The following is a 115,343-nucleotide window of genomic DNA, read 5'->3' as shown; positions in this document are numbered from 1 at the left end:
CTGCTGCGCTTGTCTCCTTGGTCGGATTGGCATCATGAAGGATCACTTTACTGACTGCAGGTCCCCAGTCAAAGCCTTCGATGACCAGTTTGTATTTCCCCGTTGACGGAGGGTTGTCATTTTTCGCCCAAACCAACAGGGGAAGGGTTAAAAGGAGCAGGATTATTCGTACAGTTTTTTTCATAAAGGGTAGGTTATGGGTTTGATGGATATTGAAATGAAATTTCGGAAATGTCAGGATTAGACCTAAGAAAATTACTCGAAAGGCAAGAAGTATGGAAGCTGGGATGTAGGGAAGCATGGAAGACAAGATGATTGAAAGAGTAGCTCCAGTGCACCAACACTTCCTGACTTCCCAACCTCCTTGCTTCCCACCTCCCTTACTTCATATTTCCCTTCTTCAACTCCCTCACGGCATAATCCACCGCACGGGCAGTCAGGGCCATGTAGGTAATGGATGGGTTTTGAGTGCCGGTTGAGGTCATCGCTGCCCCATCGGTCACAAAGACATTGGGAGCAAGGTGCATCTGATTGAACCCATTCAAAAGTGATGTTTTGGGATCACGTCCCATCCGCACTCCTCCCATCTCATGAATGTCCAGCCCAGGAGCTTGCTTGCTGTCATTTTTGTAAATGTTGGTCACTCCTGCTTTGGATAGCATCTCTTCACCCTGTTCGAGAAAATCTTTGACGATTTTCTCATCATTATCATCGTAGGCGATATCGATCTGAAGCTGAGGAATGCCCCATGGATCTTTCAAATCGGGACTGAGCGATACCAGATTGGTTTCCTTTGGGATCGTCTCGCCCTGCATCATCATGGAGACCCACCAAGGTCCAGGTTCGGAATTGGCCGCTTTGAATTCCGCTCCAAAAGGTACATCCCTCGATCCTCCCCAGCCTCCACGGCCAGCAGAATAAAAGGACATATAACCCCGGAGAAAGTCCATCTCCTGTTTTTTCACATTTCGAAAATTGGGCAGCATAACTGCAGTGGGGCGACGGCCATAATAGTATTTGTCTTCAAAACCTTCAAATCTGCCTCCCAAGGTGCCCCGATAATTGTGGAAAGCAATGTATTTGCCCAAAATCCCCGAATCATTTCCCAATCCATTCGGAAAGCGACTGGAAGTAGAATTGAGCAAAATCAGATTGGTATTCAGGCAAGCGGCATTGAGAAAAATCACCTTAGCGAAGTATTCGGTAGCTTCTTTGGTCACTCGGTCTATCACCCGGACACCCGTAGCTTTACCTTTTGCCTCATCCCAAATCACTGAATGAACTACCGAATCCGGGCGGATGGTCAAGTTTCCTGTTTTTGCAGCAGCAGGCAACGTAGATGAATTAGAACTGAAATATCCACCAAAAGGACAGCCCCGATAGCATTGATTTCTGGCTTGGCATTGACCTCTACCTTGAGCCAAATGAACATCCTTTGGCTGGGTCAAATGGGCACAGCGACCAATCACAAATTTGCGGTCTCCGTAGGCCTCCAGAATCCTTTTTTGAACTTCCTTTTCCACACAATTCATCTCCCAAGCAGGAAGAAATTCTCCATCCGGGAGGGTTTCCAACCCGTCATAGTTTCCGCTGATTCCCACAAACCGCTCCACATAGCTATACCAAGGAGCAATGTCTTCATATCGAATCGGCCAATCCACGGCAAAGCCATCCCGCCCGGGACCTTCAAAATCATACTTACTCCAACGTTGAGTTTGACGCGCCCAAATCAAGGATTTCCCTCCTACCTGGTAGCCTCTGATCCAGTCAAACGGCTTGTTTTGTACATAGGGATGTTCGCTGTCTTTAACGAAAAAATGCTGGGTGTCTTCCGCATAAGCATAGCATCGATTGACCACGGGATTTTCGAGTTCATCGGCTAATGGGATTCTGTTTCGGTGAGGCATATCCCAGGCATTTGCGGTCATGGTAGGATAATCTTTCAGGTGCTCGACCTGTCGACCTCGCTCCAAAACCAGCGTCTTCAAGCCTTTTTCACACAGTTCTTTGGCAGCCCAGCCTCCTGAAATGCCAGAACCAACTACTATCGCGTCGTATTGATGAGAATTCATAGGGGTAAAATAAGAGTTTCCTCGAAGATTTTTGGGGAATTTTAGACATTAGGTAGGTCTGGAAGTTGGGAAGAATGGAGGTTTGGGATTTTGGGAGTTTGGATGAGGGGAGGATTTGAAGGTTGTAAAGTGAAAAATTGGAGTGGATTGCAAGAAAAAAACCCAAGACGGAAAATGACCTCCAGCTTGGGTTTCAAATTAGGATAGGCTGATAGCTTTACTCGTATCGCAAGGATTCGATTGGATCCAGTTTACTTGCCTTGTATGCGGGTATATATCCTGCGATTAAGCCCACCACGATACAGATCGCAAAAGAGATGATCATCCATAACCAGGGAACCAGAAATCCTCCCGGACCGATAAAGTTGGCGATGATATTGCCAATTCCGATCCCCAACATCATCCCAAAAATTCCCCCAATCACACAGATGGTAATGGCTTCAATCAAAAACTGCTGACGAATTCTAAGTGGGGTAGCTCCAAGTGCTTTTCGAATTCCAATCTCACGAGTTCGTTCAGTCACAGACACAAGCATGATATTCATCAATCCGATAGATGCCCCTAAAAGGGTAATAAACCCGATTCCAAAGCCCCCAATTCGGAGATAACCTGCTACTTCCTCCAAGCTTTCTGCAACTGACTCACTTTTTGTTAATTCAAAAGAGTCTTCTTGGGCTACTCGGTCTTGACGGATTTTCCGCATCATGCCTGTCGCCTGACCCATTTCGTAGTCGATCTTGCCCGGATCTGAGGCTACTCCTGTGATTCGATAGTTGAAAGTGCCGCGGGTATCCAACCTGGCGGCATTTTCAATAGGAATCAAAATCTGACGGTCTGCACCTTGGTCTTGGCCCACTCCGCCTTGCTTGTCCAAGACACCGATGATGGTATAGGGCCTACCAAGAAAAGTGATTTTTTGGTTAAGCGGATCTTCGCCGCTTTCGAACAGGTTTTCTTCCAGCTCTTTTCCAATGATGGCCACACTGTTGCCATATCTCACTTCCATTTGGCTGAAGTTTCTTCCTTTAGCGAGTTTGATGGCTTTGATCGCGAGGTAATTTTCATCCCCACCACGAATCCTGGTATTGGGGTTAGTCTTTTTCGAACCTCTTTTGATTTCGGCTGCACCCGTTACAGATGTAAACACGGTAGAAATGCCTATGGAAGCATATTGTTCTTTGAAACTTTGTGCTTCGCGGAAAGTGATGGATGGATACACTTTCTCTGTTTTTCCTTCCTGAACCACCCTGCCACCACTTGCTCCTTTGTTTCTGATATCGAATGAATTGGCTCCAAGTCCCGCAAAACTCTCTGCAATCTGAGCCTTGATCCCATCGATAGCGGTAAGCATTCCTACGAGCGAAGAAATACCGATGGCAATAATTGCACCCGTAAGGACTGTTCGAAGCAAATGAACCTTGACAGAATTCAGAGCTTCGCGGACATTTTCGATCAAATTCATGGATTGTTCGGTTTAGAACAGGTTTTTGAAAAGTAGCAGACTAGATTCATTAAGTATAGGAAAATTGAAGCTTAATCAAGCCAAGGTAGATAGATTTTAACAGTTTACTCAATGCATTCGATCTCCCCGCAGTTCCATGCTTTTCATCACTTCTGCTTCAAAGGTCAACCATTCTTGCCAGCGCTTGTTTACTTTTTCAGGATCTTGATACATCCTAGCCATTTCTATGAAGGTCACGTAATGACCAGCTTCAGAGATCATCAATTCGTAATAAAACTTCTGCAAGTCTTCGTCCTGAATGTTTTTAGACAGCAGTTTAAAGCGCTCACAACTGCGGGCTTCGATTAAGGCATTCAGCAGCAAATGCTCGGTCAACTGATCCATTCGGCTACCGCCTTTTTTCACAAAATCAGTCAGTCGGGTGACGTATTCATCCTTTCGCTGCCTTCCAAACTTCATTCCCCGCTTTTTCAACTGCTCCATCACCCGCTCAAAGTGCCCCCACTCCTCCGCTACTATTGGAGTCAATGTATCTACCAAGTATTCCAAATCATTGAATCTGACGATCAAGCTGATACAGGACGAAGCGGCCTTCTGCTCACAATACGCATGGTCCACCAAAATATCCTCAATCTGCATTTGCGCAATATCCACCCATCTCGGGTCGGTAGGCAGCTTGAGGTGAAGCATCTTTTGACGGGTGGTTTCTTCCCAACTCATCTTTGTTTACGATTTACGATTGGTTGATTTACGACCTTTTTGAAGTATTCTACCACTTTCCTAAAACTCTAGAACAGACATTTTCTTATCTACAAATATCTAATGTCTTGCGTCTTAAGTCTAGTGTCTTGTTTTTCAATCAAACAAATACCAAGAAATTCCCAAATCCAAGAAAGAGCGATAACCGGTGTAATCCGGCGTCACGAAATATCCCTCTTTCACCATCATCCCTGCATTGAGGTGGTTGTATTTGAAGAGCACGCGCGTTCGGTTGATCCGAAAGTCCAGAAATAAATCGAAAATCGGGTACGCATATACATTGAAGGTATTTTGCAAATGGAATTGCTGAAGTGAGGGATCATACGCTTCCGCAAAATAGGATGACCTGAATCTTGCATCAATCCCCATTTGAACCACCACATTGTTGTCAAACAAAGGGCTGTCGAAATAAAACTTGGTATTGTTAAACCAAGTTGGAATTCGGAATGCATCTGCCGCTTCTCCTGTGATTTGAGTGAAAATGACTTCGGTTTCTAGTCTGAATTTTTTACCGATATTCATTTTTGCCTCAATTGCCGGCATAATCATAAAGGCCTGCCCACTCGCTTGAGCCACCTTTCGCTCCGTGTTGAAATAGACGTAGTTATTAATTCGATTGAGCGTAAGGTTTGGTCTGAGGTGAATCGATTTGATATCGGCTTTTATCGTACCCTTGATCTGATCTACCCCGATGTTGGCAAAATCATTGTCCCAGCGGTGATGATTACTCACAAATAGCTGTTGCATGGACGTGGGTTTGTAGAGCGCCTTGGTATATTCCACATCGAGCCAAGGAGAGATAAATACTCCGTGAATTCTGAAATTACCCGGAATGAGGTATTCGCCATCGGCACTGATTTCCCATTTTTCAGAAAGTTTACCAATAAGTTCTCCACCAATAAACACCTCGTTGAACGCCTGTCTTGGCTGGGTAAAATAAGGACTGATCATCCGTCCATTTCGCAGCTTGAGGTAGGAATTGTAGTAAAAGCCTTTGAAGGTTCCTTTCAAGCCAACTTCATTTCTCCACTCCGCAAAATCATTTCTATTCAGCGTGGTGTCCGGATTGATAAATCGGTTTTTGTTAAAAAACAGGGAATCAGATGTATTTAAAAAGGAGCGAAAAACCAGATTCTGATTTTTTCGATCCAAGATATGGTAGAATTGGAGACCATTTCCCAGTTTGTATTCATGGTACAGGTGATACTCCTGTCTTAGGTCTCTTGCCTGTGAATTCTGAAGCCAAATTTTAGCGTCTTCATAGGTGAAATAGAGTGAGTTGGGGTCAACTTCCGGCGGGATGATCCCTCCGATTTCATTCACGGTATGTTTCATCCTAGAGAATGCACCCAGTAACCAATATTTCCCATTTTCAGATCGGTAATTGGTATGAAATGCATAGGCATTTTGGACCGCCATATGATCGTCTCGTTGCGCAGGATTGAGTGTTTTTCTGATCCGAAGCGTATTGAAATCGATGCCTACATTCCACCGGGGATTGATATTTCTGGCAAAAGAAACGTCGAGCATGTTTCTGTTTCCCCCTCCAAAAAACGCTGCCATTTCCGTGAAAGGAGACTTGGTATCATAAAACTTCCTTTTGGAAGGATCTCTGAAGTAAATGTCGTAGGCATGAAAGCCTGAGGTGAGGCCAATTTGCTCCGGAAGAGTATAAAAAACCGGCTTGGCCGCACTGCCTATGTTTCCAAGATCCTGGTATTTCCAAATGGATTTGGCAACAGGATCGTAGTTGTGAAAATTGTTGAGCAGTGTGTCTTGCTCAATCAGCTGAAGCCGATTTCGCTTAATGTTTTTTTCATAAAAATACAGGGTGGTCTTGGGACCATACACCTGCTTGGTACTGTCATCTAGCAGCGTGCGACGGCCCTCGGTCTCCTGTTCCTCCTGTTCAACCAGCTGCCTTCCCTGCCTAGCACCTGCAGGATTGCCAGTCCCAACCTGCGGGATAGGCCGCTGGGCAAACAGGTCCTGACTTTGGATCAGAAAAAAGAGGGTACATAAAAGGAGGGCCTTTCTAATCACCTGATGTTGAATTTTTCTCGGATATGGCGGAGTAGAGATTCCTGTTCATGAGGTGCAAATACAACCTGAATAGGCAGCGCAAAAATCGGAATTTCCTTCAATAATCCCTGTTTGGCCAAAAATTTAAGTTTGTCTGCATCTTTTTCAGTGGTGAGGATCACAGGCTTTTCGGAGACAAATCTGTCTCGGGATTGCAGGATTCGTTGAGCATCCTCCCGAGTGTAGTCATGGTGATCACCAAATGAAAACTTCTCGACGACTTTAAACGATCGCTGACAGAATTTCACAAAGAGTCGATCATCCGCCAAGCCGGAAATCAGGATGACAGTTGCATTCATTTCCTGAGCCAAACCCACTATAGGGTAAGGCTCGCCATAGCCTATCGATGAAAAATATACCGGCACTTGATCAGATGAATACTTGGCAATTTGTTCTAGGTATTCCTTCTTAACCTGCGGAGGTAAGTCTTCAGGGCACTTTGTCACCACAAGGAGGTCTGCTCGTTGGGCACCTTGCCGAGATTCCCTAAGCCTACCTGCTGGTAAAATATGGTCTTGAAAGAAAGGTTTATTATATGGAGTCAGCAGAATTTTATAATCAGAAGCGAGCCTTCGATGCTGGAAGGCATCATCTAAAATCACCAAGTCAATTTCATCAGCTATTTCCCGGATTTGATTCAAGGCATTAACCCGATCTTCGCCCACAAACACGGGAATTTCAGTCTGAAATTTGTTGAAAATCTGCAGGGGTTCATCTCCAAGTTGATCCGCTGTGCTGTCTGCTGTAGCTTGAATAAACCCTTTGGTTTTTCTCCCATAACCACGACTCAGGGTAGCAAGAGAAACTTCAGATTTTAGATTTTTGATCAAAAACTCCACCATTGGCGTCTTGCCCGTACCACCCACAGAGAGGTTGCCAACTACCAGCGTGGGAATGGGGGATTTGAAACTTTTCAGAATTCCTCTTTCATACAAGAAATTTCTACACGCCGTGATGAAGCGAAAAAGCAAGGAAAAGGGTAGTAGAAAAACTGAATACCAAGCCATCAGGCAGAATTGCTATTTTTGACCAAATAAAAGAAAAATATGGGATACCGAATCCAGGATGTGATTTCCTTTCTCGAGCAATTGGCACCTCCCGCCTATCAGGAAAGCTACGATAATGCCACGCTCATCTGCGGAAACCGTGGAGATCTACTCACAGGCATCCTCTGTACGCTGGATTGTACAGAAGATGTGGTAGAGGAAGCTATCGCCTTAGGCGCAAATTTGATCGTAGCCCACCACCCCATTGTTTTCAAAGGCCTAAAAAGTCTGACAGGCAAAAATTATGTGGAGCGGACTGTGATAAAGGCGATCAAGAAGGATATCGCGATCTATGCTATCCATACCAACCTCGATCATGTGGCAACGGGAGTTAACAAAAAAATCGCCGACCGACTTGGACTGATACAAACACAAATCCTCCAACCTAAAAAGCAACTCCTTAGTAAGCTTGAGTTTTTTGTTCCGATGGATGACAAAGATCGGGTGCTCCAAGCCATTTTTGAAGCAGGTGCAGGTCACATCGGAGAATATAAAGATTGCTCATTCCAAGTAGAAGGCTTGGGAACGTACACCGCATCAGAAAAAGCCAATCCTCACCTTGGCGAGCGCGGAATTCCTCATCAGGAGCCGGAAACAAGAATTGAAGTGATTCTTCCATCACATTTAGGGGGAAAAATCATCCAAGCAATGAAAAAAAATCATCCCTACGAGGAGGTGGCTTATTTCTTGACTACTTTGGAAAATGTCCATCAGGAGGTAGGTGCGGGGATGATCGGAGAGCTACCTGTAGGGCTATCAGGAGATGATTTTTTGAGCCATTTGAAAAGCGCAATGAACCTCCAAATCATCAAGCATACGGCACCGATCAATAGGCCAATAAAAAGGGTGGCAGTATGCGGAGGAGCAGGCATATTTTTACTTGCTGATGCCAAGCGGGCAGGTGCTGATGCCTTTGTGACATCAGATATCAAATACCACGAATTCTTCGATGCAGAGGGGCAATTGGTGCTGTGTGACATCGGGCATTATGAGAGCGAAATTTTCACAAAAGATTTATTAGCCGAATTTTTGTCACAAAATTTTCCTAATATTGCACTCTATTTGACAAAAGTAGTTACTAATCCCACATCCTACCGATAGTACATGGAAAGTACAGTAGCACAGAAACTCGAAGCTATCTACAACCTTCAACTTATAGATTCAAGACTAGATGCCATCGTAAAAGTAAGAGGAGCCCTTCCTGAAGAAGTTCAAGACCTCGAAGACGAGATAGCAGGCTACGGAACTCGACTCGAAAAATTCAAAAGAGATATTGAAGCTTTTGAGGATGACATCAAGCGGTACAAGGAAAACATCAAAGAATCTGAGAAACTGATCAAAAAGTATCAGGAGCAACAGATGAATGTTCGCAATAACCGCGAATACGATGCGATCACCAAAGAACTTGAATTGCAAGATCTTGAAATTCAAGTATCCAAAAAGAAAATTTCGGAAGCCGGAGTAAAAATTGACAGCAAGAAAGCAGATCTTGAGGAGTTGTCTAATTTGATGAAAGACCGTCAAAAGGATCTTGATCTGAAAAAAGACGAGCTCTCCACTATCGTAGCTGAAAGCGAATCGGAAGAATCAAAACTCAGAGCTGAAAAAGAAAAAGCGGCTAAGAAAGTAGAAGATAGACTCATCAAATCCTACACTAAAATCCGAGCTAATGCTAAAAATGGATTGGCAGTAGTAATGGTAAAAAGAGGTGCTTGCGGAGGTTGCTTCAACACTGTACCGCCTCAAAGACAAGCAGATATCAGAGAAAAGAAAAAGCTCATTGTCTGCGAACATTGCGGAAGAATCCTGGCAGGTGTTGAAGATGAAATTGAAGACGAAACTGTAAAGACAAAGCGAAGAACCGCTAAAGCATAACTAACAAAAAGGTCTCTGAAAATTCAGAGACCTTTTTGTTTGCAAACAATTTTGCCTTTTCGGACTTTTTATACCTATATTCAAAGCGATGAAAAAGTTGGCAATATTGGTAGTTCTGACATTATGCTGCTTCACGGGATTTGCTAAAGATCCTGAGTCGAAAACTTTTTTGGCACTTTTTAAGTCTTCCGAATTAAAAGAACATAAGACCAATATCAAGTCGATTGAAAATCAGTTTTCTCCTTTCTTCTCGACCAAAACCTACGATGGTAATTCAGAATTGGCACTGATTATCGAAATTCCATCTTGTGAATTTGATGCATGCTTCTTGGGAGAGTTTTTGGTCAATCTTGGAGACGGACAAAAAGTTCAACTTCAAAATCTGGCATTCAGATTATTCGATCTTTCAGAAAACCAACTGCTACACCAAACCTACCTTGCCATGTACGAGGAAAGCCTTCTCCAAAAGAAGAAAACTTCCAAAGCTACAAAAGCTACTTCACAGCCCTGAGGTGCTCCTGATCATTGAATTTTTTGACTTCAAACACATCATCCTCAGACTCTTCCAATAAATAAAGACACAAATTATTGTGCTCGTATTGGTCCATGTCCCTCAGGTCAGTTTTCAGAATCAAACTCAGGAAAATCCTCATCGCCCGTCCATGCATGCAAACTAGGATTGTTTCTCCTGGTCCTGAAAGCACAATATCAATCCCTCTTTTCATCCGTATTGCTACAGTATTTGGACTTTCCCCTCCAGCGATGGCATAGTCCAAGTTACCTTGCTGCCACTGGTGGAGCATGTGTCGGTAATACTCCCCTTCCTCAGGAGTCATCGGCGTACCTTCATAATCTCCCCAAGAGATCTCATTGAGTTCGCTCAAAGCTCGGGTAGAAATCCCCAGATCAATAAAACCTTGGATAGATTGCTTGGTCCGAATCAAGGCAGTATGGTAAATCTGGTCAAATTCAACTTCCTTATACGCTTCAAAAAATGCCTGAGCCTGGGCTCTTCCTGTAGCATTGATCGGAGCATCTATACCACTTCCTTGAACTACTCCTTGAAGGTTGTAATCAGTTTGTCCGTGTCTGACGAGGTAAATTTTTTTTCGGTTCAAGTTTCTTTATTTTTGTCCAAAGCCCAAATAAACTTCATTTAGCCCAGATATTAATGGTTTTTGTGAGCATTCCCACCCTTGAGCAATTGAATACCACACGGAGACCTTCTATGGTGGATCATCTGGGGATTGAATTCACTGCGATCGGAGAAGATTTTTTGGAAGGCAAAATGCCCGTAGACCATCGAACCATCCAACCTTATGGCTTGTTACACGGGGGTGCTAGCGTTGCTTTGGCTGAAACTCTTGGTAGCGTGGCAGCTTCATTGACTTTAGATTTGGAGAAGCAAGTATGTGTGGGATTGGAGATCAATGCCAACCATCTCAAATCAGTAAAAGAAGGGCAAGTAAAAGGCGTAGCAAAACCTGTTCACTTGGGTAAATCCACTCAAGTTTGGGAAATTAAAATCTACAACGAAGCCGAACAATTGTGCTGTATCAGCAGGATTACGATGGCGATTTTGGATAAAAAATGAATTTGACCGAGACGATTACTTCTATAACTCAAGAAGAGACTATCAAATCCCTGGTCTTTCATGGGCTTCAATCGGGAGGTGCTTTTGCCCTTTGGAGAAAACCAAAAACCCAGACCATCGAGTTTATTCTGGATGAAAATCAAGAAACCCATCGAATCGGACTTACCTTGGAAGAATTGCCAGCAGGTTTTGTGGTGCATCCGTTTGCGGATCAGGAGGACAAAAAAGCCTTTTTCATTCAAGCCAGCCAGTATTTCAAATTCAATCTGGAAGAACCCATCTCGGCCGAGGAACTTCCGGTTTGGTTACAATCCAGTATCAGTCAACTTGATGGCAGCACAGAAAAAGTAGAAAAACTGCTGAGAGTTCGTTCGGTTGGCTCAACCAAAACACCTATTCAAGGATCTAGTAAAGAGTCATTTATCCAACTTGTTGATCAAGGTATTGAGGCTATTTCCTCGGGAATACTTGAAAAGATTGTACCTGCAAGAACCAAAGTACTTGACCTTCCCAAAGGATTTGACCTTGGGAAAACCATATTGAAACTTATCCAGTCCTACCCCAATTCCTTTGTCAATTTCTTCCACATTCCTCAGGTTGGAACTTGGATGGGAGCAAGTCCTGAAGTATTGATCGAAACCAAAGGTGACTTTTTCTACACCATGGCTTTGGCGGGAACGCAAGCTGCGCAAGGTGATAATCCGCTCAAAGCTGCTGCCTGGACGCAAAAAGAAATCGAAGAGCAAGCATTGGTCTGCCGCTATATTGTGGATTGCTTCAAAAAGATCCGACTCAGAGAATACGAAGAGCACGGTCCCAAAACCGTTTTGGCTGGAAATCTTCTTCACCTTAGAACTGACTTTAAGGTGAATATGAAAGCTACCGGTTTTCCGCAACTCGGCTCAGTGATGCTAGACTTACTTCACCCTACCTCCGCGGTATGTGGTATGCCGAGAAAAGCCGCACATGAGTTTTTACAGGAAAATGAAAGCTTTGACCGAAGCTTTTTCGCAGGATTCTTTGGACCTGTCAATATCGAATCAGAAACCTCCATTTATGTCAATCTTCGTACGGCTAATTTTCAGGAAAATCAGGTAATCCTCTTTGCCGGAGCCGGAGTGACCGAAGATTCAGATCCCGAAAAGGAATGGGAGGAGACAGAAATGAAGTGTGAAATCATCGGCAAATTCATCAAACATCCAAGCGCTTGATCATACAGCCCATTCTCGATCTGGTGGCCATCTGCGCCCAAAAAGGAATCCAAAACGCCATTCTTTCTCCGGGTTCACGTTGTGCACCTCTTACTTTGGCATTTGCCAGACATCCTGAGATCCACTCAAGGACGATCTCTGACGAGCGGTCTGCGGCATTTATTGCCCTGGGAATGGCACAACAACTGGGGCAACCTGTGGTGTTGGTGTGCACTTCAGGGTCAGCAGCTTTGAATTATTTTCCGGCGATTTCGGAAGCCTTTTTTCAGCAGATTCCATTACTCATTTTGACAGCGGATCGTCCTGCTGAGTGGATCGATCAATGGGATGGACAGACGATTTTCCAGGAAGAAGTCTATGGCAAGCATGTGAAAAAGACCTATCGATTCCCTGATTCTTTTGAGCAAAAGGATCAAGTTTGGCATGCCGGGCGAATCGTGAATGAAGCGATCAACTTAAGCAAGCAATTTCCAGCAGGACCAGTCCACATCAATATTCCACTTCGAGAGCCATTTTATCCTACTGAGGGAGAAAAGTTTGAATACCCCGAAAAACCGAGAGAATTCACTACAGTTTCCAGCCAAAGCCAACTTAGTGAAGAAAGTCTTAGGCACATTAAGAACCGACTTCAGGAAGTCAAGCGTTTGATGGTCGTTCCAGGTCAGCAAAAACCAAATCCCCAACTTCAAACCCTGCTCGATCAGCTTGCTAAAAGTAAAAATGTGGTGGTCGTAGCCGATACGATTTCCAATCTCCAAGGAGAGCAGAGCATATCCCTTCATGACCATTGGTTGGCGAATGAAAACCTTCATGGGGAATTGGCGCCGGATCTGGTGATTTCATTTGGCAAATCGGTGATTTCCAAATCGCTCAAGCAATTCCTCAGAAAGCAGGAAATATCCCATTGGCACATTCAGCCCGATGGCCAAGCTAAGGATACTTACCAGCAATTGACTCGGGTATTGGCTTGTTCGCCGATGGGCTTTTTCACTTGGCTTTCGCAAAACCTTCCGAATCAGGATAGCGACTTTGCTCAAACATGGATGAGTTTGGAGAAAAAGGTTCAGGCTGCTTTGCCCGGAGTTTTCGAATCGGTAGAATTTGGTGAATATCCGGCTTTGTATAACCTCCTGAAAAAAATCCCTCCCTTTTCGAAAATCCACCTGGCCAATTCCATGGCGGTGCGCTATTCGAATTTTCTAGGGAAACGAAATCAGGAAATCATTTGTAACCGAGGTACAAGTGGAATTGACGGAAGTAACAGTACAGCAGTAGGATGCACGTTTACGACCAAAGAACCGGTTACTTTGATCACGGGTGACATGGCGTTTTTCTACGACAGAAATGCCTTTTGGCACAACTACGCCATGCCTAACCTGCGGATCGTGATTTTGAATAACCATGCAGGTGGAATTTTTAGATTGATCGATGGTCCTGCCAAGCAGCCTGAACTGGAAGAATTTTTTGAAACACGGCAAAAGCTCAATGCCTCTCATTTGGCAGCGGAGTTTGGCTTTGAGTATCAGTTGGTAAAGAATCAGGAGGAATTGGAAAAAGCCCTGGCTAACTTCTACGAACCAAGCTTAAAACCCAAAATCTTGGAAATCGAATCCTCCAGTCCTAAGAATGCCGAGATATTGAAGAAGGTGAAGGATATAGTGAAAAGGGTAATTGAGGAGTAAAAAGACCCTAGACTAAAGACATTAGATTCAAGACTGAATCCAATCCATAGGCTAAAATACTTTTCAACATCCCTTTACATTTAAAGAAAAAATGTAGTAGACAATTTGGGAGGCTTTGGAATCAAGAAGACCTTTGGATAAACAAAATTCTTAATTTTCTAAATCCACTTAATGGTTTAAAAATCAATAACTATCGGGAGAAGTGCTTCTCCCGATTTTTTGTATGAAATAAATCATTAGTCCCAACTGGCCGATTTCAAAGAAAGTCATCGGTACGAGTCCGAATACCACTCCAAATCCTGAAAAAATCAGAATCCCTGCGATCAAACCTAGGGCACCAATGACCTGGCCTAGTCCATATTTCAGATTTTTATACCCAAAATAACTTGCTCCAAGAAAAGCATAGCCCAAGCCAAATGCTTCAAACTTAATCCAGTAATAATCCTCGATACTGAGAAGGGAGGTATGCAGCGCAATCAAATCTGCTGAATACATCAACAGATTAAAACCGATCATGACCCAAAGGGCGATTTTCAAATACTTGTTTGGATAAAATCGCTCTAATCCGAGCAATCCAAGCAAGAAGCCAACATAGCTAAAAAAGGTGATCAATTTCACTCCAGTAAAGCCTGTTTTATCGGATACAAAACCATCTTCTATCCATTCATATTCCCAACCGATTTCAAAAAAAGCAATGAAAAAATAGAGTAAGCCCGAAGCGAATGCGAAGTACAGATAGGATGGCACTTTCCTCTCCTCATCGGTAAAACTACTTTTCACTTCTTCCCATTGAAAATCCAAGGCCTCAAAAAGCGCCTTGATTGTGTAACTTCTCGGAGTCACTTCTCCTGCTTCGATCCGCTGAATGGTGCGGACGTTCAAGTTGCATTTTTCGACCAGCTCCTCTTGTGTGAGCCCTTTGGCTTTTCTCAGTTCTGAGATTTTCTTGCCAAGTTCTGGTTGCTTCATTGTAAAGTGAGTTTTTGATTTGACCATGGCAAGATCTCAGATTAGATTTTTTGTTGGACCGAAATGAGGGCGGAATTAACCCGACATTTGGACGGCATTTATTCAAAAATAGGTTTTTCGGCTTCTATCAAGTCTTTTTCTTTCAAATCATCTCCAGAACCTTACACAAAACCGGGTTCCGATTTTCGGGCTTCCAAATCACGGAAAGCTCCGTAAACTTTGAAATTCCCGGGATTTCCATAAAACGCACCTTCAAATCATACCCTTTCTGTAGGGAAGTGGGGACTATGGCGACTCCTAAACCATTTTCCACCAAGCGGAAAATCGTCAAGGCATGCACAGACTTGTGCTTGATCTTCGGCATAAATCCCGCATCCCGACAAATGCCCAAAATCTGTTCGTAATAATAATTCGAGTAATCCGAGGAGAAAAGTACAAATGAATCAGCTGCAAATTGTCCAACACTTTTAAAGGATTTAGCCTGAATGGGATGATCTGAAGGAACTACCAAAGAAAACGTATCCCGGAAAACTGACTTCATTTCCAAGTCCTCAGGCACTGAAGCTAATCGCACAAAGCCCAGGTCCAGCTTGTCTTTCTGGATCATTTCAACCTGCATCTGATTACTCAGTTCTTCCAGGCTTGTGGTGATTTTAGGTAACAGTGAGTTCAGTTTTTTCAATAAATCCGGAAGCACCTGATTGGACGCCGAACCCAAAAACCCGATTCGCAATTCTCCTTCCCTACCTGCGGCAATTTCCAACAACTGTTGCTTGGTGCTTTCCAAGTGATTCAAGACAAAATCCACTTCTCCTTTTAGGAACGCTCCGGCAGCAGTCAATTCCACATGTTTTTTATCCCGCTCAAAAAGCTGAACTCCCAACTCCTCCTCCAGCTGCTTGATCTGCCTACTGAGTCCGGGTTGAGAGATAAACAGCCGCTCGGCGGCTTTTCGATAGTTCAATTCCTCGGCCACTGCCTGGAAATAACTCAAATGTCTCAGTTCCATTGATGCCTTTCAGTTATCATTTAGTGACAATAATAGTATCAAAAAGCATCAAAAGGAAGAGGTAATTTTACTGTTCCAGACCTGTCAGGTTTTGAAAACCTGACAGGTCTTACATCAAAATACCATGAATATCTTCCGCTACGGACAAGACACACTCACCGCTTCACTTGCACTTGGATTGGCAAAAAAAGAGATCAAAGGAATACTTAGTCCTGAAACCATTCGAAAAATCCAGAATTCTGCCGCGGCGGTCGAAAAAATCGCCCTAGGCGAAGCCATCGTCTATGGGATCAACACCGGCTTTGGACCACTTTGCACCACCAAGATTTCGGCAGCAGACACCAAAACTCTGCAGGAAAATCTCCTGAAAAGCCATGCGGTCGGAGTCGGAGAACCTGTAGACCTCGAAATCTCCAAACTGATGATGGTACTGAAAATCCACGCCTTGGCACAGGGTTTTTCAGGAATCCGTTTGGAGACCGTAGTACGGATTATCTGGATGCTGGAAAATGATATCATTCCGGTGGTTCCGATTCAGGGCTCAGTAGGAGCTTCAGGTGATCTAGCACCGCTATCCCATTTGTTTTTACCCTTGATTGGGTTGGGCAAAGTTCACTTCCATGGAAAAGTAGAGCGGACCGAAACCGTTCTGGCCCAATTCGACAAAAATCCACTCCATCTTGGTCCCAAGGAAGGATTGGCCCTGATCAACGGCACCCAGTTTATGGCCGCCCATGGAGTGAAAGTGGTAGAGCGAATGCACAACCTGCTCACCCATGCCAGCATCACGGGTGCCATGATGATTGAGGGATTGATGGGTTCGGTCAAACCCTTTTCTCCCGAGCTTCATCAGCTCCGCCCTTATGCAGGAAATAAGCATGTGGCCCAAACAATCCTAAACCTGTTGAAAGACTCAGAAATCGTCGCATCACATCTTCACTGTGCGCGGGTTCAAGATCCTTATTCCCTCCGATGTATGCCGCAGGTTCATGGGGCTAGCTGGAATGCTTATCACCATCTGAAGGAAACGCTCGAAATTGAAATCAATTCGGTAACAGACAATCCGGTGGTTTTTGATGAAACGCACACCATTTCCGGAGGCCACTTTCACGGACAGCCCATTGCTTTGCCTTTGGACTATGCTTGCCTTGCTGCATCCGAAATAGGAAATATTGCAGACCGTCGAATCTACCTTTCCATCGAAGGAGATACTCCTGGGGTGCCCAAACTTTTGCTAAAAGAAACAGGCCTCAACTCAGGATTGATGATTCCTCAATATACCACAGCGGCTTTGGCTTCGGAAAATAAAGGACTTTGCTTTCCTGCTTCGGCAGATTCCATTCCTACTTCACTGGGACAGGAAGACCATGTCAGCATGGGAAGTATCAGTGCCAGAAAGGCCCTTCGTGTGATCGAAAATGTGGAAAAAATCCTTGGAATCGAGTTGTTTTATGCGGCACAGGCCATGGACTACCACGCACCATTGAAGTCCGGAAAAATCATGACCGCTATTTACGAGCGGGTAAGAAAGGCTATAGAACCGGTGGTTTCTGATAGGATTTTGTACGAAGATATGGAGACCGCCATTGAGTTGGTAAAAAGCGGAGAGTTGGTAAGTCTAGCCAAACAGGTGGCCGATCAGGAAGGATTGGCTTTCGAAACGGAATGGAGTGAGATTTTTAACTATTAAAATTTTCCACAGATTGACACAGAAAAAGCCACAGATTTTCACGGATTTTGAATCTGTGGCTATCTGTGATTTTTTCTGAGAAAATCAGTGGGAAACAATAACATGAAAAAGCTAAAACTAATCGGCCCGATCACCCAAGTCCTGACTTTGGACCACCTCCCGCTCAAAGGAGCTTTGGTAGACGATCAATTAGAAATCGTTGAACATGCAGGTATTCTGATTGAAGGTGAAAAAATTCGGCAGGTTGGAAACTGGGAAAACCTTGTCCAGCAATTTCCTGAATCTGAAATTTTTGAGCTAGAAGGTGATTTTGTAGCCATGCCAGGATTGGTCGATAGCCATACGCACATCTGTTTTGGTGGATCGAGGGCCAAGGATTTTGCCATGCGAAATGCCGGAAAAACCTACCTCGAGATCGCCCGAGCCGGAGGTGGAATCTGGGATACGGTCACCCAAACCCGAAAACTCAGCCTATCCGAATTGGCTAAAATTACTGCTAATCATGCCAATCGACACCTTTCCGAAGGAGTGACAACCATCGAAGTGAAAAGTGGGTATGGGCTTTCTGTAGAAGAGGAGCTTAAAATGCTCCGAGCTATTCAAGCGGCAAATCGATCCACTTCAGCCGATTTGATCTCTACCTGCCTAGCGGCGCACATGAAGTCTCGGGATTTTTCCGGTTCGAATTCGGAGTATTTGGAGATGATATCAGCAGCGCTTTTTCCCATCCTGAAAAAAGAAAAGCTGACTAATAGGATCGATGCTTTTGTAGAGAAAAGCGCCTTTTCACCTGAAGAAATCGCCCCCTACTTCCAACATGCGAAAGAGGAAGGCTTTGACATCACGGTTCATGCAGATCAATTTTCAACAGGTGGATCAAGAGTTGCTGTAGAATTCGGCGCCCAGTCAGCTGATCATTTGGAAGCTTCCGAAGATAGAGAAATCCAGCTTTTGGCACAATCAAACACTATCGCGGTGGCGCTTCCGGGTGCTTCCATTGGATTGGGTTGTGCCTTCACTCCCGCCCGAAAACTTCTTGACCAAGGTGCTGCATTGGCCATAGCCTCCGACTGGAATCCAGGTTCGGCCCCGATGGGAGACCTGCTCGCACAGGCTTCCATTTTGGCCACATTCGAGAAACTCAGTACCGCAGAGGTGTTGGCAGGAATTACCTTCCGTGCAGCAGCTGCCTTGGGCCTGAATGATCGGGGAAAATTGGCTAAAGGTCAATTAGCTGATTTTATCCTTTTTCCTACCTCGGATTATCGGGTGATTCTATATCAGCAAGGGAAGATGAAGCCGGTAGAAGTGTGGAAAAATGGCCAAAGATATTAGACATTAGACACAAGACTTAAGACCTGAAATCAGGCATTATCGAGTAGTTAAGTGTCGTAAATCGTAATTCAAAAATCGAAAATCCCATGTCTTTTCAAGATCAACTTATACAAGGAATCCCTGCAGTTTTACCTCCCAAGAAGGACAGGAATCCTGCCATTTCGCATGCGCCAAAGCGGAAGGACATGCTTTCTCCAGAAGAGAAAAAACTGGCTCTAATAAATGCCTTGCGCTATTTTCCAAGAGAATGGCATTCCGAATTGGCTATTGAATTCTTAGAAGAACTGAAGGAATACGGTCGCATCTACATGTATCGCTTCATGCCGGATTACCCTATGTGTGCGAGGCCGATTTCCGAGTATCCCGCCAAATCTAAACAGGCCGCAGCGATCATGCTGATGATCCAAAACAACCTTGATCCTGCGGTTGCGCAGCATCCCGAGGAACTGATCACCTACGGCGGAAATGGGGCCGTATTTCAGAATTGGGCTCAATACCTGCTTACCATGAAGTACCTCGCGGAGATGACTGATGAGCAAACGCTCCATATGTATTCAGGGCATCCCATGGGGCTTTTCCCATCATCTACAGAAGCGCCACGCGTCATCGTGACCAATGGCATGATGATCCCAAACTACTCCAAACCCGACGATTGGGAGCGATTCAATGCGCTTGGAGTCACCCAATATGGGCAGATGACGGCAGGTTCGTACATGTACATTGGCCCTCAGGGAATCGTCCACGGGACTACTATTACAGTCATGAATGCTTTTCGAAAAAAATTGGGACCCGGTCAATCTTCCAAAGGGAAGCTTTTCCTCACAGCCGGACTGGGTGGTATGAGTGGCGCCCAACCAAAGGCTGGAAATATCGCCGGTTGCGTGACTGTTTGCGCAGAGGTCAATCCGGCAGCAGCCAAAAAGCGGCATGAGCAAGGTTGGGTAGATGAGTTGGTCGAAAACTTAGATCAACTGGTTGAAAGGGTGAAACAAGCAAAAGCTCAAGAAGAGGTGGTTTCCATTGCCTTCTTGGGCAATGTGGTAGAGGTTTGGGAACGATTTGATGCCGAAAATATTTATGTTGAACTTGGTTCAGATCAAACCTCTCTACATAATCCTTGGGCGGGAGGCTACTACCCTGTCGGGCTCTCTTTCGAAGAATCCAATCAACTGATGGCAGAAAATCCGGGAGCCTTCAAAGAAAGAGTTCAAGAATCTCTCCGTAGACAAGCTGCTGCAATCAATCGTCATGGAGCTAAAGGAACTTACTTTTTTGATTATGGAAATGCCTTTTTGCTCGAAGCCTCAAGGGCCGGTGCTGAGGTTATGGCCGAAAACGGAATTGAATTCCGCTATCCTAGCTATGTGCAGGATATTTTGGGACCGATGTGCTTTGATTATGGATTCGGGCCATTCCGCTGGGTTTGTACCTCTGGAAAGACCGAAGACCTTCAAAAAACCGATCAGATTGCCGCTTTGGTTTTGAAGAAACTCATTAAAAATGCCCCGGATAGTATTTCCCAACAGATGCAGGATAACATTACTTGGATCGAGGAGGCAGAAAACAATAAGTTGGTGGTAGGTTCTCAAGCCCGAATCCTATATGCCGATGCGGAAGGTCGAGCGAAAATCGCAACCGCTTTTAACCATGCGATTGCATCCGGCGAAATCTCGGCACCGATTGTCTTGGGCAGAGATCATCATGATGTAAGCGGAACAGATTCCCCTTATCGAGAAACGAGTAACATCTACGATGGAAGTCGATTTACGGCCGATATGGCCATTCAAAACGTAATCGGAGACAGTTTCAGGGGTGCCACATGGGTCTCCATCCACAACGGTGGCGGAGTGGGTTGGGGCGAGGTGATCAACGGAGGCTTCGGATTGGTTTTGGACGGAAGTCAAGAAGCGGAAGGAAGGCTAAAATCCATGCTTTTCTATGATGTCAACAATGGAATAGCGCGAAGAGCCTGGGCGAGGAATTCAGGTTCGATGGAAGCGATTCAGCGGGAAATGGACCGGACTCCGGGATTGAAAGTGACAGTTCCGGAATTGGTAGATGAAGATGTTTTCTTAGGATTAATATAATAACCTATAAACTCTATAGGTTTATTGTATTTTAGATTGTATTCTTGTAATCAGATTTCTATTAAAAACCTATGAACCTTCACCAAAACCCATCTCCTTATCACTGGTCCGGTCGAAAATCCGATCAACTCGATTATTGGCATCAAACTATTCAAACTATTTCAAGTTTAGACCTAGCGCAAACCTCGGAAAGGAAAGTCGGAATACTAGGCTATGCCGGTGAGGAGGGTGTCATCCGTAATCAAGGACGTCTCGGAACATTAGAAGGACCTGCTGCTATCCGTAAAATGCTGGGTTCGGTGGCTTATCACCTTCCCGAAAACCTACCACTTTTGGATTACGGAGATATTTTCACCATCAATCAAGATTTGGAAGAATCTCATGAGGCAATCTCTCAAATCACTCTTGACCTGTTAAAAAGTCACCATTTCCCGGTTCTGCTGGGAGGTGGACATGATTTGGCCTATGCCCACGGTCGTGGAGTGCAAAACTATATTGCTGAAAAAGGGGAAAAACTCGGTATCATCAATCTCGATGCGCACTTTGATTTGAGACCCTTGGCCGATGGCAAAGCCCACTCCGGTTCGCCTTTCCTTCAGTTGGCCCAAGAGTTTCCGAACAACTTTCACTACCTCGCTTTGGGAATTCAGCGTGCCGCCAATCCCAAATCACTCTTCCAGACAGCTGAAAAACTCAACGCCCGATACCTAGTCATGGAAGACTTCCGACTCAACAATTGGGAGTACATCGAGGAGCAAATTATCTGGTTTTTAGACTCGGTCAACAAGGTGTATCTGAGCATTGACCTGGATGGATTTTCTTCCGCTTTTGCACCCGGAGTGTCTGCCCCATCCCCCATGGGTTTTAATCCTCAGATCGCTTTCAAGGTCTTTGAACTGATCGCCAAAAGCAAAAAATTGATCAGCTTGGATGTGGTCGAACTCAACCCTAAATACGATCAGGACAATGCCACGGCAAGGCTTGCGGCAAGGGCAATTGAGTATATTTTAAGAAAGGTTTTTGGTTGAAAAAACAAACAGACTTTTTCCATCGAAGAATGAATATTTAAAAAAAAAAGAGGCTGAATTCATAAAATTCAACCTCTTTTTTTACTTTATATCAATCAAGGTATCCACTTGATATTCTTAAAGTTGGGCTTTCTCTTTTCAAGAAATGCATTACGCCCTTCTTTGGCCTCTTCTGTCATGTAAGCCAGACGCGTTGCCTCTCCTGCGAAGACCTGCTGACCGACCATACCATCGTCGGTTAGGTTCATCGCAAACTTGAGCATTTTGATCGAAGTCGGCGACTTGGCAAGGATCTCCTGAGCCCATTCATAGGCAGTATCTTCCAGTTCGGCATGAGGGATCACGGCATTCACCATCCCCATATCGAATGCATCCTGAGCAGAATAATTTCGACCTAAAAAGAAGATTTCGCGAGCTTTTTTCTGTCCGACCATTTTGGCTAAATAAGCCGAACCATACCCTCCGTCAAAGCTCGTCACATCGGCATCAGTCTGCTTGAAAATCGCATGCTCTTTACTCGCCAAAGTCAGGTCACACACCACATGCAAACTGTGCCCTCCTCCTACGGCCCAACCCGGAACTACCGCGATCACCACCTTTGGCATAAAGCGAATCAAACGCTGCACCTCTAGGATATTCAAGCGATGGTATCCATCCTCACCCACATAGCCTTGATGACCTCTGGCACGCTGATCGCCTCCTGAGCAAAAAGCCCACCCCCCATCTTTTGGAGAAGGTCCTTCTCCGGAAAGCAAAATCACGCCGATGGAAGTATCCTCTTGTGCATCATAGAAGGCGTCATACAATTCTGCTGTGGTTTTTGGACGAAAGGCATTGCGGACTTCAGGGCGGTTGAAGGCAATTCGAGCCACGCCATTACACTTTTTGTAGGTGATATCTTCGTATTCTTTGGCAGTAATCCAGTTGATCATGATCGTTTGGTTTAAAAATCACATTTTTGTGCAAGTTAACCCTCTCCTGCGGAATTTGTTACTTGGATAAACGCTTTCTAACCGCTTCCTACCCGATGTTTCGACTCCATTTTGAGAATCAAGTCTATTCCCTAGCAGAAGATTTTGAGGTAAATCCAAAAGAATTGCCTGATTATGTAAAAGCCGCTTTTTCCTTTTGCAAAAGCTGGTTGATAGGAGAAAAAACCTTTTCCCAATCCACTTCCGGCTCCACCGGAATTCCTAAGCAAATCTCAATTTCCAGAGAACAAATGGAGGCAAGTGCAAAAGGGACAGGATCTTTTTTTAAAACTGACTCAAATTCAATACTTCTTTGTTGCCTGAATCCAGCTTACATCGCAGGAAAAATGATGCTGGTGAGGGCGATGGTTTGGAACTGCGAAATCCATCTGGTGGAGCCAAGTTCTAACCCACTAAGCAAAGTCAAGAGTGATTTTGATTTTGTCGCCATGGTTCCCTTGCAAGTGCAGGCATCCTTGGAAGATGAAAATAGCCTTCAAAAACTCAAATCCATCCAGCATCTGATCATCGGAGGAGCTCCCATTTCTGCAAAGTTGAAAGCCAACTTGGTGGAAAACGGAATCAAAGCCTGGCAGACCTTCGGAATGACCGAGACAGTATCTCACATCGCACTAGCTGAAATCGGAAATAAAGAACTGCTTTATCAAACTCTTCCCGGAGTAGAAATAGGCCAAGATTCCCGAGGTGCGCTTTGGATCAAATCGGAAATGAGTGGCCCTGATCCTATTCAAACCAACGACCTGATTGAACTTCGGTCAGAAACTTCATTTATTTGGCTGGGGAGGGTGGATTTTGTGGTTAATTCGGGCGGTATCAAGCTTTTTCCCGAACATATCGAGCAAAAAGCTGAGGAAGTAATCGAAGAGATTTTTCCTGGAATTTCTTATTTCTTCTTTGGAGAAAAATATGAACTACTTGGAGAAAAACTGGTGCTTTTTTTGGAAACAACAGCTAGCAGTAGCCGAGTAAAAATACTTAAAGACCGACTGGCCGATGTTTTGGGAAAATACGAACTCCCAAAAAAAATCTATTTCAGCCCAAAATTTGCCAGAACTGAAAGCGGTAAAATCAACAGGCTTCACACCTTCAATTCTCAATGATAAATATTCTTTTAATTCTGACTCTTTCGCTAGCTGTATTGACACCCCAGACTCTGAGCAATCCAAAGCTGGACATTCAAATCAATCACGCCAAATCTGACAAAGGAATGATTCGGGTGTTGATTTTTTCTAAAGAAACCGGTTTTCCTGACCAGCCTGCCAAAGCTTTAAAAAGCCTTTCGATCCAGCCTAAAAACAAGGCTGGACTCCTTTCGATTAGCGACCTTCCTACTGGAAAATATGCCGTTTCGGTCATTCACGACGAAGACAATGACGGCAAACTAACCACCAATGCAGTGGGATATCCTATTGAGAAATTCGGCTTTTCAAATAATCCCAAGGTATACTTCAGCCCGCCTAGTTTTGAAAAAGCATCTTTTGAACTAGGTTCAGAGCCACAGCGGATTCAGATTGAGTTGCGTTAATCGATATTTCTCAACCAACCGGTAATTGAAATTCTTTCTTTTTTGGTCGGTAAAACCTCATGAGGAATCTCTGCACTTAAGAATACCACCAATCTTCCTCCAAGAGGCAAAACATCTTCCACTTTTTCAGAGCCGTCTTCCTGAGGAAAGTACATCCGAAGCGCTCCTTCATCTTCCGCTGACCATGAGTCATTGAGGTATACGATCACGGTAACTACTCTGTGAGGCACCGCATGAAACTGATCTAAATGCTTCTTGTAAAATGACCCAATTGGATATCTGGCAAAATGTCCTTCAAATGACCGCAGTCCCAAAAAGCAGCGCTGATTGAGTACCTGCCGGATTTGATCAATTTTTTCCCAGTAAGCTCCCTGAAGAGGACTCAAGTTTTCCTGATCCATCCAAAGGACTTCATCGCTTCGGATTTCGGTTCGCACCTGCTTTTGACCTCCCTTTCCTACAGCAGCATGGCGAAACATCCCTTTATCCAAAAGCTCAGTCTGTTCTTTTAATAGGGCTATTCTAAACTCCTCATCTATAAAATCATTGATGATCACGTAGGAATTTTGGTAAATCTCAGCGCTGATGTGATCCAGTACTTCTTCCATATTGGGTGGTTTGGCTTGCAAAATAACCACTTAATTGCCCGAAAAACCATACTTTTGTCCCTGTTATGACTATGAATTCCTCCAAAACAGCTCTCACCGGAATCGTGCTTGAATACGATTCAGGCATTGTTCCACCACCTTACAGCCATGTATTCAGACTCGCCTTGGATTGGGGCAAAGGGGATTTGGATGTGAAACTGGACCTGCATTACACTGAGAGAGAGGAACTGAGTGAGCAAGAAATCCTCGATGAAGGATTCACAACCAACGACGATTATAGCTATACAGGATCGCTTAACGCCGTTTGGATCAAACCCGTCCAAGAACTTTTCAATAAAACCAAGTGGACGAACAAAGACATTGAAGAGGGTGGAATTACCATCACACCTTTAGAAAAAGGTAAAGATGAAGGATTGAAAATCCCATCCAATCAAGAGGAATGGCAACTGATGGCCCAAGATCTCATCCAGGCCATCTATGAAACCGTGAAAAAAGAACTTCCACTTCAAGTACATTACCGGAAGGTGGAACATGAGCAAGTCATTGACTGCAGCCTAACCGTTCATTTTTCAAACAGAGAAGTAATTTTTGAAATGGGTCAAGAAAAGCGGACTATTCACTGGGAATATGCCATTCAGCTCATGAAGATGGTTTTCACCCCTGATTACCATTACGAAATGGCTAAAGAAGAGGCAGGCAAAAAACGGGGCTCCTACATCGAATGTGGCGATGGCTATTGGCACGAGTTGGGCAAAGGAGTGATCAATATCGATTCCTCCTTTGATGCGGTAGGCAAGATAAAAGCAGGTTTTGAAGAATTAATGGGAGGATAAAACCATGTGGAAGGTTACCCTCGAATCTGCTTCAGATCAGCCTGAATATCCCGAATCATTTCCCCTAAGTCCTCCAGAGTTAGGGGTTTCTTTTTGTCTCCAGGATTAGGAAAATCCGTGCTGATGAATGCTTTGGCCTCCCAAATTTCCAAGACATCTTCACCCCTGACCTCGTAAGGTTTGTATTGGTCATTGTCTGAAACCAAAAACAGCTTCCCATTTTCTTCTAAATAATTGAAGACTCGTTTGTAGACCACCCCTTCTGTCTGAGTGACTAGCACATAAGTTCTTCCACTTTTAATATGGCTGAGCTGCTCAACATAGGCCCCGATGACGATGGTACCCGGTATCAGCGGCAGCATCGAATCGCCTGCCAGTTCAAATGCCCGATAGGTAGCCTGCCGGGAGAGATTGGGGAGGTGAAACTGAGGCAAAGACTCCATGTAGACAGGGTCAGCATACCCATTGAGATATCCAGCGGAGGCCTTTTGACCTACCAGCGTGATATTTTCTTTGTCGGAGTCATCTGCTGCGATGGTCAGGATATTGATTCCTCGCTTTTGTAGGGCTTTTCTTCCCAGCTTCTCAATATCATGCTCCAAAAACTCCTCTACTCCTACTTCTAAAATTTCACAAAGCTTGGCCAAGGTCCCCAATTTCGGTTCAGATCTTCCATCTTCGTAAGCTGAGATCATGGTCCGCTGCACCTCAAGCTGATCGGCAAGATCATTTTGAGTAATTCCCTTTTGCTTTCGCAAAAATCGAAGGTTAGAGGCTAAGTAACTCATGCTGAAAAGAGGTAAAATTTATGATCTTCTTCTACCGGAGGTAATGGAAAAAAGGGATTGAGATTCATCATCTCTTCTCTTCTTCGCTCCAATCGGTTCTTTATCTCATCTATGATATCACCCACTGACTTAGGTTCGTTCACCAACAAGTATCCATATTGAGGTTTTTTCTCATCCTCTATAAAAAACTTAACCTGACAATTGCCTGAAGATAGCGTCTTTGTCGTGATGCTTATTTTGTCTGTGCTTTCCATAGTCTCAATGATAACGAGAGCTAAGTTATAAATGTTATTTTTATCAACATCAAAATGATGTTAAAATCAACATTATTATCTGACAAAGATTGTCACATTAATTTATCCAATGATTTTGGTGAATTCAGGATGGTGCAGGATTATGCTTTTACACCATTTTTTTAATACCCAGAAAGAAGGCAGTTCATTTGAATTTTCTACCGCTCAGCCAATTAATCCATCAATACTGAACTTTTGGATAGTTCTTTTGTACTACCTAAAGCTCAGATCATTTATAAATGAGCTGATGCAAGCCACTATAGATTTTAACTGCTCTGATGAAGTACCTTTTATTCATTCTTCTATCTTTTGCCACTGTGTATCAAGTGAGTGCCCAAACCTACACGGTGAAGGGCAAGGTCCTTGAGTTTGGAAAAAATGATCCTATTCCCTATGCCAATATCCTTATCATGACTGTTTCGGATTCATCTCAGGTGTCCGGTACGATATCGGAATTGGATGGGGAGTTTGAGCTGACAGGAATCCGAGAAGGTCAGTATTTATTCAAAATCCAATACCTCGGCTACCAAAGCTACTTCCAGACCTTAACGATTAATTCCAATTTGGATTTGGGGAAGATCAGTATCAAGGAAGAGGCTACTGCCCTCAATGAAGTAGTCGTAGCTGCACGAAGGTCCTCCGGTGCGCAAAAAAGCGATACCACCATGTTTAATGCAGATGCATTCAAAACCATGAAGGACGCCAGTGCCCAAGTTCTGATCGAAAAGCTTCCCGGAGTAGTCTCGGAAGGAGGTATCCTTCAGGCACAAGGTGAGAACATTGCGCAGATCCTGGTGGACGGAAAACCGTTTTTTGGTACGGATGTTCAGGCTGCTTTGCAAAATTTACCCGCAGAGGTGATTCAAAGCATTGAGATTTTTGATCAAAAAAGCGAGAAAACTCAAATGAGTGGATTTGATGACGGTCAGCGTCTGAAAACGATCAACATCATCACCAAACCGAATCGAAGGAAGGGCCAATTTGGAAAAACTACAGGCGGCTTTGGCACGGATGACCGATATCTCGCAGGTGCAAGTATTAATGCTTTCAATGAGGACCGTCGGGTTACTTTTACCGGTTTGGCCAATAATGTGAACATGCTCAACTATTCGAGCGATGCCAACTCTCAGGCAGATGGCAGGCCACAGGAAGGTGTAGTCACCACCAATATCCTTGGAATGAACTATACCGATCTTTGGGGTAAAAAAATCAAAGTCACAGGCAGCTACTCCTATTCCAACCGGGAAAATGTAGGAATTGTCAACCGTGTAAGAGATTTTATCACCACGGATGAAAGCAGCCAAACCTACACCGAAACTGCCCGGGATGTAAGGATTAATCATGAGCACCAGGCAGACCTAAGGCTGGAATACAACCCCAATGAAAAAAACAGAATCCTTTACATCCCGAGATTCTCTGCAAGTTTCGAAAACGAAAACTCTTCTTTCTTCGGAAACACCAATAGTGGCATCACCCCGATCAACGAAGTAGAAAATCAACGTACCGGCGATTACCAGGACTACGATTTTTTCAATCGATTGATTTACAGCCACAAGTTTGATAAGCCAGGTAGAACTTTGACCTGGAGATCCATCTTGCACAATGGCTGGAACTTAGACGAATCCCAACGCAAGGCAAGAAATGTCTTTTTTCAGAATGGAGAAAGCAGAACCGAGCGCATCGATCAACTCACCGATCGCGAACGACAAGGATTACGATGGGAAACCGGAATTTCATTGACAGAAAAAATCGGTGAAAAAGGACAAGTTGAAGCCGAATACGAAATCGGAAATCGATCCAATGACTCCGATCAACGTGTATTCAATGTCGAAGGGGGAGATTTTGATGGTGGATCCATGGTTTTGGATACGACTTTGACCAACGTGTTTTTGAGCAATTACCTTACCCAGGAGTTTGAATTGGGCTATCAATACACAGCCGAAAAATTCAAATTCCAAACCGAAGTCCAGTACCAAGACGCCAAGTTGGACAACAGTCAGGATTTCCCTAAGCCTTTTGAGCTCAACAGGAGATTTTCAGCAATCATCCCAACCATGAGGATGGAATACAAATTTTCTCCCCAGACCAACATCCAGGTAGATTACGATACCCGCACGGCTGAGCCTCAGATCCGTCAGCTCCAGCCGGTCATTGACAATTCGAATCCGCTTCAACTGAGAACGGGAAATCCTGATTTGGACCAGTCTTACACCCATGAAATCCGAGTGAGATTCCGAAGCCAAAATCAGGACTCTGACCGCAGTTGGTTCCTTTTTACCTCCTCCTCTTTTGTCAACAACTTCATCAGCAACAGCACATTCATTGCCAATGAAGCCACTGAAATTCAGGACGGAATAATCCTGGAAAAAGGCTCTCAACTCAACCGACCCGTCAACTTGGACGGCTATTGGGACTTAAGGTCCTGGCTAAGCTACGGCATGCCGCTGGACTTTATGAAGTCCAAACTCAACCTCAACATGGGTGGTGGTGTAACCCGAAGACCAGGCCAAGTCAATGACCTGATCGGATTTAACAATTCTCAAAGGCTAAGCGGAGGATTTTCCATCAACAGTAGCATCAGCGATCAGATTGACTTTAACATCTGGTCAAGATCCTCTTTCAACAACGGGGAAAATACGCTCAATCCTAGCCTGAATAATCAGTTCTTCCAACAGCGATTCCGGGTCAATTTCAACTGGATCATTTGGGAAGGAATCGTCTATAGGCTGGATCTCAATCATCAGATCAATACAGGCCTTAACGCAGGTTTCAACAACAATTTCTCCCTGATCAACATGGGTCTTGGGAAGAAAATCTTCAAAAATCAGCGTGGCGAGATCAGTTTGATGGCCTATGATATTTTAGGACAGAATGCCAACGTAAGGAGGAATATCACCGAAACTTTTATCGAAGATATACAGACAAATGTTCTCCAACGGTATTTTATGGTTTCTTTCACTTACAACCTCCGCAGATTCAGCAAAGGAATGGATGAGGAAAAATACAATGAGCTCTACCAGCAAGAGGATAGAAACAATTAACCTCCACTTTCAATCCAAATTATTGAGCCCTTCGGGGCTTTTTTTTATTTCCACGATAAAGCTTTTTTATACTGAAATGGAAGTAATCTGTATATTTCACGAAATAAAAAGCAGCTCAACCCCACGACAGCATCTCAACTATTCGGATGAACCATCGGACACCTTCAAGTGGACAAAAGCAAACCTGTTTATCAGGGATAGGGATGTTAATTTTTCTTCATTTAGCCCTTACCTCCTACTCCCAAGACCTCAAATCCCTACTCAGAAAAGCTGCGACTACTGCCGACTCGGCTGATTATTATTTTGGAGAAAGTAAAAAACTGATCATCCAACCTGAAGATCAGGCAGAATTTGACTTTGCCAAAAACGCCTACCATGCCAACAGCGGTGAGTTGGACTCCTGCATTTATTTTGGGCAGCGGGCCTTTGAGTACTTTAAGGGAAAAAACGACCTCCTCAAGCAGGTTTACATCCTGCACTATATGGGTGTGGCCTACCGAATGGCAGGACAATATGAAGAAGCAATCAACAGTCTTTTCCAAGCCATTCCGATTTCTCAGCAACTGGGAGATTTAACTTGGCAAGGATGGATTTTGCAAGGCATCTCTCTCAATTACCATGATTTTGGAGCCTATCAAAAAGGGATTTCATTTGGACAAAGGGCCTTGGAAGTGTTGAGCAAAAACCTGGAAAAAGATCCTCGTAGTGTGGCAATCGCACTGAATACCTTAGCGATCAACTATGATGATTGGGGGAAATACGACAGTGCGATTTTTTTCCACATGCAAGTCATGGACTTAAAGGACAGGCTGGATACACTACAATTTAGCTTCACGTATAATAATATTGGCAACACTCTGATCAAATTGAATCGACTTCCTGAAGCTAAAAATTGGATTCAGCGGGCGATCGTCATCACCGAAAAGAGGCAGAGCCAAGGCAATGACGAAAGCTATGATCTAGCTACCAATTACACCAATTTGGGACAGATTCTGGGTAAGCAGGGAATTCATGCAGATGCCAAAGCTGCACTGAGAAAAGGGCTTGCTTTTGCGCAGCAAAGTCAATCCTTGGAAAAAATCAAGGATAGCTACCAAGCCCTCTACGAGTTTAACAAATCAAATGGAAAGTCTGACTCGGCACTGGTCTATCTAGAACTTTTATCAGGCATCGAAGACAGCTTCTTCAACCTTCAAAGTGCAAAGGCGATCTCTGATGCAGAGGCCAAATACGAACTTGCAGAGAAAGAGCGGAATCTGACCGAAGAGCGTCTGAGAGTACAGCAAAGTCGATTTGCTTTTATGACCCTCGCTGCGATTCTTGGATTGGTAGGCGTCTTGGGATTCCATTTCTTCAGGCAGCAAAAATTGAAATCCATTCAAAAAGACCAAGAAATCGAACTTCAAAAAGCTCTTTCGAAGGTAGAAACCCAAACCCAACTACATGAGCAGCGGCTGAAGATTTCAAGAGATCTTCACGACAATATCGGCACCCAACTCACTTTTGTGACTTTAGGAATGGATAGTTTGAAGGCTTCTTTCTCCAACCCACCCGGTCCTGTCTTGAATCAGATCGACCATCTAAAAACCTTCACCAAGACAACCATTCAAGAGCTGCGCGATACCGTGTGGGCTATGAATCAATCTCAAATGACCTTTGAAGATATTCAAGGAAGGATCTTGGGATTTACTGAAAATCTTACCTGGAAGGAGGATTTATCCTTGGAAATTGAGTTGGATCCAGAGTTGGAAAAAATCACCCTTGGCTCTTTTGAGGGCATTTCGATCTACCGAATCATCCAGGAATCACTCAATAATGCGCTCAAACATGCCCAGGCATCAGTCATTTCAGCCAGATTGAATAAAGACGCTGAAGGCCTACAAATCATCATTCAAGACAATGGGATAGGCTTTGATCCATCAAGCACTTCGGGGAATGGCCTAACTCACCTAAGGTCAAGAGTCAATGAATTGAACGGTTCCATCTCCTTCCATTCAGTATCGGGTGAAGGCACACGAATAGAAATTAGCATCCCCCTCCAATCATCATGAGCATCCGCGTAGGAATTGTAGAAGACAACCCCACTATACTCCAATCGATTGGCCAACGACTGGAGAAGATTTCTGATATTCAAATCAAAACCAAGGCTGTGCATGGCAAGGAAATCCTGAACAAACTGGCAATAGATTCGAATTTGGATCTGATCTTCATGGATATCGAAATGCCTGAAATGGACGGAATCGAAGCCACAGCACAGATCAAGATCCGCTATCCACAGATCAAAATCATCATGCTGACTGTGTTTGACACGGAGGACAAAATCTTTCAGGCGATCCGGGCAGGAGCTGACGGCTATTTACTTAAGGATGCCGAACATGGCTATTTGGAAAAATCCATCCAAGATGTGCTTTCAGGTGGTGCGGCTATGACACCATCCATTGCTTTAAAAACCATTCGGCTGTTAAGAAATCCTCAATTGCCTGTTGAGCAGGAAAAAATCGAAACTTACAGGCTTTCCAAACGAGAGATCGAGATTTTGGAACAACTCAGCAAAGGGCTCAAGTACAAAAACATTGCTGACAACTTGTTTTTGTCTGTGGGTACCGTAAAAAAGCACGTGGACAATGTCTACGAAAAACTCCAAGCTCACAACAAACTGGAAGCCATCCACAAGGCAAAAACCAGTCGACTGATAGATTAGAATACTGAAAATGGCGTATTTCTGAGGCTGAATTTCCCGCCTACTTTCGAGAAAACAATCGAAAGCAAAAATGAAATTCAAACAGATTTTTATCCTCATGGCTATTCTGATCAGCGTGGCTTCTTGCGACCTGATCAGCGGTGGTGAAGACAATTCGGGAGATACCGATGGAAGCGGTAGCACGTCAGGATCAGACCAACTAGCCAAAGAAGTAGCAGATGCAAAATCATTCTACTCCAAAGCCGGCGCCCTATTTAAATTCAGGGCATTTGCCTTCAACGGCGACCTCAACAATCGTCACGAAATGCACATCAAGAAGATTTTTGAGAAGGGAGGACAACTTTCTTACATCTCGGAGTCTTGGACGACTTTTGGAGGAACCTCCTTTGCCTATAAAATAAACCCTACCGGAGACCTCGTTTTGGAACACTCGCTCAGCGGAAATTTTCTTCATCCCAAATTTGAAAATGAAATCAACCCTGAGAATCAACTGATATCATTTAATTACGGTACAGATGCCACATCCCACGGTGGATATGGAAATGCCCGTGGAACCCTTCATAATCATAGCCTTCAGAAGTATCAGATTTTGGCCATGAACCAATCCGATCAGGGTTACATGACCCAACTCAAAGGCAAAACTTTTGTCCTGAGCATGGGATTAAACTCCAATTCGGGAAGACCCTCGCTCTACACCCACATCCCGGGACAAACACCTGCTCAAGATAAATGGGAACTTAAAGACTTGGAGTTTATCCGTAATGCCGGAATCAATTTTACCAACGATGCCTCCAAAGCTGGCAACCAAAACAAAATCTTCTGGACATGGATCAGTTACGATGCCTTGAATACTACACAAGGCAAACTTCACGTGGTCACCTTTGATGGCAGCAATTTTAGCGCGATTACCTCAAAGGCTATTGGACAGGTTGGCGAAACACTGTCAATGTCTTCGAAACACATGCCCATTCTTTATAAAAACCCAAACAACCTAGACCAGCCTTATATAGTGGTACGCCGATACAACAATCTCAATGTGTTTGACATCTACAAATACACCGGCAATGCAATAGAAACAATTATCGAGGGAGTCACACTACCTTCTACCCTGCCATCCACCAATGGTACCGTTCGGGATTTTAAGGAAATGGCCTTCACCGGAACAAATCTTTACCTGATCAATGGATTTGACAATAAACTCTATAAACTGAAAGGAAAGGACTGGGAAGAAGTGGGCTCCAAACTGATCAAAGGAGAAAATAAGTTCACCGCCATCGAAGGAGGGGCTGATGGATTATACATTGGAATTTCCTATCTGCTCCAAGTTGGCAATATCGTGCGGATTGGCGGAGACTTGGTTTTTTTGAAAAATTAAAACGAGTGGATTAGCCTGATTGAAACATGCCTCCCCGAATTTGGGGAGGCAGTTTTTTAAGAATTCACAAAATTGATTTTGAGCACAAACTCTCCCTGCTCATTGAACTGAAGGCTGAGTTTTGCATCATTTTTTTGACAATAAGAATCTACCAGAAACAGGCCAAGCCCTAACCTTTCAAATGAACCATCCCGCTCTACTCTTGAAAATGGGGTGAAGTCCACGTGATGGCCCGGAGGATGGATAGTCTGTTTGTTTTTGATCATCAGCTCACTGCCAAAATATTCAATCTCAATCTCGGACTTAGGTGTGGAAAAACTGAGTGCATTGTCCAACACTTCATTCAAGAGAAAATCAAGCATCTCCCTATCGAAGGAAATATTGGGAGCAATCCGCGTTCTAAACAAGAATTTTTCGGGGCCCAGCTCATTGATTTTATCCAAAATCAGCTCTCCCAAAGTCAAGGTAGAAGGGTTGGGAGTAGTTTGTCCGAGTTGTTTGTAAAGAAACAATTTATGGTAACTGTCCTTCATCCGCTGAGCGATAGACATGGCATGATGAAGGTGGATACTGAGCTCACTCCAATCTTGTGCCTCTACTGCTATTTTCTTCTTCTCCAAAAGATGATAAAGAGATCCTGAATTTCTTTTTGACTCTTTGGATGCCGCAAGATCAGTAGTTGAGCTCTCCGGCACCGCAGGTTGGATGGTGTTCTGTATTTTCAGCTTTTTTTCAGTCAGTGCTGCAAAAACGGAGTTCAGCAGCATCCTGGCAGAAATCGGTTTGGTCAGGTAATCATTTGCACCTTGAGCAAGTCCGTTGTCACGGTCTTGTTTGCTTGCTTTCGCGCTGAGAAAAATAAATGGGATATCCTTAAGTCTATCTTGACTTCTAACTTCTTTAATGCATTGATAGCCATCCATCACCGGCATCATGATGTCGCAGATAATCAAATCCACCGCATTGGACTCAAGCTTTTTCAGCCCTTCCAGACCATTGTCAGCTGTAAGCAATGCAAATCCGTTGTATTCGAGGATCTCCTTCAGATTCTGCTGGAGCTCTATCTCGTCCTCAATCAATAAGATAGTTTCTTTCATAAGGTAAGGTTACTGTAAATACTGACCCTTTATTTTCTTCACTGGTAAAGGTGAGTTTACCTCCAAGTTTCTTCACCAAATCATGGACAATACTCAATCCAAGCCCTGTTCCTTTGATATTTTTCACATTGGAAGCTCTGAAAAACGTGTCAAAAACAAACTTGAATTCTTCTTTCGGTATCCCAATTCCATGGTCAACCATCATAATCTGAACATAATTTTTGCTAGGCGCGATTTTCAATAGAGGCTTGGGCTTGCCTTCCGGAGTATATTTCAAAGCATTCTCAATCAGATTTCTGATTACATGAAAAAGCAAATTTGGATCTGAGTGAATCAGGATTGGATTTTCTCCCAAGTCAAGGCCGATTTTGGTTTCATTTTCGCTGAGGGCAAATTGGTTATAAACCAGCTGGATAATTATCGCTTTGAGATCTACTTCGGTCTGATTGAATTCCAGCTTTCCTTCGTTGTTGCGTTCAAACAATACAACATCTGAAATGATCTGGGTCAACCGGCTGAGCTGTACATGGATTTTCCGGATTTGCTTGACCAAGCCTTCGTGAGCTTTGGGTTCCGAAACAGCCTCGGTGATGATTTCCATCAAGTCCGCAGAACTCTGTATCGTAGCCAAAGGAGTTCTCAATTCATGAGAAGTCATGGTGATAAACTTTGATTTGAGCTGATTGAGTTCGATTTCTTTTTCGAGCGTTCGTTTCAATTCTGCCAAAACCAATTCCCGGTCGGTCACATCCCTTGAGGCAGCCAAGAAAGAAGAAAGCTCTCCATTTTCGGTGTAAATGGGTTTCCAAAGCATTTCAAGCTTGATTTCCCTTCCATTTACTCCGTGTTTGATCGGAATTACAAATCGTGGGAATTTGGTAAAATCAGATTCATCATTGGGTTCAAAATTGAAAAACTCAAAAAGGTCCTTACCTATAAATTCCTCTGCTTTAAAGCCAGTCACTTTTTCCAGTGATGGAGAAGCATAAATGGTCTTCATACCCAAGTCATGGAGTGTGACTATATCATCTATATTCTCTGAGAGCAATCGGTAAAGACTCTCCGACTCTTGTTGGAGCAATTCTGCTTTACGCTTTTCTCTGTTGACATTCAACGAAGCAATCAAGTTGGCATAGCTTGAGAGAAAGGGCTTCAAAAAATTGACATCCTCTTGGGTGTAAGGCTTTTCTTTGTTTGCCAATCCCACCATACCCACAAATCTCTCACCTTTAAAAATCGGGATACCCAAAAACCGATGCAGTGTTGGATGCCCGACCGGGGTAGCATGTGGACTTCTTCTCGGATCCTTTTCTACTTCATTGGAAATCATGGTTTCCTTATTTACCATCACCCAACCAAAGAGCGAATCGAGATTTCTAAACTCCATTCCAACTCTAAAATTCCGCTGGTAATATTCCTCCACCTCGTCATTCCAGGAGATATTACTGATGGCATTAGACTTTAGGTAAGGGTTGCCATTCTCGTCATAGAGCACTTCTCCCAAAAACCCGAAAGAACTGTCGGTAAATCCGATCAAACTTTCCAGCAACATGTAGAACGTATCTTGAATTTCGTCATCCATGGAAAAATCAACCTGAGTCTGATTGATTGCCTGGATCACGTCATTCATCCGGATAAGCTCAAGCTCGCTGAGCTTTCTCTTGTTGATGTTGTAAAACACGATCGCCCTAGCCGTACCCATTTTATAAGGAATGGATTGACTGCTGATGCTGTACCACTGGAGCCCTTCTTTGGTATGGAGGAGGATTTCATGGTTGGAAAAATTGGAATTAGATCTCAAAAACTTCTCAAATCCCTCCTGATATTCTTCCGGAACCAGCTGCTCAATCCAAGTATTTCCAAATGCTGCCCGCTCACCACTTCTGACATGGAAGTTTTCGTGGAAAGAAAAATTATAATAGATCAGCTTGAAATCCTCTTCCACACTTAGGATAAAGGGGAATGGAAGATTTTCGGTGATGATTCTGAATCGATTTTCGGTTTGCTCGAGTTGGATTTCCTTATTTTTCTGCTCCGTGATATCCGACATTCTTCCATGGATTCTCAAGGCATTTTTATTGGAATCATACTCGATTCCAGACCTGTCATAAATCCAAATGATTCTGCCTGAAGGAGTCTGTACCCGATACTCCATTTCGAAATAAGGGAGTCTTTGCGCTACAAATTCGCCATAGGCTTTTTGGACTGCAGCTCGATCCTCTTCCACAATTTGCCTGGTCCAAAATTCAGAGTCCTCCAAAAACTGTTCTTTTTTGAACCCAAAACGCTCAATCTTATCCGAAATAATCAACAGACGGCCCGTATCCGCATCTAAGGAATAAAGGACATCCTCAACAGTCTCGAAAAGAGACTTAAACTTAGATTCACTTTCTTTGAGCAAGTTGAAATTAAGCTGGCCCTGATGGATGTCATTGATGGTGCCAAAATACTCCGACCTGACATCTTTCAGAATTCGCTTTACATTGATTCTGATGTAATAAAGCGAACCGTCAGGCTTGATAAATGCTGTCCTGACGGAGCAGCTTTTTTCCCCGGTAGATTCCAGGGATTCGATTCTACTTTTTAGCTTTTGAGCACCTTCTGATTCCAGAAACTGGGCTATAGGAAGCCCAATGCACTCGTGAATGTCGCGGTCGGTCATTTTTGACCAAGCCCCATTCAGATAGGTTATTTCTAGCTTTTCATTGAGCTTGAATACGATATCCTGAATATTGGAAATGATCTGCTTATACTTTCGCTCATTTTTCAAGGCTCTTTTATAGCTCCGCTTCGCAAAAATCAAGTTGCCAAGAGTAGTAGCAAAAGCATGTAATGCGCTCACTTGCTCAGGGGCAAACAACTCTTCCCGGGTACAATTATCAAAACCCATAAAACCCCAAAACTCATTGTTTACCATGATGGGAATGAATAGGTAAGCGACTATTTCCTGTTGGGTCATGACCTCTCTGAACACCTCATTGGGAGAGTCCATCACCAATTCATTTTTCACCTTATTCGCTCTCAGGTCGACTTCAAGTTCTGGAAAAAGACTCCAAGGTGCTTCAAACAGGTTTTCATTGTCCATCTGCACGCTGACACCTTCCCTACACCATTCGTCCAGGTAGGTAAGACAAAATTCACGGTCAGCATTGTAGTAATTTCGGAATACATAGACCCTATCTACAGAAGAAGCCTCACCAAGTTTTGGTAATATTCGATTGATTGCTTTTTTGAGGTTCTTTGACCCCTCCATCAGGGCATAAGACTCACCAATTGCTGATAAAATTTTTACACTTAAATGCGTTTTATCGCTCATTTTTTATGAATTGTAAAAAATGTAAATATATATGGCTGAAAAATGGTAAAATAACAGATTGTATATATTTTTATTCAGATCATTTCATTGATTAGTGATCATACTAATAAAAAGATCCAAATTTAGCCATGAGCCTAAAAGTCTTGATAATTGAAGACGAAATTGATCTCGCAGAGAACATTTCGGAGTATCTGATACAGCATGGATATGATGTGGTTGGGATCATCCCAACGGCGGAAGATGTGCCCGATTTTATAGCCAAAAATGATATCGACCTTTTCTTGGTAGACATCATGCTCAAGGGCAATGTCAAAGGGATCGATATCGCTGCCGTGATCAGAGAAAAATTCCCTAAATGCGGTATTCTATTTACTACTGCTTTGTCAGGAAAAAGTGTCTTGGATAAAATCTCCGACACCCTGTACGATGGATATCTCCTCAAACCTTTCAGCTTAAAATCCTTGGAATCAACACTTTATTTGATCTCCAAAAAACTGGAAAAGCCGGAAGAAACTGGAAAAGCCGGACAAAAAAGGAATCTTTTACCTATCCGTGACAAAGGAAAAATCATTCTCCTTGACGAAAATGACATTCAGTATGTCAAGGCAGAAGGTTTGTATCTGAGGATCTTTACAGACAATAAAGTATTCCTGATTCGTGAGCTCCTGAAGACTTTCCTTCCAAAACTTAATCCTGAAAAATTCTTGAGAATTCACAAATCCTATGTGGTCAACCTCAGTAGGGTAAAAGATCTCAATTCCAAAGAATGCAATATCAACAACCAAATCATTCCTATCCGAAGAGGTTTTTATAAGGACTTCCTTACTATCCTACAGAATAAAAAACAGTAACCTCTTCACGTGATGTAGAATAAAAAAAGCCTGCTTTAAAAGCAGGCTTTTTTGTTACAAACAAACAAATCGAAAACAAGTGGGTGACACAACTTTTCTATTACTCTTTTTACTCTACTATATAATTTCTTGTTGGCTTAACTAATTCTGATCATAGTTAATCAAAATCAGAATAGCCATGAAGCGTAACAGAAATTTTGTATATGTAGCGCAGGAATATAGAAACAAAGTGCGTATCCAAGGGCTGTCACCTATTACATCAAATGGAACCAAGCTCACCTGCTGAAAGTGGCTTCATGAGGTACTCTAATTCGACTCAGATTACCGTTTTCCGAATTGAGCTTTGAGCATGGCAAGTTTGTCGGACATGGAACCTTCCTCCTGCTTTGATTCTGTTCTTGGCTGAGGCTTTTCTGACTTTTTCCCCCGTTCAGCAAAAGGATCAGCTTTCATACTTAACCCGATTCTTTTTCTGGCCACATCCACTTCCATCACCGTCACCTGTACCTTTTGAGCTACACTTACTACTTCATTGGGATCCTTGACAAATCGATCCGCGAGATGGCTGAGGTGAACCAATCCGTCCTGATGTACTCCGATATCCACAAATGCTCCGAAGGCAGTAATGTTAGTCACGATACCCGGTAGCTTCATCCCGACTCTTAGGTCCGCCATGGAGTTGACGCCCTCCTGAAACTGAAACACTTCAAAGCTCTCTCTCGGATCTCTGCCCGGCTTAGCCAATTCCTCCACGATGTCTTGAAGTGTGGGCAACCCCACGGTCTCAGAAACGTAGTTTTTCAACACGATCCGGTTCCGAAGCTCCTCCGAAGTCATCAATTCCTGCACGGAAGCCTTCAGATCTTGGGCCATTTTCTCCACCAATTCATAGCGCTCAGGGTGAACAGCCGATCGGTCTAGGGGATGCTTTGCATTGCGGATTCTCAGGAAACCCGCGGCTTGTTCAAAGGCTTTCTCTCCTAATCTTGGCACTTTTTTCAGCTGAGCCCGACTGGAAAAAGGACCATTTTCCTTTCGGAAATCGACAATGTTTTGGGCCAGCACGGGCCCCAATCCGGAGACATAAGTCAAAAGTTCTTTGGAAGCCGTATTGACTTCTACCCCTACGCCGTTTACTGCGGACATGACGGTGTCATCGAGCGAGTTTTTGAGCGCATTTTGATCCACGTCATGCTGATACTGACCCACTCCGATGGATTTGGGGTCGATTTTGACAAGCTCTGCCAAAGGATCCATCAATCTACGACCAATAGAAACAGCACCCCGCACCGTCAAATCCAGATCAGAAAATTCATTTCTCGCCACTTCAGAAGCCGAATAAATGGAAGCCCCGGCTTCATTGACCATGGTGACGATCACTGATTTGGAAAGTCCGAGAGACTTTACAAATGACTCGGTCTCCCTACCTGCGGTACCGTTACCTATGGCAATCGCCTGCACGCTGAACTTCTCCACCAAACCTCGCACCGTCATCCCTGCAGCGGCCGTCTGACGCTGCGGTTCGTGAGGGAAAATCGCTTCATAATGCAGCAACTGCCCTTGTGGACCGAGACATACCAACTTACAGCCGGTACGGAACCCCGGGTCAATGGCCATCACCGACTTCTCACCTAAAGGTGCACCAAGCAGCAACTGCCGGAGATTCTCCGCGAATACCTTGATGGCTTCTTCGTCTGCCTTTTTCTTGGTCAGCAGGCGGACTTCCGTCTCCATACTGGGTTTTAGCAGTCGCTTGTAACAATCCTTTATAGCTAACCTCACCTGATCAACAGCAGAATTCGCCGCATGTTCGAGAATCTCTCGCTCGATCAAAGCCACTGCCGAACCTTCCTCAGGACAGGAATCCAGCATTAGGAAAAGCTCCTTTTCCCCTCGTCGCATTGCCAATACCCGATGGGATGGCGCAGTCTTGATTGGCTCAGACCAATCGAAATAATCCTTGTATTTGATCGCTTCGGCTTCTTTGCCGGGAATGACACGGGAAGTGAAGACGCCTTCTTCAAGAAAAAGCTTGCGCATCTTCTCTCGAACCTGTGCATTTTCATTTACCCACTCCGCAATGATATCACGGGCACCTTGTAGGGCTTCCTCTACCGTTTTGACCTCTTTTTCTTCACTCAAGTACTTTTCAGCCTCAGCTTCCAGATCAAAAGAAGTCTGCGCAAAGATTCGCTCCGCCAAAGGCTCCAAGCCTTTCTCCCGGGCAATGGTAGCCTTGGTTCGTCGTTTGGGCTTGTAGGGCAGGTAAATATCCTCCAACTTGGCCATGGTCTCCGCTGCATCAATGGCCTTTTTGAGTTCGGGAGTCAGTTTACCCTGCTCTTCGATGGACTTGAGGATCGCTTCCCTGCGCTTGTCCAATTCGCGAAGCTGCTCGATTCGGTCACGTATGGTGGCCACTTGTACCTCATCTAGGGTACCGGTTGCCTCTTTTCGATACCGGGAAATGAATGGGACAGTAGCACCTCCATCCAAGAGTTCGATAGTCGCCTGGACCTGATGGGGTTTGACCCCGAGTTCGGATGCAATTTTACTTTCGTAAGTCATAGTCAAAGAGAAATCTAAAGCAAAAACTAGCCTGCAAGATAAGCCGGCTTTTGATCCCAAAAACCTGAAATGTGCGGTTGGTCACTAATGGACTGATTTAAAGATTGTAAAATTGAAGATTCAAAAATTGATTGGATTTCGGATATGGGATTTCGGATTTCGCGAGTTTCAAAATTAAACTTAGGTAATCTTAAAAGGCCCACTCAATGCCGTAAAACATTTGCAGTTAAAAATCGAAATAAGCTGGAGGTATCTGAATGATAAATAAAGATCCTCAACGTGTCGTAAATCTAAAACTTGTGCTGAGCGTAGTCGAAGCATCGTAATTTGTCTCATGGATTGGAAAAAGGAAGTTAAGTCTTGGGGTCTAATACTGGCATTTTTCGCATTTCTCTATTTCACGGGATTACTTCCGGTGATTCAGGGAGGGATTCAATCGGTCTTGCTTTCCACAGGACTGATCAAACCCAAACTGGAAATCCCCGATCTGACGGATCAAAACTTTGACTACCGCGGTCAGTTCAAAGACTTTGAAGGGAATGTGGTGGACCTTCAGGATTACCGAGGAAAAACCGTGTTCATCAACCTATGGGCCTCTTGGTGCGGACCCTGCCGAGCTGAGATGCCGCACATCTCAGAACTCTACAAATCCGTCAAAGACACTCCAAACCTGGAATTCCTCCTGATCGGACTGGACAAGGATATTCGAAAAAGTCAGGGCTTTATGGAAGGAAAAACCTGGAGTTTTCCGGTGGTTCACGCCAGCTATGGACTCAACCAAAGCCTTCAAAGCGAATCTATTCCCACTACTTTGGTGGTCAATAAAGAAGGCAAAATTGTATTCTACCAGCAGGGCATGAGCAACTTCAACACGGACGAGTTTCGGGAATTCTTGGTAAGTCAATAAATCACAAGGGTTCATCAACATTAAGAGAATTAAGAGGCTTTCTATGAGAAACCTTTACTCTTACTTCCGCTCGGATTTACCTAGATTTTCTATTTCCGCAATTACACCAACCTCAAGTGAAAGTAGAATAAGATTAATGAAGTCGTATTTTTTCAAAATTTCAAATCGCCTCTTTAAGTAGCTCCGAAGGAGCCAAACCATTCATAACCCTGTACGAAGTGCAGGGTAGCTAATGAAATTTCCCCTCCTTTGAGCCGTGAAAGGGTGAAACTTAGACGTGTCACCCCTTCAGGGCTCCTTTTCAATTTTATTGACTTTGCCCCCGGCTACACCGGGGGTTATGAATTGTTACAATCCTTTGGATCTAAGACTACCAAAAATTGACCTTCATATCTACTATTTAAATTTGCCTAGTGGATTCTTTGCGGACATTCTTACCATAGATTCAGCTACTTAAACTCCTTAAAGGTAAAACCCAAAACTGGATTTGACTAAAAGCTTTTTCAGGTGATTTATCCACTTTTTGATTGTCAGGATTGAGAAAAAACAGTAATCTGTAGCCTCAACCCAAGTAACCCATGAAAAATCTTGCCCTGACATGCTGCTGGGTGATTGCCTGTATTTTTTCGACCCAAGCCCAAAAATCCGTCCTTTGGTACACTTCTCCAGCTGAGAAATGGGAAGAAGCATTACCGATCGGAAATGGGCGTCTGGGGGCAATGATTTTTGGCAAAACTACGAATGACCGCATCCAGCTCAATGAAGATTCACTTTGGCCGGGCGGCCCTGACGATTGGGAACTGGCTGAAGGCAGATCGGAAGACCTCGCTCAAATCAGAAGATACCTGATTGACGGAAATCATCACAAGGCAGATTCGCTGATGGTCCTGAAATTTTCCAGAAAAGGTGTGACCCGATCGCATCAGACCCTCGGTGACTTGTGGCTGGATTTTGACTGGAAGGAAATCACCGAATACCGAAGGTCGCTCGATTTGGAAAAAGCCGTGACAGAAGTTTCCTTTCTCAGTGAAGGGCATCAAGTCAAGCAACAAGTATTTGCCTCCGCACCAGATCAGGCGATTTTAATACAACTCAGCACCGATCATCCTAACGGATTCAACGGTAAAATCCGTCTCAATCGCCCTGCCGACCAGAATTTTCCCACCGCAGTGACCCAAGTGCTTCATCCTCAACTTCTAGAAATGAGTGGAATGGTCACGCAGCGCGGCGGACAGATTGATTCCAAGCCCTATCCCATCACAGAAGGAGTGAAATTTCGCACCCTACTCTTGGCCCAAAGTCCTGACGGAAAAATTACACCCTCTGAAAATGGACTGGAAATAACCGGTGCAAAAATCCTCTATCTAAAATTGGTTACCGCGACCTCCTTTTATCACGAGCATTTCGAAAAAGTCGCAGAAGAACAGCTGGAGAAAATCTCTTTCAAAAGTTGGGGAGAGCTCACCTCTGCTCACGAGCGGGAGTACCAAACTTGGTTTAACCGAATGAGTCTGACCTTAGGAACAGAGACTGAAGATCTCCTCCCTACTGATCAGCGAATCGCAAGGGTAAAAAATGACCAAGTTGACCTGCATCTGGAGAAGTTGCTTTTCGACTTTGGAAGGTACTTACTCATCTCTTCCTCGCGACCCGGCACCAATCCTGCCAATCTCCAAGGCCTTTGGAATCAGCACATCGCCGCACCCTGGAATGCTGATTACCACCTGAACATCAACTTGCAAATGAATTATTGGCCTGCGGAAGTCACCGGACTCAGCGAACTTCACTTGCCACTTTTTGACTTTGTCGATAGACTGATCGAGAATGGAAAAAAAGCCGCTACAACCAATTTCGGCATCCGAGGAGCCATGCTGCCTCACACCACTGACATTTGGAAAATCCCGTTTCTTCAAGCTGCCACAGCCTATTGGGGGAGTTGGTTCGGAGCGGGTGCTTGGTTGGGGAGACACTATTGGGAGCACTACTTGTACACGGGGGATGAGAGATTCCTCAGGGAAAGGGCCTTTCCGGCCTTTGAGCAGATCGCACAGTTTTATTCCGACTGGTTGATGACCGATCAGAGAGACAGAAGGCTCGTATCCGCACCCTCGACCTCCCCCGAAAATCAATTCATCAACGAAAAAGGAATTAAAGCCGCATCGACCCTTGGTGCCGCTATGGACCAGCAATTGATCGAGGATATTTTTACCATTTATCGTCAATCCGCCGAGATTCTCAAGGTCAATACAGCCTTGGTCTCTACCATCAAGACCCAGCTCGAAGGTCTTCGCCCAGGAGTCCAACTTGGACCGGATGGAAGGATTTTGGAGTGGGACAGACCTTACGAGGAGCCTGAAAAAGGTCACCGCCACATGTCTCATTTGTATGCGTTTCATCCGGGAAATGCCATCACCCTTAGCCAAACACCTGACTATTTTGAAGCAGTAAAAAAGACCCTTCACTACCGCCTCGATCATGGAGGCGCTGGCACAGGCTGGTCACGGGCTTGGCTGATCAATTTCTCAGCAAGACTGATGGATGGACAAATGACCCATGATCACATCCAAAAACTCATTGCTCAATCCCTTTACCCCAACCTATTCGATGCCCATCCTCCCTTTCAGATCGACGGGAATTTTGGCTACACGGCAGGGGTAGCGGAGATGCTCCTTCAATCCCACGAAGAAGGAATCATCCGCATTTTACCGGCTTTGCCCAAAGCTTGGACTTCGGGAAAAGTAGCCGGATTGAAGTCCAGAGGCGGATTCACCTTGGATTTTACCTGGGAAAATGGGCAGATCAAAACAATGAAAATCCTCTCCAACCTCGGTAAAAAAGCAGTCATCCTCGCAGATGGTTCGGAGATCGAGCTTTTCCTTAAAAAAGGAGAAAGCATGGAAATGGAGTTTTGAACAGCATTTATCAAATGCCAATCCTACCAAGTTGAAAAAATAATTACCTTCCATTCATGAGTGAGCATTCGGTATCTGTAGCCATCATTGGCGGAGGCTTTTCGGGAATTGCAGCAGCAAAAAAACTTCATGAAGCAGGTACTTCCTTCCTCGTTTTGGAGGCAAGAGAGCGACTGGGGGGTAGGGTTTTCACCAAGCAATTTGACCAAGGCTATTACCTGGACTTTGGTGGGCAATGGATAGGTCCCACTCAGGATTGGATGTACGAGTTATGTCACGAACTCGACGTGAATTACTTCGAAACCTACAACCAAGGCAAAAACATCCTTAACCTTGGCGAAAAGCTCAAAACTTACCGAGGTACCATCCCAAAGCTCGACCTTTTCTCCCTACTCAATCTCGATTGGCTGATCCGTAAACTGGAAAAACTAGCACGACAGATCGATCCCAAAGCCCCATGGAATCACCCCAAAGCCAAGGAATGGGACAGCCAGCATCTGGATGAATTCCTACGCAAACACTCCAAAACATCGGCTTGCTACAAGGTGATCCGGGTAGGTTGCGAAACCATTTTCGCCTGCGATCCTGATCAGGTTTCCTTGCTTCATGGCTTGTTTTACATCCGCTCAGGTACATCGCTAGACTGCCTCATCAATGTCAAAGGGGGTGCCCAAGAGCATCGAATCAAAGGGGGAATGCAGACACTCGTCGAGGCCATGGCTAAGCCTTTTCTAAACCAAATCCGATTGGAATCCCCTGTAACCACAATTTCATATACCCATTCAGGAGTCACTATCCTTGGGAAAGGGTTTTCTGTTTATGCTGACAAAGTCATATTGGCTGTACCTCCACCCTTATTGGCTCAAATCTCCTTTTCCCCGGCATTACCTTCCCAAAAATTGCAGTTGCTTCACAATTACCCCATGGGCAGGGTGGCAAAGTGCTTTATGATCTACGAAATGCCCTTTTGGAGGGAGTTGGGATTTTCAGGCCAATCGGTATCCGATGACAAAACACCTTTTCAAACGCTGTACGACTGCTCCCCTGCAGATGCCAGCAAAGGAATTTTAATGGGTTTTGTGGTAGGAAGTCGAGCGGAGCAGTTTTTCTTCCTCGAAAAAAACGACAGAAAAGTGAAAATGGAAGCAATACTCACCAGGTATTTTGGAGAGAAAGCCAAGGAAGCCATCGAGTACCAGGAGTTTTCTATGATCGACGAAGCTTGGTCCAAGGGATGCTATGCGGCCTTGATGCAGCCGCACGCTTGGACGGATTTTCAAGACGCTTATCGAAGTCCTTTGCCTCCACTTTACTTCGCAGGCACAGAAGCAGCCACCAAATGGCATGGCTACATCGAAGGGGCGGTTTTAGCCGGAGAATCGGCGGCCATGGAGATTTTAGCAGCCATACACCATGATTAAGCGATTGATCAGTTTTCTTATATTGTTGCTGTTCTGTTGGCTGATCTGGTCAAACTATGGCCGTAATCTTCCTTACCCAGTACCAAAACCATATCTCTCCCTAGTGGAGAAGATTCCTGCAGCGGACAGTTTAGAAAGAACTCTGGTAGGAATCCAACCCTACATGGAAGTTCAGGACTACTTCTATCAGGAAACTTTCAAAGAAAAAATCACTTACTACCTACACGAAGCAAGAAGACAAGGATTTCTTGGGAAAAATTCAGCAGTCCTTCTTCCTGAATATCTGGGAACTTGGTTGGTTTTGGAAGGAGAAAAACATGCTATTGCCAAAGAGAAGACCCTTACTGATGCCATGACCTTAATGGTCCTAAGCAACTTTTTCGAATTTGGAATCTTCTATTTTCAAGATCAGGAAGAAAAGGACAAGGCTGCAGCGGCACTCTTCCGGATGAAATCCCGAAAAATGGCCAAGAGCTTTTACCTTACTTTCAGCGAGTTGGCCAAAGAATTCAATACCACTTTAATACCTGGTTCTATCATTCTACCAGAACCCCGAGTGATCAACGGTGAATTGGAAATTGAGCCTACAGGCAAACTATACAATGCCAGTTTTGTCTTTGGTCCTGATGGAAAAATCATTGGCAAGCCCATTCTTAAAGCCTTCCCAATTGAATCAGAACAGGATTTTCTAACCTCTGCCAGCACTGGAGAGCTGCCGGTGTTTGAACTTCCCATTGGCAAAACATCTGTATTGATCTGTGCCGACAGCTGGTTTCCCAGTGCCTATGAAAATGCCAAAAAAAATAAAGCTGAACTTATCCTCGTTCCTTCCTACTGCACCGGAGAAAGTACGATGGATAAACTTTGGCAAGGATACAGTGGGCAAAAGGAACCTTCGGGAACAGACCTCTCCGATATTGGAAAAATCACTGAGCAAGCCGCTTGGGAAAAATATGCACTTCCCGGACAGATCAAAAAAAGTGGTGCCAGTTACGGCATGAATGTGTTTTTGAGAGGTGAACTGTGGGATTTGGGTACCGATGGACAGCCATTGATCATTGCCAAAGGAGAATTAGTATCGGTAAAGCCGGCTGAAAAAGCTGGAATCTGGGCGTTAAAATTCTGATCTCATGTGTGACACGCTAGTGGCCCTTCCTCATGTGACCAAATCGGGTAATCTGATTCTAGGTAAAAACTCCGATAGAGAGCCATTGGAAGCACAGGCAATCATCCACGTCCCACAAACCATTCACCAAGAATCGCATCTTCAATGCACATTTATTAGCATTCCACAGGTAGAATTGACCTATCAAGTGATCCTATCCAAGCCTTTCCAGATGTGGGGAGCCGAAATGGGCTCCAATGAACATGGCGTAGTAATCGGAAACGAAGCGGTTTTCACGAATGTAAAGTTTGATAAAAAGCAGCTTGGCCTGACGGGAATGGACCTGCTGAGATTGGGGTTGGAACGAGGAAAAACCGCCAAAGAAGCACTTCAGATCATCATTAGTTTGCTCCATGAATATGGACAAAATGCCTGCGGAGGCTACCAAAACACCAATTTCTACTACCACAACAGTTTCCTGATTGCCGACACCCAGGAGGCCTTCATTTTGGAAACAGCCGGAAAATCATGGGCTTATCGGGCAGTAGCTGACTTTGGCAGCATCTCAAACAGCCTTTCGATCGAGGAGAATTACCTTGAAGCCCACTTCGAAAAAGAACCAAGGACCATCCAGGCACTCTTCTCAGGAAACCCGAAAAACTTCCGATCAACCTATTCTGATTTGCTCTATACCACAGCCGGACGCGCCAAGCAGCGGCAGGCTTGTACTTTGGGTTTATTGGAAAGAAAAAAGAAACCCAATATGGAAGATTTCTTCCAAGCCTTAAGGCAGCATGATCGAGAAGATTTTAATCCCAAGAAAGCGACCACAGGATGCATCTGCATGCATGCCACAGGTTTTACCAATCCATCCGATACGACAGGAAGTATGGTGGCTGAGATCCGAAAAGATGGGCAATCCACGATTTGGCTGACGGGAACTTCCCATCCCTGCATGAGCTTGTATGTCCCTTTTTATTTTGGAACTACGCTTGAATCAGACTTGCTAAATCCGGGTTCTCAAGCCGATCAAAGTCTTTGGTGGCAGGCCAAAAAGATGCATGAACGCCTACTCTTAGATTACCACAACCACCAACCAAAGCTTAGAATCCAGCTTGATGAAATCCAGAAAAACTGGTTGAAAAAAGATCAGGAACTGATTGAAAAAAAGGCTGATTTGGAAGTTTTTCAGGCCTTTTCGAACTCTTGTCTAAACGAGTATGTCCAGTTGATCAAGACTTGGAGTTGATCAAATGATGGAGGCTTTTTTGAAGTTTAAAGAAAAAATCCTTCAGTTTGGACTTTTTTGAGGGAGAAGCATCCTCTGCCAAGGGCAGGTATTTTTCAAGTTCATCTTCATGAAGCAGGATTAAATATTGGTAGGCCACCTCAATGGATTTGGCACGTTGGGAGAGGTAGCGAACCATGGAAAAAACCATAAACACCAATTCTACTATCCCCTCTTGCCAGTTTCCCAAATAAAAGGCTGACCCCGCAGCTAGAAACAAAACCACACAGAAACTCCTGAAAAACTTAGACTCTGCCATCAAGCGCTCCACCACAAAATATAAGGCTCCGCTGTGCTGGAGCAGGTATCCTAAGGCATATTTGAAATTGTTAAAATCTTTGGTGCTGACTTCTTTGATTTTTTGAGTTCGGATCCCGTTGGCTTGGGTGAACAGCGTATTTTTGGGCCACCAGATTTCTTTGATTTTAGCAAAAACCAGATCATCGAGGTAACTGGAAATAAGATAGACAAAGTGTCCCATCACATAGGCAGCAGCGGCAAAAGCCGCCCCAATCACCCATTCGGGCAAGTTGGGATGATCAAAAAATTGCCATTCTGAAATCAATCCGGTTTTCCACGCCAATCCAATCAACAGACCACCCGGCAAAATGAGGGTTAATAAATCCAACAATCCGAGGTTAAACTTGTCAAACATATTCTAAAAATTTTGGGAATAAGGTAAAAAATAAAATCCTTGGATACTAGGTATTTACCTTCCAAACATGTCCGTCCATATCTAAAATCTCCTTGCCCCAAATCGGCAATTCTGCTTTGATCCGCTCGACCAATTCATCACAGGCTTGCATGGCAGCTTTGCGGTGCTTGGAAGAAGTAAAGACAAACAGGCAAATCTCGCCAACCTTGATTTCACCTAAGCTATGGTAGATGTGCATGCAAGTCAGAGGATACTTGGCAAAAATTGCCTCTCGGATTTCAAAAGCCTTTTCCAAAGCCATTTCCTCATAGGCAGTGTAATCGATGGCGATGACTTTTCCTTCAGGCTTCTCATCGGCACGGATCTGTCCGAGAAAAATAGAGTGCCCACCGATGTCCGTTTTAGTAGCATGGTTGGCAATGGATTGGGCGATTTTCTCAGGAGCAATCGGGCCCTGCACAAAGATGTTTTTGGGTTTACGTTCCTTTTCCATGGGTCAATTAGGATTTCAGGTCATTGATACCACCCTTGATGGAGAAAATGGCTTTATCAGGATAGGTTTCGGAAAGTACCTGAGCAGCCTTCTGACTTCTCATTCCGCTTTGGCAGAAAATCAAAATCTGCTCCGCATCTTCAAGTTTGTCGAGTTGGGAATCCAGAACAGACATAGGGATTTTCATCAGCCCTGTACACACCAAAGGTGGTAATTCATCCAACTCGCGAACATCCACGAAGGCCACATTCTGGTTCATTTTACCCATGGCATCCTTCCAGGTCATCTCCTTCACCGCACCGCAGGCCTGTTGGTAATCGGTATTTTCTAAAACGGACCAAGATTCAGGGGCTGAGGAAGATTTCTTCGGCATCAATTCTACCTCGTAGGTTTGAGAAGTCAGACTGTTAAAATACAGCATGCGATTTTTCAGAGGTTCACCATAGCCACTGAGCACTTTGATCGCTTCCAAGGCCATCAGGTTGCCAATGATTCCCGGCAAAACACCCAAGACTCCAGTTTCCGCACAATTGGGAATTTCATTTGGCCCGGGCATCTCAGGGTGGACATCCCGGTAGTTGCAGCCTTCTTCTCCCAAATTAAACACCGACACCTGTCCCTCGTGCTGATAGATCGCCCCGAAGACAAAAGGCTTTCCATGAAGCAAACAGGCATCATTGACAAGGTAGCGAGTGGGAAAATTATCTGTGCCATCGATCACCAAATCGTAATCAGCAATCAATTCCTGGGCATTTTGTACGGTGAGAAACTCCGGGAAAATCTCCCAATTGATGTCGGAATACTTTTCTTGAAAATGACGAACAGCCTGTTCTGCCTTATTTTTCCCTAGATCCTTTTCACCGAAGAGCACTTGCCGGTTGAGGTTGGTGACATTGACGATGTCTCCGTCGATGACACCGATTCTTCCTACGCCGGCTGCGGCCAGGTACAGCAAAGCGGGACAGCCCAAGCCTCCCGCTCCTACCATCAGCACAGAGGCATTTCTGAGTTTCTTTTGGCCATCGATCCCGAAGCCATTTAAAATGTATTGACGATCAAATCGATTCATAGCTTATCCTCCTGAAAAGGGTGGCAAAAGTGCGACCTCTGCCCCCGATACTAACTCACTATCTTCCAGCACCATCTTTTTGTTTACCGCGAGGGAAAATTTCATGGATTTCAATACCGGAAATTGGTCAAAAAGCTGGTTTTTCAACGCCTCTGTGGTACCCGGATTTTCAAGTTCCATAGACACTTGGCCTATTTTCTCGGCGACCATTCCAAAAGCTTTGATGTGAATACGGTTAGACATGGGTTTGTTTTATTCAGACACCAAGTTACGGGTTCGTCTGCTTTTTCTCCCATAGATTTCTGTGATCATCACTGATAAAATGATCTCCTGCCTAAAGTTTGACCTCATTTATCATCCTTTGAAGTGAGTGAGGACACTCACTTCGGCGAGGCACTATTCATCAGTGAATCTGTGGCTCTATTCCTGTCTCTGCTTCCTCTGCGCCACAGCGGTGAATAAAACATTGAAGTGAGTGAGGACACTCATTTCGGCGATGGTTATTCAAAGAAAAATCTGTGCGAATCCGTGGCTTTTTCTGCGCAAACTTGCCTGCTGCAAGCAGGTCTGCGGGAAACGCTCATCCTAAAATCAACTTCACCGCAGCAAAGGCCAACACAAACGCCAACAGGTATTTCAAGGCTTTGGGACTAAACTTTTTAGCCCCCAAATACGCTCCCAAAGCCCCTCCGGCAATCGTCAACGGCAGTAAAACCCAAAGCTGGGTCGAAAACTCAATATGGAAAACCGAAGCCCCGAGAAAGCCCGCCACTGAATTGAGAAAGATAAAAAGTGCGCTCAATGCCGCGGTCTCCTTTACTCCCGCCCATCCCAGCATCAAAATGATCGGTGAAAGGATAATCCCTCCTCCGATCCCGATCATACCGGAGAGCAATCCAATCGCAAAACCCAAGACCGGGGCCATCCACCATTTTTGCTCCACTCGCGAAGTCTCCGAAATCGGAAAAACTCCTGTAAATCTCAACACAGGAAACAGCAACAACACACCCAACACTTGCTTGTAAATCCCGGTATCCAATAAAATCCTCCCGCCCAAATAGGCTGCAGGAATGGAAAACAGGATGAGAGACAAAAAGAGCTTGGTCGGAAAGACTCCGGATTTCCGATAGTTCAAAAAGGAAATCATGGATACAAACATGTTTAAAATCAAGGCCGAAGGGCGAATCTCCTCCGGAGCAAAACCCATCAGCGCTAAGATCATCAGGTAGCTACTCGCTCCTCCATGCCCCACCGAGGCATACATAAAAGCCGCAAATGGCATCAAAAAGTAAAGAAACACATCCCAAAGCTCCATCAGATTACCAAGGATAAAATGCCACCAAACTTCCAGCTTCGACATGTTCCAGCTCTTGAGGAATTTCCACGACACCATCCGCAATTCCGAAAGAAAGTAGATTAAAGGATTCCTGAGCGGGTAGGATGATCACGCGACCATTGTCTAATTTGGCCTTAAGGAAAAAGGTCAACGGTGCTTTTTTATTAAAATCCGAAGCGATCGGAAAGTAAGCAGGTGCAGTCCAAGCATCAGGATTACCAAGAATCCGAAGGAGAAAAGGCTTCACATATTGGATAAAACAGGTCAGTACAGAAGCAGGATTACCGGGCAGGGCAAAGACCATTTTCTCACCCTTTACTCCCGCAAAGATGGGTTTGCCGGGCTTTTGCTTCACCTTGTAAAACAGCTGCAAGACCCCATTTTCAGCCAAACTGCCCTTTACAAAATCATAATCTCCGACTGAAATTCCACCCGTCAACAGCACTACATCAGAGGCTCCTAAGGCTTCTCCAATTACCCGAGTAACTTCTGATTTTTCATCTTTCACCTTCAGCACTTTTACTTCCTTGATTCCCATTTGATTCAGGTAGGCAATCAAAGCAGGACCGTTGGCATTGTAGATCTGTCCGGGCTGAAGGGCTTGACCAATTTCGATGATTTCATCTCCTGTGAGGATGATGGACAGGCTAGGTGAACTAATGACCTCCACCTGCTCAATCCCCAGCGAAGCCAAAAGCCCAATCGTACCTGGAGTGACTTGAGTCCCGGAATTAAGGATCAATTCTCCTGTCTGACATTGGGAACCAGCCTTTCGGACATGCATGCCTTTGACGAGCTTTTCCAATTCAAAAAAGATAGTATCTCCAATTACTGTGACCCACTCCTGCTGCACCACTGTATCGGCACCTCGAGGTACGGGTGCACCGGTAAAAATGCGAACAGCTGTTCCCTTTTCCAACGTAAAGTCAGGATTGACTCCCGCCTGTACCACTTGGGCTAACTTTCGGCTTTCACCCAAATCATCCCACGCAAAAGCATAGCCATCCATGCCCGAATTGTCGAAGGAAGGCACATTCATGGGGGCAAAGACAGGATTTGAGGTAAATTTTCCAACGGCTTGGGAAAGAGGAATAATGTGGCTTTTGGGAGAAATTGCCAACCCTTTTAGCAGCTCTTTGGCTTTTGATACGTCAACAAACTCGTGCATCATCCTCCGATTTTGATCATACTGCGGTTTTCAATAGCGTCTGGATTGGCCTTTAAGTAATCCGGGGAAAACTGTCCTCCCAAGGCAGCATGCTTTCGTGAAACTGAAAGTCGGATCAAAGATTCAACCTCCTCTCCTCTTCGCAGCGCACCCAGTAAATCCAATTCCTCTTTTCCAAAAAGGCAATTTTTGATTTTCCCATCAGCTGTAAGGCGGAGTCTGTTACAGTCCCCACAAAAGTGCTCGCTCATGGTGGTGATGAAGGCAAAAGTCCCTTGAAAACCAGGCACCTGATATTTTTTTGCGGTATCGTGCTTTTTGTCTTCCAGCTTGATCACTTCAAACTTGCCTTTGACCAAGTCAAGCATCTGTGCAGCCGTCACCACTTTGTTGCTTTGCCAATGGTTGCCTGCAAAAGGCATAAACTCAATGAAGCGAACATGAAGCGGCAGCTTTTCCGTCTGCTGTACAAAATCACAGATTTCGTCTTCGATCAGCCCGTGAAGGGCCACTGCATTGACCTTGACCCGAAAACCTTCTTGTAAAAGGATTAGAATATTTTCCCACACCTGATCCAATTGATCTCGGCGGGTCAGCTTGAGGAATTTTTCTCGGTTGAGTGTATCGAGGCTGACATTGACGGAGCGAACTCCCGATTTTTTGAGCACCTCGATGTGCTTATGAATCAGGACACCATTGGTAGTAAGGGTGAGTTCGACCGGGAAAGTAGAAAGCCGCTCCAAAATTTCAGGGAATTCCTTTCTGACCAAAGGCTCACCACCAGTCAACCGGATTTTTTTTACCCCCAGCCCGACAAATGTTTCTGCCAAGCTCAAGATTTCCTCCTTGCTCATGAGCTTGGACTGAGGCATCCACTCCATCTCCTCCACCGGCATGCAGTACGCGCAGCGGAAATTGCAGTTGTCCGTCAGGGAAATCCGCAGGTAATCGTGTACGCGTCCGAAACTGTCTTGAAGCATGGTACTAGTTTAGGGAATTGTCCCGTAAAAACGTAGGTTATTTTGTCAGAGATCCAAATTAAGGATGAACCAAAAAAATCCCAATCTCTAAATCTCCCATCTCTTATTCTCCAATCTCTAAATCTCTTACTCTCCTATTCTCTAATCCCTCAACTCCCCTTCCTAAACTGGGTCGGACTCATGCCCAGTTGTTTTTTGAAGAAATTATTGAAGTGGGTGACCTCAGTAAAGCCCAAAGCAAAGGCGATTTCAGAGACATTCCATCGACTTTGTCTGAGCAGGATTTTAGCCTCTTGGATCAACCGCTCGGAAATGAGTTGCGTAGTAGTTTTTCCAGTCATTTCCTTCACTGCCCGATTGAGGTGATTGACGTGAATGTTGAGCTGATCCGCAAAATCAGAAGCAGACCTTAACTGAATTAGCGTGTGCGTCTCATCGATAGGAAACTGCCTTTCGAGTAGCTCGAGGAAAATGGAAGCGATTCGCAGTGCGGCATTTCCATGTTGGGCTGTATGAATCTCTGCAGGCTGCAGTTTCATTCCGATGTGCACCAATTCCAGAATCAAGTTGCGAATCAAGTCATATTTATACTTGTAATCTGATTTGAATTCAGCCTCTATCCTCTCAAAAATCTGCTGAACTGCAAATACTTCCTCATCCTTCAACTCAAAAACATGAGTGCCCTGAGGCTGGAAAATCTCATACTTCTGAATGTCAGGAAAATCAACAAAAAACTGAGGATTGAAAATACAATAAACACCCTTTAGGGTAGAATGATTGCTGTCCCACTTGTAGGGAACCATGGGATTGGAGAAAGACAAAGCCTGCTTTTTGACCTCATAGACCCGGTCTGCATAATGAACTTGACTCTGACCCTGCACCAGCATCACTTTGTAAAAATCACGTCGCCGATAAGGGATGGCCTTGACCTTTCCCTCCCAAAAAGGTTCCAATCTAAAGATATTGAAATGCCCCATGTCCTTTTTCAGGTCTTCAGGCAGCCAATTGAACTTGCGCTGGTAAAACTCCTCCAAAGATTCCGGCTTTTCCATAGCGGATTTGATCAGTCTCTTTTGTAGTTATTGGAGAAATTGTAAAGCAAACTCAGGTTCCAAACAAAGTTGTCGCTTGGAACATCCGATTTGATTTTTTGATTGAAAAGCGTTTGGAAAGCTATCGGGAAATTATCCTTGGTCACGGTAAAACTTGAAGTAACATAGGTTCCGGTATTTTCATCCACCCGCAGGAAATAGAGTTGAGGATTCATTTTCAACTTGATTTCTTTCCCCAAAGGAAGATTGGAAAAAATGGTATTCAAGGCGATGAAATTGGAATTCTTAGGTGGCACGGGATTGAAACCATGACCTTGGAGGTAATATAATCCTACGCTAAAGCGATTGGAGACTTTATAGGTTGGCATGAATTCTCCGGCAAAAAACCGGCTCGCGCGCATGACTGATTCTTCTTTTCCGTTGACCATGATCTTCATGTCTCCGAAAATAAAGGCCGGGTGAAGTCCCACATTTAGCGTAAATCTCTTGTCCTTGATGACTTTATACCTACCCCAAAACACAAAAGCCCAAGGCTTGCCATCCATGCCAAATCGAATCATGGGATCAAAGGACAAACGCTCTCCTCCGATACTTAAATCAAAGAATACCGCAGGACGGCCGAGTGTAAACGAGGGAATCAAAGAAATACCATTATTGGTCGCAGTGATAGTTCCGTTAAAGTGATGACTGGGTTTGGCATCCTGAGCTAGGACATTTGTAGAGAGAACCAAACTTATCAGGATCAAATAGCTGCTTTTTTGAAAGGTTGGAATGAAAAGTCCTTCCAAAAGGATCTTACAAGAAGTGGTGAAAATAGATTTCATAGGTGGGTGGGAGATAAACAGCTGCAAAAGTCGCAAAAGAATCCGGCTAAATCTTGATGAATTTCAAATCAAAACTTATGCTTTTCAAACAAATGTAAATAAGCGGGCCTCTTTAATTCGGCGAATTGAGCTAATGCCCTAAATAAACGAGGCACTTTGGGAAAATAGGTTCATGTAAAACCAAGAGAAAAATTTATTTGAATATCCGCAATCTTACCATCAAGTAGATCCTTGGCTCTAAGAGCGCGGATATTCGTCAACTGACCACAGACGACAGTCCACAGCACTACTAATCGGACTTAAATCCTTATCTTATTTGGTTACTGGTAGAAAAGCGGATAATCAGAAAAATTTATCAACTAAAACACCTCCATTTCTATTTCAGTGATTATTTTACCCAAATGAAAAATAAGCTAACCACGATACTGACACTTTTGGGAATCTTTTTGACTGGCATGTTGCGAGCTCAAGTCCAAATAGTCGCTGAACAAGACCAAGAGCGAAACCTGACTCTATTTTCTTTCAATGACTCAAAAATCCCCTACACGGTACAAATCCATTTTGTGAAATTGGAAAACCTGGAATCCTTGCAAGGCGATCTCCTCTACAAATTGGCCAAGCCGGGCAAAAGCACCTTGGTCAAACTCCAATCGATCTACGGAAATGTCCAAACGGGATTCCGATACAACACCAAGCTCTACAAAGGTGATATCCAACCTAGTATTCCCTTTGAATCTCCTTACCTGATCCCTGTAGAAAAGGGCATTTCTGTCAGCATGAGACCGCTTTTGGCCAATCAAAAAGTCCCTGAAGACCGAAGATATACAGGTGTGGGATTTTACTTTGAGGAGTCAGCCACTGTCTGTGCCCCCAGAAAAGGAATCATTTCCGAAATCAAGATGGATGTAGAAAAAGTCGCCGATGGCCTTGCTGACTTCTCCTCCGAAAACTACGTGGAGATCTACCATCAAGACGGTTCATTCACCCGACTTTCTGGATTAAAAGCCAACTCTGCCAAAGTAGTGGTTGGAGATACCGTCATCCCCGGTCAAGCTCTTGCCGAGTCCTCTACCCAGGGCAGCTCTTCCCAACACCATGTCAAGATGATCCAAAGCCGCTGGGAGATGGAGGTCAATGGTGTGACTTGGGTGAATTTCCCGGTACTGATTCGTTCGGAAAAAGAAGAACTGCTCAGTGACAAAGCTTCGGAAAACCTCCAATCCACCCATCCTGAAGAATTGATTGCCAAAGAATTGGACAAAAAGGAATTGAAAAAGTATTTGGGGAAATAATGAATCCCATTGAAACTTCAGGTAGAATTTGCCCCCTGTAAATCAGGGTTTTTCAATCCGTAACTGATTAGTCAGCACTGATAAATAAAACCTATCAGGCACCCCCTTGGTGAGTTTTTGCCAATAGTTTTATTTCGTTGACATGAATTACATGCTCCGGGTGCCCGTGTTTTGCTAGGTAAATCATGGACTGTGCAACTTCTTTCAGACTGCAAACCAGGGATGATGAAAGGAAATTGAACAAGGGTATCAACCACGATAGGTAAGAATAGTACTTCAAAACATGCTTCTGTCCGGGCATTGGAGTCAGCACCCCCACACGATACCCAAACGCTTGCTTGAAGGGTAATTTCATCAGGTCGTTTTCGGTTTTGCCCTTCACTCTAGCCCACATGGAGCTGCCTTTTTCTGTACTATCTGTTCCTTTTCCACTGATATACATAAAAGACATCCCTGGATTAGGGCCCAATGCTTTTGCAAAATGAAGGGTGGTATCGTAAGTGATTCGGGAATAATCTACCTCACTCATTCCCAAGCTACTGACACCGGCGCAATAGAAACATGCATCATACCCCTTGAGATGAGGATCACCGAGATCCAAATCAAGAAAGTCGGAAACGAGGTATTCTTTAAGTTTAGGGTGACTTTGCTGGAGTGGCTTTCGGCTGACACTGAGTATTTCTGTGATTTCAGGTTCTTGAAGGCAAGCCATTAGGACTCCTTCTCCAACCATTCCTGTAGCGCCTGTGATGATGATTCGCATGGATGTGGTGTATTGAGATGTGAAATTAACCGTACTTTGGATTATCCTACTGCAAAGCATAAACGCTATGCGTAGAAAAAGGAAAAACCTAATTCCTAATGACCAATATCACTGAAATTGCTTTTATAAAACGCAACCTCAACATGTCCAATTCAAGTTGTAAAGTATTAGAAAAGATTTGAGGGGAAGGAAATTATTAGATTTCTTAGATCAGTTTATAACCTTTGTAATATGCCATGTCCCTACAAACTCTCCTAAGTCATTTAGAAAGTTTTATCCCACTGGATCCCGAAGAAAAAGTAAGAATTGAACTCAAATTCGAACAGTTCTCTATAAAACGAAGGGAAAAACTACTAACCGCTGGAGAGGTCTGTAAGGATTATTTTTTTATCGTTACGGGCTGTTTTCGCATGTTTGGAGTAGATGACAAAGGCTTCGAGCACAACATTCAGTTTGCAGCTGAAAACGATTGGATCGCCGATATCGGGAGTTTTTACAGTCAAAAAATCAGTCAGCTGAATATTGAGTCGCTAGAAATTTCATCCGTGCTTCGGATCCACCAGCAGGATTTGTTTGAGCTTTTTACAACCATCCCCAAGCTCAACCGGATTTTCAAAGTGATGATCGAACACAAGTACATTGAGCTGCAAAACCGAGTGCTTCAGAATTTCAGTTCTACCGCAGAACAGCGCTATTTGGCTTTTTTGGAACAATATCCCCAACTGAAAAACCGGCTACCGAACACCCAAATCGCCTCTTATTTGGGAATTACTCCTGAGTTTCTTAGCAAAATCAGAAAAGAACTTCGAGACAATTGATTGAAATTCTTAACCTAGATTAAGGGTAGTAGTATCTTTCATTACCCAACTTTGTGCTATCAATCCAACATAAACAGCATCATGAAAATCTTACTTTCCATCCTTAGCCTTTTTGCCATGACCACATTCGTGCAGGCTCAATCTACCATCGACGAAATGGTCAAAGACTGGGAACGCTCCAAAGCCTACACCAAAGAATACCTCGATGCCATGCCTGCCGAAGGCTATGCCTTGAAACCAACTGCTGAAATGCGATCCTTTGCCCAGCAAATGCTTCACCTGACAGACGGGAACTACGGATTTGCTTCCGCTGCCACAGGGGTAGCCAGTCCAGTAGGCATGGGTGAATCCGAAAAAGCCACAGACCAATCCAAAGAAAATGTGACCAAGCTCGTGATAGCAGGCTATGATTTTGTCATCAACAGCATCAAAACCATGACTCCTGCCCAACTGAATGAGGCCACCAAACTGTTCGGCCGATTTGAGATGACTAAAGGAAAAGCCCTGGAAAAATGCTTTGAGCATCAGACCCACCACCGAGGTCAGACGACTGTGTACATCCGCTTGGCCGGTGCGACCCCTCCTCAGGAGAAGTTGTTTTAATCTCCTGAGGCAAAACCCTTCCTAGACAACTTTTCCAAAGGTCGCCACGGTTAGTGTCTCACTAACCGGAATGAAAAATTGATCAAGTGAGTGGAGACACTCACTTGGGCCACAGAATCAACTTTTCCAAAGTTTTGAACTTTGGAAAAGTTTGGTGAACTCTCTGCCTCGGTTAGTGCCTGTCTGCCGACAGGTAGATCCCCACTAGCCGGAACTTAAAATCTTCCCCATTTACATCTTCCTAAACCCATTATCAATTGAATGGATTTTCACTTGGGTGGAATTCCTATTTTCTTTAAAAATGAAAAAACACTTCATTATCCTGGCTTTGATGCTGGCCTCCTTAAGCGCAAATGCACAAACCCTCAAACTCAAAAACCAAGAGTTTGAACTTCACAATGTCACCGGAGAGATCGTAGAATTTCAAGGCAAAAAAGCCCTAAAGATTGAGCGCGATCTAACTGCGATCCCCTTTGATTCCACTCGGGTAGAAGCTACTGTAGATGAGCCACATTATGCCCGCTTGCTCGGCTTGGAGGATTTCGAAAACGGAACCATCGAGGTCAAAATGTATAGCCAACTGAAAGTCCCTGCACCCTATTCGGGCATTGCGGGATTTATCGGGCTGTTTTTCCGAGTTCAAGAAGATGATTCAGCCTTTGAGAGCATTTATGTCCGTCCCAAAGTAGGTCGTTCAGACAATCAATTGCACAGAAATCATGCGGTGCAGTACTTTTCTTATCCGCAATACAAATTTGACACACTTCGAAAAATCGCTCCCCACCGCTACGAAGGATCGGCTCCTGTCGCCTTGAACGAATGGTTTACCATGCGGATTGAGGTGAATGGGGAAACGGCCGAGCTGTTTATCAATAACTTGAAGTATTCTTCCTTCATCGTAGACAAGATGTTAGGTACTTCGAAAAAAGGATTTGTCGGACTCTATGTAGACATCGGAACTATCGGTTATTTCAGGGATCTGAAAGTAACCAAGCGTGCCTACCAAGAAAAGAAAGCAGGAGACGAAGTGTCAGACATTTAAATCTTAATTTAGCCAAGCCATGATCAATCGTATTCTAATATTCCTATTGACATTAGTTAGTCCCTTTTATATCCTCGAAGCCCAAACGATCCGATTTGAGGGAAAAGAATTTTCGCTATCCCATGTGAAAGCTTCTGTGGTCCAACTGAACGGCGAGGAAGTGCTTCGTGTAGTGCGGGACATGGATTCTTTCCCCTTTGAAAAAGGAGTAGACGAACCCACATTTGTTAAGTTGACAGATCTCGATCTTGAAAATGGAAGCGTGGGAGTCAAGGTGCTGAGCCGCTTATTACCAAATGCCCCAGCCTTTTCCCGTGGATTTATCGGTTTGGCCTATCGGATCAACGACGACAATTCCGCCTACGAGTCCATCTACATCCGGCCCACCAACGGGCGGGCTGAGGATCAGATTCGCAGAAATCACTCGATCCAATACTATGCCTACCCGGAGTACAAGTTTGACCGGTTGCGAAAGGAATTCCCCGAGCAGTTTGAAACCTATGCCGACATGGGATTGGACGAGTGGATCACGATGCGGATTGAATTTGACGGCAAATCGGCAAAATTATTTCTCAATGGTCAAGAGCAACCTGCTTTTTTGGTCAAAAAGATGCTCGGCTCAAGTAAAACCGGATCCATCGGACTTTGGGTAGAAGTCGGAACAGAGGGATTTTTTAAAGAATTGAAAATCAATCCATAAACCCTCCTATTTTTTCTGACTTTTTTAGAAGCACTCCACTCTTTAAAACTGCAGGATTAACCTATCCTTTGTTTGATTTGGATAATCTTTTGTTTGAATTCGGTTATTTTTCACTGAATTGCATGGTGAATTTTGTAGGGTCATTTAATCAAATCAACCTACAAATTGATCCCCGATGAGACTAAGAAAACTGGGGAATAGTGGATTGGAGGTTTCGGCCTTAGGATTAGGCTGCATGGGTATGAGCTTTGGCTATGGTCAGGCTGCTGATAAAAAGGAAATGATTTCCCTAATCCGAAAGGCGGTGGAACTTGGAGTCAACTTTTTTGACACTGCCGAAGTCTATGGACCATTCGCCAATGAAGAATTGGTCGGTGAAGCTTTGGCTCCTTTCAAAAACAAAATGGTCATCGCTACCAAATTCGGTTTTGCGCCGAATCAGGAAGGACGTTGGAGTCAGCTAACCAGCCGACCTGAACATATCAAAGCTGCCGTGGAAGGATCACTAAAGCGGCTCAAAGTCGAATCCATCGACTTACTCTATCAACACCGGGTAGATCCGAAAGTGCCAATTGAAGAGGTGGCGGGAGCAGTCAAAGAATTGATTCAAGCCGGAAAAGTCAAGTATTTCGGACTTTCTGAAGCTGGAGTAAAAACAATCCGACGGGCTCATGCGGTACAGCCTTTAGCCGCACTGCAAAGTGAGTATTCCCTTTGGTGGAGAGAGCCTGAGGAAGAAATCATTCCAACACTGGAAGAACTGGGAATCGGGTTTGTCCCTTTCAGTCCACTTGGAAAAGGTTTTTTGACAGGGAAAATGGATGAGAAAACCCGCTTTGCCCCAAATGATTTCCGAAACGTGGTTCCACGATTTGCAGCTGATGCAAGAAACGCCAACCTGGAATTGGTGCATCAACTGGAGATTCTCGCTGCTGCCCACAGGGCCACTCCAGCCCAGGTAGCTTTAGCTTGGCTTTTGGCTCAAAAGCCCTGGATCGTCCCAATCCCGGGTACAACAAAATTGCATCGCTTGGAGGAAAACGTGGAAAGCAAATTCCTTCGCTTATCCAACAGCGATTTGGAACTTATTGACCATGCGCTATCTCAACTGAAAATCGTGGGAGACCGATATCCGGAAGCTTCGCAGAAAATGATCGATCGATAAATCAAATAAATAGAGGTATGAATAAGCCACTTGAAAATCAAAAAGAATCCTCCAGAAGGAATTTTATGAAAGCTGGGTTGACGATGGGAACCGCATTTTTCGCATCTCCAATACTTGCAGGAGGTACTTCAAAAAGTTCGGAGGCCACTTCAGGAAAAGCAAGCATAACCAAAACCCGAACCCTTGGATCTGGAAAACATAGTTTGGAAGTCACCGCTTTGGGTCTTGGCTGTATGGGAATGAGCTATCACCGGGGAAGGATTCCAGATCGCAAAGTCTCCATTTCCTTGATACGAAAAGCCTATGAAGCAGGGGTGAATTTCTTTGACACGGCTGAAGTCTATGGCCCTTATACCAATGAAGACCTCGTAGGAGAAGCATTGCAGCCATTTCGAAAAGAGATTCTCGTTTCGACCAAGTTTGGATTCAATATCCAAAACAATCAAATGGCTGGAATGAACGGCCGGCCTGAGCAAATCCGAAAAGTGGCTGAAGAATCCCTGAAACGTCTGAGAACCGATGTCTTGGACTTATTTTACCAGCACCGCCAAGATCCAAATGTCCCCATCGAGGACGTCGCTGGCACGGTGCGGGACCTGATTCAGGAAGGAAAAGTCCGCAACTTCGGGCTTAGCGAAGTCAATGTGGAAACTATCCGCCGGGCTCATGCCATCCAACCGCTCACAGCCATCCAAAGTGAATACCATCTGATGTGGAAAAAGCCCGAAGAAGGGGTGCTGTCTGCTTGCGAAGAGTTGGGAATCGGATTTGTGCCCTATAGCCCGATGAACCGTGGATTTCTGACCGGCATGCTCAATAGCCAAACCAAGTTCTTTGCCGAAAACGATAACCGTGCCGGCTTGCCTCGCTTTCAGCCCGATGCGATGGCCGCCAACCGGCCGATTGTGGAAGCTTTGATCGACTTTGGACATCAGCGTGGACTGACTCCTACTCAAGTTGCCTTGGCTTGGCTGTTGCACCAAAAGCCCTTTATCGTACCGATTCCCGGTACGACCAAAGAAGCACACCTGATGGAGAATCTGGCAGCTGCCGAGATTACTTTCTCAGAAGCAGAGCTGAAAGAGTTGACCGAAACGATTGCCGGAATGACAGTCTATGGTGATCGCTACACTCCTGTGGAACAAAGCAGAGTTCAAAACTAAAATTCTCAAATGAATGGAAGCTTTTTCTAATTCCGAGAAATTACTTTAAAACAAAATTTTAAAATGAAAGCCTTAGTACAATCATTCATTTTCCTCTTAGTTATTTTCCACTCAAATGCACAGTCCATGGAAAAATCGCTCGAACAACGCATTACCGAAATCGAGGAAAAAATGGCCATAAAAAATGTGGTAGATCGTTTTTCCAATCTTGCCGACACCAAAGATATCGAGCAGCAAGTGTTACTCTTTACCGAAAACGGGACGGTGGAATCCATTTTCAAAGGAACGCCACCGATAAAACTGGTAGGTCGCCAACAATTAAAAGATACTTTTTCGCAGTTTTTGTCTGGTTTTCACACGGTGTATCATCAAAACGGACAGCAAACCATCGAAGAGTTGACAGAAAATACTGCAAAGGCTACTTCCTATTGTCACGTAATTTTGGTGGGTGAGCAAAATGGAAAAACAACCAAGACTACACTTTACACCATCTATAAGGATGAATTTGTCAAGCAAAACGGTCAATGGCTTATTAAACATCGAACTTCTAATTTCATCTGGAGAGAGGTTCAAGAGGTTAACTAGGTCCATCAAATCACTTTTCGATCTGGATCTCAATTGTTCCAGATTGATTCATAAAGCTTTCTGTTTGATTTCCGTAAGGCGACCCCCATCGGAAATCCCTAACTTTAAATCTTAATTTCAACAAAATGGCCATTTTCAATCTCAACATCAACGGAACTTCCAAGCAAGTCGACGTGGACCCTAGCACCCCTGTGCTTTGGGTTTTGCGTGACCACTTGGATTTGGTAGGCACCAAGTTTGGCTGCGGCATAGCGCAGTGTGGTGCGTGTACGGTTCACCTAGACGGCAATGCGGTGAGATCCTGTTCGCTTCCCGTTTCAAGTATCGGAAACTCAGCAATCACCACCATCGAGGGTCTATCCGAAAATGCAGATCACCCGGTTCAAAAAGCCTGGATGGAACACGATGTGCCTCAATGCGGGTATTGCCAAGCCGGTCAAATCATGACTGCGGCGGCTTTGCTTCAGCAAAATCCAAACCCCAGCGATGAAGAAATCGAAAATGCGATGAACGGCAACATCTGCCGCTGTGGCACTTACCTCAGAATCAAAGCTGCAGTCAAAACCGCCGCCCAAAACCTTTAATCCGAAAACCTATGGCAACTTTAGATAAAAAATTAGACCGCAGGTCATTTTTGAAAGTCTCAGCCTTGGCAGGTGGAGGCATGGTGCTCAGCTTTAGCTGGCTGGCAGGATGCAAGCCGACTCCAGAGCAGGTTTTGGAACTACCGAAAGAGTGGTTTGAACTCAACAGCTACATCAAAATCGGAGAAAACGGAGCCGTGACACTCTTCTCCCCTAATCCTGAATTTGGATCCAATATCAAAACTTCCATGCCGATGATTTTGGCGGAGGAACTGGATACGGATTGGAAAATGGTGATGGTAGAGCAAGCAGATTATTTCCCTACCCGATTTGAACGGCAGTTTACCGGTGGCAGTCAGAGCATCCGGCAGGGCTGGACTCCTCTCCGAACAGCCGGTGCCACAGCCCGGGCCATGTTGATCGCTGCTGCAGCACAAACATGGAAAGTACCCGCTTCTGAAATCACCACTTCCGCCGGAATTTTGGAACATAAAGGCAGTGGAAAGAAAGCCCACTATGGTGAAATGGCCTCCTTGGCAGCTTCTATGCCTGTCCCCGAAGAGGTGAAATTGAAAGAGATTAATGCCTTCAAAATCGTCGGCTCCTCCAAAAAGAATGTGGATGTCGAAAAAATTGTAACAGGAAAACCACTATTCGGTATCGATCACAAAGTAGAGGGCATGAAGTACGCGGCCATCGTACATCCTCCCGCTTTTGGGATGAAGCTGAAGTCATTTGACAAAAGCTCGGTCAGCAGTATGCCCGGAATCTTGGACGTCTTTTCTATCAACTTATTCAAAGATGATTACGGGAGAAACTTCTTTGACACCACCACCTTCCCGGAGATTGTCGCTATTGTAGGCAATTCCACTTGGGAAGTGATGCAAGCCAAGAAAACTTTGGCTGTGGAATGGGAAAATGCTCCTGCGTCTAATTTTGAAGTGGCAGGATTTGGTGGAAGACCAAACACCAAAATGACAGTACCTGCAGGATTGGAAAACAGTAACCGCCACAAAGAGCGGATGGCCGAATACATTCAAAAGCCTGGAAATGTGGTTAGAAGAGACGGAGATCCTGAAACAGCCTTCAAAAAGGCTGCAAGAATCCTTGAAAAAACCTATTCTGCACCATTTTTGGCCCACAACACCATGGAGCCGATGAACTGCTTTGCAGATGTAAAAGGAGACAAGGCAGTGATCTATGGTCCCACACAAGCTCCTGAATTCATCATTACCACGCTAGCCAACAGTCTAGGAATCTCTAAAGAGAATATTCAGATCAATCTGGCTAGGATGGGCGGAGGCTTTGGACGCCGGGCTTACAGCCACCACATGATTGAGGCAGCATTGATTTCCCAAAAAATCCAAGCACCTGTCAAAATGGTCTACACCCGCGAAGATGACATGAGTGCCGGAGTCTACCGACCAACTTATTCTGCAACCTACCGAGCAGCTTTGGACGAAAACAATAACCTCCTTGCACTGCATGTGAAGGCAGGTGGAATTCCTGAAACTCCCCTTCATGCCAATCGATTTCCTGCCGGTGCGATTGATAACTACCTGGCCGAAAGCTGGCAGATTGAATCCAACATCACCATCGGAGCTTTCCGTGCCCCTCGATCCAACTTCATGGCAGCAGCCGAACAAAGCTTCTTGGATGAATTGGCTGAAGCGATGGGAAAAGATCCGATCGAATTCCGTTTAGAACTGCTCAAGCGTGCCGAAACCAATCCTGTTGGAGAAAACAATGATTACGATGCCAAGCGCTATGCGGGAGTACTCGAACTCGTACGAGATAAGTCCAACTGGAAAACTCCGGCACCTGGAGTAAGTCGTGGCGTTTCAGCGTACTTCTGTCACAACTCTTATGTGGCTGAGGTGGTAGATACCAAGATTGTGGATTCAAAACCGGTGGTCGAAAAAGTATATGCAGCTGTGGACTGTGGCATAGTGGTCAATCCAGACTCAGCGATCAACATGGGCGAAGGAGCCATTATCGATGGTATCGGAAACGCCTTCTTTGGTGAATTGGCCTTCGAAAATGGGGTTCCGACCAAAACCAATTTTGACAAGTACCGCATGATTCGTCAAAAAGAAGCACCAAGAGCGATCGAAGTTCACTTTGTGGACAGCAAAGAAGACCCAACCGGATTGGGCGAACCCTTCTTCCCTCCTGTCTTCGCAGCCTTGGCCAACTCACTGTACAAAGCCACCGGCAAGCGCTACTACGAGCAGCCTTTTGCGCCGCAGTTGGAGATGGAGAATCTGAAGATGTGATACATGGTTAAAAGTGGTTTGTGAAGACACAAACCACGGCGGAAGAGTAAACCTTTGAGGTTTTCAAAAACCTCGAAGGTTTTAGAAAATATCCCAAACCAAACAGCCCGAGGATTGCTCCTCGGGCTGTTTGGTTTTAAGGCTTTTAAAATTGGAAGGCTATTTTTCCAGCAGTATCACCTCACCATATTCTTCATCTTCTTCACAATCAAGTCCACCGCCATTTTGGGATTGAATCGGTAAAGTATATCCAGCATCGTGGCATCTTTTCCGACAAGCACTCTGAATTTATTTTGCTCGATCCCATCGATCATGATGGTTGCTGCTTTTTCCGCTGAAAGAATTTTTTGAGCACCTTTACTACTAGCCACCGAGGCGGGTGAATTGAGAACTGAATTTTTCATGATGTTGGTATTGACTGCACCGGGATGGATTACGGTCACGCCAACATTCGTTCCTTTTAGTTCGGAATAAAGCCCCTCGGTCAGGATTTTGACCGCAGCCTTGGAGGCACTGTAAAACGTCTGCCCGGGAAAAGGAATAAAGCCTCCCATGCTGGACACATTGGCGATATGGGCCTCAGGCCGCTTCAGAAGATCAGGGAGAAAAGCCTTGGTCATGTACAAGGTTCCATAAAAGTTCACGTTCATCACCCGCTCAATTACTGCATAGTCCAGATCTTTCACATCCACAAATGGCTGAATAATCCCGGCATTGTTGATTAGTCCATCGACGTTACCATGAATGCTTTTCACTTGTTCGGGAAGTAATTCAACAGTTGCCCGATCAGTGATATTTACCACATGGAGGGAGACTTTGTCCCTTCCTGCCAGTTCGGCAGTCTGTTCCAAAGCCTCGGGATGGATGTCCACCATGGCGACCCTGGCGCCTTTCTTGACCAATTGAATAGTCAATTCCCGCCCCATACCACTGCCCGCTCCTGTGACTACAATGATTTTTCCGCTTACCTTCATTTTTGTTTTTTAAAAGAAGTCCTTCGCTAAAGCTTACTGGCTGACAATGACTTTTACCCGATCAATATTTTGAATTCTCGCAAATGGAGTCGAAGAATCACCTTCCCGCTGAGTGGCAATCCGAAGGGAAGGATAATAAGTGCCCGCCTGGTCGAATTGGTGAGAAATGGAAAATTCTACTAGAGTGCCATTCTCAGAAATTCTGGCTTGGGAAAGGTCCACTATGTTTTTGAACTCCCCTGATCCATCAAAATCCCAGGCAGAATAGACTAATTTGCCCGTAGATTGAGGCAGTTCGACCTTACCTGAAAAATTGAGTCTCACTCCTTTTTGAATAGTTTCCTGTTCCTTTCCATTCACTTTGGCCTCCACGCTTGCCTGAATTCCATGTCGTTCTTGGGCTTTTTCAGGAATAATCACCTGTCCATCCTGGATTTGATACTTGGTACTCGATGCGGGTTCCACTCCCTTTTCCACCCATTGACTCAAATCGCGAAGGGCCTGCTGTAAGACACCCAAGTAACTAACCACCCGCGTTGGATCATCCAACTGCCCTGAAGCATCGCCATGAATGGCATGATCGGTGTACCAAAGCCGGAAATAATTATCCGTTTGACCTCCAAGGTTTTCTTTGACACGGTCATGATACCAAGCCTGTTGCCAAGGAAAAGCTTCCCGATCCCAAAGCGAACCTAACAGAATCATCTTACCCTTGAATTTTCCGGTTGGGATGGAACCCGCCGCACCTCTGGTAAACAAAGGACCAAGCAAAAATGATCGCTGGGGATAAAGCGGTTTGCCTGCTGCATCCCTAAATTGATCCCATGCGGTATATTCCGGACCCGGCACTTGATGTCGGTGGTAAGTTTGAACAGCCAAGAAATTAGAATTATCCACTTGGACTTCATCCCCGGGTTTGATTTTGAAAAGTAATGCGGGAGAATTGGTCGGGCCAAGCACTACTTGGTTGCCGATCACATCTGTAATCTGGAGTACGGTACCGGCTGCTTCCCCGCTCAGGATCACCAAATCCCCGCCCAGAAATCCAACCTCAGGCATTTCATGATCCAGGGCAAAAGCCACAGGCATTCTTCCTTCTTTTCCACCCATACTCTTCCAAGCCAAATCCGCACTTCCCCGGTCAGATTCAGAAACTGGCTCTTTGATACCCAATTCGATCGCACGGTCTAATCCAATCGATGCTTTGATTTTTGACTTTTCCTGAATTCGTGCGTTCAAAAGCGACTCAGGGGCTTTGGCTCCTAGATAGCCTTCTTTGTTCCAAAAATCTTCCTTGAAATAACCTTGATCAGCCATCACCACACTTTGGTACAAGACCAAAAAACCGTGGATTCCCATGGTTTTAAAACCATACCAAGCCTGAGGAGGAAAACCCATTCTAGTGGCTTCCATTAGAGCCGCTTTTTCTTCCTCGTTCAAACCCAAATAAGGATTTCCACTTCCTCCTGGTTCGAATGCCTCCACTATCTGGGGAAGTTTATCCTTCAATACCCGCATCGCATGCATTCGGATCGTGAAGGAACTCGGAATCGCCATCGGAGATCCCATGACATAAGGCACTACTCCATCCCAAACGCCATCGGTATTCTCTATCCCGCCGACAGTCCGGTAAGCTCCCCCACTTCCTCCAAACGCGTAGCCATACGGCCTTCCACCTCCATAAAATTCCTGAGCCACTTTTCTGGAAAACTGTGCAGAGGCGGCATTTGCTCGGTAAGCTCCAATGGTAGGATCCGAAGCCATGGGATTTGCAAAATCCGTTGGACCGCCTCCGTTTGTCTCTATAAAATAGGCTCCGCTGGTAATGGAAAATCCGATTTTATCCTCTTCTCCCTTTCCTCCCTGAGATAGATTCTCATTGTCTGGAAATGGCGTGATGTATTGAAAAAACCTTCCTTCGTACTGTTCCTTTGGGGGGAAATAGAAAGAAAACTTGGTGTTAGTCCCTTCAAATCCTCCATGCACATAACGATGGCGGACAGGCTGATCTCTCCATTCGTCTTTATCGATGTAGGGTTTGAGAAACATAGAATCCACCGGATGGGAATCTCCAGAATGCTGAGCATAACCTATTCCGACAATCAGGAAGAGGACAATAGGGAATACAATTTTTGAAAGGATAGTCATCAGGTAATAGGTTTAAATGGAGAAAATGAAACTGGGAACGCGCAAGAATTAATAACTAATTGATTTACTGTGTTTTATTTCCAGTAGGGAAAAAATGGCCCGGCTTTAGCAGCTAAGGCAACTTCCCTATTTAGTTGAGGTTAGATCTCTGTCTTAAGCATAAAGCCGGTGACCATTTCCAGGAAATTGGCTTTGTAGGTCGTTTTCATAAATTCACTCAAATTCCAAGGTTGGGATTTGTTCACTGCTGGTCCAATCCCATTTAGTTGCTTGGACATGAGGTAAGGAAATACAGTTTGGGAGACGAGAATAAGCTGGAATTCAAGGGCGGATATTTTTCGGATTTTCCCGGCTTCAAATTCTTCTTGGAGCATTTTTTCCAGTTGAACATGAATTTCAGAGGAGTCAGGCAATCCGTTTCCGGTATGGAGATCCTCATTAAAATGGAGTTCGCTTAAAATAAACATGGGCAATCCGGGATGATCCTCCATGCCAGCGATCATATCGTCGTAATAATTTTCCAGCCTTTTCTCAAAGCTCAAGGAACGGTCCATCAAGAGGGAAATACCATAGTCCCGGTATTGGGCGTATCGCTCATTGAAAATATCCAAGAACAGCCTCTCCTTACTTTGGAAATAATAGTTCATCAAAGCCAAGTTTACCCCTGCTTTCTCAGCTACTTTTCTTACCGTGGTGCCTTTGGAACCAAATTTCTCGAAAAGCTCGATCGCCGCTTTTTTGATTTTTGCTTCGGTTTGAACGTCTTTGGTTATCATTTTCCTGAGTTAATTTCCTACTTGGCTTAAAGGTAAATAAAATTCAAACACTTGTTTAAAACACTTGTTTAATATTTATACTTTTGAGGTGTTAGGCTAAAAATCAGTTTAAGTATCCGGTAAATCGACTTTCTAAAAAACACACTTGCGCAATGGACCAATTAGTCAAAATTTTATTTGTCTTAGTGATGATGCTTTCCCTCTGGAGTTTTGACCCCAGTGAGAACGGAGAAAAAGAGCCCGTTTTGGACCTGGCCAAACTCAACTTGATCGGTTCGGTGGATGAGCGCTTCCAATCTATAAATGTGGAAATGTGTGAAGTTGTCGGGGGACAATTTTGGGTTCCTTACCACTTGATCGACACGGCAAGGGTCAAAAAAGAAGGTCTCGCTGCTTTGAAGCGAAAAATAGACCCCATCAATCTATACAACCCCAAGCTGAGAAAATTGACCGAAGCACTGGGGCCTATGTACATTCGGGTGAGCGGCACATGGGCTAACACGACCTATTTTCAAAACGACGACTCGCCAAAACTTGCAAAGGCACCAGAGGGATTTGAAAACGTGCTGACTCGGAATGAATGGAAAGGGGTAATCGATTTTGTCAACGATTTGGACAACCAATTGGTCACGTCTTTTGCCATCAGTAAGGGAATAAGAGATGAAAAAGGAAATTGGACTCCTGCCCAAATCCAACCTTTGCTGGAATACACCAGAGCAATCAATGGAAAAATCGCAGCGGCTGAGATGTTCAATGAACCTTCCCATGCCAGCTACGGAGGGGCACCCGAAGGATATGATCCTGCCCAATACGCCAGAGATTTTGTGGCCTTTTCTACCTATGTAAAAAGAGAAATCCCATCCATGAAAATCATGGGCCCTGGCTCTACGGGTGAAGGTGGAATTTTGGGTGAAGTGCATGAAATGGGCACGGATAAAATCCTGGCTCAAAATCCAAAACCGGGATTTGAGATTTTCTCATATCACTACTACGGAGGAGTTTCCAACAGATGCAGAGGAAATCTAAGTCCCGCAGATGCCCTTTCCCAAGAATGGCTTAGCCGAACTGAATTGGGTCTGGAGTATTATGAAAATGCACGGAACAAGTATCTTCCAAACGCACCGATCTGGCTGACAGAGACGGCCGAAGCTGCCTGTGGGGGGAATCCTTGGGCTGCTACCTACATCGACACGTTCAGGTATTTGGAACAATTGGGCAGACTGGCCCAAAAAGGGGTAAAAGTCGTTATGCACAACACCCTGGCTGCCAGCGAATACGCCTTATTGGAACAATATACCTTCAACCCCAGACCTAACTATTGGGCAGCTTTACTTTGGGGGAAATTCATGGGAACGAAAGTATATCGTTCACCCTATCAGGTGGAAGGATTGGATATTTTTATCCATAGTCTCAAAAATTCGAAGAAAGGGTATACCATCATGGTGGTCAATCCTACAGAAAAAGAATCTTCCCTGAATCTATCATCCTCAGCAAAGCAATACACACTCACTGCGGATGAGTTGCTCGGAAAGACAGTTAAGCTCAACGGAAAGGAATTGAAATTGAACGCGGATGATTCACTGCCGGAACTTAGTGGGGTGAATGTTGAAAAAGGCACAATTAAGATTCCCGCATTGAGTACAGTGTTTTTGACTATTGAAGGTCTGTAGACAAAACGGAGAACAAATCAACCTCTTCCAAATTCCGAAAAATCAAACAGCCCGAGAATTTCTTCTTGGGCTGTTTTTTTTGCTGTAGGACAATTGAACTAGGAAGTGTTTTTCAAAATGCAATCGAAAACAATGAATCAAGGGATCCTTTAATGCTTAATACAAGTCACTAAAGATCATTTTGGAATTCGAGAAATATATTTTTTGAGACAAAAATTTATCAGAAGTGGATTAATTTTCAACAAAATTCAAGTCACTTCATGAAAGCACTTCCTATTACACTGCTACTCTTTTTTGGATTTTTTTTCCAAGCTACCGCACAATCTGAAAAAGCAACCGTCTACCTCATCCGACCGGTTGGCCCTGATAATTACATTCCCTATTACACCTACATGGATCAAAAGCTTATTTGTGCATTGAGAAACGGACAATATTCCAAGCATCAATTAGAGCCGGGAGAACATACATTTCATGCCCAGTACAAAGGAAAAGTTAAATCCAATCCTGAAACTGATCTTTCCATCACTCTTGAAGCAGGTAAAATTTATTACATCGCTATCGAAATCAAGACTAAAGCATTTGGGAAAGGAAGCTTCCACTGTACGCCAATTCCTGAAGAAGAAGGCCTAAAAATGATGGAAAGCTTCTATTACAATGTGAGGTGTTTTTAAGTCGATTTTTATCAACCTACAAAACCTCTATTCACACAAAAGCCTCCCAAATTGAATTCGGAAGGCTTTTTATGAATTATCAATTTTCGTGATAGAAAATCAAACCATCTTGATGAAGTGAGAGGAGACCAATTTCCACTCTTCTTCTTTCTTCACCCACACGTCAATAAAATTGAGGTTTTCGATTATTCTTTCTCCTTGAAGCATAAGGGTAAACATTCCCTCTCCGTGCACAACGGCAGTTTCTTCATACAATCGTGCAATGGTCTTTGCAAGGTCGATTTTTTCAAAAACCGTCCTTCCAGACGCTAGACGTTGCAGAAGTTCAGGCTTGGTTTCCACCTTTCCAGTTGGATAAAACATCAGACCTTTTTCATCAAACATGGAAGAAAAAGACTCGATGTCTCTTTCGATCAAGTGATGGAATTTCTTTTCAGATAAGGAAATGGCGGATGACTCGATCATTGCTGATACCATAGGAGATTACGGGGGTGATATTAAGGACTTTGGGTGAACTTTTATCTCCTATCCATATGCGTGCCAAACCTTATGAAAGTAATTGTAAAGCAAGTGTAACCTCAGCTAATCAGTAAAAAAATCAAAGGGAAAAATCAGGTGTAAAAGGTGTTTTGAAAACGAAACCAATCCCCTTGTTCAAATCAGCTTATCAGTAAAACTCCTTCAATTATTCCTGTCGCTCAAAATACTGCTCGGCAATTCGAAGTGGACGGAACGTCAAGCGGTTTTTAACTTTGAGCGCACGGCTTCTTTTGGCTATATCTTGAAGGGTCTTGAGCACTTGTAACGTATGATCCCCTTTGTTGATCATAATACATTCTGCCATCGCTGCACGGCCGGCATCGGTGATCTCAGCACGGGAAGCAACACCTGATTTGTGGAGATTTTCCAACACCTGCGTGGCCCAGATCACAGGCACATGGGCTGCCTCGCACAGCCAGGAAATCTCCTCCTGAATCTCCACTAATCGTTCAAAACCAATTTCTACTGCTAAATCACCCCGAGCGATCATCACCCCAAAGTCTGGCTCTTTCATCCCTTCCAGCAAAAGCTCTGGGAGCCGAACCACAGCCTCTTGCGTTTCGATTTTGAGAATAATGGGAGGAATCACCGAAGCGATTTTGCTCAGTTCGGACCGTAAATGAGCGAGATCTTCGGGCTTTCTCACAAATGAAAAGCCGATTGTATCTGCATAGGCGCTTGCGAATGGGAGGCATTGTAAATCAAAAGCAGTAAGCGAGGGCACTGCAAGATCGGAATCCGGAAAATTGATCCCCTTTTCCGCTTTCAAAAGCGGCTTTTTAGAGGATATCCGCTCAATGATCAGCGCCACTCCCCGATCAGTAACTTTGTCTACGCGGGCCAAAATCAGCCCGTCATCAAAAAACACCCGCTCCCCTACTTTCAAGGCTTGGACTACACCGGGCTCGTTGGGACTGACCACCACATCCTTGGCAGAAAAGCCTTTGACACGATCGCTAAGCCAGATCTTCCCTCCGTTTTTGATGGCTGCTTTTCCTTCCTCTTTGCCTTTCTTAAGTAGGACAGTACGGATTTTAGGTCCGGCCAAATCCAGATGAATCTGGCAAGGTAAGCCTGTTTTCTTACTGGCTTCTTTGATTTTTTCGATCATTTTTAGCCAAACACTTTCCGAATCATGGGCACAATTGATTCTCGCCACACCCATGCCGTGAATGAGCAAGGATTCGATTTGTGTTTTTTCCTGAAGAAAAGATGCATCCATCGTGACCATCACCGAAGAAGGCCATGATTCCCTTGGCAATCCAAAAAGTCTATGGCTACGACTTTCCATTTTTTCCAAGCCAACTTCCATGGTGCATGCAGCGGGATGGAGAGGCTTCACGCCCAAGCGCTCCAATGTAACCTGAATCTGCCGGTGCGTATGACTCTCGCAACTTGCCAAAGAAGACAAGCCATAGATGTGTAATTGATGCTGAAGCTCCTGAATATCGTGCTTGCGCAGCACTAAGTATTGAAGGAAATTAATTGCGGAATCCCTGTTTTGTGGAGAAAGGCCAGCTAATAAAGGTTCGAATTGGGGCTCAACCTGAATCATTTCTGCATCCAGAAAAAGTAACTGCCTTTTGATGGCTGACCTGAGAGATTCCATGCGATAATGTGTTATTGGGGGAAGTTGCGACTTCTTTTTCAATATGTAAACAAAACGGGTTGAGACCGATTCCGTTTTTCAATTTTCAAAGTCATCCCTGCATTCTTCCCATTCTAATTCAGGTATTTGATTTTTTTTGAAAAATCGTGTGAAGCGTTTTTGAATTTGAGGGCGTTCTAGAATTGAATTTAAAACCAACTCGATTTACTATGAATTTTTCAAAAAATCCGATGCTAAAATCAGGGCTTTTTGCCGCAATGACTCTTTTGAGTGGACTGATGTTGACAGGATGCCTCTCAGATCTGGAAGCCCCACAATTGCCACCGGCCGCGTATGTATCCATCTATCAGGGTTCGCCGGATGCCCCTGCACTAGACATCTTTGCCAATGCCAATCGGGTGACCAATATGCCACTGAACTATTCCGAGGTTTTGGCCTACAGCGCCTTCTACCCAGGCAATCGAACCTTCCGGATTGCACCGTTCAACTCTGCTACCTCTTTGGTTGAGAAGCAGTTTCCCCTTGTAGCAGACTCGGTGTATTCCTTCTTTGTCGTGCAGGAAGGTGAAGCAGTCAATGCGATATTGGCTGAAGATGTGTGGACCGAACCCGCAACGAACCGCATTCGGCTTCGCCTCGTCAATCTTTCTCCTGATGCTGGAGAACTCAGTCTACAGGCTGGAGAGGCTGCTGCAGACCTAGTCTCAGGGGTAGATTTCAAGGAAGTAACGGCATTTAAAGACCTGCCCAGCGGTAACACTACCCTTCGAATCAAGTCCTCGACTGGCGCCACACTAATTACCTCCGGTACATTGGAACTACGAAGCAAACGAGTCTATACGCTGATAGTACGCGGAAAGAAAAGCGAAGCCAGCGGAGACAAAAAACTGGATATTCAGCTGATCACCAACTACATCTACTAAACCTCTATTCTATTTTTTGAACTCTCTAATTCCCGAGGCCATGGGTGGGCTTCGGGAGTTTTTTTTGCCCAAACTTTTCCAAAGTTTCGAATTTTGGAAAAGTTTCTCTCAGGTGACTTTCAGATTTGACAGTTACTAATAAATGAAAATGATTGGGTAAATGGCAAAATGCATGGGTGTCAACAATATCCTTCAGCTATCTAGGATATTGTTGCATGAAAAACCTATAATTCTCTTCCTCCATAAATATATTCTCATTTCCGTTTGCTTGATTAAAAATGTGGTAGGTCTGGCCAGCCTCCATAGGAGAAAAGTAAAAATTATCACAAAAGCTGATTCAAGCTACAGAAAAACAGATTTTCACAAACTTCAACTTTTTCAAAGTTTCGAACTTTGGAAAAGTTTGTCACAAAAAACCGCCCCACCTTACAGGTCTTTACAAAAAAAAACCACCCCAGATCACTCCGGGGTGGCTTCGTTGGTTTGGTTTTCAAAAGGGTACTTATTTTTTATTGGCTCCAAAGCGCACCTTAAAGGCGGCACCCACAACCCCGGGATTTTGACCTGTGCCTGAAATATCCTGAATCGGGTAGTTGTAAAATGGCATGACCAAATAGCTCGTCTTTGGAGACTCATACACGCGAATATTCACTCCAAGGTTGGCTGTAGCCAAAGGAAAAAATCGCTGTGAAGGTACAATCAAGTCGGAAGCAAGTGAAAGCTGCTCCGTCTTCAAGGTGGATGCATTGGCAGAGACATTCATCGCATCTGCTACGTAAACCTGACGGGTGAAAGAAACCACCTGTTCGGCTTCCTGATTGAAGGTGATCAGGTTGGAAAAACCAGCCTGCAGCGAGATGGAATTGTCCCGGGTCACAGGATAGCGCACATAGAGTGGAATATCCACCTGCACCTGTTGCACTTGCTGGGTTTCTTGGACCGCTGAAGCAAATCCTGCCACTTGCGCATAGTCCTGACTTTGGCTGGATTGATTGAGGTAGTTGAGTCCAAGACCGGAACCCAAGGCCAGCTTTTTTCCCAAATTCATATCATAAGCTACCCCAAGTCCAAGGTTGGAACCGGAAGTAGCCACGTTATTTTGGGTACTGCTGCCAAAGCCCGGTCCAAAGCCCAAAATAACCGAGGACACTCGCCTCTCTTTTCCAGTTTCTTCTCTAAGTTCCTCTCCGATTTGGGCCATCAACTTGGCTTTGGCTTCCTCCTCGGTCATCGAAACCAATGGGGATTTGGTCTCAGGCTGAGAGCCTGATTGTTGCTCTGAGACGACTTTTTCCTCCAAGACTACTAACGGTGGGTTGACACGTTCTGATGCTATGGTCTCCATTTGCTCGGTCGTACTTGCAGAACTTGAAGGTTTTGAACTGGCGATCTGTACCTTTTCTTTCGAAATGACTTTTTCAGAAGTGGCATTCCCAGCTTTTGCCTTGAAAGAAGGTAAAGGCTTTGTAACATCTGCCAAAAGCTCTGAGGATGAGGCATCCACTTTCTCAGGCTGAACCTTTTCTGTTTCCAATGAAGGGATTTCAGAAGGCAATTGTTCGATAGGTTCTTGGGATGAGGCTATTTGATCTGCTTTTTCTTCAGGGGAAAGCAATCCATACCCGATCATAAAGACCAGGGCGATAGAAGCCGCCACACCGCTCATCCAATAGTAAAGTGGGGAAATGACTCCCTTTTTTCTTCTTTTGTCGAAAGCCTCCCAGGCTCCCGGTTCGTAAGGAAGAGGGCTGTCCTCCTGCTGCTTTCGCAGCGACTCAGCCAGACGCTTGCTCCAGTTATCTTCCTGCATATTCTTTGAAATGAATGTGTATCAACTGACGGAGCTTGTTTTTAGCCCTTGTCAGATAAACTCTCGAGGAGCTTTCGGTGATTTCCAACCGTTCGGCAACCTCCTTGTGACTGTAGCCCTCCACTTCGTAGAGGTTAAAAACCAGCTGATGATCGTCGGGCAGCTGATTAAGCAATTTCAAAATCTCCTCATAGGCGAGCTGATCGGGGGCGTATTCCGCATCAAAGACCGGGGTCTCTCCGTCGGCTTCCTCATGATTTTGAAATTTTTTATTCCTCCGGTAATAGTCGATGGCCGTATTGACCGTGATTCGGCGCAGCCAAGGCTTGATGGAAGGGGTATCTTCCAGCTTTTTGACTGAGTCAAAAAATTTCAAAAACGAATCATGGGCAATTTCCTGCGCCAAATCCCTGCTTTTGGCATAGGACAGACTGATCCCCATGACGTAGCCATAGTATTTTTTGAAAAAAAACTCTTCGTGCTTCCTTGACCGTCGTTTGCAACCGTCGATCAACTCTTCGTCAGATAGGGTCAACGCTAAGGGATATTATTCAGAACTGAATGGTTACTTGAAACTTGGAGAAAAGATCATTTCGCGATTTCATTTACTTTTTCCAAGCCAAGGGTAAAACGGATGATTCTAAAGATACGCTACACCTTGAGAAAAAAATTAACTCGGATCCACATCCACCATCCATCTCACAGACCGAAACTCAGGAACAGCCTGCAGCTCTTCGATGATTTTAGCCAGGCTTTCTTTAAAGACCGCCTGGGTATTTCCCTGCTTGTCGAGTTTGATCAGGGACTCAAACTGGTATTGATTTTTGATTCGTGCGATGATGCCCTTTTCTGGGCCAAGGACAATCTTTTTCACGGCAATATTTGCCATCTGAAGGTGCAAAGCATGGGCAGCTTTGTGAGCGACCTTGGCATCTGCATGTCGGGTGATGATTTTGACCAGCTTGACGAAGGGTGGATAGTAGTACTTTTTACGGTCGATCATTTCCTGACGGAAAAACTCGAAATAATCCCCCTTGATCACTTTCTCATAGATATCCTTTTCCGGGTCACGGGTTTGGATCACCACCTGTCCCTGAATATCCCTTCTTCCAGCTCGTCCTGCCACTTGCGTGATTTGCTGATAAGCCCTCTCCCCTGCTCTGAAATCCGGAAAATTCAAAATCCGGTCACCATCCCAAATCCCCACCACGGTGACTTTTCCAAAGTCTAAGCCTTTGGTGATCATCTGCGTACCTACCAAAATATCAATCTGACCAGCTGCAAACTCATCCAAGAGTCTCTGATAGCCATATTTGTTTCGGGTGGTATCCAAATCCATCCTTCCCATTCGAGCTTCAGGGAATAGCATGCTTAAAGATTCTTCAATCCGCTCAGTTCCCATTCCTTGGGTAGTAAGCTGCGAACTTCCACAGGCGGGACAGGCTTGGGGAATCTTTTCCTTATAGCCACAGTAATGGCAGCGCAGCTCTTCCGCAAACTGATGGTAAGTCAAACTCACATCACACTGGACACACTGCCCGGTCCAGCTGCAATCCTCGCACTGCACATAAGGCGAATAACCACGACGGTTTTGAAAAATGATCACCTGCTGCTGGTTTTCCAGCGCGTTTTGGATCTTTTCCCTGAGCAAGCGGGTAGAGTCCAGCTTGAGTAAGTTCTTTTTTCGGTCTGAGGGAATATTTGCCAAGTGAAACTCCGGCAGACGGGAATCTCCAAAGCGATGGGTGATTTGCACATAGCCATATTTGCCTTGGGTGGCGTTGGCATAGGATTCAAAGGAAGGTGTCGCCGAACCCAAAAGTGTCCGTGCCTGATGAAAATACGCCAGCATGGTAGCTGCATCCCGAGCATGAAACCGAGGCGCCGGGTCAAACTGCTTATAGCTTGGCTCATGCTCTTCGTCCACGATCACCAAACCTAAACTGTCGAAAGGCAGGAAAATCGAGGAACGTACGCCCACCACAAAAGAGAATCTACCGCTAAGCACGCCATTCCAAACCTCTACCCGCTCATTGTCCGAGTACTTGGAATGGTATACCCCCATCTGTGAACCAAAAACCTGCTTAAGCCTGCCCACGATCTGTGTAGTCAAGGCGATTTCAGGCAAAAGTAACAGCACCTGCGACCCGCTTTCCAGGACTTCCTGGATTAGTTTGATGTAGATTTCAGTTTTCCCCGAGCCTGTCACTCCGTGCAAAAGCACGGTTTGTTTGCTTTCAAAATGGGTTTTGATTTCTTCGAAAGCTGCCTGTTGAGAAGAAGAAAGCTCTGAAGCTTCCCGCTCGGCTGCTTCTTCCTCGATGCGGTTAACCACGTGTTTGAAAGTCTCGAACACCCCGTTTTTGATCAGGGTCTTAAGAGAGCTTTCGGAGTCACCTTCCTCAAGAAGTGTGGCTTTGTCCACTCCTTTTTCATTGAGTTGGGGGCGCTGGAAAACGGGGACATCCCGGAGAAATTTCAGCAGAATGGATTCCTGTTTGGGTTTTCCTTGGACTGCTTCGAATACAGATTCCAATGCAGATTTGCTGGCTACGATGTCCGGATTCAACCGAACTCGGGTTTCTACTTTCGGAGTATATTTTTCCTGGACTCGTTCGAAAATCAGGATGGCTTCTTTGGCCACCAAACTTTTCAGAATAGGGTGAATGGTCTTCATTCCCAAAATCTCCTCGCACTCTTCGTAGCTCAGCTCGTCTTTTTTCTCCAGTGCTTCGAGGATTTTCTCCTCCCGCACATCGAGAGGATACTTGCTGGACTCCACATCAAAGTTGGGATTGAGCTGGATTTTGCTTTCGGAGGAAAGCATAAAACCTGATGGCAAAGCGGCATGCATCACCTCCCCGATGTGGCAGAAATAGTACTCTGCCATCCAGACCCAAAAGCGAATTTGCAGTGGATTCACACTGGGCTGATGATCCAAAATATCCAAGATCGGCTTGGCTTCGTAGGCCTGTGGGGGCTTGTTGTGCACCTTACCGATGATACCCGTAAGGACCTTTTTCTTCCCAAACTGAACGATTACCCTCAGTCCGATCTGAATTTGGGACTGGAGATTTTTGGGAATCTTGTAGGTAAACATCCGCGGAATTGGCACGGGCAGGATGATATCCGCGAAGTTGTTTCCGCTGGATTTGTCAAAAAAATCATGATCCGCAAACAGAGATTCCACTAAATCAGGATAAATGAGGGAGTTGAGTCAAGGCTTCTTCCACCGTACCTACAGGCCTGCGGCAAGCACGATCGAAGCAGACGTAAATTAAGGCATTTCCTGTCGGATCGGCGGATTTTCCCAGAAGAATCGGGACGTTTTCTGTCGGAGTTTCGGACCATGCCAAGACCAGATTGGGTGAATATCGATGCTGAAGTTCTTTGGCTTTTTCTCTTGCCCCCTTCCCAACAATGCCAATTTCAGCTGTAGGCACTAGAGCCTCCAAATAGAAATTGGCCCAATTGCAGAGGAATCCGGGCTCTTTGAGCACCAATTCCTTCATGCCTCCCAGCATTTTTTGGGCGATTTGGCCATACTTTTCCTCGTAGGTCAAAAGAGAAAGCCGATGAAATGCCCTCGCCAAAATCGAATTGGAAGCCGGAATCACGTTATCAAAGAGTTCCTTTTTGTTGGCAATCAACTTCTCGGCCTTGGGATTATTGAAAAAGAAAAAGCCATCGCTATCATCGTAAAATTGATCCAAGCAAAAGTCTGCAAATCGTCGAGCTACATTCAAAAACTCTACCTGACCACTTGCTTCAAAGGCCATCAGATTGGCTTTTATCAATGCGGCATAATCTTCCAAAAATGCCGGGGTATAGGCCTGACCGTTTTTGTAGGAACGGTGCAGAATGCCGTCTACTACCATTTTTCCCTGAACAAACCGGAGGTTGGTCAAAGCCAAGTTCAAGAGATCTTGATCCCCTGTGGCATAAAATGCCTGAATCAATCCTGAATCAAGAAGTCCGTTCCAACCTGCCAGAATTTTATCATCTTTTCCTGGGAAAATCCGCTGATTACGAATTTCCAGTAGCTTGGCTTTGACTGCTTTGAGTTTTTCCATCAATACGGTTTCTTCCATCCCAAACTCATTCGCAATATCTGCATAAGACCTGGTTTGAAATAGAATATTCACCCCATCTTCCCAATTGCCATTGGGCTTGAGGTTGTAGAGTCTGCTTAGCCAAGGAAGCTCTTCTGCAACCAAGGATTGCAATTCGGCATAGGTCCAAGTGTAAAATTTACCCTCCACCCCTTCGCTGTCGGCATCTTGGGCGGAGTGAAAGCCGCCTTCTGCCTGAAGCATTTCGGCGCGTAGCCACTCGGTGGTTTCGGTGACTTTTTCAAGAAAAAAGGCATCTCCGCTGGCTTGATACGCTTTAGCATAAAGCTCGAGCAGCTGGCCGTTGTCATAGCCCATTTTCTCAAAATGCGGCGCAAACCACTCCCCATCCACCGAATACCGGGCAAAACCTCCACGCAGGTGGTCGTAGATACCTCCCATTCCTATCTTTTTCAGGGTGAAAAAGACCTTTTCCTTCAAGGATTCATTTCCTGAAAGGACTGCATAATCCAATAAAAAATGCCAAATCGCAGGCATGGGAAATTTCGGAATTCGGTTCATGCCACCCCATTCGGGATCAAACTGCGTAGAAAGCTTGGTAATGATCTCCACCAATTCGTCCGGATCCAACTCGGTTTCTCCTGCTTCGATACCGTATTTCTCGGTTTCTTTTCGGCTAAGACTACGACCAAATCCCTCCGCACTTTCTGCCAATTGATCCTCATGCTTGGCAAATGCATCGGCAATGTTGGCAAGCAGTTGTTTCCACTTCAGATTGGGGAAATAGGTACCGCCGTAAAATGGCTTTTGGTTGGGCATCAGGAAAACATTGAGCGGCCAACCGCCGTGAATGCCCATGGCCTGTACCGCATCCATGTAGATGTTGTCAATGTCAGGACGCTCTTCCCTGTCGATCTTGATGCAGACGAAGTGCTCATTCATCAGGTCGGCCGTCACTTGATCTTCAAAACTCTCCCGCTCCATCACATGACACCAATGGCAGGCCGAATACCCGATGGAAACGATAATCGGCTTGTTTTCCACTTCCGCTTTGCGCAGCGCCTCCGGACCCCAAGGAAACCAATCTACAGGATTATGCGCGTGCTGAAGGAGGTAAGGACTTTGGGAATGGATGAGGCGGTTCATGGGAGGAGGTATGGGAGTTAGGGGCTTGGAGGTTGTCGAGTTGTCAGCTTCGCGTTGTCAAGTTATCGGGTGGTCAGGGTTGTCTTGTTTTTGGGTTGTTTGGATTGTTAAAGTTGTCCAGTTGTCTACTTCGCGTTGTCGAGGTTGTCAGGACACCTGAGCTTCAAGTTTTGTGTATTTTCTGCAATCTTCAATCTGAAGTCTAGCGTCTTGTGTCTTGATTCTTGCATCTATCGTTTAATTCGACTCTCCACTTCAGCAAGTTCCCTTGAAAAATCAAATTCGTTATTCAATCGTTCCAGCTTGGCAAGCAAGTTTTGGAGAAATTTTCGGTGGGCGTCGGTTTCGGGATTGAATGGACGATGGGCAAGCTCAGCTTGGACTTTCTGGATTTCGGGGATCTTTTCGCGGGTAGCTTCCGGAAAAATAGCCTGCTGCCACTTTTGCCAAATATAGTCCTCCGCTTCTTCGGAAGGATGAATCAGGTCGGACTTATAGAAGCGGTAATCCCGTAGCTCGTCCATGATGATCTCATAGGCTGGAAAGTAGCTGACCGAGCTCATTCTTCGCTCCAGATTGGCGCAAAGCACGCGTAGAAGACTTTTGCTGAGTTGATTTTCGGCCACGCCGTCCTTGATATGGCGCACCGGACTGAGGGTAAGGATGATTTTCAGATTAGGAAAAGCTCTGGAAAAATTATCAAGGACAGACCAAAGTCCCATTTCCATTTCTTCCAAAGTCGATAGCTTTTTCTCAAACAACTTCTGGGGTTGCTTATGGCAGTTGGCTACTCGACCGAACGTCTCATGCTCGTAAATCCAGGCCGTGCCCAAGGTCAGAATCAAATGAGTTCCCTTTTCGAGGTAAGATCGGGTCAGGCTTAGCTTTTGGGAATAAAGCTCGGTGAGTTCTTCAGGGGACTTACCCACCATATCAGAGTGGGTAGCGTAATGAAGAAAAAGCCCGTCACGCGCTAGCACACCATCTTGGTCCAAGGGATCCTGAAATAAGGCATGATCCAGTACATCTGCCAAGTTGAGCGGATGAAAGAGCGTGCCGAAGGGATTGACCAAGATGTCAAACTTGGCATTTTTCATCTTTTGCCCGATCGTCTGAGCAAAGCAGGAGCCCATGCTAAGGATCTTGCTCTGATGAGACATGGGAAAAGGAGAATCAGGAATAGGAAAATCGATGGACCAGCGCATAGGGTGAAGTTAAAATATCTGTCAATATGCAGTTGCTACAAAAAGGAATTTCTACTCAGCTAGTGAGATGGAGGACAGAAGACGGAAGACAGGAGACCGAAGACAGGAGACAGAAGTGAAACTGTTTTATTTATTCAAAAATCAAGCTCACAGTATCAATACACTTTACTCAATCAGGATATTTTTCCTTCATGAAATCGTAGGATTGTTTGATGAGTTCACGGAGGACTGTTTCATTCACATCCGATAGCTTGTTGATGTAGACGCAGGAGGCCCCTGTTTTGTGTTTGCCAAGTTGGGCAAAAAGGTCCTCAAACTTGGTTTCCATGCAACCCATGAGGTACAAAGAAAGCGCCGCCTTACGAGGAGCAAATCCGGCTATCAGAAATTCACCCTTTCTCCCACTGTCATAGTGGTACTTGTATTTCCCAAAACCCACAATCGATTCTCCCCACATCACCGCTCTTTCTCCTGTCACCTCTTCCATAATTTTTTTCAGCTTGAAGGCATCTTCCTTCATTTTTGGGGATGGGGTTGCTTCAAGAAAAGCATCTACTGAAGCAGCTGTGGGTTGGGTTTTATTTTCAGCCATGGTTACAATTGGTAAAGTTCGATAGGCAAATCATCCGGATCAGAGAAAAAGGCGAATTGCTTCCCCGTAGTATCATCGATGCGAATAGGTTCAGCTACCACTCCCAAGTTAGCCAAAGTTTGGACTTCCTTTTGGATATCCTCCACGGCAAAAGCCAAATGTCTTAATCCCAATGCCTCCGGTCGGGATACTCTTTTGGGAGGATCAGGAAAAGAAAAGAGTTCGATCAGGTAAGTTCCATTCAGCGCCAAGTCTAATTTGTAGGATTGCCTTTCGGCCCGATACACTTCCTGCATGGGTTGGAATCCGAGGATTTCAGTGTAAAACTTCTTGGATCGCTCATAGTCCGAGCAGATGATGGCGATATGATGGAGTGCGGAGAGTTGGAGCATAAGCGGATTTATGAATTATTCTGTGGCTAGTTCTTTACAGGAGTATCATCGATTGATCAGTCGTTCCAGTTCATGGGCTAATTCCTTTTTATCGGGTAGGTAAACTTGGTATTTACTCACCAAAAGCTGGTTTGCAATATTTTCGGTGGCATACTCTACTAGAATCTGATCTTTATACGCTCCCAAGATGATTCCCACAGGTTCATTATCACCTTCCACGTTTTCTTCTTTTCTGAAGTAATTCAAATAAAGATTCATCTGACCAATATCTTGATGATCGATTTCTCCACGCTTTAGGTCAATCAAAACAAAGCATTTCAAAATCCGATGATAAAAAACCAAGTCCACAAAAAAGTGGCGGTTTCCTAAAGTGATTTTATACTGTCTTCCTATAAAAGCAAATCCTTTTCCCAGTTCCAAAAGAAAATGTTGCAAGTTATCCATCAACCTTTGCTCCAACTCTCCTTCAGTAACCCTACTTCCTTGGGGAATTCCTAAAAACTCAAAAACATAAGGATCTTTTAGCAAGTCTTTAGGTGTTTGGATTTCAGCGCCTTTTTGAGCCAAATCGAGGATCGATTCCTTATCTTTTGAAATTGCCAATCGATGGAAAAGCATACTCTTCATCTGTCGCTTTAATTCCCTGACGCTCCAGTTTTCTTTTTCGCACTGTTTGACATAAAAACTGATTTCTAACTCCGAATCTGCTTTGATAATTTCCGCATAATGGCTCCAAGACAATTGTCCAGACGGTGTCTGGATTTTTTGAAATTTTTGATAAAATGCTCTAATCTGGAATAAGTTTGACCTACTAAAGCCTTTTCCAAATTCCAGACTAAGATCACGGGAAAGGCGATCCAAGAGTTGATCACCATAAACCGCTCTATCCTTGCCATTTTGTTCATATTCAACAATATGCCTTCCTACCTCCCAATAAGTTTTCACCAAAACTTGGTTAATCGCTGCACTAACCTTTGACCTGCCAAAATCCAGTGCCGAAATGATTTGGTTTTTTAAACCTATGTAGTCAAAATTATCTCTTAAGCCATTCATAGTAGTAGTGTGAAAAAGTGAATGATTTTGTAATTCAATCTAATCTGTTTTTCTAAAAATAACATTAAGTGATATCCATTTCCAGGCAGGAATCAGATAAAATCTGATAACGAATTCTAATTACAATCCTAACTACACATCATAACCAAACACTTAATTTACTGCTATTATTGATCGGTCATTTAAACAAAAAAAGCCATCCAGAAATCTGGATGGCTCTCGGTAAAGATTGGTGGGGTTGATTATTTGGTAATGGTAATGGTTTCGGTTTCTACCTTTTTGCCATCAATAATTTGGATCTCTTTCTTCACTTCCTTCTTGATCATTTCCGCATCAGCTATTGCAGAATGGTCTTTTTCAGAAATATGAGGAGCAATAACCAGGGCCACAATAGACATCAATTTGATCAAGATATTCATGGATGGACCGGAAGTATCTTTGAATGGATCACCTACGGTATCACCTGTTACAGAAGCTTTGTGTGGTTCGGATTTTTTGTAGAACATCTCCCCGTTTATCATCACACCTTTTTCGAAGGACTTCTTGGCATTATCCCATGCACCACCGGCATTGGACTGGAACATTCCCATCAATACCCCCGACACGGTCACACCGGCAAGCATACCGCCAAGCACCTCAGGACCGAAGGCAAAACCAACGATCAAAGGTGAAATCAAAGCAATCGCACCCGGAGCGATCATCTCACGGATAGAAGCTTTAGTAGAAATCTCCACGCACTTTTCGTACTCAGGCTTAGCCTTGTACTCCATAATGCCCGGAATTTCGCGGAACTGACGTCTTACTTCATTTACCATGTCCATGGCTGCACGACCTACAGCCGCAATCGCCAAAGAGGAGAAAATAAACGGAATCATACCTCCTACAAACAAGCCGGCAAGGACATCAGCTTTGTAAATATCAATCGCATCGATGCCCGCAATACCTACGAAAGCTGCGAAAAGCGCCAAGGAAGTCAATGCTGCAGAAGCGATTGCAAAGCCTTTTCCGGTAGCAGCAGTAGTGTTACCTACAGCATCCAAAATATCTGTACGGCCACGAACCTCCTCAGGAAGCTGGCTCATCTCGGCAATACCACCAGCATTATCAGCAATCGGTCCGAAGGCATCAATCGCCAACTGCATCGCAGTCGTCGCCATCATACCTGCAGCAGCAATTGCCACACCGTACAAACCTGCAAATTCATAAGCCCCATAGATACCACCTGCCAATACAAGGATTGGGAGAACAGTAGATTCCATACCTACAGAAAGACCTCCGATGATATTGGTAGCATGTCCTGTAGCAGACTGCTTGATGATGGACAACACCGGTCTCTTACCCATAGCTGTGTAATACTCGGTGATGATGGACATCAAGGTACCTACTACTAAGCCCAAAATGATGGCATAGAACACGTCCATATTGGTGAACTCGTAACCTCGGATAGACAAAGTCTCAGGAAGCATATGCTTTACGATGAAAAACGAAGCGATACCTGTGAATACGATCGATGACCAGTTACCCATGTTGAGGGCTTTTTGAACATCACCTTTGTCATCCTTAATGGTGACAAAAGCCATTCCCATGATGGAGAAAATAATCCCCAAACCTGCCAATACCATTGGCAACAAGATCGGAGCGATACCGCCAAAATTATCTACAGACACGATCTCACGGCCCAGAACCATGGTAGCCAAAATCGTCGCTACATAAGAACCGAACAAATCAGCACCCATACCGGCCACGTCACCCACGTTGTCACCCACGTTGTCCGCGATGGTGGCAGGGTTACGCACGTCGTCCTCAGGAATACCTGCTTCTACTTTACCCACAAGGTCAGCACCTACGTCAGCAGCTTTAGTATAAATACCTCCACCCACTCGAGCGAAAAGGGCGATGGATTCTGCACCTAATGAAAATCCTGCTAGGACTTCCAAGGCTTTCTCCATTTCCAAACCATTCACTCCAGCGCCAGCAGAAACTACATAGAGTTGGTAAAACACAATAAACAAGGCACCAAGTCCCAATACCGCAAGCCCGGCCACACCAAGTCCCATCACAGAACCACCTGTGAAAGACACTTTCAATGCATGCTTCAAGCTCGTACGGGCAGCCTGTGTGGTTCTCACGTTGGCTTTGGTAGCGATCTTCATTCCAATGTATCCTGCCAAGGCAGAGAAAAAAGCTCCAATCAAAAAGGAGATGGCAATCACCGGGCTGGAGGTTTCTACCAAGGTACCAGACCAAGCAAGCACAATGCCTGCAATCACTGCGAAATAGCCAAGAACCTTCCATTCGGCTTTCAAAAAGGCCATCGCACCGTCTGCGATATAGCCGGAAAGTTCAACCATGTTTTTATCCCCTGTGGCCTGTTTGGTGACCCAGGCGGACTTTACTGCCATGGCGAGCAGGCCTACCAGTCCCAGCGCAGGGACCATGTAAATCAACGCTAGTTCCATATTTATGCTTTAATTCAATTTGGGTTTTGTAAATAATCTGCCAAAGATAGGATTAATACTTTTTCAGCCAAGTTTGAAATAATTCCATACCTACTTTTAGAAAAGAAAGAAGGATATAGGGTCGTGATACTTTCGTGAACAATTACCAGTAGTTTGGAATCACAATTGGACAACCTATGAAAAAAATTCTTTTGGTCGAGGATGATCCTGATATCAATCAACTTCTTCTTCTTCATTTACAGGATTCAGGGCACCGAGTAGAGGTCTGTAATCATGGAAAAAAAGGGTATGAAAGAGCGCTATCAGGAGAGTTTGATCTCTTGATTCTCGATGTGATGCTTCCTGAGATGGACGGAATTTCGATTTGTCAAAAATTAAGAGCTTTGGAGATTTTCATTCCGATTTTGATGCTGACCGCCAAGTCTGAGGAAATCGATAAAGTCATGGGACTGGAATCCGGAGCGGATGATTACATGACTAAACCGTTTAAAATCCGTGAATTTTTGGCTAGAGTAAAAGCCATTCTCCGAAGGCAAGAATTGATGCAGCATGCGATCCAAAAGGATAAAAATATACTGAAGCACAGTGCTCTGGAAATTGATCTTGAAAAGAGAAAAGTACTTCTTGCAGAACAGCGTCTAGATCTGACACCCAAGGAATTTGACCTTCTTTTCCTTTTGGCAAAAAATCCCGGCAGGAGCTACTCTAGGAGTGAACTGCTAGAGCTGATCTGGGGCTATGACTTTTCGGGATACGAGCACACCGTCAATGCCCACATCAACCGACTCAGGGCAAAAGTAGAAACAGACCCAAACAACCCTGTTTTCATCCTTACTACTTGGGGAGTGGGATATCGATTTAATGACGAACTCTAATTCATTCTCTATGAAAACACTCTATTGGAGAATATCCCTCACGTTTTTCTTGATCTTACTCTTAGTTGGCGGGGTTTATATCTGGATTACAGCCCAGAATGCACAGCGCTATTTTCAGGAAACTACCCAGCGGTTAAACTCAGAAATCGCATCTTACCTCATCAAAGAAGTAAATCCTTTCCAGGATGGAAAAGTAAATGAGGAAGCATTGGGAATCATCATGCACTCCATGATGGCGGTGAATCCTAGCATTGAGGTTTACCTCCTCAATCCAACAGGAGAAATTCTTTCTTATGTCGTATTGGATCAATTGGTCAAGCTGAAAACGGTAGATATCAACCCTGTCCTGGAATTTATCCAAACCGGTGGAGAAAAATTTGTCCTCGGAGATGACCCCAGAAACCCGGGAGCAAAATCAGTTTTTTCCGCAGCACCGGTTTATGAGCAGGAAAAACTTTTGGGATATGTGTATATCACACTGGAAAGCGAAAAATTTGAAACCATCAGTGCAGGGATTTTGAGTTCTTATTGGCTTCGAGTATCTGCTAACTCTGTGGCAATTACGCTGATCATCGGATTATTGATTTCTTTGATTTTACTGTCTTGGATCACCAGACACCTGAGGAAGGTACTGCATGCAGTAGAGGAATTCAAGGAAGGCAATCTCCACGTCCGGGTTCCTCTTTCCGAGTCAGATTCTGATCTGGCCCTTTTGGGAAAAACATTTAACTCCATGGCCGATCGAATATTGATAAACATCGAGGAACTGAAAAATGTAGACACACTCAGGAGAGAACTCATCGCCAATGTTTCGCATGATTTGCGAAATCCGCTCGCCATCATCAATGGCTACACCGAGACGCTACAAATGCGGGAGGAAAAACTCACCAAAGAAGAAAAGGAAAAGTACTTTAAGGTGATTTTGGATTCGGTGGACAAACTGACCAAACTTGTCACAGATCTCTTTGACTTATCCAAATTGGATTCAGGGCAAATGCCCGTCAGAAAAGAACAGATGAAAATTCAGGAGCTGCTCTATGATTCCAGCCTGAAATATGAGCTTTTGGCAGAAACCAAATCCATCCAAATCCACTCCAATATCTGTTCGGAGTTACCTTCTGTCTTTGCAGATCTCTACCTGATGGATCGTGTCATTCAAAATCTGCTGGAGAATGCCGTAAAATACACTCCTAACCAAGGCGAAATAGAACTTGAAGCTTGCAGCGTTCCGGAAGGAGTCATGATCCGGATTAAAAATTCAGGAACAGGAATCCCACAGGAAGATTTGGAATCTATTTTTGACCGCTATTATAAAGTTGACAAAGAATTTAAAGGGATAGAAGGGTCTGGTTTGGGATTGGCGATTGTAAAAAAGATCCTCGAAATCCATCAAATCCAAATAGAACTACACTCTGATTCAAAAAGCTATACGGAATTTAAGTTTGTGATGCCTATTTGAGGAAAATGCTCAATTGATTAGTCTACACAGAAATGCCCCCAATAAGTTCTCATCTTATTGGGGGCATTTAGTTGCTGAGGCTAGTATTACCTGACCATAATTTTTTACTCCATTCTGGCAAAACCAAAAGGAATCGCTGCAGCTCCACACCAAATAATAGCATGTGTAAATTTAGCATCCGGAAGACCAGAAAGACTAAAAAATTGCTCTCCGGGCTTGCCTACAATCGATACCAACTGAAAACTCGAGGAAGATTCTAAATTGAGTGTCTGAGAAGTAGCCAAGTAAACCGTCACGGTACCCGTGCTAAATTTAGTGGTGAAGTTTTCGGACAGCCTTACAAAATGCTTGCCGTCCTTATCCTTTACAATCGCCACATTTCCCTGCGTATTGGTGGAGCTTTGAGCCGTGAGGTTACCGGATTTGATCACATCTACCTGCCCCATGACCATTTCATTGTCGTCTGGCGCATCAGGACTACCGTCTTCTCCTGTACAAGATGCAATTGATAAAGTAAATGCTGCAAGCAGCGTCCATAATTGATAGTTTTTCATTGTTTTAGTAGTTTATAGTGTATCAAGATTTCTAAACAGGAACCTCCCCCTACTGTAGGAGATTTTATTTTGCGCTTTCAGCCTGGAAAGCACTGTGGTGACCGTCTGTCTACTGGTATCTGTGAGGGTAGCGAGATCTTCATGGGTGAGGGGAAGCTTCAGTAGCGTTTCGGAACCGAATTTTTTCCCCAATCGCATAGCTAAATCCTTTAGGGTAAGCCTGATTCGTTCCTCTGAGTCCTTTTCAATAAATCGCTCCAATCGGACTCTAGCCTGCAAGAGCTCGAAGTGGAGATTTTCCAAAATCCCAAGTAGTCGAAATAAACTGGGATCTTCCCATGGAATAAATTCCAAAACAGTCTGATCCTCTGTAGCATAAGCTGAGTAGGAGTACTTTTTTCCTTGGCCTGTTTCCATTATTTCTCCTAGATATTCGCCGGTAATCTTAAAGGAAAGGATTGTTTTGGATCCTGTATCATGAATCCTGCTGGTTTTAATTACTCCGGATTTGATCAGAAAATACCCTTTGAATGGCTGGCCTTGGTGGAATATCAGTTCTCCTTTATTGATAAAATGGAAAGGCGTTAAAGGTTTTCTTGCATTTAAAATCATGCCGAATTAGGGTTTCTTAGGTTTTCGCTCGTAATACACTCCAATAGAAAAGGTGCCTGCTGAGTAGATATTTCTTCGTTCAAAAAGAAAATCCGAATAGTTTCTATAATTAAGAGAGAGATGAATACCTGAATGGATAGGGATAGCTGCCCCAAAGCTGTAACTGGTGAATTCTGAACCATCCCCTCGCACAAAATCCGTGATTACAGAGACATCGTCCACCGAGGTAATCGCATTGATCCGTGAGTTGATCCACACTAGATCGGCAATTTTGTATCCGACTTCTACCCCTACCCCGACCTGGTCCGAAAATGAGATCCCATCGTACTGCGTCCTGAAATTGTATGCCCCGTAAAGGTTGCCATAGAGCGGTGCATTAGGTAGCGCAAATGATGTGGCAAGGGTGGTCCAAACATTGAATTCACCATCTCCGGAAGGCAGATTGATGGACTCAAAATCATTGAGTACGCTTTTGGCAAAGTGATTGGCCTTGCCAATTGGGAGCTCGGGGGCGACAGAAATAGAGAGTGGAAGGTGCTTTTTGAGCAGTGCCTGCTTAAACTCCAGCCGCAAATCCCCCAAGCCGCTCACGGTCTCTGTGGAAGAAAACCCGTTCCATACTTGCAAAGGCCAGTTTGCGATCACCGTAAACTTATCTGTCAGGCCATATTCCCCATAGAAAACCAGGGAATTTTGGGTAAACCGGTTGGTTGAAAGATTTTCTCCGCCAAGTGTAAAGTAATCTTCCGAGGAAAATCGATTGAAGCTAAGCTGGTAAAATCCCTCCGTCTTCTCCTTAGTCCAGCCACTTTGGGCAAACGAGGTAAAACTTATCAAAAGGAGTATCGGACTGAGCCAAAGCTCAATCCAATACTTGGTGACAACAATTTTCCTCATGCTTATTGAAGTCTAGCATTGCCAAACGGAACCCCAACAGATCCACACCAGAGGATCACGTGGGTATATTTTCCTGTAGATGCTCCTGTAGGAATAGCAAAGAAGTTTTCTCCAGCCATTCTTACAGGGCCAATGGCCAATAAATTGGGATTCCCATTTGCGGGATCCGGAGTAAACGTAGCCGAGGTAGAAAGAAAAACGGTCACTGTTCCCGTAGCCAATGCTGTTTTGAATGCAGCGTTGAAAGCCAAAAACTCTTTACCTTGAGTATCGACACCCAAACTCGCAGTACCTGCCGAACCCGCCCCGTTTTGATCAATGAAATTTCCCGACCTCTGCACAGTCAAACTCCCGGTAGGCATCGTGGGATCAATTACCACGGAATCAGTATCTCCCGAACAGGAGATCAAGCCTAAAAAGGCGACATAGAATAGCAAAAGTGACTTTTTCATGGGATAGATAGTTTTGGTTTTTGATTGAATCAAATCTCCTGATAGACTATCACAAAAAGTTCACAAAACTTTAAACCTTTGTATTGCAGAGAAAATAAATCACCTACCAAATGACCCTTGTAGAATTCAGAAACTTAGCTCAGCCTCAGACTCAATGGTCCATAGAACTCCACGCCCTTTGGCTGGATGGAAAAGGCTTTTGGGAAAAGGCACATGATCTCATTGATCAGCTTCCGGGAAAATCGGCAGCAAGAGTACATGCCTACCTACACCGCAAAGAAGGCGATCAATGGAATGCGGATTATTGGTACCGACGCGCGGGAGAAACTCGGCCTAGCGTCACCCTAGATCAGGAATGGGAGGATCTGGTGAAGCGGTATTTGGTGTAAAGTGAATTGAATTTTTACTCTTGAAAACTTCAGAGGGTACTTAGAGTTTATTGCACATGCACCTGATCTTCTTCGCCTTGCTATTCTCTTTTGGTATGAATTCTAATCCCAAATCACCGCGTGACTTTGTATGGCAAAACAGAATTTTGATTTTGGAATCCTATCCCGGTGATTCAATTTGGTTTGAAGCAGACCTTCAGGCGCGGTTGCAGGAGAGAAAGCTCCATATTTTTCTATTTGATGGCTCAAAACTGGCAAAATCAACTTTCAAGGGCGAGATAGACACCCCAAAATTCCTTGAAATCCTCAAACCAAAAAGCAAATCCAAAGTGAAATGGGCCTTGATTGGATTGGATGGAGGCGTAAAAAACACAGGTTTTGAAAGCCCAACTCCTTCCCAAATTTTCAGGATTATCGATGCCATGCCCATGCGGCAGTCCGAAATAGGCAAGCAGAGAAATTAGTTGAATTAAAGGAAGTATTGCGAAGAAATGTCTCCTTAACATCGAACGCCGAATAATGATGGAAGAATAGCGAAGGTGACAAAGACCTGTCAGGTTTTGAAAACCTGACAGGTCTAGCCAAAAGCTGAGTTAGTCATTACTCCTTCTTCACCAACACCAAATCCAAGCCCTCGAGGTAATCCCCATCTGCAAGGGCTTTGACTTCAAACTCCAGGCTGGATGGCTCTGGATTTACCTCCATAAACTCCAACTGCTTGGCATCTACCCGAAGCTTGTACTTGCCCGGCAAGAGACCGTAGGAATAAAACGTACCATCGGAGAAGGTTCGAATGACCTCCACAGGCTCGGTCTCTCCTTCACGCAGCAACTCCAATCGCAATCCTCCCTGCCCTACTTTCTGACCATTTCTGAGTAAAAAGACGGTTCCCTCGATGATACCTGTCTGATAGAGCGGAATGTCGATTTGTCGGAAGCGGTTGGGCTCAGCCACAAAGGAGAAGCTTTTCAACTTTGGCGCAAGGTTGGGATTTGGCAAAGCCGTGATATCGATATCGAGACGGTACTTCCAATAGCTTTGCAGCTGCGTAATCCTCAGTATCCCGTCCGAACCGATGAGAATGTTGGCAGAGCGATCGAGACGAACTGCTTTTGCAGGAACGATTTCTTCGCCTTCGTCAAAAGCCCCGTTTTCATTCGTATCAACAAAAAGCCGCACTGCAGCCCCCGAACGGGTAATCTGATCTCTATTGCTTGGCACTACTCCTTTTCCCGCAGGGTCATACGCCAAAGAACCACTCAAGCCCTGCTGAATCGTATATCCTTGACTTCTCTTGGTAAACTGAGACGAGGATCGGATGGAATTGAAGTCATACAAAAAACCGACCTGAAACTGAGATTGCTTGAACGCCAACTCCCTGTCAAAGCCCAAGGTAAATCGGCCATTTCTGAATAAGGTCTGCGAAAGGAGCACACTGATAGTCTCCGGACGCTGCAATAAGGTGGAATATCGAAACTGCCCGCGCAGGAAAATCCCCCTGACATACACCGGGATACTTTGGGTTCTTGGCAAGGTATAGGTCAAGGCTGAAGTAAAGAGTCCAAACTGGTTTTGGGCAGGATTTTCAGGATCATCGATAACACCCCTTGCCCCTCCGCGGAAGTTCATTCGCAGGACCACTCGACTGATTTGGGTATTGAAATCGACTTGGTAATTATTCACCCCAACACCCGTATTAAACCAAATCCGCTCCCCTGTCAGTCGCAGTCCGGAAAACCGCTCTCCCAATTTGAAGGGGTAGAACACGTTGAAATTGGCATCACGAACCTGACCGCGGACATTGAAAATGGAAGACAGGTTGTATTCCGTGTATTGGGCATTGATACTGGTGTTGTCGGAGTAAAACACACTGGCATTGGCGCGGTAGTAGCGGTCAGGGAGTGCGTCCACATTGAGCAAGTATTGCTGAAAAAGCCGGGCAGAAAGCCCAAAAACCGGGTAAATGGTTTTTTCTCCAAAAACCTCCCCATGGTCTGCACCCGCTCTCACGGTCAGGGCATTGGTCACACCGTAGGAAATATCTGCATGCGTAGCGAGACTAGTGCCTAAACTGTCAAAGGCAAACTGGGGCAATCCCGCCTGAATGTTATAGCCCACAAACCCTTTAGGCAAAAAGCTAAATGGCACCTGAATCTGTCGATCCTGAATAATAACCTCCCCCTGAGGCGTATAAATCCGAAGACTCAACCTCACAGTACCGTAAATGACAGGCGCATTGAATCGGTAGAAACCTACCTCATCTGCATGGGTGAAATCCACCAACTGCCCCCCGATCAAAAGCTCCACTTCAGAATCAGGCACGGTGGTCCCATCAATCACAAATACATCCAAATCCATCCTTGGAATCACCGGATTGTTGGTCACGGCCACCCCGAGTAAGTTGGTGGAATTGGTAAAGCTCGAAGTATTGATCTGTCCTGCCGAGATGCTGGCAATTCCCACATTTCGCTCGGGGCTCATTCCACCCGGCAGCACATAACGCCATCGTAGACCGGAAAAATTATGCAGAACATTTCCCTGAGACAGGTTGCCGATGTAAGTTCCCTGTAGATCTCCTCCGAGAAACTCCAACCCTGCATTTAGATTCAGTCCAAGATTGGTGCCTAGATTAGATCGGGTTAATATCGTGTTATAGTCCAGTACGCCCAAGCTCAAGGCCTTTCGCTCCCGGTCGTAAAGCAGCGGTGCAGATCCGCCAGTTTGACTTGTTCGTTGTTGGAGTTGCTTCCGGATGGCTTCTCGTTTTCTTCGCTCCTCGATGGGAAGGACAAAATCAGATTTCAGGCTAACGCTGAGGGCATAAACGTTAATAGTAAAATTGATTCCAAAAATCTCTTTGAAGTAATCAGGATGTAAAAAAAGGTCCAATTCCCCGAAGTAAAACTTGTCTGCTTCGAGTGTGGCTGACTTCCCTCTGACCACCAGTTGGTTGGTCACCGGATCGATCAGCCAAGTGTCGTTTTTGGTAGGATAGGCACCTTTCAGACCTTTTCCGGTGTCCGTTCGGTCGGCAGGGATATACAGGAGACTGAGCACTTCGCTTACGGGCAAGTAGGCGACATCTCCAAAAAAGACCCCATTCAGGTAGACATTGCCAACTGCGGGGTAATTAAAATTAAGCAATACCTCTCCATCCGGCTCGCGCTGGGCATAGCCGGTCTGAGGGATTCCCAAAATCAGGCAAAAGAGGAATCCAAAAAGAAAACAGGAAGAGGATTTCAACGGTAAAGTTGCCGGTGGTTTTTGGGTGAAAAGGAATTGGTTAACCTGTCAGGATTAGTTGACGGTCAGGGTGATTTTTTCACTTATCGGAGGTGATTGGACCAAGTCGGCAGATGGAATGTCTGACCTCTTGGTTTCAAAGAGGAGTTCGATCTCGTAGGTGCCTGCGGCAAGTTGCTTTTCCAAACCCAGCTCAATGGCTCTTTTTCCGGAGAAATAAAGTGCAGTCGTCTGTTGTTGAGAAGCCAAAAGCTCACCTTGTGTATTTTTCAGCGTAGCTGTCACACTTCCTAGAAAAGGGGAATTGCCGGTTACCGTAAAGTCTGTTATGACTCGGAGGGCATTTTCCTTGATTTCGGTCGTGATTTCTCCAAACTCTAATCCTGTCTGCACCTCTCCTACTTTATGGAACGTGGCAATGACCTGATCAAACTTAAAGTTGACCTGAGTCGAGACTCCCTCTGTGTCAACTTGCTCCACGTCGGTGGTTTGGGGATTTGAGGTGATTTTGATTCGGGTGAAATAGGTACCTGCAGCGAGGCTTCGCTCCGGTCTGACCTGAAGTCTTACCGTCTGCTGTTGCCTGGGTCCGAGAATAAAACTCCTTGGAAAAGCACGCAGTCGATCTCCTAAGCCATGTTGATTTTCTCGGATCGAATCCCCATAAACCATCAGCAAATTGCCTAAAGAGTCATTTCCCGGATATCCAAAGACGAAACTCACTGCCACTTCCTGAGGAGTATCTCCCGGATTGGTGATGAATACCGACCCGATCCCATTTTGATCGATAAACACCGAAGTCGGTGCGATCGAAATCTGAGCATATGTGCTTGGAATCAAGAAAGCACCAAGCAGGAAAAATAGAAGAAGAACCCTTTTCATCAGACTAAAAGAAAGAAGCCGGCGGCTACTGCCACCGGCTTGATTTGGATTAATTGTATTCTACAGAGATTTCGAAAGTACCGGAATAGGTACCTTGAGCTTTATTCACCATTGTCGGCAAAGTACCACCTACCCAGATGTAAAAAGCATTGCTAACCAAAGCAACAGTCCCTGCATTAGCAATCCCTGCTGCTGAACCTTGATTAGCATCATCAGCATCGCCAACAACTTCTGGAGTCATCACGATGGTTTCAACACCCCCTACAGTCTCTGTAAGTGTTACAGTAGCATCATAATAAACAGTAATAGATGCATCAGCTCCAGTTAGGTTAAATCTCGCTACATTGGTTACGGTACCAGTATTAGCATTGTCTGTACCATTTGCATCCAATACTACAGCCGCAGGCGTATTAGCTGAAACATTACCGAAGGCAATTTCATCTTGCACCCCGTCCAAAGTAATTGTCAAGTCTGCCAAAATCCTTGCAGAAGCAGGTGCTGTGGTGGTTTTCTGAGCGTTTGCTGCGAAGGTCATTCCGGCTACTAGGCCAAGTGCGAGTACTGATTTAAAGATAGTTTTCATGTGTTTGTTTGTTTTGTTTGTTTGTTTGAATTACTTGTTTGTTTGTTTCTTTTTGATTTTTAAGTACTTGTGTATTCAGTTTTCAAAGTGCTCCGGATATTTCCCATATCCTCGGCGATAGGTTTTCAGGTCTTTTTCATCATCTTATCGTCCTCGTTGTGAAAGTTTTACAGGTATGTTCAAGGGTATTCGATTTTTACAGTCAATCCATCTATCACCGGTATCCCAAGCCAGGCCTTGACTTTAGTTGGCATCGGCTTCATGTATCGGATCAGTTGGTATGTATCTGAAAGAATCACCTCCGAAGAGTTGATACTTAGCGTAAAAGCCTCTTCAAAATCAGAGCTTCCATCATTCAGAAAATAAGCCTCGGGTGCAGGTTGAATCTCCCGCTGAGGCAAATCCATCTGAACCAGTATGGAGAGATTCTCATCTGCTTCGAGACCAACCCAACGTTTTGCCTTCGTTTTTTCCCAAGTGCCTCCCTCCAGCGGGTCCATCACCTGAGAACTGAATTGCACACCTGCAGGAATCTCCAGTCTGATGGCGACAAACTGAGCCTTTGCCATAGTGCTTACCAAGACCAAGAGCATCACAGAGGCGATATGGAGGAGTTGCTTAGTCATTGCTTGTGAAGTAGACATTGATGGTAATATCTGCCAGGTAATCGCCTGCATTTACAGGACCTATAGGGCCAAGCTCTCCATAGAGAAAAAGCCAAGCCGTGGATTTGGGTCGCACATAAGTTCCTGAACTCGGGGTCGGAGGCGGTCCAGGAGCTCCCGTTAATCTCCGATTAACCGGGAAGGTCACATTGTAAAATCCAGTTGGAAGCTCCACCGCGGTAGCCTTTGCAGCCATCTCGTCGGGTGCTGCCTGATTGTTGTAAGCAATCCCCAACCGGAATGGAACCATTTCTTCAGGAGCAGAACCAACCCCATCCAAACTCAAGAAGGTCGGCGCATCTACCTCCACCGTGAGATCATAGCCATCCGGTGCCTGAATCTGAAAACCCACCGACTGATTGTCGACCAGATTGATCGTGACTGCAGGGCTATTCGCGGAAATGGCCGCTTTCTTCAGATTAAAATTCAGGTTTGGATTAGCCAGAACGGGATTGATCGTGATTTCCTCACTACCTGTCCAAGTACTGAAATTGATGCGCTGAGCCATGGCAGAAGGAGCCAAAGACCACAAACTCGCACTGATCCCGAGAACTAAAAAGATAAAGTGATATGTAGATTTACCCTTCATCAGATGTATTCGAGTTCAAGGATAAATTCAGACAAATACAATCCCGGTCTGGCACGGCTTAAATCCAGATTGGCTCCCAACCAGAGGAAAAGAACTCCTTTTTCACTGAGTCTCACATTGCCCTCTCCCAGCTGCAACGTTGTACTTTGGATCTGCGTATCCTCAAAAGCCTCACTGACGAAATACTGGGCAGCTACTTCACCTAGCCCTTCGCGTTGCTCTTTGAGAATTTCGGTTTGCAGAAAAGTGATTCTAACACGGCTTCTGGGATTACCGAGAATTTTAAACATCCCTGCATAGCTGCTGGTGGTAGGCGAAACGATGATTCGATCGTTTTCTACCACCGGACTGATCAAATCCAGATTCCGGATCGTCAGCATTTGCAAGTTGTCGGTAACCGTGGCACTGGCACGCACGCTCAAGTTGGCTTTGCGGGTATCATCCACTTGGGCTTGAGCGGCTTGGTATGCCAGGCAACAGATCAGTGTAAGTATTAAAATCAGGGTACGCATTAGTTTTTAATCAGCTTTTGGGTGAATTGTCCGGTCGGAGTGACAAGTCGGATGAGGTATATTCCTTTTGGAAGAGCAATGGACTGAGGTGCCCATTCCAGTTCATGAATTCCAGTAGAGTAGGATTGCTTTGGAAAACCTCCCACTTCCTGACCGAGGAGGGAGTAAATTTTGACTTCGGCATCCTCCGATACAGGGAGGAAAAACCGGATCTTAGTCTGATCCACAAATGGGTTGGGAGCTGGAGAAAACAGCTTGGGAAATTCAGGTAAGTACTCAATCCTCCCTTCAGGAAATTTTCCGATAAATAGAGTAAAAGGTCTTTTGGGCTTGGAACCAGCTGAAATCCTTGCATTGGCAGGATTTTCCTCTTCATCCAGAGAATAAGGGGTCTGAAAGACCACTGCACGCGGTGAAAGTAAAGTATCAAGTCCTTTTCGCCCATTCGAGGTGGTCGCCTTAGGAGCCTCGAATTCAAAGGCATAGGCACTTTCCTTCTTCATATCGACCGCCTTTTGATTGATGTGATCCATCAATACCAAATCCAAGGAAGGCTCCCAATTCACTGGCAGTTTCCAATCCATCAAATAGGCACCTTTAAATGGCTCCCCTTTCTTGGCAGAAGCCAAATGGAGAGGTATCACTCTATTTTCCTGACTCACTAGAGATGGCTGATGGTTAATGACTAAAGGACTTTTTGTCTTGAGCGAACCAAAGGAGTAAAGCAACAGCCAGTCTTCAGCCAATGATTCCAGTTGGTATGCGTCCTTTGGATCCACATCCGTTTCTCCTCCCTCCCCAAAACTGATCAATGACTGCGCATTCATCCCTTCGCCCATCACATGGAGTTCTAGAATAGAAATAGGTTCGGTTTGCTTTCTACCAAAAAAATCAGTGGATAACAGAGATTTAGGAGCATTTCCATTGAGCATCAAAACTGGAGAAGGGGCATTGGCCTTGACCCAAAAGGCTTGAAAAGGAGTTATTCTTCCACTTCCTAAAGAACCTGAGGTACCATTCCAAGTGAGAAAACTGGAAGTCGCCGGATCCCAAACGTAGATGGATTGATCAATATTTGTTTTGGTCCAACCTGTTGGCGAATGAAAATCGATGACACTGGCGGTAGGATTGGCCACCAGATTAAACCCTTCATCTGCTTGGTTAACCTCTATGAGTGAATCACCCTGAGCGACCGAGCTGGTGTTTCGAGGGGTAAAAGTGACGCCAAAGTCAAAATTTCCTGATGCCAAATTCACCTCTGTCCCACTCACAGCCATGGTAAGCGGTAGAGCATCCGAATAGTTTCCTCCTCCCGGCTTACTTTCCCCATTGAAAACATAGAAATAATGACCCCTCCCGGCAGGAACTGAGGCAGAAAGTGAGACAGGCTGCCTCCAACCTTGTAAGGTGGTTCCTTTATCCGTCTCGTCCCACCATAGCAAATTAGGTTGAAGCGTGGGATAGGTAGACCCAGGAAATCCTTGGGTTTCAAATCCGGAAGTTAGTGCTGCATAGGTAGAATTGATCGGAGTTCCCACCAATCTCCATCCCTTGCTACCAAGGAACCGTTGCCTTACTTCCAACGTAGGATTGGAGGTACTTCTATTTACATAAAATGCTCCTGGTTGGATGATCAATCTCCCTGAACCAGTGTTGACAGATCCAGAAGCATTGATTTCTAAGGATCTTCCGGTTGCTAGGGTGATGGTGCTGGCTCCGCTAAGTATTACTGAAGTTGAGATTTGTAAAATATCCCCTGTTGGTGAAAGAGGCGAGTTGATTGTTTTGGTACCCGAACCCACAAAAGACAAGTTGAAGAATTGCCCTGTGCCGCTGTTGGTTAATGAACCGGAGGTTGTTCCTCCGAAAATAAAAGTAGAAGTCCCTGCCGAAAAGGTTCCCTGATTCGTCCAATTGCTATTGACCTGGTGTGTGAACGAACCAGCTGAAAAAGAAGTACCCGAACCGATTGCAAAATTGCCTCCGACCGTCATTCCGACCACGGCAGTGGCGGTGACTGTACCGGAGAGTGTGAAATTCGAGCAGAGTTGGGTGGTACCAGTCTGTAAGGTTTTCACTCCTGAACCACTAAGGATCAAATTCCCATAATTAACCCCAGCCACAGTTTGCGGGCCATTAGCATAATATTCCACCGTACTGCTACAATCAAGGGTGCGATTAGAAAAAACGGAAGGAAAATTGGAGACACCACTTAGCCTGAGCCCTGTATTAGCCTCCAAGTAAAAGCTGCCTCCGGAAGTCGCTCTATTTGCGGTGAATGTGACCAAATCCAGTACCCCTAACTCCACTCCCAAGTCTGAGGAAACCTCTTTATCTGAATCTAGAATCACCAGATTATCTCCATCACTTCCAGAATTGGCTATGATCAAAGAGTTTACTGTTGCAGGCAGCCCGTTTCCTACTGATTGATTAGAACTTCCATTGTAAACATAGTCAGCACCAGTACTGAAATTTCTAGTACCTAAGACCTGAATATTTCCTGTTGCTCCCGAATTGGCTATTCCATTTGGGGAAGTGATGCCTAGGGTAGCACCAGAGGATAGGGTGAATGTGCCCCCACCTGTCACAGTAGTACCTGAAGCTGCCATTTGGAGAAAAGCTCCCGAGTTTACTGTCCAATTGATCGTATTGGTAACCGAACCGCCTGAAGTGAAAAGTTGAGGGGAGCCAGAGCCAGAAAAATTAATAGATGCTCCACCTGAACCACTTCTGGAAATTGTTCCTCCCGTATGGGTTAGATTTCCATTTATATTAAGTGTCCCCCCACCATTATTATTTTGCTTAACAAGTAAACTTCCTCCTGAAATAGTCACATTCCCGGAGACAGTTAGAACTCTAGTATTAGAATTACCTGATGCAATTGCAAAAACACCTCCTCCAATAATCAAATCGCCTCCAATGGAAAGTGAAGCAACAGTTTGAATAATCTGGCCAGTTGCGGATCCATTGTTGATTTCAAGATTCCCTGCAATACCTGTAGGATTAAAATTGACACTATTGCTGCCTAAACCTATGGCATTCCATATAAAATTTCCGAAGCTTTGATTTAATCCAGTTGGATCTGTAGATGTTGTCCCTTCGATTCGGACTGTTGAACTAGCTGCCCAAATAGCTGTTGGAATAATTCCTCCATTTTGTGCATGTATGTAAGTTCCATTATCTCCAAAAACAAATGAGGCACCTGATGCGATGGTTATTGTACCTGTGGATCTAGAAAAAGTGCCAGCAACTTCAAAATCATTCCCAGTCCCATTCGTAATTGAGAGAGTTACATTGGTGTTCAAATTCACTTGGCCACCCACAGCAACTACTACCTGATCTACGGATACAGCAGCTGTTATTGAAACTGTATCCGCATTTTGAATAGTAATGACATTTGCATTAGTATTCGTTGGGGTGGCAGTAGCCGCAACCCAGGACGTACCATTAAAGCGTTCCCAGGTGGCTGTAGAATTCCAATTACCTGTTTGTCTGGATCGATAATCATTAGTAGTCTGTCCCCAACTCACCCCAAAAAATAATACCATCACACAGACCAAAACGCTGCGAGACGGTGTTAAACAAAGTGTACTTTGAGGTAAAATTTTAATCATTTAATCAGGCTTGTATGCAGTTCATTTCTTCCTTTATGTATGAATCGCCATCCTCTTTAGGGTGAATAAAGAGTGTGTTTTAATACCTTTTTTTGTATATATTATTATCCAAATCAGGTATATAATTCATTTTTATAAAGAAGAACGAGTGTTAATTCGACTTCAAAAAGATCAAGAGTGAGGATCTTTTTAATGCAATTAAGTGTAAAAAAATGTAAACCATTTGACATTTACAACACCATTCACCGTTTTTCATTAATTTTTTTTCAAATAATCCAAATAAAAAGTCACTGATCAGTAATCACTGAAAAACATTTAATTAGGTAGTTATTCAAAATTGAAGATCTAGTCCTTGAAAGATTATTAAGCCTCTGAAATAAAAACCATGTCCCATAAAATACACATGACTTAAGTGCATATCCAATCATGAAAAAATGGATAAAATCTTAAACAATAATGAATCTTGCTAAGCCTGACAAATTGAGGAAATCATAAAAAATTCATGACTTAATTGAGATCACTATAGAAATTTTATATGATGACAGTTTATCTCTATATATCAATTCAAATAACTTGTTAGAAGTAATAGTACAACTAGTATAAATCAAGCACTTAAATCGAGGCCGGCGAACGAAATCCTTTCAGAATTCTATTTGGAATCAACAGAGGAAAAGCGAAAAAGTGGAAGGTTTTTCTCCAAAAAAGTACTAAAAATACCCTATATAGGGTATGTTTTCGGATTTTTCAGGGTGTTATTTTTGGCGAACCTGGCTTTTAGAGGAGAGCTTCTCAAACTGTGGGCGAGGATAAATGAGCGATTGAGCATCTACGAAACAAACAACAAACCAATGAAATTCTTTTACCTCTCTTCCAAACCTAATTCCAACGGGGAATATGAAGTTCATAATCAAGAATGTGAACATATTCCCGATTCTTTGGACAGAGACTACCTAGGCCCATTTAATAACGGAACTGAAGCACTTCGAAAGGCCGAAAAACTCCAACCTTCTGTGACACTTTGTAAGGCTTGTTGCTCCCAGACTTTTCAGTCCATTTTCTTCAAGCCCAAAAACCCCTGATTATCATTTATATCCTTATAAATAAAAAAAGAGTCTGGCAAACTACCCTCGAAAAACTAAAGTGAGAACTGGAAAAAAATCAGGAAAATCCTATTTTCGCACATCCTAATCGGGGTGTGGCGCAGTCCGGTAGCGTACACGTCTGGGGGGCGTGTGGTCGCAGGTTCAAATCCTGTCACCCCGACTTGATTATCAGGGAGTTACGAGATTAAAAATCGTGACTCCTTTTTTATTTGCTTACATTCTTTCAAAAAATCCCCTTTAAATTCTATCAACTTTCTTACTTATCCCCCAATCTCTTCTTCACCCAATCCACCACCGTTTGAATCAGTTCCTCTCGATCGTGGTCATGTATCAGTTCATGGTACCCGCCAGGAAATAGCCTCAAAGTCTTGTCTTCGCTCTGTGCTTTTTGGATAAAGAGCTCCGAACCTTTGGGATTGGTAAGGCCATCGTCTGTGCCATGTACCACCAAAACCGGCAGTTCAAAGGAAGCCGCATCTGCTTGGATTACCTGCATCAGATGATATACCTCATGAGCTGTGCGGGCAGGGATAGCTTGGGTATAGTTTAGGGGGTCGGAGAGGTAGGCTTGTATCTCCTCAGGGATTCTCGAGATCTGTGTAGCGTCAAGTTTGAGCGCTTTCAGCCTAGGTAGCCACTTGCTGATTAATCCCGACACTGCAATCAGCAGCTTGGAGGTATTTTCGGCCTCCTTGATCGCCGGAGAGCTGAGTATGACACCTGCGGCCTGGGGCTGATACCTGATCACATAGCCGGCAGCCATTCCCCCACCCATGCTGTGCCCATAGAGAAAAGCCGGCAGACCGGGCAGGTAGGCAAGCACTTTTCCAAATAGGGCATCGATGTCCTCCAAATAATCGCGGAAAGAAGCAAAGTAGGCATCAGGCTTCCCTGCCACTGACCTACCATGACCACGTCCGTCAAAGGTAAAAACGGCGACCCCTTCGGCTACGAGCCTATCCACCAAGGGGGCATATCGCCCGCTATGCTCTCCCAAGCCATGAATCAGCAAGAGTCCGGCCTTAGGCGATTCGGGTAACCAAGCTTGAAGATAGAGTTGTAGTCCGTCGTGGGTCAAGTAGGAGGTTTCGAGATGTTTCATGGATACCGATTGATATGTTGAAAATAGAAATTTGATTTGGATTAAAACTATCTTGAAGCAAAATCAACCTGTACCTATGCTCAACCCAAAATTCCTACTTAGCAGTCTGCTTACCCTTTTGGTCATCGCGTCCACATTTGGCCAGGCAAAGATCTCCGCTGAGCGTCTGCAGCGCTACGATGCCTATTTCCAAAAAGAAATCGACGCGGGACGCCTTCCCGGAGTGGTGACCCTACTCTACCGAAATGGAGAAAAATCCCACGAATCGGCTTTGGGCTTCAGTGACCTCTCTGCCAAGACGCCCATGCGAACAGATCAGATCTTTTTTATCCAGTCCATGACCAAACCCATCATCAGTACGGCTTTTATGATGCTATATGAGGAGGGACACTTTTTCCTGAGCGACCCGATTGCCAACTACCTGCCCGAGTTTAAAGAGATGCGGGTGCTGCTCGATCCGGAAAAAGGCTCAGCCGGTGGCACCGAACCAGCAAAATCTCCCATCACTATTGCCCAGGTCTTGAGCCACACAGCAGGATTTCTCCATGGCATAGGCGGCACCAAACTGGACCGTGAAGTAGCCCAAGCGATCTACATGTCCCAGCCCAAGACCATCGAGGAGCGAGTCAAAGCACTTGCTACCCAACCCTTAGCCAGTCATCCGGGGGAAAAGTGGAACTACTCCGCCTCTCCCGACATCCTCGCTCGCCTAATTGAGGTATTTACAGGAAGGACCGCTGAAGAATTTCTAAGAACCAGACTTTTTGAGCCCTTGGGAATGAAAGACACCGGCTACAACCTCAGCGATGCCCAAAAATCCCGAATGGTTCAGCTTCATAATTTCAACGACGAAGGCGTCCTGGTCAAATCTGCCCGACAAACGCCAACCTCGGGCAATACAGTCTTTGGAGGCACCCACGGCCTGTTTTCCACGGTGCAGGATTATTCGCTTTTTGCGAGAATGCTCCTAAATGGAGGCGAATGGAATGGTCGCCGCTACCTTAGCCCCAAGACCATCGAGATCATGCGGATCAATCAGTCCGGAGACCTGTTTCAAGATCCCGGCAAAGGATTCGGGTTGGGATTTGCTGTGGTGGATGACCTGGCTGCGACCAAGGCTACAGGATCGGAGGGCGCATTTTATTGGAGTGGGGCATTTTGCACCTACTTTTTCATAGATCCCAAGGAAAAGATGGTAGCCATCTTCATGACCCAGGTTAATCCGTTTAGCTCCTATTATGAAAATAAGTTTAGGCAAATGATCTATCAGACACTGGAATAGTCCCATTAAACCTGGTCGAAACTGATGACTTTCCTCAGGTAAAACCAATTCGGATTGGCTTATCTTGGACTTCTAACTTTCCCCGCCATGCGCAGTTTCTTTTCTTTCACCTTTAGGCTTACCTACTGTCTGCTATCACTCGCCGTCCTGATCGCCTGTGGTAGTTCAGATTCGGAGGTTACCTATCCTTCCCGTCAGAATCTCTCGGAGTCGGTATATGCCTCGGGCACAATCAAAGCCAAGGATCAATACGAAGCCCTAACCTTGGCTACTGGTCCGGTTCAGGAGGTTTTTGTCGGCGAAGGAGACACAGTGACGGTAGGTGCTCCCTTGATTCGGATATACAACGAAGCAGAAAAACTGCGAAAGGAAAATGCAGAGATCGCCCGGGCTTTTGCCGATCAGCGAGCCAATCAAAACAGGCTGCGCGAACTCCAACTCACCCTGAACCTCGCCAAGAGCACTTACCTCAACGACTCCCTGCTTTTCCACCGACAAAAAAACCTCAAAGCCCAAGGCATAGGAACCACCGTAGAGTTAGAGCAGCGGCAGCTCAAATTTGAATCTTCCAGAACCACCTACTTGTCCACCCAACTCCGCTACCTGGAGCTAAAGCGGGAAATTGAGTTTAACGCCAAAAATGCGGGAAAAAACCTAGCCATCTCCGAAGCCCTCGAAGGGGAATATGTCCTGCGGAGCAAAATCAACGGAATCGTATACTCCCTGATGAAAGAAAAGGGAGAAATGGTCACGCCACAGACACCGCTTGCCATCCTCGGCAGTGCGGGCGAGTTTGTCTTGGAACTGCAAGTGGATGAATACGACATTGCAAAAATCGAAAAAGGACAGCGTGTATTGGTGACCTTGGACAGTTTCAAAGGAGAGGTATTTGAAGCTTCGGTAACCAAAATCCACCCCATCATGGATGTCAAATCAAAGACATTCACCGTGGAAGCCACTTTCACCAAGGCACCACCTAGGCTCTACCCCAACCTGAGTCTGGAAGCCAACATCGTCACGCAGGTGCGGGAAAATAGCCTGGTCATTCCCCGTCAGCTGCTTTTTCTGGAAAACAAAGTCATCACCGCCGACGACGACACCTTGACGGTGAAAGTAGGACTCAAGACCTACCAATACGCCGAAATCTTGGAAGGTATTGATGAAAAAACAGGTCTAATCCAACCCATTCGATGAAGTGGTCGCTGATTTTTGAAATCGCACGTGCACTGATGCTGGCGAGGGTGAAGCAAACCCTGATTGCAGCAGTTGGGGTGATGTTTAGCATCACCATGTTTGTGGCTTTATTGGGTTTTATGAACGGGCTGAATACTCTGTTGGACGGACTTATCCTGAATCGCACGCCGCACATCCGTTTTTACAACGAGATCAAGCCCAATCCCAATCAGCCCATCGACCAAAGCGAGGACTTCTCCGGTGGAGTAAATGTCATCCGCTCCATCAAGCCCAGTACCAGCCGACTCGCGATCTTCAACAGTGAATCCATCGTCCAAACACTGGAGGCAGATCCACGGGTCCTTGGCGTCAGCCCGAAAATTTCGTCACAGGTTTTTTTCAATATCGGAACCATCGACCTCACTGGGATCGTCAATGGCATCGATGCAGAAAAAGAAGCCCAGCTTTTTGCTTTCACCGATTACGTGACAGAGGGGAATTATGAGGACCTCAATCAAATCAACACCATCATCTTGGGTAAGGGCGCAGCAGATCGGATGATGGCATCGATCGGAGATGTGATTCAGGTGACTACGGCTCAGGGCAACCGGATGCAGCTGAAAGTAGTCGGCTACTTTCAAAGCGGCTTGGGCGATTTTGACAATGTCAATAGCTACGCTTCCCTCTCCACTGTGCAAAAAATGCTTGGGGCGTCGCCTTCCTACATTACAGATATCCAGGTGAAGCTCCATGATTTCAACCTTGCTCCGGCCATGGCCAAGGAATTGGAAGGAGTATTTGAGATCGATGCCGACGATATTCAGACCGTTAATGCCCAGTTTGAAACAGGCACACAAATCCGAAATCTGATCAGCTATGCGGTAGGAATTACCCTTTTGGTAGTCTCCGGGTTTGGGATTTACAATATCCTGAATATGATGATTTACGAAAAGCTGGACACCATCGCTATTCTCAAAGCAATTGGATTCAGTCCCCAGGATGTCAACCGGGTGTTTATCACCATAGCATTGAGCATTGGGGGCATAGGAGGAGTAGCGGGATTGTTTTTTGGCTATTTGGCCGGACTCACGATCGATCAGATTCCTTTTGAGACCCAGGCACTACCTACGATCAAAACCTTTCCAGTGGACTACAATCCCAAATACTACCTCATCGGCGGCACATTCAGCCTCATTACCACCTACTTTGCGGGGTATTTTCCTGCCCGAAAGGCCTCCAGTGTAGACCCTGTAGAAATCATCCGAGGAAAATAACCCCACATCATGTCGGTACTCGAAGCCAAACATATTGACAAGTTTTTTGTGAATGCCACCACCACCCAGGTTTTGAATCAGGTGAGTTTTCAGATCAAGCGGGGCGAGTTTGTTTCCATCGTAGGCAAATCAGGCTGTGGCAAATCCACCTTGCTCTACATTCTGTCCACCATGGATACGGACTACAACGGAGAGCTCTTGCTCGACGGAGAGCTGATCACCGGCAAATCTGCGGAGTATCTCTCCCGGCTTCGAAATGAGAAAATTGGCTTTGTATTCCAGTTTCACTACCTGCTCCACGAGTTTTCCACCTTGGAAAATGTAATGATTCCGGCCTTAAAGCTTGGCAAGTATTCCCGGGAGGAGATCGAGCATCGCGCAATGGAAAAGCTTCGGATTTTTGACATGCAGGATCATGCCCTGAAAAAGGCAAACCAACTTTCAGGAGGGCAAAAACAACGGGTAGCCATTGCCCGCGCCCTGATTAATGACCCTTTACTGATCATGGGAGACGAGCCTACAGGAAACTTGGACAAGAAAAATTCAGACATCGTCTATGCCAAGTTTAAAGAGCTTGCGAAAGAATTTGGACAAACGATGCTGATCGTGACCCACGACCCTGAATTCGCTGCCGGCACCGACCGCACGATCGAGATGGAGGATGGACGGGTTATCAGTTTTCAGTAGTCAGTCGCAGTGTGTCAATGCCTAATTGGTCACCCCCATAAATCCCAACACATCCTCATACCCTTTGCTCCAAGTGAAGAAAAACTGGGTGATCATCGGGATGTGCTTGGTTTTGGGATAAAAGGAATAGGTCAAGTTCGTTCCTTTGGCTTCAGCTTCTTTTCGAAACCGATCAATGGTCAGGCGAATTCCGGGATACGTTCGTTCACCCTCTAGGATCAGAAGCGGAATCTCCGTGCCATCCAATTCATAGATGGGTGAGTAGGTTTTCCAGGTTTCAGGATTGGAGGTGAAAGCATCGTAATTATCCTCGGCATTGTATTTTTCCTTTCGCTCGTTCAAAAACCAATACCAATCCAAGCCGGCGGGATCATTGAGAATGGCTCCTTTCAGCGGGTTGGTCATCCCGAGCTCTTTCCAAGGTTCTTTATTAATAGCAACCAGCGCTGCCAAATGTCCACCTGCTGAATGACCGGAAACATAGATCTGCTCAGGATCACCTCCATAGTTGGAAATATTTTCTTGCACCCATTTGATGGCCGTTACACTGGCTTTTTCCATTGCAGGGAGTTGGTAGGCTGGCGCTAATGGATAATCAATAATGACCGTCACCACTCCCCTTCTCGCGAGTCTGCTTCCCATGAAATCGTAAATTTCTTTTCTACCGCTATTCCAGCTTCCTCCATGGATAAAAATCAAAACAGGTGCTTTTTCAGCTTTTTTGGGAGCAAAAACATTTAAGTTTTTTTCCGGTAGCGAAGCGCTTTGCTGTAAATAATTGATCTCTTTGGAACGGGTAATAGACTTAAAGGCACAGCTTGACAACAAGGTGATAAAGGTCAAGGTGAGAAGAAACTGTTTCATAAAGGCGGGTATTTTTGGAGAAAGCGCATTTGGCTGGATTTTGTTTATTAAAGAGGCATTTGAATTGGTCTACACCAAGAAGTTTGCCTTCCAATAAAAAAGACAACCCTTTCGGATTGCCTTTCTAATTTTTTATTTGGCACCTGCAAACTGATCACTGAGACTGCCTACTTGACAGAAGGTTCCTGCTGACTCAAACAATGGAAACTACCCAAGCCCCAGATGATATCGGTGCTGTCGATTCCGATCACTCGTCTTCCTGGAAAGCAATCCGTAAGTATATCTAGCGCCTTTTGGTCATTTTTATCCCGGAAAGTCGGCACCACCACCACTTCATTGGCGATGTAGAAATTGGCATACGAAGCCGGTAGTCGTTGATCTTCCCAAATCACCGGACTAGGCATGGGAAGCTCCACGATATTCAATGGCTTGCCGTTTTCCAGGCGCATTTTCTTCAACAGAGCCAAATTTTCGGCTAGGATTTCGTGGTTTTCGTCGGCTTTATTTTCTTCTACCACAGTCACCACGGTGTCTTCATTCACGAATCGTGTGATGTCATCGATATGCCCATCGGTGTCGTCTCCGATGATCCCATCACCAACCCAAAGGATATGCTTCACTCCGTAGTAATCACAGAGGTACGTTTCGATTTGAGCTTGGGTAAGGTGTGGGTTTCGGTTTTCATTCAGCAAACAAGCCGTTGAGGTCAAGAGTGTTCCTTTTCCATTGAACTCAACCGAACCACCCTCCATGACGATTCCGGGTTTGAAATAAGGGATGCCCAAGTGCTCCGCAATATGAATCGGAATTTGATTGTCCAGATCGTGAGGCGGGTATTTTTCCCCCCAAGCATTGTAATTCCACTTCACCAAAACCTTTTTAATTTCCGCATTGGGATTGATCAGGAAAGCAGGACCGTGATCCCGGCACCAAGCATCGTTGGTTGGGAAAAAGTGGAAGAAGATCTTGCTCAAATCCGCTCCGGCTTTTTCCAGATGTGCCAAAGCAAAGGCTTTCATCGCTTCATCAGCCACATTGATATTCACCTTTTGGCCTTTGGCCACTTCGGTGATAAACTGGGAATAGGGTGCAAAAACCGTCTCGATCTTACCCGGCCAGCTCGCTTCCTTGTGCGGCCAACTCAGCCACATGGATTCCTGAGGGGCAAATTCAGCAGGAAAATAGTAGCCTAACTCAGCCGGAGTCACTGCACCGGTTTGAGCCAATTCAAACAAGTTTTTCATGGCTTATTCTTCGTCAAGATATCGCTTGGTGATCGGAGCGTAGGAATCGATTCGTCGATCCCTCAGGAATGGCCAGTGAGTTCTATACCGATCCGAACCTGTCAAATCGAGTTCCTCCACGTGGATTTCTTCTTCCAAATGAGGGGCTTTATAAGTCACCCGACCAAAGGCGTTGGAAACAAACGAACCTCCCCAAAATTGCATCGGACCTTCGATTCCGGTTCGGTTGACGGAAACAACTGGAAGTCCATTAGCTACCGAGTGCGAACGCTGAATGGTCTGCCAAGCATTGTATTGATCCTCGTTAGTTTGCTCATCCTGATGCAAAGCCCAGCCGATGGCGGTTGGATACACCAAAAAGTCCGCACCTTTCAAAGCGGTGATTCTAGCTGCTTCAGGATACCACTGATCCCAACAAATCAGCACGCCGATTTTGCCGAATTTGGTTGGAAACACTTTATAGCCCAAGTCGCCCGGAGTGAAATAGAACTTCTCGAAATAGCCCGGATCGTCAGGAATATGCATTTTTCGGTATTTGCCGAGGTAGGTTCCATCCGCATCCAAGACCGCCGTGGTGTTATGGTAAAGTCCTTCGGCACGTTTTTCAAACAAAGAAGCCACGATCACCACCCCCAATTCTTTGGCCAAGGCACCGAGCGTGTCAGTTGATGGGCCAGGAATGGCTTCGGCGAGTTTGAAGTTTTCGTAATCCTCTACGTCACAGAAATAAAGCGATCTAAAAAGTTCCTGCAAGACCACGACCTGAGCGCCTTTTTGGGCAGCGGTGCGAACGCCTGCGATGGTTTTCTCCATGTTTACGGCCACATTCCCAGAGCAACTGAGCTGGACCAGACCTACTTTGACGGTTTTGTTTGCCACGGTGTACAGTTTTTGTTTAGGCCGCAAAGATACCTTGGCAGGTGGGGATTGGCAAATGAAGTTTGGGGGGAGTTGGATAAGTTGAAAAATGTAATTGGTAAGTGGTCGAATGATCAAGGATCAAATTCAATGGGCAGTTTTCAAAAATTCTGGGAGTGTTCACTAAACTGTGTCAGTTTGGTTAAATCGATCTTCAAAGTAAGCGATTAGGTCTTTTCTAATTGATGGCCATGCGAAGATGGTTCCGTTCCATTTTGTCTGAGCGTTCATGGTTGCTA

General features: G+C 44.9%; 100 protein-coding genes and 1 tRNA gene (1 of these 101 running past the window's edge). 46 read left to right on the top strand and 55 right to left on the bottom strand.

What is annotated here, in order from left to right; all coding sequences use genetic code 11:
• The 6 genes from ACFPIK_RS04905 to lpxK form a co-directional block, all read right to left on the bottom strand.
• Nucleotides 1-184: the start of a prolyl oligopeptidase family serine peptidase gene (locus ACFPIK_RS04905; protein WP_377912829.1), read on the bottom strand. The gene continues 1,112 nt to the left of window position 1, outside the view; 184 of the gene's 1,296 nt are visible here — the first part of the coding sequence; it begins with the start codon at nt 182-184; the stop codon falls past the left edge of the window.
• A 196-nt stretch (nt 185-380) separates the two neighbouring features.
• On the bottom strand, nt 381-2,072 hold the full coding sequence (locus tag ACFPIK_RS04900) for a GMC oxidoreductase (protein WP_377912827.1): 1,692 nt from the start codon (nt 2,070-2,072) through the stop codon (nt 381-383).
• A 217-nt stretch (nt 2,073-2,289) separates the two neighbouring features.
• Nucleotides 2,290-3,534 (bottom strand): ABC transporter permease, encoded by a 1,245-nt coding sequence (locus ACFPIK_RS04895; RefSeq protein ID WP_377912825.1) that lies wholly within the window; start codon nt 3,532-3,534, stop codon nt 2,290-2,292.
• Between the two features lie 108 nt (nt 3,535-3,642).
• Entirely contained in the window at nt 3,643-4,254 is a 612-nt protein-coding gene (locus tag ACFPIK_RS04890) for a MiaE family protein (RefSeq protein WP_377912823.1), read from the bottom strand.
• Nucleotides 4,255-4,389: 135 nt separating this feature from the next.
• Nucleotides 4,390-6,336: a putative porin gene (locus ACFPIK_RS04885; protein ID WP_377912821.1), complete on the bottom strand. Its 1,947-nt coding sequence runs from the start codon at nt 6,334-6,336 to the stop codon at nt 4,390-4,392.
• A complete protein-coding gene (gene lpxK, locus ACFPIK_RS04880) occupies nt 6,333-7,382 on the bottom strand; it encodes a tetraacyldisaccharide 4'-kinase (RefSeq protein WP_377912819.1) in 1,050 nt (349 codons plus the stop codon). The genes ACFPIK_RS04885 and lpxK overlap by 4 nt, the downstream gene beginning before the upstream one ends.
• A gap of 39 nt (nt 7,383-7,421) precedes the next feature.
• Between lpxK and ACFPIK_RS04875 the strand changes: the two genes are divergently transcribed.
• The 3 genes from ACFPIK_RS04875 (at nt 7,422) to ACFPIK_RS04865 (ending at nt 9,807) form a co-directional block, all read left to right on the top strand.
• Complete coding sequence (locus ACFPIK_RS04875) at nt 7,422-8,522, top strand: Nif3-like dinuclear metal center hexameric protein (protein ID WP_377912817.1); 1,101 nt, start codon at nt 7,422-7,424, stop codon at nt 8,520-8,522.
• A gap of 3 nt (nt 8,523-8,525) precedes the next feature.
• Entirely contained in the window at nt 8,526-9,296 is a 771-nt protein-coding gene (locus tag ACFPIK_RS04870) for a zinc ribbon domain-containing protein (protein ID WP_377912815.1), read from the top strand.
• An 88-nt stretch (nt 9,297-9,384) separates the two neighbouring features.
• Nucleotides 9,385-9,807, top strand: a complete 423-nt coding sequence (locus tag ACFPIK_RS04865; RefSeq protein WP_377912813.1) for a hypothetical protein — start codon at nt 9,385-9,387, stop codon at nt 9,805-9,807.
• Here the strand turns inward: ACFPIK_RS04865 and ACFPIK_RS04860 are convergent.
• Nucleotides 9,791-10,414: a histidine phosphatase family protein gene (locus tag ACFPIK_RS04860; protein ID WP_377912811.1), complete on the bottom strand. Its 624-nt coding sequence runs from the start codon at nt 10,412-10,414 to the stop codon at nt 9,791-9,793. The genes ACFPIK_RS04865 and ACFPIK_RS04860 overlap by 17 nt on opposite strands.
• 53 nt (nt 10,415-10,467) lie before the next feature.
• Here ACFPIK_RS04860 and ACFPIK_RS04855 point away from each other — a divergent pair, with 53 nt between their 5' ends.
• From ACFPIK_RS04855 to menD, 3 genes are read left to right on the top strand one after another with little or no spacing between them, the layout of a single operon-like run.
• Nucleotides 10,468-10,890, top strand: a complete 423-nt coding sequence (locus ACFPIK_RS04855; protein ID WP_377912809.1) for a hotdog fold thioesterase — start codon at nt 10,468-10,470, stop codon at nt 10,888-10,890.
• Complete coding sequence (locus ACFPIK_RS04850; RefSeq protein ID WP_377912807.1) at nt 10,887-12,101, top strand: chorismate-binding protein; 1,215 nt, start codon at nt 10,887-10,889, stop codon at nt 12,099-12,101. Before ACFPIK_RS04855 ends, ACFPIK_RS04850 begins: the two co-directional genes overlap by 4 nt.
• The gene (gene menD, locus ACFPIK_RS04845) at nt 12,098-13,783 is read left to right on the top strand and encodes a 2-succinyl-5-enolpyruvyl-6-hydroxy-3-cyclohexene-1-carboxylic-acid synthase (RefSeq protein ID WP_377912805.1); all 1,686 of its coding nucleotides are present in this window, start codon (nt 12,098-12,100) and stop codon (nt 13,781-13,783) included. The genes ACFPIK_RS04850 and menD overlap by 4 nt, the downstream gene beginning before the upstream one ends.
• Nucleotides 13,784-13,966: 183 nt before the next feature.
• Here menD and ACFPIK_RS04840 read toward each other — a convergent pair whose 3' ends face one another.
• Complete coding sequence (locus ACFPIK_RS04840; RefSeq protein ID WP_377912803.1) at nt 13,967-14,752, bottom strand: helix-turn-helix domain-containing protein; 786 nt, start codon at nt 14,750-14,752, stop codon at nt 13,967-13,969.
• Nucleotides 14,753-14,894: 142 nt separating this feature from the next.
• On the bottom strand, nt 14,895-15,761 hold the full coding sequence (locus tag ACFPIK_RS04835) for a LysR family transcriptional regulator (RefSeq protein ID WP_377912801.1): 867 nt from the start codon (nt 15,759-15,761) through the stop codon (nt 14,895-14,897).
• A 124-nt stretch (nt 15,762-15,885) separates the two neighbouring features.
• On the opposite strand from ACFPIK_RS04835, the gene hutH reads away from it, so the two are divergent.
• The 4 genes from hutH (at nt 15,886) to hutG (ending at nt 21,901) form a co-directional block, all read left to right on the top strand.
• Nucleotides 15,886-17,451, top strand: coding sequence for a histidine ammonia-lyase (gene hutH / locus ACFPIK_RS04830; RefSeq protein ID WP_377912799.1), 1,566 nt, complete (start codon nt 15,886-15,888; stop codon nt 17,449-17,451).
• 102 nt (nt 17,452-17,553) lie between these two features.
• Nucleotides 17,554-18,786 carry an imidazolonepropionase gene (gene hutI, locus ACFPIK_RS04825; protein ID WP_377912797.1) on the top strand — a complete coding sequence of 411 codons (1,233 nt, stop codon included), beginning with the start codon at nt 17,554-17,556 and terminating at the stop codon, nt 18,784-18,786.
• 86 nt (nt 18,787-18,872) lie between these two features.
• Nucleotides 18,873-20,873: a urocanate hydratase gene (locus ACFPIK_RS04820; protein WP_377912795.1), complete on the top strand. Its 2,001-nt coding sequence runs from the start codon at nt 18,873-18,875 to the stop codon at nt 20,871-20,873.
• A gap of 71 nt (nt 20,874-20,944) precedes the next feature.
• Nucleotides 20,945-21,901: a formimidoylglutamase gene (gene hutG / locus ACFPIK_RS04815; protein ID WP_377912793.1), complete on the top strand. Its 957-nt coding sequence runs from the start codon at nt 20,945-20,947 to the stop codon at nt 21,899-21,901.
• Nucleotides 21,902-21,996: 95 nt separating this feature from the next.
• On the opposite strand, the gene ACFPIK_RS04810 is transcribed toward hutG, so the two are convergent.
• Entirely contained in the window at nt 21,997-22,833 is an 837-nt protein-coding gene (locus ACFPIK_RS04810; protein ID WP_377912791.1) for a 1,4-dihydroxy-2-naphthoyl-CoA synthase, read from the bottom strand.
• A gap of 26 nt (nt 22,834-22,859) precedes the next feature.
• On the opposite strand from ACFPIK_RS04810, the gene ACFPIK_RS04805 reads away from it, so the two are divergent.
• Nucleotides 22,860-23,993, top strand: coding sequence for an AMP-binding protein (locus ACFPIK_RS04805; RefSeq protein ID WP_377912789.1), 1,134 nt, complete (start codon nt 22,860-22,862; stop codon nt 23,991-23,993).
• Nucleotides 23,990-24,418, top strand: coding sequence for a DUF2141 domain-containing protein (locus ACFPIK_RS04800; RefSeq protein WP_377912787.1), 429 nt, complete (start codon nt 23,990-23,992; stop codon nt 24,416-24,418). Before ACFPIK_RS04805 ends, ACFPIK_RS04800 begins: the two co-directional genes overlap by 4 nt.
• On the opposite strand, the gene ACFPIK_RS04795 is transcribed toward ACFPIK_RS04800, so the two are convergent.
• On the bottom strand, nt 24,415-25,026 hold the full coding sequence (locus ACFPIK_RS04795; protein ID WP_377912785.1) for a 2OG-Fe(II) oxygenase: 612 nt from the start codon (nt 25,024-25,026) through the stop codon (nt 24,415-24,417). The two genes, ACFPIK_RS04800 and ACFPIK_RS04795, sit on opposite strands and share 4 nt — an antisense overlap.
• 71 nt (nt 25,027-25,097) lie before the next feature.
• Here ACFPIK_RS04795 and ACFPIK_RS04790 point away from each other — a divergent pair, with 71 nt between their 5' ends.
• Nucleotides 25,098-25,859: a hypothetical protein gene (locus tag ACFPIK_RS04790; protein ID WP_377912783.1), complete on the top strand. Its 762-nt coding sequence runs from the start codon at nt 25,098-25,100 to the stop codon at nt 25,857-25,859.
• Nucleotides 25,860-25,873: 14 nt separating this feature from the next.
• Here ACFPIK_RS04790 and ACFPIK_RS04785 read toward each other — a convergent pair whose 3' ends face one another.
• Together ACFPIK_RS04785 and ACFPIK_RS04780 are read right to left on the bottom strand one after the other, a co-directional pair.
• Nucleotides 25,874-26,647 carry an XRE family transcriptional regulator gene (locus ACFPIK_RS04785; RefSeq protein ID WP_377912781.1) on the bottom strand — a complete coding sequence of 258 codons (774 nt, stop codon included), beginning with the start codon at nt 26,645-26,647 and terminating at the stop codon, nt 25,874-25,876.
• Nucleotides 26,644-26,901 carry a hypothetical protein gene (locus ACFPIK_RS04780; protein WP_377912779.1) on the bottom strand — a complete coding sequence of 86 codons (258 nt, stop codon included), beginning with the start codon at nt 26,899-26,901 and terminating at the stop codon, nt 26,644-26,646. The genes ACFPIK_RS04785 and ACFPIK_RS04780 overlap by 4 nt, the downstream gene beginning before the upstream one ends.
• A gap of 317 nt (nt 26,902-27,218) precedes the next feature.
• On the opposite strand from ACFPIK_RS04780, the gene ACFPIK_RS04775 reads away from it, so the two are divergent.
• From ACFPIK_RS04775 to ACFPIK_RS04760, 4 genes are all read left to right on the top strand, one after another.
• Nucleotides 27,219-29,981, top strand: a complete 2,763-nt coding sequence (locus ACFPIK_RS04775; RefSeq protein WP_377912777.1) for an outer membrane beta-barrel protein — start codon at nt 27,219-27,221, stop codon at nt 29,979-29,981.
• Nucleotides 29,982-30,184: 203 nt separating this feature from the next.
• Nucleotides 30,185-32,032, top strand: a complete 1,848-nt coding sequence (locus ACFPIK_RS04770; protein ID WP_377912775.1) for a tetratricopeptide repeat-containing sensor histidine kinase — start codon at nt 30,185-30,187, stop codon at nt 32,030-32,032.
• On the top strand, nt 32,029-32,682 hold the full coding sequence (locus tag ACFPIK_RS04765; protein ID WP_377912773.1) for a response regulator: 654 nt from the start codon (nt 32,029-32,031) through the stop codon (nt 32,680-32,682). The genes ACFPIK_RS04770 and ACFPIK_RS04765 overlap by 4 nt, the downstream gene beginning before the upstream one ends.
• Nucleotides 32,683-32,752: 70 nt before the next feature.
• On the top strand, nt 32,753-34,057 hold the full coding sequence (locus ACFPIK_RS04760; RefSeq protein WP_377912771.1) for a hypothetical protein: 1,305 nt from the start codon (nt 32,753-32,755) through the stop codon (nt 34,055-34,057).
• 56 nt (nt 34,058-34,113) lie between these two features.
• Here ACFPIK_RS04760 and ACFPIK_RS04755 read toward each other — a convergent pair whose 3' ends face one another.
• Nucleotides 34,114-35,154: an ATP-binding response regulator gene (locus tag ACFPIK_RS04755; protein WP_377912769.1), complete on the bottom strand. Its 1,041-nt coding sequence runs from the start codon at nt 35,152-35,154 to the stop codon at nt 34,114-34,116.
• Complete coding sequence (locus tag ACFPIK_RS04750) at nt 35,129-38,470, bottom strand: PAS domain S-box protein (RefSeq protein ID WP_377912767.1); 3,342 nt, start codon at nt 38,468-38,470, stop codon at nt 35,129-35,131. Before ACFPIK_RS04750 ends, ACFPIK_RS04755 begins: the two co-directional genes overlap by 26 nt.
• 128 nt (nt 38,471-38,598) lie before the next feature.
• Between ACFPIK_RS04750 and ACFPIK_RS04745 the strand changes: the two genes are divergently transcribed.
• Nucleotides 38,599-39,321: a LytR/AlgR family response regulator transcription factor gene (locus ACFPIK_RS04745; protein ID WP_377912765.1), complete on the top strand. Its 723-nt coding sequence runs from the start codon at nt 38,599-38,601 to the stop codon at nt 39,319-39,321.
• A 321-nt stretch (nt 39,322-39,642) separates the two neighbouring features.
• On the opposite strand, the gene ACFPIK_RS04740 is transcribed toward ACFPIK_RS04745, so the two are convergent.
• A complete protein-coding gene (locus ACFPIK_RS04740; RefSeq protein WP_377912763.1) occupies nt 39,643-41,889 on the bottom strand; it encodes a Tex family protein in 2,247 nt (748 codons plus the stop codon).
• Nucleotides 41,890-42,223: 334 nt separating this feature from the next.
• Here ACFPIK_RS04740 and ACFPIK_RS04735 point away from each other — a divergent pair, with 334 nt between their 5' ends.
• The 5 genes from ACFPIK_RS04735 (at nt 42,224) to ACFPIK_RS04715 (ending at nt 49,483) form a co-directional block, all read left to right on the top strand.
• On the top strand, nt 42,224-42,796 hold the full coding sequence (locus ACFPIK_RS04735; RefSeq protein WP_377912761.1) for a TlpA family protein disulfide reductase: 573 nt from the start codon (nt 42,224-42,226) through the stop codon (nt 42,794-42,796).
• Nucleotides 42,797-43,374: 578 nt separating this feature from the next.
• Nucleotides 43,375-45,708, top strand: coding sequence for a glycoside hydrolase family 95 protein (locus ACFPIK_RS04730; RefSeq protein WP_377912759.1), 2,334 nt, complete (start codon nt 43,375-43,377; stop codon nt 45,706-45,708).
• A gap of 56 nt (nt 45,709-45,764) precedes the next feature.
• On the top strand, nt 45,765-47,129 hold the full coding sequence (locus tag ACFPIK_RS04725; protein WP_377912757.1) for a flavin monoamine oxidase family protein: 1,365 nt from the start codon (nt 45,765-45,767) through the stop codon (nt 47,127-47,129).
• 103 nt (nt 47,130-47,232) lie between these two features.
• The gene (locus ACFPIK_RS04720; protein WP_377912755.1) at nt 47,233-48,255 is read left to right on the top strand and encodes a nitrilase-related carbon-nitrogen hydrolase; all 1,023 of its coding nucleotides are present in this window, start codon (nt 47,233-47,235) and stop codon (nt 48,253-48,255) included.
• Between the two features lie 4 nt (nt 48,256-48,259).
• A complete protein-coding gene (locus ACFPIK_RS04715) occupies nt 48,260-49,483 on the top strand; it encodes a carcinine hydrolase/isopenicillin-N N-acyltransferase family protein (RefSeq protein ID WP_377912753.1) in 1,224 nt (407 codons plus the stop codon).
• Here the strand turns inward: ACFPIK_RS04715 and ACFPIK_RS04710 are convergent.
• From ACFPIK_RS04710 to ACFPIK_RS04670, 9 genes are all read right to left on the bottom strand, one after another.
• Nucleotides 49,467-50,177, bottom strand: coding sequence for a hypothetical protein (locus ACFPIK_RS04710; protein ID WP_377912751.1), 711 nt, complete (start codon nt 50,175-50,177; stop codon nt 49,467-49,469). The genes ACFPIK_RS04715 and ACFPIK_RS04710 overlap by 17 nt on opposite strands.
• 46 nt (nt 50,178-50,223) lie before the next feature.
• Nucleotides 50,224-50,670 carry a molybdenum cofactor biosynthesis protein MoaE gene (locus ACFPIK_RS04705; protein ID WP_377912749.1) on the bottom strand — a complete coding sequence of 149 codons (447 nt, stop codon included), beginning with the start codon at nt 50,668-50,670 and terminating at the stop codon, nt 50,224-50,226.
• Nucleotides 50,671-50,677: 7 nt separating this feature from the next.
• Nucleotides 50,678-51,739 carry a ThiF family adenylyltransferase gene (locus tag ACFPIK_RS04700; protein WP_377912747.1) on the bottom strand — a complete coding sequence of 354 codons (1,062 nt, stop codon included), beginning with the start codon at nt 51,737-51,739 and terminating at the stop codon, nt 50,678-50,680.
• A 3-nt stretch (nt 51,740-51,742) separates the two neighbouring features.
• Nucleotides 51,743-51,982, bottom strand: coding sequence for a MoaD/ThiS family protein (locus ACFPIK_RS04695; protein WP_377912745.1), 240 nt, complete (start codon nt 51,980-51,982; stop codon nt 51,743-51,745).
• 337 nt (nt 51,983-52,319) lie between these two features.
• A complete protein-coding gene (locus tag ACFPIK_RS04690; protein ID WP_377912743.1) occupies nt 52,320-53,099 on the bottom strand; it encodes a sulfite exporter TauE/SafE family protein in 780 nt (259 codons plus the stop codon).
• A complete protein-coding gene (locus ACFPIK_RS04685) occupies nt 53,059-54,246 on the bottom strand; it encodes a molybdopterin molybdotransferase MoeA (RefSeq protein WP_377912741.1) in 1,188 nt (395 codons plus the stop codon). The genes ACFPIK_RS04690 and ACFPIK_RS04685 overlap by 41 nt, the downstream gene beginning before the upstream one ends.
• Nucleotides 54,243-55,223, bottom strand: coding sequence for a GTP 3',8-cyclase MoaA (gene moaA, locus ACFPIK_RS04680; RefSeq protein ID WP_377912739.1), 981 nt, complete (start codon nt 55,221-55,223; stop codon nt 54,243-54,245). The genes ACFPIK_RS04685 and moaA overlap by 4 nt, the downstream gene beginning before the upstream one ends.
• Nucleotides 55,224-55,372: 149 nt before the next feature.
• Nucleotides 55,373-56,275 (bottom strand): helix-turn-helix domain-containing protein, encoded by a 903-nt coding sequence (locus ACFPIK_RS04675; protein ID WP_377912737.1) that lies wholly within the window; start codon nt 56,273-56,275, stop codon nt 55,373-55,375.
• Nucleotides 56,276-56,286: 11 nt separating this feature from the next.
• Nucleotides 56,287-57,099: a hypothetical protein gene (locus ACFPIK_RS04670; protein ID WP_377912735.1), complete on the bottom strand. Its 813-nt coding sequence runs from the start codon at nt 57,097-57,099 to the stop codon at nt 56,287-56,289.
• Between the two features lie 401 nt (nt 57,100-57,500).
• Here ACFPIK_RS04670 and ACFPIK_RS04665 point away from each other — a divergent pair, with 401 nt between their 5' ends.
• Nucleotides 57,501-58,391, top strand: a complete 891-nt coding sequence (locus ACFPIK_RS04665) for a M23 family metallopeptidase (RefSeq protein WP_377912733.1) — start codon at nt 57,501-57,503, stop codon at nt 58,389-58,391.
• A gap of 94 nt (nt 58,392-58,485) precedes the next feature.
• Here ACFPIK_RS04665 and ACFPIK_RS04660 read toward each other — a convergent pair whose 3' ends face one another.
• Nucleotides 58,486-59,154 carry an NAD-dependent epimerase/dehydratase family protein gene (locus ACFPIK_RS04660; RefSeq protein WP_377912731.1) on the bottom strand — a complete coding sequence of 223 codons (669 nt, stop codon included), beginning with the start codon at nt 59,152-59,154 and terminating at the stop codon, nt 58,486-58,488.
• 236 nt (nt 59,155-59,390) lie between these two features.
• Here ACFPIK_RS04660 and ACFPIK_RS04655 point away from each other — a divergent pair, with 236 nt between their 5' ends.
• From ACFPIK_RS04655 to ACFPIK_RS04615, 9 genes are all read left to right on the top strand, one after another.
• Nucleotides 59,391-59,972 (top strand): Crp/Fnr family transcriptional regulator, encoded by a 582-nt coding sequence (locus ACFPIK_RS04655; protein ID WP_377912729.1) that lies wholly within the window; start codon nt 59,391-59,393, stop codon nt 59,970-59,972.
• Between the two features lie 81 nt (nt 59,973-60,053).
• On the top strand, nt 60,054-60,575 hold the full coding sequence (locus ACFPIK_RS04650) for a DinB family protein (RefSeq protein ID WP_377912727.1): 522 nt from the start codon (nt 60,054-60,056) through the stop codon (nt 60,573-60,575).
• Between the two features lie 301 nt (nt 60,576-60,876).
• Nucleotides 60,877-61,617 carry a 3-keto-alpha-glucoside-1,2-lyase-like domain-containing protein gene (locus tag ACFPIK_RS04645; protein ID WP_377912725.1) on the top strand — a complete coding sequence of 247 codons (741 nt, stop codon included), beginning with the start codon at nt 60,877-60,879 and terminating at the stop codon, nt 61,615-61,617.
• Nucleotides 61,618-61,636: 19 nt separating this feature from the next.
• Nucleotides 61,637-62,317 carry a LamG domain-containing protein gene (locus ACFPIK_RS04640; protein WP_377912723.1) on the top strand — a complete coding sequence of 227 codons (681 nt, stop codon included), beginning with the start codon at nt 61,637-61,639 and terminating at the stop codon, nt 62,315-62,317.
• A 175-nt stretch (nt 62,318-62,492) separates the two neighbouring features.
• Nucleotides 62,493-63,482 carry an aldo/keto reductase gene (locus ACFPIK_RS04635; protein ID WP_377912721.1) on the top strand — a complete coding sequence of 330 codons (990 nt, stop codon included), beginning with the start codon at nt 62,493-62,495 and terminating at the stop codon, nt 63,480-63,482.
• 17 nt (nt 63,483-63,499) lie between these two features.
• A complete protein-coding gene (locus ACFPIK_RS04630) occupies nt 63,500-64,645 on the top strand; it encodes an aldo/keto reductase (RefSeq protein WP_377912719.1) in 1,146 nt (381 codons plus the stop codon).
• A gap of 126 nt (nt 64,646-64,771) precedes the next feature.
• A complete protein-coding gene (locus tag ACFPIK_RS04625) occupies nt 64,772-65,230 on the top strand; it encodes a nuclear transport factor 2 family protein (protein ID WP_377912717.1) in 459 nt (152 codons plus the stop codon).
• A gap of 125 nt (nt 65,231-65,355) precedes the next feature.
• The gene (locus tag ACFPIK_RS04620) at nt 65,356-65,814 is read left to right on the top strand and encodes a (2Fe-2S)-binding protein (protein ID WP_377912715.1); all 459 of its coding nucleotides are present in this window, start codon (nt 65,356-65,358) and stop codon (nt 65,812-65,814) included.
• An 11-nt stretch (nt 65,815-65,825) separates the two neighbouring features.
• On the top strand, nt 65,826-68,090 hold the full coding sequence (locus ACFPIK_RS04615; protein ID WP_377912713.1) for a xanthine dehydrogenase family protein molybdopterin-binding subunit: 2,265 nt from the start codon (nt 65,826-65,828) through the stop codon (nt 68,088-68,090).
• A 176-nt stretch (nt 68,091-68,266) separates the two neighbouring features.
• Here the strand turns inward: ACFPIK_RS04615 and ACFPIK_RS04610 are convergent, their stop codons facing one another.
• The 3 genes from ACFPIK_RS04610 to ACFPIK_RS04600 form a co-directional block, all read right to left on the bottom strand.
• Nucleotides 68,267-69,064, bottom strand: coding sequence for an SDR family NAD(P)-dependent oxidoreductase (locus tag ACFPIK_RS04610; RefSeq protein WP_377912711.1), 798 nt, complete (start codon nt 69,062-69,064; stop codon nt 68,267-68,269).
• Nucleotides 69,065-69,097: 33 nt separating this feature from the next.
• Entirely contained in the window at nt 69,098-71,212 is a 2,115-nt protein-coding gene (locus ACFPIK_RS04605) for a hypothetical protein (RefSeq protein WP_377912709.1), read from the bottom strand.
• 140 nt (nt 71,213-71,352) lie between these two features.
• Nucleotides 71,353-71,988, bottom strand: a complete 636-nt coding sequence (locus ACFPIK_RS04600) for a TetR/AcrR family transcriptional regulator (protein ID WP_377912707.1) — start codon at nt 71,986-71,988, stop codon at nt 71,353-71,355.
• 152 nt (nt 71,989-72,140) lie between these two features.
• On the opposite strand from ACFPIK_RS04600, the gene ACFPIK_RS04595 reads away from it, so the two are divergent.
• Both ACFPIK_RS04595 and ACFPIK_RS04590 read left to right on the top strand, forming a co-directional pair.
• Nucleotides 72,141-73,658, top strand: a complete 1,518-nt coding sequence (locus ACFPIK_RS04595) for a hypothetical protein (RefSeq protein ID WP_377912705.1) — start codon at nt 72,141-72,143, stop codon at nt 73,656-73,658.
• Nucleotides 73,659-73,918: 260 nt separating this feature from the next.
• Nucleotides 73,919-74,329 carry a DUF2846 domain-containing protein gene (locus ACFPIK_RS04590; RefSeq protein WP_377912703.1) on the top strand — a complete coding sequence of 137 codons (411 nt, stop codon included), beginning with the start codon at nt 73,919-73,921 and terminating at the stop codon, nt 74,327-74,329.
• A gap of 99 nt (nt 74,330-74,428) precedes the next feature.
• Here the strand turns inward: ACFPIK_RS04590 and ACFPIK_RS04585 are convergent, their stop codons facing one another.
• Both ACFPIK_RS04585 and ACFPIK_RS04580 read right to left on the bottom strand, forming a co-directional pair.
• Nucleotides 74,429-74,794 (bottom strand): nuclear transport factor 2 family protein, encoded by a 366-nt coding sequence (locus ACFPIK_RS04585; RefSeq protein ID WP_377912701.1) that lies wholly within the window; start codon nt 74,792-74,794, stop codon nt 74,429-74,431.
• Between the two features lie 220 nt (nt 74,795-75,014).
• Complete coding sequence (locus tag ACFPIK_RS04580) at nt 75,015-76,478, bottom strand: pyruvate kinase (protein ID WP_377912699.1); 1,464 nt, start codon at nt 76,476-76,478, stop codon at nt 75,015-75,017.
• A gap of 209 nt (nt 76,479-76,687) precedes the next feature.
• Between ACFPIK_RS04580 and ACFPIK_RS04575 the strand changes: the two genes are divergently transcribed.
• Nucleotides 76,688-77,401, top strand: coding sequence for a DUF4397 domain-containing protein (locus ACFPIK_RS04575; protein ID WP_377912697.1), 714 nt, complete (start codon nt 76,688-76,690; stop codon nt 77,399-77,401).
• Nucleotides 77,402-77,903: 502 nt separating this feature from the next.
• On the opposite strand, the gene ACFPIK_RS04570 is transcribed toward ACFPIK_RS04575, so the two are convergent.
• From ACFPIK_RS04570 to ACFPIK_RS04530, 9 genes are all read right to left on the bottom strand, one after another.
• Entirely contained in the window at nt 77,904-79,211 is a 1,308-nt protein-coding gene (locus ACFPIK_RS04570) for a hypothetical protein (RefSeq protein WP_377912695.1), read from the bottom strand.
• Complete coding sequence (locus ACFPIK_RS04565) at nt 79,198-79,746, bottom strand: RNA polymerase sigma factor (RefSeq protein WP_377912693.1); 549 nt, start codon at nt 79,744-79,746, stop codon at nt 79,198-79,200. The genes ACFPIK_RS04570 and ACFPIK_RS04565 overlap by 14 nt, the downstream gene beginning before the upstream one ends.
• A gap of 135 nt (nt 79,747-79,881) precedes the next feature.
• The gene (priA, locus tag ACFPIK_RS04560) at nt 79,882-82,401 is read right to left on the bottom strand and encodes a replication restart helicase PriA (RefSeq protein ID WP_377912691.1); all 2,520 of its coding nucleotides are present in this window, start codon (nt 82,399-82,401) and stop codon (nt 79,882-79,884) included.
• Nucleotides 82,402-82,405: 4 nt separating this feature from the next.
• Complete coding sequence (locus tag ACFPIK_RS04555) at nt 82,406-84,430, bottom strand: thioredoxin domain-containing protein (protein WP_377912689.1); 2,025 nt, start codon at nt 84,428-84,430, stop codon at nt 82,406-82,408.
• 230 nt (nt 84,431-84,660) lie between these two features.
• Nucleotides 84,661-85,635 carry a GSCFA domain-containing protein gene (locus ACFPIK_RS04550; RefSeq protein ID WP_377912687.1) on the bottom strand — a complete coding sequence of 325 codons (975 nt, stop codon included), beginning with the start codon at nt 85,633-85,635 and terminating at the stop codon, nt 84,661-84,663.
• Nucleotides 85,636-85,804: 169 nt separating this feature from the next.
• Nucleotides 85,805-86,227, bottom strand: a complete 423-nt coding sequence (locus ACFPIK_RS04545) for a DUF1801 domain-containing protein (RefSeq protein ID WP_377912685.1) — start codon at nt 86,225-86,227, stop codon at nt 85,805-85,807.
• Between the two features lie 2 nt (nt 86,228-86,229).
• The gene (gene gloA2, locus ACFPIK_RS04540; RefSeq protein WP_377912683.1) at nt 86,230-86,619 is read right to left on the bottom strand and encodes an SMU1112c/YaeR family gloxylase I-like metalloprotein; all 390 of its coding nucleotides are present in this window, start codon (nt 86,617-86,619) and stop codon (nt 86,230-86,232) included.
• A gap of 45 nt (nt 86,620-86,664) precedes the next feature.
• Nucleotides 86,665-87,672 (bottom strand): PDDEXK nuclease domain-containing protein, encoded by a 1,008-nt coding sequence (locus ACFPIK_RS04535; RefSeq protein WP_377912681.1) that lies wholly within the window; start codon nt 87,670-87,672, stop codon nt 86,665-86,667.
• A gap of 242 nt (nt 87,673-87,914) precedes the next feature.
• Nucleotides 87,915-90,131: a sodium-translocating pyrophosphatase gene (locus ACFPIK_RS04530; protein ID WP_377912679.1), complete on the bottom strand. Its 2,217-nt coding sequence runs from the start codon at nt 90,129-90,131 to the stop codon at nt 87,915-87,917.
• Nucleotides 90,132-90,307: 176 nt separating this feature from the next.
• On the opposite strand from ACFPIK_RS04530, the gene ACFPIK_RS04525 reads away from it, so the two are divergent.
• Nucleotides 90,308-91,006, top strand: a complete 699-nt coding sequence (locus ACFPIK_RS04525) for a response regulator transcription factor (RefSeq protein WP_377912677.1) — start codon at nt 90,308-90,310, stop codon at nt 91,004-91,006.
• Between the two features lie 10 nt (nt 91,007-91,016).
• Complete coding sequence (locus ACFPIK_RS04520; protein ID WP_377912675.1) at nt 91,017-92,465, top strand: HAMP domain-containing sensor histidine kinase; 1,449 nt, start codon at nt 91,017-91,019, stop codon at nt 92,463-92,465.
• A 104-nt stretch (nt 92,466-92,569) separates the two neighbouring features.
• On the opposite strand, the gene ACFPIK_RS04515 is transcribed toward ACFPIK_RS04520, so the two are convergent.
• From ACFPIK_RS04515 to ACFPIK_RS04500, 4 genes are read right to left on the bottom strand one after another with little or no spacing between them, the layout of a single operon-like run.
• Entirely contained in the window at nt 92,570-93,019 is a 450-nt protein-coding gene (locus ACFPIK_RS04515) for a DM13 domain-containing protein (RefSeq protein ID WP_377912673.1), read from the bottom strand.
• Nucleotides 93,020-93,031: 12 nt separating this feature from the next.
• Complete coding sequence (locus ACFPIK_RS04510) at nt 93,032-93,631, bottom strand: Crp/Fnr family transcriptional regulator (protein WP_377912671.1); 600 nt, start codon at nt 93,629-93,631, stop codon at nt 93,032-93,034.
• A gap of 6 nt (nt 93,632-93,637) precedes the next feature.
• Entirely contained in the window at nt 93,638-94,528 is an 891-nt protein-coding gene (locus tag ACFPIK_RS04505) for a hypothetical protein (protein WP_377912669.1), read from the bottom strand.
• A gap of 2 nt (nt 94,529-94,530) precedes the next feature.
• Nucleotides 94,531-94,980 (bottom strand): DM13 domain-containing protein, encoded by a 450-nt coding sequence (locus tag ACFPIK_RS04500; protein WP_377912667.1) that lies wholly within the window; start codon nt 94,978-94,980, stop codon nt 94,531-94,533.
• A 110-nt stretch (nt 94,981-95,090) separates the two neighbouring features.
• Between ACFPIK_RS04500 and ACFPIK_RS04495 the strand changes: the two genes are divergently transcribed.
• Both ACFPIK_RS04495 and ACFPIK_RS04490 read left to right on the top strand, forming a co-directional pair.
• Nucleotides 95,091-95,369: a hypothetical protein gene (locus ACFPIK_RS04495; RefSeq protein ID WP_377912665.1), complete on the top strand. Its 279-nt coding sequence runs from the start codon at nt 95,091-95,093 to the stop codon at nt 95,367-95,369.
• Between the two features lie 95 nt (nt 95,370-95,464).
• Nucleotides 95,465-95,833, top strand: a complete 369-nt coding sequence (locus tag ACFPIK_RS04490) for a DUF4174 domain-containing protein (RefSeq protein WP_377912663.1) — start codon at nt 95,465-95,467, stop codon at nt 95,831-95,833.
• Between the two features lie 136 nt (nt 95,834-95,969).
• On the opposite strand, the gene ACFPIK_RS04485 is transcribed toward ACFPIK_RS04490, so the two are convergent.
• The 7 genes from ACFPIK_RS04485 to ACFPIK_RS04455 all read right to left on the bottom strand — a co-directional run bounded on the left by ACFPIK_RS04485 (nt 95,970) and on the right by ACFPIK_RS04455 (nt 105,457).
• Nucleotides 95,970-98,612, bottom strand: coding sequence for a fimbria/pilus outer membrane usher protein (locus ACFPIK_RS04485; RefSeq protein ID WP_377912661.1), 2,643 nt, complete (start codon nt 98,610-98,612; stop codon nt 95,970-95,972).
• Nucleotides 98,613-98,666: 54 nt separating this feature from the next.
• Entirely contained in the window at nt 98,667-99,494 is an 828-nt protein-coding gene (locus tag ACFPIK_RS04480) for a hypothetical protein (protein ID WP_377912659.1), read from the bottom strand.
• Between the two features lie 49 nt (nt 99,495-99,543).
• Nucleotides 99,544-100,077, bottom strand: a complete 534-nt coding sequence (locus tag ACFPIK_RS04475; protein ID WP_377912657.1) for a DUF4402 domain-containing protein — start codon at nt 100,075-100,077, stop codon at nt 99,544-99,546.
• A gap of 179 nt (nt 100,078-100,256) precedes the next feature.
• Nucleotides 100,257-100,703: a hypothetical protein gene (locus tag ACFPIK_RS04470; RefSeq protein ID WP_377912655.1), complete on the bottom strand. Its 447-nt coding sequence runs from the start codon at nt 100,701-100,703 to the stop codon at nt 100,257-100,259.
• Nucleotides 100,696-101,331, bottom strand: a complete 636-nt coding sequence (locus ACFPIK_RS04465; RefSeq protein WP_377912653.1) for a hypothetical protein — start codon at nt 101,329-101,331, stop codon at nt 100,696-100,698. Before ACFPIK_RS04465 ends, ACFPIK_RS04470 begins: the two co-directional genes overlap by 8 nt.
• Nucleotides 101,331-101,843, bottom strand: coding sequence for a hypothetical protein (locus ACFPIK_RS04460; RefSeq protein WP_377912651.1), 513 nt, complete (start codon nt 101,841-101,843; stop codon nt 101,331-101,333). The genes ACFPIK_RS04465 and ACFPIK_RS04460 overlap by 1 nt, the downstream gene beginning before the upstream one ends.
• Nucleotides 101,843-105,457, bottom strand: a complete 3,615-nt coding sequence (locus ACFPIK_RS04455; RefSeq protein WP_377912649.1) for a T9SS type A sorting domain-containing protein — start codon at nt 105,455-105,457, stop codon at nt 101,843-101,845. Before ACFPIK_RS04455 ends, ACFPIK_RS04460 begins: the two co-directional genes overlap by 1 nt.
• Nucleotides 105,458-106,305: 848 nt before the next feature.
• On the opposite strand from ACFPIK_RS04455, the gene ACFPIK_RS04450 reads away from it, so the two are divergent.
• Together ACFPIK_RS04450 and ACFPIK_RS04445 are read left to right on the top strand one after the other, a co-directional pair.
• On the top strand, nt 106,306-106,536 hold the full coding sequence (locus ACFPIK_RS04450; protein WP_377912647.1) for a hypothetical protein: 231 nt from the start codon (nt 106,306-106,308) through the stop codon (nt 106,534-106,536).
• Between the two features lie 110 nt (nt 106,537-106,646).
• Nucleotides 106,647-106,720, top strand: a tRNA-Pro gene (locus ACFPIK_RS04445).
• A 96-nt stretch (nt 106,721-106,816) separates the two neighbouring features.
• Here the strand turns inward: ACFPIK_RS04445 and ACFPIK_RS04440 are convergent.
• Nucleotides 106,817-107,662, bottom strand: coding sequence for an alpha/beta hydrolase (locus ACFPIK_RS04440; RefSeq protein ID WP_377912645.1), 846 nt, complete (start codon nt 107,660-107,662; stop codon nt 106,817-106,819).
• A 76-nt stretch (nt 107,663-107,738) separates the two neighbouring features.
• On the opposite strand from ACFPIK_RS04440, the gene ACFPIK_RS04435 reads away from it, so the two are divergent.
• The 4 genes from ACFPIK_RS04435 to ACFPIK_RS04420 all read left to right on the top strand — a co-directional run bounded on the left by ACFPIK_RS04435 (nt 107,739) and on the right by ACFPIK_RS04420 (nt 112,078).
• A complete protein-coding gene (locus tag ACFPIK_RS04435) occupies nt 107,739-108,944 on the top strand; it encodes a serine hydrolase domain-containing protein (protein WP_377912643.1) in 1,206 nt (401 codons plus the stop codon).
• Between the two features lie 87 nt (nt 108,945-109,031).
• Nucleotides 109,032-110,138 (top strand): efflux RND transporter periplasmic adaptor subunit, encoded by a 1,107-nt coding sequence (locus ACFPIK_RS04430; protein WP_377912641.1) that lies wholly within the window; start codon nt 109,032-109,034, stop codon nt 110,136-110,138.
• On the top strand, nt 110,135-111,391 hold the full coding sequence (locus ACFPIK_RS04425; protein ID WP_377912639.1) for an ABC transporter permease: 1,257 nt from the start codon (nt 110,135-110,137) through the stop codon (nt 111,389-111,391). Before ACFPIK_RS04430 ends, ACFPIK_RS04425 begins: the two co-directional genes overlap by 4 nt.
• Nucleotides 111,392-111,400: 9 nt before the next feature.
• Nucleotides 111,401-112,078, top strand: a complete 678-nt coding sequence (locus ACFPIK_RS04420) for an ABC transporter ATP-binding protein (RefSeq protein ID WP_377912637.1) — start codon at nt 111,401-111,403, stop codon at nt 112,076-112,078.
• A 21-nt stretch (nt 112,079-112,099) separates the two neighbouring features.
• Here the strand turns inward: ACFPIK_RS04420 and ACFPIK_RS04415 are convergent, their stop codons facing one another.
• The 3 genes from ACFPIK_RS04415 to ACFPIK_RS04405 all read right to left on the bottom strand — a co-directional run bounded on the left by ACFPIK_RS04415 (nt 112,100) and on the right by ACFPIK_RS04405 (nt 115,065).
• The gene (locus tag ACFPIK_RS04415) at nt 112,100-112,942 is read right to left on the bottom strand and encodes an alpha/beta hydrolase (RefSeq protein WP_377912635.1); all 843 of its coding nucleotides are present in this window, start codon (nt 112,940-112,942) and stop codon (nt 112,100-112,102) included.
• Nucleotides 112,943-113,109: 167 nt separating this feature from the next.
• Nucleotides 113,110-114,186, bottom strand: coding sequence for an agmatine deiminase family protein (locus ACFPIK_RS04410; protein WP_377912633.1), 1,077 nt, complete (start codon nt 114,184-114,186; stop codon nt 113,110-113,112).
• Between the two features lie 3 nt (nt 114,187-114,189).
• Nucleotides 114,190-115,065, bottom strand: coding sequence for a carbon-nitrogen hydrolase (locus ACFPIK_RS04405; RefSeq protein ID WP_377912631.1), 876 nt, complete (start codon nt 115,063-115,065; stop codon nt 114,190-114,192).
• Between the last annotated feature and the right edge of the window lie 278 nt (nt 115,066-115,343).

Source organism: Algoriphagus aquatilis (assembly GCF_042657405.1).
GTDB lineage: Bacteria > Bacteroidota > Bacteroidia > Cytophagales > Cyclobacteriaceae > Algoriphagus > Algoriphagus aquatilis.
This window is presented reverse-complemented; position numbering and strand designations above follow the sequence as displayed.

Coding starts and splice junctions, on each gene's coding strand:
- ACFPIK_RS04575 (WP_377912697.1), top strand. CDS start 76,688: ATGAATTTTTCAAAAAATCCGATGCTAAAATCAGGGCTTTTTGCCGCA.
- ACFPIK_RS04685 (WP_377912741.1), bottom strand. CDS start 54,246: ATGATGCACGAGTTTGTTGACGTATCAAAAGCCAAAGAGCTGCTAAAA.
- ACFPIK_RS04665 (WP_377912733.1), top strand. CDS start 57,501: ATGAAAAATAAGCTAACCACGATACTGACACTTTTGGGAATCTTTTTG.
- ACFPIK_RS04775 (WP_377912777.1), top strand. CDS start 27,219: ATGAAGTACCTTTTATTCATTCTTCTATCTTTTGCCACTGTGTATCAA.
- ACFPIK_RS04495 (WP_377912665.1), top strand. CDS start 95,091: ATGACCCTTGTAGAATTCAGAAACTTAGCTCAGCCTCAGACTCAATGG.
- ACFPIK_RS04735 (WP_377912761.1), top strand. CDS start 42,224: ATGGATTGGAAAAAGGAAGTTAAGTCTTGGGGTCTAATACTGGCATTT.
- ACFPIK_RS04410 (WP_377912633.1), bottom strand. CDS start 114,186: ATGAAAAACTTGTTTGAATTGGCTCAAACCGGTGCAGTGACTCCGGCT.
- ACFPIK_RS04475 (WP_377912657.1), bottom strand. CDS start 100,077: ATGAAAACTATCTTTAAATCAGTACTCGCACTTGGCCTAGTAGCCGGA.
- ACFPIK_RS04655 (WP_377912729.1), top strand. CDS start 59,391: ATGTCCCTACAAACTCTCCTAAGTCATTTAGAAAGTTTTATCCCACTG.
- ACFPIK_RS04600 (WP_377912707.1), bottom strand. CDS start 71,988: ATGATAACCAAAGACGTTCAAACCGAAGCAAAAATCAAAAAAGCGGCG.
- ACFPIK_RS04590 (WP_377912703.1), top strand. CDS start 73,919: ATGAAAGCACTTCCTATTACACTGCTACTCTTTTTTGGATTTTTTTTC.
- ACFPIK_RS04820 (WP_377912795.1), top strand. CDS start 18,873: ATGTCTTTTCAAGATCAACTTATACAAGGAATCCCTGCAGTTTTACCT.
- ACFPIK_RS04765 (WP_377912773.1), top strand. CDS start 32,029: ATGAGCATCCGCGTAGGAATTGTAGAAGACAACCCCACTATACTCCAA.
- ACFPIK_RS04490 (WP_377912663.1), top strand. CDS start 95,465: ATGAATTCTAATCCCAAATCACCGCGTGACTTTGTATGGCAAAACAGA.
- ACFPIK_RS04520 (WP_377912675.1), top strand. CDS start 91,017: ATGAAAACACTCTATTGGAGAATATCCCTCACGTTTTTCTTGATCTTA.
- ACFPIK_RS04515 (WP_377912673.1), bottom strand. CDS start 93,019: ATGAAAAACTATCAATTATGGACGCTGCTTGCAGCATTTACTTTATCA.
- ACFPIK_RS04890 (WP_377912823.1), bottom strand. CDS start 4,254: ATGAGTTGGGAAGAAACCACCCGTCAAAAGATGCTTCACCTCAAGCTG.
- ACFPIK_RS04500 (WP_377912667.1), bottom strand. CDS start 94,980: ATGAAAAAGTCACTTTTGCTATTCTATGTCGCCTTTTTAGGCTTGATC.
- ACFPIK_RS04875 (WP_377912817.1), top strand. CDS start 7,422: ATGGGATACCGAATCCAGGATGTGATTTCCTTTCTCGAGCAATTGGCA.
- ACFPIK_RS04550 (WP_377912687.1), bottom strand. CDS start 85,635: ATGCGCTGGTCCATCGATTTTCCTATTCCTGATTCTCCTTTTCCCATG.
- ACFPIK_RS04415 (WP_377912635.1), bottom strand. CDS start 112,942: ATGAAACAGTTTCTTCTCACCTTGACCTTTATCACCTTGTTGTCAAGC.
- ACFPIK_RS04625 (WP_377912717.1), top strand. CDS start 64,772: ATGGAAAAATCGCTCGAACAACGCATTACCGAAATCGAGGAAAAAATG.
- hutG (WP_377912793.1), top strand. CDS start 20,945: ATGAACCTTCACCAAAACCCATCTCCTTATCACTGGTCCGGTCGAAAA.
- ACFPIK_RS04455 (WP_377912649.1), bottom strand. CDS start 105,457: ATGATTAAAATTTTACCTCAAAGTACACTTTGTTTAACACCGTCTCGC.
- ACFPIK_RS04425 (WP_377912639.1), top strand. CDS start 110,135: ATGAAGTGGTCGCTGATTTTTGAAATCGCACGTGCACTGATGCTGGCG.
- ACFPIK_RS04460 (WP_377912651.1), bottom strand. CDS start 101,843: ATGCGTACCCTGATTTTAATACTTACACTGATCTGTTGCCTGGCATAC.
- ACFPIK_RS04430 (WP_377912641.1), top strand. CDS start 109,032: ATGCGCAGTTTCTTTTCTTTCACCTTTAGGCTTACCTACTGTCTGCTA.
- ACFPIK_RS04650 (WP_377912727.1), top strand. CDS start 60,054: ATGAAAATCTTACTTTCCATCCTTAGCCTTTTTGCCATGACCACATTC.
- ACFPIK_RS04645 (WP_377912725.1), top strand. CDS start 60,877: ATGAAAAAACACTTCATTATCCTGGCTTTGATGCTGGCCTCCTTAAGC.
- ACFPIK_RS04695 (WP_377912745.1), bottom strand. CDS start 51,982: ATGTCTAACCGTATTCACATCAAAGCTTTTGGAATGGTCGCCGAGAAA.
- ACFPIK_RS04420 (WP_377912637.1), top strand. CDS start 111,401: ATGTCGGTACTCGAAGCCAAACATATTGACAAGTTTTTTGTGAATGCC.
- hutH (WP_377912799.1), top strand. CDS start 15,886: ATGAATATCTTCCGCTACGGACAAGACACACTCACCGCTTCACTTGCA.
- ACFPIK_RS04610 (WP_377912711.1), bottom strand. CDS start 69,064: ATGAAGGTAAGCGGAAAAATCATTGTAGTCACAGGAGCGGGCAGTGGT.
- ACFPIK_RS04790 (WP_377912783.1), top strand. CDS start 25,098: ATGAATTCCTCCAAAACAGCTCTCACCGGAATCGTGCTTGAATACGAT.
- ACFPIK_RS04710 (WP_377912751.1), bottom strand. CDS start 50,177: ATGTTTGACAAGTTTAACCTCGGATTGTTGGATTTATTAACCCTCATT.
- ACFPIK_RS04870 (WP_377912815.1), top strand. CDS start 8,526: ATGGAAAGTACAGTAGCACAGAAACTCGAAGCTATCTACAACCTTCAA.
- ACFPIK_RS04480 (WP_377912659.1), bottom strand. CDS start 99,494: ATGAAAAGGGTTCTTCTTCTATTTTTCCTGCTTGGTGCTTTCTTGATT.
- ACFPIK_RS04555 (WP_377912689.1), bottom strand. CDS start 84,430: ATGAACCGCCTCATCCATTCCCAAAGTCCTTACCTCCTTCAGCACGCG.
- ACFPIK_RS04525 (WP_377912677.1), top strand. CDS start 90,308: ATGAAAAAAATTCTTTTGGTCGAGGATGATCCTGATATCAATCAACTT.
- ACFPIK_RS04850 (WP_377912807.1), top strand. CDS start 10,887: ATGAATTTGACCGAGACGATTACTTCTATAACTCAAGAAGAGACTATC.
- ACFPIK_RS04865 (WP_377912813.1), top strand. CDS start 9,385: ATGAAAAAGTTGGCAATATTGGTAGTTCTGACATTATGCTGCTTCACG.
- ACFPIK_RS04450 (WP_377912647.1), top strand. CDS start 106,306: ATGAAATTCTTTTACCTCTCTTCCAAACCTAATTCCAACGGGGAATAT.
- ACFPIK_RS04755 (WP_377912769.1), bottom strand. CDS start 35,154: ATGAAAGAAACTATCTTATTGATTGAGGACGAGATAGAGCTCCAGCAG.
- ACFPIK_RS04900 (WP_377912827.1), bottom strand. CDS start 2,072: ATGAATTCTCATCAATACGACGCGATAGTAGTTGGTTCTGGCATTTCA.
- ACFPIK_RS04630 (WP_377912719.1), top strand. CDS start 63,500: ATGAATAAGCCACTTGAAAATCAAAAAGAATCCTCCAGAAGGAATTTT.
- ACFPIK_RS04800 (WP_377912787.1), top strand. CDS start 23,990: ATGATAAATATTCTTTTAATTCTGACTCTTTCGCTAGCTGTATTGACA.
- ACFPIK_RS04595 (WP_377912705.1), top strand. CDS start 72,141: ATGGACCAATTAGTCAAAATTTTATTTGTCTTAGTGATGATGCTTTCC.
- ACFPIK_RS04635 (WP_377912721.1), top strand. CDS start 62,493: ATGAGACTAAGAAAACTGGGGAATAGTGGATTGGAGGTTTCGGCCTTA.
- ACFPIK_RS04750 (WP_377912767.1), bottom strand. CDS start 38,470: ATGAGCGATAAAACGCATTTAAGTGTAAAAATTTTATCAGCAATTGGT.
- moaA (WP_377912739.1), bottom strand. CDS start 55,223: ATGCTTCAAGACAGTTTCGGACGCGTACACGATTACCTGCGGATTTCC.
- ACFPIK_RS04700 (WP_377912747.1), bottom strand. CDS start 51,739: ATGAATCGATTTGATCGTCAATACATTTTAAATGGCTTCGGGATCGAT.
- ACFPIK_RS04760 (WP_377912771.1), top strand. CDS start 32,753: ATGAAATTCAAACAGATTTTTATCCTCATGGCTATTCTGATCAGCGTG.
- ACFPIK_RS04690 (WP_377912743.1), bottom strand. CDS start 53,099: ATGTCGAAGCTGGAAGTTTGGTGGCATTTTATCCTTGGTAATCTGATG.
- ACFPIK_RS04670 (WP_377912735.1), bottom strand. CDS start 57,099: ATGAAATCTATTTTCACCACTTCTTGTAAGATCCTTTTGGAAGGACTT.
- ACFPIK_RS04725 (WP_377912757.1), top strand. CDS start 45,765: ATGAGTGAGCATTCGGTATCTGTAGCCATCATTGGCGGAGGCTTTTCG.
- ACFPIK_RS04530 (WP_377912679.1), bottom strand. CDS start 90,131: ATGGAACTAGCGTTGATTTACATGGTCCCTGCGCTGGGACTGGTAGGC.
- lpxK (WP_377912819.1), bottom strand. CDS start 7,382: ATGGCTTGGTATTCAGTTTTTCTACTACCCTTTTCCTTGCTTTTTCGC.
- gloA2 (WP_377912683.1), bottom strand. CDS start 86,619: ATGCTCCAACTCTCCGCACTCCATCATATCGCCATCATCTGCTCGGAC.
- ACFPIK_RS04715 (WP_377912753.1), top strand. CDS start 48,260: ATGTGTGACACGCTAGTGGCCCTTCCTCATGTGACCAAATCGGGTAAT.
- ACFPIK_RS04770 (WP_377912775.1), top strand. CDS start 30,185: ATGTTAATTTTTCTTCATTTAGCCCTTACCTCCTACTCCCAAGACCTC.
- ACFPIK_RS04660 (WP_377912731.1), bottom strand. CDS start 59,154: ATGCGAATCATCATCACAGGCGCTACAGGAATGGTTGGAGAAGGAGTC.
- ACFPIK_RS04640 (WP_377912723.1), top strand. CDS start 61,637: ATGATCAATCGTATTCTAATATTCCTATTGACATTAGTTAGTCCCTTT.
- ACFPIK_RS04620 (WP_377912715.1), top strand. CDS start 65,356: ATGGCCATTTTCAATCTCAACATCAACGGAACTTCCAAGCAAGTCGAC.
- ACFPIK_RS04745 (WP_377912765.1), top strand. CDS start 38,599: ATGAGCCTAAAAGTCTTGATAATTGAAGACGAAATTGATCTCGCAGAG.
- ACFPIK_RS04535 (WP_377912681.1), bottom strand. CDS start 87,672: ATGAATGGCTTAAGAGATAATTTTGACTACATAGGTTTAAAAAACCAA.
- ACFPIK_RS04570 (WP_377912695.1), bottom strand. CDS start 79,211: ATGCAGGAAGATAACTGGAGCAAGCGTCTGGCTGAGTCGCTGCGAAAG.
- ACFPIK_RS04605 (WP_377912709.1), bottom strand. CDS start 71,212: ATGACTATCCTTTCAAAAATTGTATTCCCTATTGTCCTCTTCCTGATT.
- ACFPIK_RS04440 (WP_377912645.1), bottom strand. CDS start 107,662: ATGAAACATCTCGAAACCTCCTACTTGACCCACGACGGACTACAACTC.
- ACFPIK_RS04580 (WP_377912699.1), bottom strand. CDS start 76,478: ATGGAATCTCTCAGGTCAGCCATCAAAAGGCAGTTACTTTTTCTGGAT.
- ACFPIK_RS04780 (WP_377912779.1), bottom strand. CDS start 26,901: ATGGAAAGCACAGACAAAATAAGCATCACGACAAAGACGCTATCTTCA.
- ACFPIK_RS04435 (WP_377912643.1), top strand. CDS start 107,739: ATGCTCAACCCAAAATTCCTACTTAGCAGTCTGCTTACCCTTTTGGTC.
- ACFPIK_RS04855 (WP_377912809.1), top strand. CDS start 10,468: ATGGTTTTTGTGAGCATTCCCACCCTTGAGCAATTGAATACCACACGG.
- ACFPIK_RS04840 (WP_377912803.1), bottom strand. CDS start 14,752: ATGAAGCAACCAGAACTTGGCAAGAAAATCTCAGAACTGAGAAAAGCC.
- ACFPIK_RS04810 (WP_377912791.1), bottom strand. CDS start 22,833: ATGATCAACTGGATTACTGCCAAAGAATACGAAGATATCACCTACAAA.
- ACFPIK_RS04785 (WP_377912781.1), bottom strand. CDS start 26,647: ATGAGTTACTTAGCCTCTAACCTTCGATTTTTGCGAAAGCAAAAGGGA.
- ACFPIK_RS04730 (WP_377912759.1), top strand. CDS start 43,375: ATGAAAAATCTTGCCCTGACATGCTGCTGGGTGATTGCCTGTATTTTT.
- ACFPIK_RS04510 (WP_377912671.1), bottom strand. CDS start 93,631: ATGATTTTAAATGCAAGAAAACCTTTAACGCCTTTCCATTTTATCAAT.
- ACFPIK_RS04835 (WP_377912801.1), bottom strand. CDS start 15,761: ATGGAACTGAGACATTTGAGTTATTTCCAGGCAGTGGCCGAGGAATTG.
- hutI (WP_377912797.1), top strand. CDS start 17,554: ATGAAAAAGCTAAAACTAATCGGCCCGATCACCCAAGTCCTGACTTTG.
- ACFPIK_RS04705 (WP_377912749.1), bottom strand. CDS start 50,670: ATGGAAAAGGAACGTAAACCCAAAAACATCTTTGTGCAGGGCCCGATT.
- ACFPIK_RS04545 (WP_377912685.1), bottom strand. CDS start 86,227: ATGGCTGAAAATAAAACCCAACCCACAGCTGCTTCAGTAGATGCTTTT.
- ACFPIK_RS04465 (WP_377912653.1), bottom strand. CDS start 101,331: ATGAAGGGTAAATCTACATATCACTTTATCTTTTTAGTTCTCGGGATC.
- ACFPIK_RS04675 (WP_377912737.1), bottom strand. CDS start 56,275: ATGGAAAAGCCGGAATCTTTGGAGGAGTTTTACCAGCGCAAGTTCAAT.
- ACFPIK_RS04505 (WP_377912669.1), bottom strand. CDS start 94,528: ATGAGGAAAATTGTTGTCACCAAGTATTGGATTGAGCTTTGGCTCAGT.
- ACFPIK_RS04470 (WP_377912655.1), bottom strand. CDS start 100,703: ATGACTAAGCAACTCCTCCATATCGCCTCTGTGATGCTCTTGGTCTTG.
- ACFPIK_RS04895 (WP_377912825.1), bottom strand. CDS start 3,534: ATGAATTTGATCGAAAATGTCCGCGAAGCTCTGAATTCTGTCAAGGTT.
- ACFPIK_RS04615 (WP_377912713.1), top strand. CDS start 65,826: ATGGCAACTTTAGATAAAAAATTAGACCGCAGGTCATTTTTGAAAGTC.
- ACFPIK_RS04585 (WP_377912701.1), bottom strand. CDS start 74,794: ATGATCGAGTCATCCGCCATTTCCTTATCTGAAAAGAAATTCCATCAC.
- ACFPIK_RS04795 (WP_377912785.1), bottom strand. CDS start 25,026: ATGGAAGAAGTACTGGATCACATCAGCGCTGAGATTTACCAAAATTCC.
- ACFPIK_RS04740 (WP_377912763.1), bottom strand. CDS start 41,889: ATGACTTACGAAAGTAAAATTGCATCCGAACTCGGGGTCAAACCCCAT.